The sequence below is a fragment of the Mycobacterium sp. NPDC004974 genome, from assembly GCF_053600815.1.
The window spans coordinates 1-113339 of sequence record NZ_JBSGAQ010000002.1; the positions used below are offsets into that span (position 1 = coordinate 1).

A 113339-nucleotide genomic window follows, 5' to 3' on the forward strand; every position below is an offset into this window, starting at 1 on the left:
ACGGCGGCAACACCAACGTCGACGACATGGCCCTGGCCTGCGGCCCCGACAACCGCCTCGTGCACACCAACGGCGGCTACACCACCACCATCAACGACCACGGCGAAGTCGAATGGCACCCACCACCAGAACTGGACCACGGCCAACACCGCATCAACTACCACCACCGCCCCGAACTACTCCTCACCCCACCCGAGGACCAACCAGAACCGGAACCAAAGCAGCACCCCGAGCAGCCTCCCGACTGGGAACTGCAATGGGACCCGCAATGGGACCTGGACTGGGACAACGACTTCGACCAACCCACACCCAACACACCCAATGTCGAACACCTCTGGAACCCCGAACCATCCGCCCCAGAACCGCTCGACCCCGGACTTCCACCCGGCTGGACACTGCTCAACACCAACCACGCCCTCAGCGGCAAAGCAGTCCGCGGTCCCTAGCTAGGCGTCATGTCCGGGGGCCATCGACTTCGCGTCGAGTCGCCAGTGAATCCCTGACCACCTCAGCGTGGTGTGCGTGGGCAATGTGCGCATGGGCAATGTGATGACGCCCGGCGGCGGCGTCCACCCCGTTGCGCACACCACAACGCAGTTCGGCGGGCTAGATCGGGGTGAACGATGAGATCAGCCAGTTCCCATCGACTTTCGTGAGCCCGACCTTCACGGCGCTGGCCGCCTGTGCCGGTTCGGGGTTGTCGCGGCTGGTTGTCGCCTGGTTCAGGTAGACCAACACCTCCGCGGTATCGGACTGCACGGTGATCGGAGCAGCGCGCACGACCGAGGCGGTGGCGCGGATGTCTTTCTGTTTGGCCGCGGGCGCCACGAACTTGTCGGCGAACTCGCTGTAGTACGTCAAGAAATCGCCGGTCAAGCGGGAACGCGCGTCGGCGAAGTCCTGATCCAAACTGTCTGGCGCATAAGACAACAACGCCACCGAACCGTCGGACGCCGCGTCGACCACCGTCGTGGACGCGGCGGCGATCCCATGATCCACGCGATACATGGCGAAATAGAGTGCCGCGGCAGAGCTCGCCGAAGCCAGCAGCACGCAGACGACCGCGATCGGTCGCCATCGCCGGGCAACGCGATGGATCCACCGCTCCCGGGGAGCGGCACCCTCGGCGGCACCCTCATCGGCTACCGTCTGCTCGGCCTCGATCTCGCTGGCACAGTCGGCCTTTGACTCCTCGATATCAGCTTCGGCTGTTGTTGCGCTCACGGGACGAACTCCACTTTCGACATCTTGATCTGTCCCCCGTCTTTGACCATGGTGAGGCTCAAGCGCCAGTTCCGCGGCTGCTGATTGGCACCGGCCGAGTTGCTGACTGTGGTTGCCGTGCCGACGAGGACGACGGCGGAGTCCCCGTCCATCGACTGCACTGCCGAGGCCTTCGCAGTCGCCTTCGTCGTGGCTTTCGAGTCCTGCGCCGCTTTCACCAGATCTTCGGCGGTGGACTGGATATCGTCCTTGAACTGACCGGTCGAGTTGTCGATGATCTGCTGGACGTTCTGCTGTGCCGTGGCGCTGTCGATCGACATCAGGGTGACGGCGGCCTGCGACGCGGCGGCCGCGAATTCCGCGCGGCGCTGCTGCTCACGGTCGGCCTGCTGGTGAGACCAGATCATGTATCCGCCGGCCGCCAGCAACGCACCGCTGACCAGGATGGCGATGCCGGCGAGCAACGTCGCGAGACGCGGACGCCATCTACGTTTTCCGCCCGCGTCCGACGGTTGGTCCCCGTCCTCGTCCTGGTCCTCGTCCTCATCGGCGGGGTCGGAGGTTTCAACCTGATCCGGCAACTCCAGGTCGTCGTCGCTCAGCTGCGAAGTGACCTCGTCGGCCTCGTCGAGTTCGGCTGTCTCAGTTTCCTGGTCGGAGCGGCTGAGTAACCGCATAGTGCACCTCCGGTTGGTCTCGGCCAGTCGCGGATGGCACCAGTTACTGCGGTCGCCTCATGGCCGATGTGACTGCTGCCGCACGGTAGTGCGGCGACGGGCCGCGTCGGCGCCGCTGTCCCACCCAGCGGTCACCAGCGCGCCGATCACCAGTTCCGCAGCGAACACAACGCCCCTTTGGGGCCGGCAGCACGGTCGACGACGACTCCGTCGATGGCCAGTTCGCAACTCAGGGCGCGCGGAGATTGCGGAGCCAGCCCGGCGGTGCTGACGGTGACCATGGCCCATTTCATGGGGTCGGCGAGCGTGGTCTCGCGGATCCATGGCTCGCCCGGTTCCAGCGTGAGGTCGTCCTTGGGGCTGAACTCGTACGGGTTGTGGCTGTAGTCCGCCCACGTCGGTGGGTCGACCTCGCGGAAGTAGATGCCGACGGTCGTCGGCTCCTCGGCGGTGACGGTGTAGGTCACGCGGTGCAGCAACGGGCCCTCGTCCGCATGTGCCGGTGTCGCCAACGGAAGGCACGCACCGAGCGCGACGGCCAGCACCGCGCCCGCGCGGCGCCTCGACACCGCACCACCTGACGCGTCAGAGATCGCCACGAAGCCACCTGCTCGCGCCGTCACTGGACACACAAGTCAAGAAGAGCCCGTCGGGCGCCTGGGCGACGGAATTTTCGAAGCCGGTACATGGGGTGTTCTCCTCGCGAATGCCTTTCAGAGGCGGTGACCGGAAGTAACGCGGCTCGTACCGGCGCGGCGACCCGCAGAAGACCAGCCGGCCCCACGAGGTGGTGCCGAAGACGTAGTACGCCGTATCCCCACACGGCGCGCCGAGCACGACCCCGCCGACGATCCCGGGTACGCACGAGGGTTCACTGCATCCGGCAGGTTCTGCGCTCGCCGGGGCGGGGGCGGTCATCGCCCCCGCGACGAGCAGACCTGCCATGGCTGCCAACGGTATCCGCACGCACGACACTGTGGCACGGCCGAATCCGGCTGCCATCGCATTGCCCACTAGGTGGGAGGTTGTCCGTCAAAAGGCGCCAGAAGTTGGACAGTGAAGGCTTGCCACGGCGACCGCCGGTGGCCGGTGTACGGAGGAGTTTGGTGATGCGGGTGTCGACGGCATTCATTGGGGCAGGGGTGCTTACCGCCGCTGTGGTGGGCGGTTTGTGCAGCCCTGTCGCCGAGGCATCTCCGAGTAACTGGGGTCTCAACGGGACGTACATCGCCACGTCGAACGGTGAGTGGGCCAAGTCGAACGACATCTTCCACGACGAGGCCAGCATTCGTGGCACCTGGACGATCTCCACGACATGCAGTTACCCGAGCGAATGCACCGGCACGGTCGACACCGACTGGGGTTGGAGCGCACCGATCTACAAGAAGAGCGGCGTCTGGTACGTCAAGAGGACGGTGGACAACTGGCAGACGTGCGGCGACGGCACCGCCGGCCCGGGTCTGCAGGTCTACCGCTTCTTCCCCTCGAACGAGAGCGCCACCGCAGTCGATCCGGCGTCGACCACCTTGGTGGGCGAGGATTCGACCACCGGCGTCAGCGGGTCGTGCGGCACCAGCAAGGTGGTGTTCATCACGATGCCGTTCAAACTCGTGAAAACGGCCTGACCGGACAGCTTTTCAGCTGTCCGGCCAGTTCCGGTACCGGCCCCCGCAATGAATCCCGTTGCGGGGGCTTTTCGGATCAGGTGGTGAACAGGTCCTGCCAGGTCTGCTCACCGGTGCGCGGTACGAGGTCGGACTGCCGGTACACCTTGCCGTCCGGGGTGGCGTACCGACCCGTCTGCGGATCGTAGGTGGCGATCGCAACCGATGGCCCGGCAGATTCGCCTGGGCTGAACGCACTTGGCGCCACTGTCGGAGCATCCGGGCTCGGCGGTGCCTCAGCAGCCGGTGCCTCGGCCGGCGGTGCGGCAGGCGCCTCGGCAGGCGGCGGCGCCTCCCCCGGCGGCACCGCGGCCGGCGGACGTAGCGTGCCCTCTATGGGGCCGTGGATGAACTTGTCATGATCGACGCGGGAGTCCGGCGCGATCCCCTGAGCGAGCAGGTTGGGATCGATCGGGTAGGGGCCGAGGGCGTGCTGCCGCATCGACAATGGCTCGTAAGGTCGGTCACTGTCACAGATTTCGACTGTGGGAGCCCGCTTTCCAGGTTTCCCCATGCACGGGTAGTTACGGGCGCCCCGGACGCCGATCGGCGAATCCTGCGGCAGCTTGCAGTACAGCCCGTCGGGGGTATCGATGTCGGTGGTGTCCTCCGGAGACCGCCACGACGACGGCGGCAGGAACCCGACGGTGCACGCCGGCGGGTCGCCCATCGTAAGAGTGAAGTCTCCCAACGACATTCCGATTGGATTGTTCTTCGGCGCACCGTATGACTGCGTCGCCGAGATCGACGGCGGCAGAAGCACCAGTAGCTGCTCCAGCGACGGGTGGTAGGTCACCCCGACCTGGCCCAGGCTGGTGAGGTTGGCCAGCAACAGCGGCAGCGTGGGTTTGACTTGATTGAACAAGCGGGAGGCTTCGTCTGCGGCTCCCGGCCCTTCCTTGAGCAGGGTGCGCACGTGCTGGTCGTCGTCGGCGACCTGCTTGGTGATTCCGGCCATGCTGCGAGCCCAGGTACGGATCGCATCGACCGATTCGGCCTGCCCGTCGAGAAGTGGCGCGCCGTCATCGATGAGCGCACGGGACTGATCGGACGCGGCGTTCGCCTCGGCGATCAGTCTCGACGAGGAGTCCAGCAACGCCCCCATATCGTTTCCAGAGCCGTTGAAGGCCTTGAAGGTTTCATCGAGCAGCGGGCTGATCTTGTCCTTGGGGATGCTGCCCATGAGTGAACTGACCTGATCGAGCATCGGCCCGACGGCCTGGGGGATCGATGTGTTCGACGCCGGGATCACCGAGCCGTCGTGCAGATACGGTCCCGAGTCGTTGCGGGGTTGCAAATCGACGTACTGCTCGCCCACTGCCGACACGCTCAAGACCGCTGCGTGCAGGTCTGCGGGAATCTTGGGTGAAGTGTTCAGCGACAGTGTCGCTTCCGCTCCGTCCCGGGTGGGCCGCACCTCGGTGACCTTCCCCATCTGAACACCGCGATAGGTCACGTTCGAGAACTGGTAGAGCCCACCGGTTCCCGGCAGTTGCAGGGTCACCGTCATTCGCCCGATGCCCAGGAGGGTGGGGGCCTGCAGGTAGACGATGCCCATCAGGGCCATGCCGATCACCGACGCCACCGCGAAGATGGCCAGCTGGATTCGGACGAAACGGGTGAGCATCAGTTGCCTCCGTTCGGCGCTACGGGGTCAGAAGGCGCCACTGCCGCAGGCGGATCGGGCTGCGGTTCCGGTGCGGGCGCCGCGGCCTGGTCCACCGGGGCCGCCTGACCATTGGCCGGAGCCTGGTCGATCAGCGGCGGCACGGTGGCCACCGCGGCCGGTGGCGGCGTCAGTGGCATGCCGAGCGGGTCCTTCGTGTAGTTGGCGAAGAAGGGGTCGCCGGGCGCCGGGGTGAGGGGCAGCCCCTCCTGGCCCCACCGGGTGCCCAGGAACAATCCCCGCTTCAGCCTCGGAATCGTGAAGTCGAAGGTGATGAACTGGTTGAGGTAGTCCCCGCGGATCGCCCGGTCGATGAAGTTCTGCGGGTAGGGATATGTCGGCGCGAACGCCAGCACGGTGCCCAGATTCGGGCCGACGTCGGCCAGCGCCTTTACCGTCGGTTCGAGGTTGCGCAGGTTGGTCAGCAGGTCGTCCCGCGTCGCGTTGACGAGATTGGTCGCGGTGTCGCTGAACTTCCCGAACTTCTCCAGCGCGGTGGTGATGCGCGGGCGTTCCTTGACCAGGACGTCCAGTGCCGGCGGTATCCGGTTCAACGCCGTGGTGATCACCTCCTGCTGTCCGGCCAGCGTGCCGGCCAGCCGGTTCAGTGCCGTGATGGAGGCGTTGATGTCGTCCCGTTGGTTGGCGAACATGCCGACGACGTCGTCGAGCCGGGTGAGTAGGTCGCGGATCTTGTCTTCGCGGCCGTTCAGCGCGGCGTTGAATTCGGTGACCAGGTCACCGATCTTGCCCAGGCCTCCGCCGTTGACGAGCACAGACAGCGATGACAGGGTCTGTTCGGTCGACGGATATGTCGAAGTCTGGTTGAGCTCGAGGGTGGCGCCCGGGGCAAGCCGCCCGGACGGAGACTGCCCGAGCGGCGGATCGAGGGCGATGTGCATGGAGCCCAGGAGGCTGGTCTGCCCGACGGTGGCGATCGCGTTGGCCGGAACGACGACGTCGGGCTTGACCGAGACCTCCACGTCCGCATGCCAGCCCTTGACCACCATGCGGGAGACGCTGCCCACGATGACGTCACCGATCATCACGGGCGAATTGGATTCCAGTGTCCCGATATTGGCGAGTTCGACGTGATAGACCGTCGCGTCCGGCCCGCGCCCCACGGTGCCGGGCAGGGGCAGGGAGTTCAGCCCGTGGAACGCACATCCGGTCAGCGTGGCCACCGAGCAGGCGGCTACCGCGGTCAGGCGCGTGAGCGACCGCCGAGTGATCATGGGGTGCCTCCTGGGGCGGGCGGTGCGGGGACCGGTGCAGCTTCGGCAGGAAGCAGCATGTCCCGCAATGTCTTCGGTGCTTGCACGGGCGGGTCCGAGACGATCGGCGATCCGGGATAGGCCGCGGGCGAGGTATTCGCGGGCAGTCCGTTGGGTGCGTACGCACCAGGTGCCCCCGGGGTCGCACCCCATCCGGCCGGTGGCGCCATGTCATCGGCGCCGGTGTAGGCCGACACGGCAGGCGGTAGATCTTCGTACGGCTGCGGACGCCCGCCGGCCCCGCCCGGTGCCAGGTTGGGATCGGTGTACACCAGATTCTCCGGGCTGGGCGACTTCTTCAGATAGGCGTTGAACGGCATCGGCATGTGGTTGAAGTTGAGCAGCGACAGGGCCGGTCCGAGGTACTGCGCGCACAACTTGCCCGATTCCGCTGCGGTGGCATTCTTGACCGCGCCGATCGCCGAGCACACCACAGATAACGGATCGGAGAAGTTCGCCAGCGAGAATGCGCCGACTGCGGTACCGCTGTCGGGGTTGTAGATGTTGTAGCCGTTGGCGATCGCGTTGGGCGCGACGTGCAGGACGTTCTCGAGCTTGGTCTTGTTGTCCACCAGATTCTGCGTGACGTTGGTCAGCCGCTCCAGCTGCTCGGCCGTCTGGTCACGGCTGCCTGCGACGAATCGCCGGACGTTGCCGACGGCGTCGGCCAGGTTCGTCAGGGCGCCGTCCAGATCGGAGCGGCTCCCGTCGACGACGCTGGTCACGTTCGCGAGATGGCCCTGGAATTCCACGATCTGGGCGTTGCTGTCCCGCAGCGCCGTCACGAAGACCTGCAGATTCTTGATGATGCCGACGACATCGCCGCTCCCCTGGCCCAGAATCTTTGCGACACCGGACAACTGGCTGATGGCCTCGTGCAGTTTCTCGCCGTTGCCGTCCATGGCCGCGGCGGCACTGTCGACAAAGCGGCTCAGCGAGGTGGCCGACGCTCCGTTGATCGGCCCCAGATCGGACGCCAACCGCATCAGCTGGTCCTTGACCTGGTCCCACTCGACGGGCACCGCGGTGCGTTCCACCCCGATCTGCGAACCGTCGGCCATCGTCGGACCGGCATCTTCATAGGCCGGGGTCAGCTGGACGTACCGGGCGGCAACGAGGTTCTGCGCCATGAGGATTGCCTTGGCATCGGCCGGGATCTTCACCCCACGATCGACGGCGAGGACCATCCGCGCCTGCCCACCGACCGGTTCGATGCTCTTGATGGAGCCGACCTTGACCCCGGCGACGCGAACCTCGTCACCCGGGTAGATCGCGGTGGCCGAGGTGAAGTACGCGGTGATGGTGGTCGGCTTGAAGACGGTCTGCCGGACGATCACCACCGTGCCGGCCAGCGCCAGCACGGCGAGCAGCACCAGCGCGACGCGGCTGATCCTCTTCCGGTTGCGGGCGATCATCGACTTCCTCCAGGAATGCCGTTGTAGGGGAAGGGGAATTCGGCGCGTGGGCCGGCATTGTCCGGTGGTTGTCCGGCGTTGGTACCGCGCCGGAATCCGAAGGCGTAGTCGAAGAACGGCTGGATGGTTTGCGCAGGATTGAGGTTCGAGACAAAGGCGTTGTAGTAGAAGCCGTTGTTCACCGATTCACCCTGGGTGACTTGGTATTTGGCCAGGCCCGTCAATGCGCCCGCGATGTTGTCACGGTTCTTCTCGAGCATCGCGCTCACCGAGTTGAGCTGTTTGAGGGTGGGTGCGAGCTCTTCTTCGTTGTCGTGGACGAGTCCGGAAAGCTGCTGGGACAGCGCCGAGGTGTTGGCCAGCAGGTTGACGACCGCGTACCGGCGTTGGTCGAGCACCCCGGTCAACGCGTTCGCGTCCAGCAACAGCGTGTTGACCTGCTCGCTTCGCTTCGACAGGATGCCGGTCACATCGGCGGCGCTCTTGAGCAGATTGGACAGGGACTCGTTGCGGCTGTTCAGCGTTTCCGACAACCGGGACAGGCCTTCGAACGTGGGCCCCAGCTGCGGCGCCATCCGGTCGATGGTGTCCGACAACGTATCCAGGGACTGGGTGAGCGCCGCTGTGTCGGTGCCGGCCGTGTTGTTCGTGAAGTCGCCGACGGCGTTGGTCAACGAATACGGCGACGCCGTCCTGGTGATGGGGATCGTTTCCGAAGCGTGCATCGTGCCGGCGCCGGCCGGTTCCAGGGTCAGCATCCGGGCACCGAGCATCGTCCCGGTGCGGATGTGCGCCGTGGTGTCGGAACCGAGGCGGACCTTGCTGTCGAGGGTGAAGGTCACCAACGCCTTCCCATGGCTCAGGCTGACATCGGTGACGAGGCCCTTGGTGACTCCGGAGATCTTGACGTCGTTACCGGTGGTGAGCCCACCTGCCTCGGCGAACAGTGCGTTGTATTTGACCGAAGTGGCCCATGACCACAGCGCCTGCGGCTGGAGACCGACGGCGATGATCATCGCGATCAGCACGATGCCGATGAGTCCGCTCCGGATGAGGTGCGATCCACGGTATTTCAGCATCAGGGCTCCCCACAGCGTCCGGAGTTCTGGATGATCCACGGGAAGTACGCGGTACGCCCCTGTAGGTCGGTGACGCGGACATTCATGCCACACACGTACTGGTTGATGAAGCTGCCGTAAGCGCCCAACCGGACCAGCTTGCGGTAGTTCTTGGGCGCGTTCTGCAACGACAGATCCAGCCGCGCCATGTCGTCCTCGTTGGAGAGCAACGGCGCCAGGCGGGTGAGTTGATCGACGGTGCCCGACAGCGGAGGCCGGGCCTGTGTCATCAAATCCGCCAGGGAGGCGGTGCCGTTGTCCAGGGCGTTGATCGCCTCTCCGATGGGATCGCGTTCCTGCGACAGACCCGTGATGAGTTGTTGCAGTTGCTCGACAGCACCCGAGAACTTGTCGCCGTCCTTGGCAACCGTTGCCACGGCGGTCTTCAGGTTGTCGATCAGTTGTTGCACGGTCTGTCCGTTGTCGGCGAGTGCCTGGGTGAACGAAGTCGTGTGGGCCATCAGCGATTCCACCGTGCCGCCCTGGCCCTGCAGGATCTGGATCAACGAGTTGGTCAGGGCGTTGACGTTCTGGGCGTTGAGCCCCTGGATGACGGGCTTGAGCCCGCCGAGGAGAAGGTCGAGATCCAGTGCCGGCTCGGTGCGCTCGACCGGTATCTGTGACCCGGGCGGCTGGAGCTTGGTCGAGCCAGGACTGTCGAGCAGCTCCAGATACCGGTTGCCGACCAGGTCCAGATAGCGCACCGCGATCTTGGTGGCAGTCGTCATGACGACTTCGCGGTCCGCGTCGAAGTGCACCAGCACCTTGTTGTCAGGCTGCAGGGCAACGTCATTGACCGTACCGACGCGGATACCGGCGACACGTACCGAGTCACCGGCCTTCAGGCTGGACGCATCGGTGAACATGGCCGAATAACCGTTCGTCGACCCGGTGCGGTACTGGCCCATGATCGCGAACAGCGCTCCGGTCAAGAGCAGCATCGTCAGTCCGAACACGCCGAACTTCACAGCGGTCCCGCGGCTGCGCGTCATCCCGGTTGTCCTATCTGGGCGGTGTTGCGTGGCGGGCCGTCGAGCGGGCCGTACAGCGCTTGCTTGAGTGCGTCGGAGTTCAACAGGATCCCCTGATTGCCGTACTGCGCGGGGTTGGCGTTGATATCGGTCACGATGAACGGCGGCCGCTGCTCGAAACCGACCTCGGGCAGGCCCTGGCACTGCGGGCCGCCGGTGGCGGCGACCTTCGGCAGGTTGCCCGGGTAGCGGTAGCGTTCGGTGCCCAGCAGGAACGAGTCCAGCAGCATGACGCCCGGCAACGGTGTCGGCGGACCGAGGGCCAACGGCTCCAAGCCCTTCAGCGCACAGTTGAGCGCCGGGTTGTACTGGTTGAGCAGGTTCGTGGTCGGCACCAGCAGTCGCATGGCGTCGGTCACCGCAGCACTGTTGGTCGCGACCACGTCGTTGCCGACGTCGGCCAGCCCGATCGCGCTGACGAGCAACGCATCCAGATCGTTCCGTTGATCGAAGATCGTGTTGCTGAGCTGCGTCGAATTGCGGACGGTGTCCATCAACTGCGGTCCGGCGTCGGCGTACGCGTTGAACACCTGTGGTGCGACAGCCATCTCATGGCTCAGCGTGGGAAGGCTGGGGGCGATCTTGGCCAGCAGGGCGTCCAGATCGACCAGGGTCTGCCCCAGCTTGTCACCGCGACCGTCGATCGCCTGGGCCATCGCGCCGAGCGTCTCGTTCAGCTTCTCCGGTTGGATCTGCGCCAGCACCGTCACCAGTTGCTCGAACACCGTGTTGATCTCGACGGTGGTGTGCGTCGCATCGAGAACCTGGCCGGCGTACATCGATGTCGGCGACGGCTTCGGCGGTGGCACGAGTTGGACGAACTTGGCGCCGAACACGGTGCTCGAGGCGATCTCGACACCGGTGTTGGATGGAATCAGCTGCAGGTCATCAGGGTTCATCGCCAACCGGAGGGCCGCCTGCCCGTCAGGCAGTGCTTCGATCGCGACGACCTTGCCGACCTGCGCACCGTGCAGTTTGACCTTGGCGTCGGGATTCATCACCAGACCGGCGCGCGGAGAGATGACGGTCACCGACGCTGTGGGCGCGACCCCACCGCGGAACGCCACGATGGCGCCGACGATGATCGCGGCGATCACCACCACCGTGATCAGTCCGCTCAGTTGACGTTTAGCGTCACGCGACATCAGATGCCTTCTCTAGCCGGAGAGGTTGAAGTTGCCGTTGGAGCCGTAGACGGCCAGCGAGATCAGCAGCGTGATCGAGACGACCACGATCAGCGACGTCCGCACCGCGTTTCCGACCGCCACTCCCACGCCGGCCGGGCCCCCGGTGGCGAAGAAGCCGTAGTAGGTGTGCACCAACAGGATCGCCAGCGCCATCAGCAGCGCCTGCAGGAAGGACCACAGCAGGTCGATCGGGTTGAGGAAGGTGCTGAAGTAGTGGCCGTACAGACCGCCCGACTGCCCGAGCAGCACAACGGTGGTGAACTGGCTGGCCAGGAACGACAGGATCACCGCGATCGAGTACAGCGGCGTGATGGCGATCATCCCGGCCACGATGCGGGTGGACACCAGGTACTCGACCGGCCGGATCGCCATCGACTCCAAGGCGTCGACCTCTTCGTTGATCCGCATCGCGCCGAGCTGCGCGGTGACGCCGGCACCGAAGGTGGCGGCCAGACCGATACCGGCGACGATGGGCGCCGAGATCCGGACATTGATGAAGGCCGCCAGGAACCCGGTGAGCGCTTCGATCCCGATGTTGCCCAGCGAGCTGTAACCCTGGATCGCCAGGACCCCGCCGGTGGCCAGGGTCAGGAACCCGACGATGACGACGGTTCCGCCGATCATCGCCAATGTTCCTGCGCCCATGCTGATTTCAGCGATCAGCCGGACGACTTCCTTGCGGTAGTGCGCAGCCGCGAACGGCACGCCCGCCAGGGCCCGACCGTAGAACAGGACATGGTCACCGATGCCGCTCAGCACGGCGCCGGGCCGTCGCACAGCGCGGGACAGTCGCGGGTAGGCCGACTGGAGTACCGCCGTCGATGCCGTCATCGGGTCGTCATCTGGATGCCGATGGCGGTGACCACCACGTTGACGACGAACAGTGCCATGAAGGCGTACACCACTGTTTCGTTGACGGCGTTGCCCACCGCTTTGGCGCCTCCGCCCGAGACGGTCAGACCGCGGTAGCAGGCGACCAGGCCGGCGATCAGGCCGAACAACGCGGCCTTGACGCAGGAGATGATCACCTCGGGAACGCCGGTGAGCAGGGTGATGCCCGCAGCGAACGCACCGGGGTTGACGTCCTGGACGAACACCGAGAACAGGTATCCGCCAAGGATTCCGATGATCACGACGACGCTGTTGAGCAATAAGGCGACCAGCCCTGATGCGAGCATTCTGGGGGTCACCAGGCGCTGGATCGGGTTGATGCCCAGAACCTCCATGGCGTCGATCTCTTCACGCACGGTGCGGGACCCGAGGTCGGCGCACATCGCGGTGGCCCCGGCGCCGGCCACGATCAGCACCGTCACCATCGGTCCGACCTGGGTCACGGCACCGAAGGCCGCACCCGCCCCGGAGAGGTCTGCCGCACCCAGCTCGCGAAGGAGGATGTTCAAGGTGAACGACACCAGCACGGTGAACGGGATCGCCACCAGGAGGGTCGGCGCCATCGACACCCGTGCCACGAACCAGGACTGGTCGAGGAATTCACGCCATTGGAAGGGTCTGCGAACCACGAATCTCGCGGCGTCCACCGACATGGCGAACAACCCACCCACCCCTTCGAGTGGGCCGGCGAGTTGTCGCTGCAGCATCGGATTCTCCGTTCTGTGTGTGAATCACGCGAGGGGTCGTATGACCCGGACCACTCGTATCGACCAGGAACAATCGCAGTTAATTTCGGGGCTTGGCATGGCGTATCCCGCCTATCGGGAGACCGACGCGACGGGGAGCAGAAGCGTCCTTCGCCGGCCCGCCGGAAGCACACCCCCGCGCAGATATGGCAACAAATTTCACTCACTGAGACTCAGGCCACATCACCGGCGCGAAGCGGTACACCATCTATGACAGCCCTCGACGGATAGGACGAGATGATGACCGACCGGGTGATCGACCGAGTGCGCGAGAACGCCGATCAACTACGCAGCCAGGGCCCCGAGGCGGAGAAGATCGGCAAGCTCACCGATGAGACGGTCAAGCTGATGAAGTCGGTGGGCAACATCCGGCTGCTGCAACCGAAGTCCCACGGCGGCTTGGAGGTCCATCCGCGCGAGTTCGCCGAAACCGTGATGGCCACCGCGGCGCTCGACCCGGCCGCCGGCTGGATCAACGGTGTGGTGGGTGTCCATCCCTATCAGCTGGCCTACGCCGATCCCCGGGTCGCCGCCGAGATCTGGGCCGATGACGTGGACACCTGGGTCGCCTCGCCGTATGCGCCCCAGGGTGTGGCCACGCCCATCGAAGGGAACGCCGGCGGCTACCTCCTTACTGGCCGCTGGCAGTTCAGCTCGGGCACCGACCATTGCGATTGGATCTTCCTGGGCGCCATGCTCGGCGGTGCGGACGGCAAGCCGTTGATGCCGCCGCAGATGCTGCACATGATCCTGCCGCGCCGGGACTACGAGATCGTCGAGGACTCGTGGAACGTGGTGGGCCTGCGCGGAACCGGCTCGAAGGACGTCATCGTCACCGACGCCTTCGTTCCCTCGTACCGGACGATGGACGCGACGAAGGTGATGGACGGTACGGCCCAGCGCGAGGCCGGGATGACCGACACCCTCTACCTGATGCCGTGGTCGACGATGTTCCCGCTCGGCATCAGTGCGGCGACGATCGGGATCGCCGAGGGCGCGCTGGCGGCCGCACTCGATTACCAGCGTGAACGGGCGAATGCCAGCGGAGTGGCGATCAAGGACGATCCGTACGTCATGTATGCGATCGGCGAGGCCGCCGCGGATATCAACGCCGCCCGCCAGGAGCTGTTGGCCAATGTCGACCGCATCTACGACCTCGTCGACTCGGGCGGGGACGTGTCTTTCGAGGACCGTGCCGCGGGCCGGCGCACCCAGGTCCGGGCGGTGTGGCGGGCCGTGTCAGCGGTCGACGAGATCTTCGCGCGCTGCGGCGGCAACGCCGCCCGGATGGACAAGCCGCTGCAGCGGTACTGGCGCGATGTCCACGTCGGGCAGGCGCACGCCATCCACGTTCCCGGCACGGTCTATCACGCCTCGGCCCTGAGCTCTCTGGGCGTGGACCCACAGGGCCCGCTGCGCGCGATGATCTGAGAGACACCGACCGCATTCAGCGATTAGTGTGACAGCGCCCACACTGCTATGTTACAAACAGTCATATTCCTAATAGTCATACTTCGATTAGGCATGTAGCTCACGGTGGGAGGTTTCTGATGACAACGGCTGTCGAGAAGACGGGCGAGACGCCCAGCGCCGTCATCGACCGGATTTCCCTGGTCCTCGATGCCTTCGACGGGCCCGGATGTCTGACGCTGGCTCAGATCGTCCGCCGCACCGGCCTGCCGCGTTCGTCGGCGCACCGCATGCTCGAACGTCTCGTCCACCTGCGGTGGCTTCGCCGCGAAGGCCGCGATTACCAGCTGGGCATGCGACTGGTCGAGCTCGGATCGCTCGCGCTGCATCAGGACCGCATCCACCAGGCGGCGATTCCACTCATGCGCGATCTGCACCGGGCTACCGGGCTGGTCGTCCACCTCGCGGTCCTCTGCGGCTCCGACGTGGTGTACCTGGAGAAGATCGGTGGTCAGATGGTGACCGCCATCCCGACCCGCGTCGGCGGACGCCAACCCGCGCATTGCACAGCGGTGGGCAAGGCGATACTGGCCGACAACCCGTCCGTCGAGATCAGCCTGACCTCACGCAAGACGCGGTTCTCGATCGCGACGGAACAGCAGTTGACAGCCGAGCTGGCCAAGACCCGCGCCCGCGGAGTGGCCTTCGAGCGCGAAGAATCGCTGCCGGGATTCGGTTGTGTGGCGGCGCCGATCGGCCCGGTCGGCGCCGCCGTCGCGGCAGTGTCGGTCTGCGGCCCGATGAACCGGATGACGTTCGACCAGCGGCTGACCGCACCGGTGCGGATGACGGCGATGGGCATCTGGCGCAGCGCGGAAGACGGTCCCGACCGTGCGGCGCCGACCTTGCAGCCGTTGCGTCCGCTGCGCGGTAGCCCCGCAGCACCCAGCCCCGCGGACCCGCGGACCGGGGCTACTCTGCAGCTGGCGTAGCCCGCCGATCTTGCGCTGATTTGCGGCTTTCGGCGGCCACTCGCTTCTCGAATTCTTCCCAATATTCGGGTCCGGGCAACGGAATTCCCTCACCCACCTTCGGGAAATTCGCATCGGCGTCATCGAGATCCTTGATCATCCTCAAGGTGAGTTCCCGCTCGGACGCGTAATACCGCTCCGCCCAATCCAGGGCGATCCGGGCGTAGGTCCATGTCGGATCGGCCGCGGCCCATCGTGCGCCCTTGGCGGCATCCTGATGCATCTCATCGACGTAGGCGATGTGCTCCTCGAGCATCTGCTTGAGTGCCGTGGGGTCACTGAGGTGCCCCAGGGTCACCCGCATTATCGCGGCGTGCTTCAGCGTCGGAGGATCTGCCGGCGTATCCCGCGCCCATCGGGTGACGGCATCGAGGCCGGTCTCGGTGATCTTGTACAAACGGCGGTTGCGCGGGCCGCTGTCATCTTCGCGAGAGGTCAGGAAGCCCATCTTCTCGAGCTTCTTGAGATCGGAGTAGATCTGGCTGAAGGCCGGGCTGCCGTAGTAGTAGCGCACGCCGTAGTGGAGCCATTTGCGGATGTCATAGCCCGAGAGTTCGCGCTGGTAGGACAACATCCCGAGCAGCGCCCAACTATTGGCGGCTAGCGCCGGCGCGGCTGCTGACTCGGGTTCTCCCACTACTCGAGCGTAACAACCGAGGTCACGCCGTGGTTACCCGTGAACCGCTGGCCGGGAGACTCCAGCGCTGCCGCATCGGCGATCACACCTTAATATCGCCGGGTGACCACCCCCGGCGGCCTGCAGCGCAGGCTCGGGACAACTGACGCCGTCGTGATCGGCCTGGGGTCGATGGTGGGGGCCGGCATTTTCGCCGCGCTGGCCCCCGCGGCCGCCGCGGCCGGAAGCGCGCTGCTGATCGGCCTCGCCGTCGCGGCCGTCGTCGCCTACTGCAACGCCACATCATCGGCGCGACTCGCCGCGCGCTACCCGCAATCCGGCGGCACCTACGTATACGGGCGTGAACGCCTCGGCGAGTTCTGGGGTTACACGGCCGGGTGGAGTTTCATCGTCGGCAAGACCGCGTCGTGTGCGGCCATGGCGCTGACGGTCGGGATGTACGTGTGGCCGCAATGGGCCCACGCGGTGGCGGTGGCCGCGGTGGCGGCCCTGACCGCGGTGAACTACACCGGAATCCAGAAGACGGCATTGCTGACCCGCATCATCGTCGCGTGCGTGCTGGCGGTCCTGGCCGCGGTCGTGGTGATCATCGCCGGGTCCGGCGCCGCCGATTCCGCCCGCCTGGGGATCGGTGACGACGTCGGTGCCGGCGGTGTACTTCAGGCCGCGGGACTGCTGTTCTTCGCCTTCGCCGGATACGCCCGGATCGCCACCCTGGGTGAAGAGGTCCGCGACCCGGCCCGCACCATTCCGCGTGCGATCCCGATCGCCCTGGGTATCGCCCTGGTCATCTACGCCGTGGTGGCGGTCGCCGTGCTGTCGGTGCTCGGCGGATCCGGCCTTGCGTCCGCACCCGCACCGCTGGCCGATGCGGTCGCGGCGGCCGGCGCGCCGCAGTGGCAGCCGGTGGTACGTGCCGGGGCCGCGGTGGCGGCACTCGGCTCACTCCTGGCCCTGATCCTCGGCGTATCGCGCACCACCCTGGCGATGGCCCGCGATCATCACCTGCCCCACTGGCTGGCCGCCGTTCATCCCCGGTTCGCCGTCCCGCACCGGGCCGAGGTGCTGGTCGGCATCATGGTGGCAGTGCTGGCCGCGGTGGCGGATCTTCGTGGGGCGATAGGGTTTTCGTCGTTCGCGGTGCTGCTGTACTACGCCATCGCGAATGTGTCGGCGTGGACGCTGCGGACCGAGAACCGGTGGTCCCGCGTGGCGCCGGCCGTGGGCCTGATCGGCTGCCTGGTGCTGGCCTTCTCACTGCCCCCGACCTCGGTGCTCACCGGGCTTGTCGTGGTCGCCGTCGGGGTGGCGATCTACGCCGTCCGGTCATACACGACTCGAACCGGGCATAACTAGAGTGAATTTCAGGCGTGCTTCGCGGCGGGCACCTCGCCGAGCATGACCCCGCCGGCCTTCAGCCACGCACCGACGGTGCGCGGTGCGTCCCGGTTGGGGTTGTAGACGTCTTCCTCACTGGAGAACAAGTTGTCCCCGGCGTAGACGAGGCGGGTGACGTTGGGAAAGCCGAACTCACGCCCGGGCTCGGTCGGATGATCGAGGACATTCAGGATCTCCATCACGATCGCGCCGTTTTCCTCGTCATAGGCCACCCAGGTGTGTGGGAACCGCATGTGCGGGAACGGCGCCATCGTGGCGGTGATCCACTCCCTGACCGCCTCGCGGCCCTCGAAGACGCCGTAGGCGTGCTCGATGTAGGTGACGTCCTCGGTGAACAGGTCCGCGAACGGAGCCCAGTCGCCCGTCTTGGAGCAGACCTCGACGGTCCTGGTGTAGTGATCGAGCGCGCCGGCCAGCTCATCACGGGTGAATTTCGGCATGCTGAGCCTCTCTCCTAGAACTAGAATGAATTTCAATTTTGAGTGACGTTACAGCGCAAGTGGACTGTGTTCTAGTGTGAGTTCGCCATCGACAGGGAGAAGCAGCGTTGCCGAGGATCTGGGAACCACGCCCCGCAGCGGAGCCCAGTTCGGAGCTCCAGCAGGAGCGGCGTGAGGCGATAGTGCGCGCAGCCGCGGTGCTGGGCGCGCTGCGACCGGCCGAGCAGGTCCAGATGCAGGAGGTCGCGAAGTCGGCAGGGGTGGCGCTGGGCACGCTGTACCGGTACTTCCCATCCAAGACGCACCTGTTCCTTGCCGTGATGGCCGACCGGGTCGAGGGGATGCAGGACGGCATCCATCGCCGGTCCACCCCATCGGGAACGGCGGCCGACCGGGTCTTCGACGTACTGGAGCGGGCCACCCGCACGATGCTGCGCCAACCCCACCTGAGCGCCGCCATGCTCAACTCCCTCAACACCGCCGATGGGGCGGTGGTCGCCGAGGTGGGTAGGATCGACCAGCTGGTGCGCACCATGCTCTTGGACGCCTCCGGCGTGAACGACCCGAGCCCACAACAGATCTCATTGGTGCGCCTCGTCCAACAAACCTGGCACGGGATCCTGCAGTCCAGCCTGAACGGGCGCATGTCCGTCACCGAGGCGCAGGACAGCCTCAAGACGGCCTGCGCGCTTCTGCTCGCGCCGCTCTGAGCGGACCTCAGGCCGAACGGTTACGGAATGCTTCGACGGCAGTCGGCAGGGTCGGAAAGATCCGGTCGGTGCCGATCCGGTCGAGAAAGCCCGCGGCCACCAGATCGTCGCGCAGATCCGCCTTCACCCGGGCCATTGCGAACACGATGCCCCGGGCGGTCAGCTCCCGGCGCAACTGTTCCAGCGCGTCGACCGCGGTCAGGTCAGGATCGACGTTGGCCTCGGCGCTGTAGATGAACCATTCGACCTTGCCGGGGGCGTTCTCGAGCACGGCCAACGCACGCTCCCGGAAATCCTCGGCGTTGGCGAAGAACAGCGGGGCGTCGTAGCGGTAGACGACCAGCCCCGGAACCACCTGGGCGTCCGGATAGTCGTCGACGTCATGCATCCCGGCGACCCCGGGGACATAGCCGAGGACACTGTCGTGCGGGCGGGCGATCCGCCGCAGCGCGTCCATGAGCGACAGGGCGATCGCCACCAGCACTCCGTAGAGCACACCGAGGCCCAGCACCGCGACCGTGGTGGCCACCGCCAGGAACAGCTCGCTGCGCCGGAAGCGTGCCAGCCGCCGGAACTCTGCCACGTCGATCAGCCGTAGGGCCGCGTAGACGACGAGTGCACCCAGCGCGGCCATCGGGAAGTGCTCCAGCAGGTCACGGCCGGCCAGCATGACCAACAGAACCGTCGCCAGCATCACCAACGAGTACAGCTGCGTGCGGCTGCCCACGGTGTCGCCCAGTGCAGTACGACTTCCGCTGGAACTGACCGGAAAGCCTTGCGTGACACCGGTCGTCAGGTTGCACACACCCAATGCCCGCAGTTCGGCGTTGGCGTCGATGGTCTCTCCCTTGCGCGCCGCGAAGGTGCGGGCAGTCAGGGCGTTGTCGGAGAACGCGACAACCGCTATGCCGACCGCCGGGATCACCAGAGCCACCAGCTCCGTCATCGCGACCGGTGGAAGGGCGGGTTTCGGCAGCCCGGCCGGGATGCCGCCGACCACCCGAATACCCTTGTCATCCAAGGAGAACAGCCACACCACAGCGGTCGCCGCCAGCACCGCGACCAGCGGGCCGGGGAACCGCGGCGAGATCCGGTACAGCACCAGCAGCAGCACCAGAACCGTGGCCGACAGCACGACCGTTGGTACGTGCACCGATTCGAGGCCGCTGACGAAAGAGCGGATCTGATCGACGAACTCGTCGCCGGTGACCTCGATGCCGCTGATCTTGCCGAGTTGGCCGCTGATCATGATGACGGCCACCCCGGTCATGTAGCCGACCAGGACCGGGCGCGACAGCAGGTCGGCCAGGAACCCGAGCCGACACAGACCGGCCACCAAGCAGATCGCTCCCACCAGCAGTGCCAGCACCGCCGACATCGCGGCGTAGCGCGCCGGGTCGCCGATGACCAGTGGAGCCAGCGCCGTGGCCGTCATCAGGGCCGTGGTGGATTCCGGCCCGACCGACAGTTGGCGTGAAGAACCCAGTAGCGCGTAGACCGCCATCGGGACCAGCGCGGCCCACAACCCCGCGACCGGCGGCAGGCCGGCCACGGTCGCATAGGCCATCACCTGCGGCACCAGGTACGCCGCGACCGTCACCCCGGCCAGCACGTCGCCGCGCAGCCAGGACCGCCGGTAGCCGGTGAACTGTTCCAGTCCGGGGACCCAACGCGCCAGGTTCGGTTTCATCACGATTGATTGTTGCCGCAGTCCGCGTGCGCGGCAGCCGATCATGGTGTGTAGTCACATGCGTGATTCCGCTGAGTTGGAAGTACGTCGAGACCCGCAACGATGACGACTTCGTCGTCAACCCCGGGGAACGGCTCAATTGGTCGAGCACCATCGGTATCGGGGCCCAGCATGTGGTGGCCATGTTCGGCGCCACGTTCCTGGTCCCGGTGCTCACCGGTTTTCCGCCCGCGACCACGCTGTTGTTCTCCGGGATCGGCACCGTCCTGTTCTTGATCATCACCGGCAACCGGTTGCCGAGTTACCTGGGGTCGAGTTTCTCCGTGATCGCCCCGGTGACCGCGGCGGTGGCATCGCACGGAACCGGAAGTGCACTCGGCGGTTTGATCGCCGTCGGGGTGTTGTTGATCCTCATCGGCGCGGTGGTGCACCTCGTCGGTACCCACTGGATCGACGTCGCACTGCCGCCGGTGGTGACCGGGGCGATCGTCGCGCTGATCGGCTTCAACCTCGCTCCGGCCGCCAAGTCCAACTTCGAGAAGGGCCCCTTGGTCGGAATCGTGACGTTGGTGTTGCTGGTCGCCACGCTGGCCTTCTTCAAGGGCTTGATCGGCAGGCTGGCGATCTTCGGCGCGGTGCTGATCGGGTATCTGCTGGCGCTGGCCCTGGGCGACGTGGACACCGCGGCGATCGCGGCGGCACCGTGGCTGGGGCTGCCCGAGTTCCACACCCCGAGTTTCAACCTCGCGGTTCTGCCGCTGTTCCTACCCGCGGTGATCGCATTGGTCGCCGAGAACATCGGGCACGTCAAGTCGGTGGGGCAGATGACCGGGACCGACCTCGATCCGATGATCGGCCGCGCACTGGCCGCCGACGGTGTGGCCACCGTACTGGCGGGTGCCGGTGGCGGCTCGGCCACCACCACCTACGCCGAGAACATCGGGGTGATGGCCGCCACCCGGGTCTACTCGACCGCGGCCTACTGGGTAGCCGCCGCGGTGGCGATCGCATTGTCGTTGTGCCCCAAGGTCGGAGCGGCGATCTCGGCGATCCCTCCTGGCGTGCTCGGCGGGGCGACCATCGTGCTCTACGGCCTGGTCGGCATCCTGGGCGTGCGGATCTGGCTGACCAACCACGTGGACTTCTCCAAGCCGGTCAACCAGATGACCGCCGCCATTCCGCTGATCATCGGGATCGCCGATTTCACCTGGCAGCTCGGTTCTCTGACGTTCACCGGCATCGCGCTCGGCTCCATCGCCGCGCTACTGGTCTTTCACGGCATGAGGTTGTTGGAATACCTGGGGAACCTGGCGCAACCTACTCGCCAAGAGCGTTGACCACACGGCTGAACACCGAGGGCAGCGCCGCCGACGCCGGGGTGATGCAGGCCCGCACCGGACCGAAACCGCTGCCGTGCAACAGGGCTGCGGTGAGCAACCGGTAGCGGCGGGTCAGCGCGCGCCACTGCCGGTCGTAGTCACCGGGGCGGTCCGCGCGTACACACCCCACGAGGAGTTCGGCCGCACCGAAGGCCAGGCCCATCCCCTCGCCGGTGAGGGCGTCGACGTAGCCTGCCGCGTCGCCGACCAACAGCACCCGGCCCGCGCTCCGGTTACGGACCTTCTGCCGCAACGGTCCCGCGGCGCGGTCGTGGCCGTGCTCAAGCCCGTGAATCCGCTCGGCCAGCAACGGGAATGCCGCCAGGTGCTCGTCGAAGCCGCCGCGCGCCGAGGTCAGGATCGCCACCCCGACACAGTTCTCCCCGACCGGCGTCACGTACGCCTCGGCGTCAGGGCCCCAGTACACCTCGACACAGTCCGACCACGGCGCGATCAGGATGTGGCGCCGAATTCCCCAGCGGCGTCGCCTGCCCTCACCGCCGCTCAATCCGAGCGCGCGGCGGATCGGTGAATGCAGGCCGTCGGCGGCCGCCAGGTAGCGGGCCCGAAAACCGGCCGCGCTCACCGACGTCGAGTCCTGGGTCACCGGGCCCACCTCACCCTGGACCACCCGGACCCCGGCTTCGGCCGCGGCCTCAGACAGTGCGGCATGCAGAACCGTACGACGCACTCCGCGGCCGGCGCCGTCGCGGAACCTGGCCTCAGCGATGCGGTGGCCGTCCAGATAGCGGATGCCCCGAAAGGTTCGGCCCTCGGGTTGAGCGCCCAGGCGTTGCAACTGCCGGACCGAGTGCGGCATCAGGCCCTCACCGCAGGCCTTGTCGATCGGGCCCTGGCGGCGTTCCACCACCACGGCCTCCAGCCCGGCACGCGCTGCGTGCACTGCGGTGGCGAGCCCGGCCGGGCCGCCACCTGCGACGAGCAAATCGATCACGTCAAACCTTGCAGTGCTTCGTTTTCCACGCGGATCCGGGCTCGCAGTAGCGCGGCGTTGGCCACCGTGAACACCAGGGCGGTGATCCACGCGCCGCCGGCCAACGGCAGTGCGGCCCCCTCGGTGACCACGGCCACGTAGTTCGGGTGCGGCAGCACGCGGTACGGACCGTCGACGACGCGCGTTGCGCCCGGCACCACCACGACCCTGGTGTTCCACTGCCTGCCCAACGTGGTGATGCACCACCACCGCAGCGCCTGGGCGACGAGTACCACCATCACCATGATGCGGCCGAGCACCGGTGCCGGGCGGCGGCGACGTGCCTCCACCACCGCGCCCACCAGTAGCGCGCTGTGCAGCGCCACCATCACCGGATAGTGGCCGGCCCCGAATTCCTTGCCGCCCTGGGCGATGCTCCACTTCAGGTTGCGTTTGGACACCACCAGTTCGAGGACCCGCTCGACGGCGACGAGGGTGATCAGCGCGGTGTATCTCTTGGCCGTCATCAGCGCCAACGCAGCAGGACGAGCTCCGAGCAGAACCCCGGCCCCATCGCCATCATCACCCCGGGTGTGTCCGATTCCGGCCGTTTACAGATGGTTTCACGTAGCACGTGCAGCACCGAGGATGACGACAGATTGCCGACGTCGGCGAGCGACTGCCAGGTGAGATCCAGTGCGTCCTCAGGTAATCCGAGGGTTTCTATGATCGCCTCGATCACCTTCGGCCCACCGGGATGGCTCACCCAGGCGGAGACATCGTCGACGGATAGACCGTGATCGCCGAGGAACCCGGTGACGTCATCACCCAGGTAGCGCCCCACGAAGCCCGGGACTTCGGCGCTCAGTACGATCTCGAAGCCATCGGAGCCGATGTCCCAGCCCATGGCGTGCAACGAGTCTGGGTACAGATGACTGCGGGAGTCCAGCACATCGGGTCCGGTCGGGTTGAGCCTACGGGCGCGTTGTTCACCGACCGCGACCACCGCGGCGGCTCCGTCGCCGAACAGTGCACCGGCCACCAGCGTCGGCATCGAGGGATTGTGTTTGCGGGTCAGCGAACACAATTCAACCGACACCAGGACCGCCACCTTGTCGGGCGCGCCCCGCAGGTAGTCGTTGAGCCGCGCGATACCGGCGGCACCGGCCACACACCCCAATCCGAAGATCGGGATGCGGCGTACGTCGGGCCGCAGGCCCAGCCGTCCGGCGATGCGCGCGTCCAGGGACGGGACCGCGGCGCCGGTGACAGTCGTGGTGACGATCAGGTCGACGTCCTGCGGGCGCAGGCCGGCCTCATCCAGTGCCCCGGACAGCGCGGCGCAGCCCAGCTCGGTCGCATGCTCGATGAACAGGCTGTTGCTCTCACCGAAATCATCGAGATTCGCATATTTCTCGAGCGGCAGGACCAGATACCTGCTGTTCACTTTCGCGCTCTTGTGCAGGGCCCGCACCACGTCCTCGACCTCGGCGTATCCCGGCAGGTCCAGCAGGGCGCTGGTGACCTCGTCCTGGGTATACCGATATGGAGGCAGGACGGCATGGACGCCGGCAATCGTGCTGCGGCTGGGCATTCTCGCGACGTTAATTCCCATACCCGTACCACGGGGGCCTACGGTCGCCGGTTCAACGCTCCCTCGACCAATCCGGGTTCAGCCGCGGTGACGCTTGTCACGTGCCGGCACACCATTGGGGCCCTCGATCGACCGGGCGTACGTGCCGACGGTGAACGCGATCGCCGATCCCATGATCCCGAGCGCGCGGGCATCGACGTTGTCGATCGTGTCGCGGGCCGTGTGATTGTTGGGATCGAACGCCACCCCGGCCCGTCCGCCCCACAGCCTGGCCTGCACCTCGGTCTTGCGTTGCGACGCCCCGGTGGTCGTGCCGCCGATGGGCACACCGGCCTGCAGGAACGGGTGATAGTCGGTGTTGGCGCTGATCGGCATGTCCGCGGGCCGCGCCCCGGCCAGGTTGAGGTAACCGGCCATGGTCCTTTCGATACCGGCCGATCCTTCGGGGATCGGCTTGGGATCGGTGGCCTGGCCGGACTGGTCGCCGTCATAGGTGAAGAACCCGGCGTTGGGCGAGCCGACCATGTCGAAGTTCAGATACAGCGCGAGGTCGTCGAGCTGGTCCAGCGGGAGGTTCCGCACATACTGCGTCGACCCGTCCAACCCCATTTCCTCGGCGCCCCAGAACGCGAACCGCACCGCATTGCCCACTTTCGGCGAACTGCCCAGCTGCAGCGCGGTTTCCAGAACGGCCGCCACCCCCGAGCCGTTGTCGTTGATGCCCGGACCGCCGCCGACGCTGTCGAGGTGCGCACCCACCAGCACCACATCGGACCCCGACCCGGTCTTGGTCTGCGCGGTCACGTTGCGGGATTTGACCATCTCGGCCCTGCCGTCCAGGGTCAGGCGCACCGGGGCGCTCGTGCGTCGCAGCGCCGCGTCCGCGTTCTCGTCGATGACGCCGACCGGGACGGTGAGTTGTCGGTAGTAGCCGGTGGTGAACAACCCGCCGGGAGGGGGCTGGTGCCCGCTGTTGACCACCAGCAGGCCCACCGCGCCCTTGGCCAGCGCGGTGTTCTGTTTTGCCACAACCGAACACCCGGTGTCGTCGACGACCGCGATGGCACCGGTGATGTCGACCGACCCGTAGTCGGTGGCCGCACATCCGGACGGCTTGCCCGGGCGCAGCGTCGGAGCATTCAGCCCGCCGGGTGCCGTCGTCACCAGCATCGACGCCTGGTCCACCCGGTACACGGTCCCGGACACGCTCAGCGCGGGGTTACCCCCACGCATCGTGCCCATCCGCTCGAACTCCGGCGTCTGTACATCAAAGCCTTTGTCCCGCAGAACTTCTGCTACATAGTCGACACTGGCGTCGTACCCGGGGCTGCCGACCGCCCGGTTTCCGTCATGACTGTCGGCGATCTCCTGGAGCTTGCGCAGGTGGGTGAACATGGCGTCGACCGTGATCTTGCCCGCCAGTTCCTGCGGCTCGACGGCCTTCGGCGATGACTGCGTCGAGCATCCCGCCAGTGCGGCACCGAGCAATATGACAGCGAGTCGACGTCCCGTCACTGCGCGGTGATCTGGTGCCGCGTACGGTCCGAGCGAACCGGTAAACCGTTGCGGCCCCGCTGATCTTGGGCATACAACCCCACAGCGAATGCGACTCCCTCACCATGTATCTGCAATGCGTCCCGGTTCACGTGGTCAAGGGTATCGGTGTTCTTGTGATAGTTCGGGTCGAACGGTTGATCCACCTCGCCGGTCCACAATTTGGCCTCTTCGGCGTTCATCTTGTCCTCGGCACCGGAGAACAATCCGCCGGAGGGAATGCCCGCCATGGTGAACCCGTCGTAGTCGGACCGACCGTCAAAACTGGTGTCGCGCGGCGTCTTTCCGGCATTTTGCAGATAGGACGCCAGGGTGCGCTCGATTCCCGCCGAACCCTCGGGGACCCGGGGGCGGCCCTGCTCCTCCAGAGGTGCGGACTGGTCGCCGTCGTAGGTGAAGTAGCCCGCGTTGGGCGAGCCGAGCATGTCGAAGTTCAGGTACATGGCAATGTCCTTGAGGGCTTCGGTGTCCAGGGATTCGACATAGTTGGTCGAACCGAGCAGACCTTCTTCCTCGGCTCCCCAGAACCCGAACCGCACCGCGTTGGCCACCTCTGGCGAATCGCCCAACTGCAGAGCGGTTTCCAGCACGGCGGCCACGCCGGAACCGTTGTCGTTGATGCCGGGGCCTTCGGGAACGCTGTCGAGATGGGCGCCGACCATGACCACGTCGGAGGTCGATCCGGTCTTGGTCTGGGCGATGACGTTGCGCGTGTGCTCGGTGCGCACGCCGGCGACGAGCTTGATCGTGGTAGGTCCGGGCGCGTTGCGCAGCCGGGTGCCCTCATCCTTGGTCACGCTGACCACCGGGATCTTCACGTCGGTGTCGCGACCCAGCGTGCCGCCCATCTTCTCGTCGTTGTTGGTGTTGACGACGATCATCGCGACCGCGCCACGCTCGGCGGCTGCGGCCTGCTTGTCCGCGAAGGGGCATGAGCCGCGATCGACCAGCACCACCGCACCGGCAACCGGGAGCCCGTCGTAGTCGGCGGCCTCACACCCCGGGGTGTCCTCCACCTTGGCCGGTACCAGCGGCGCGGACACCCCCGCTTGGTCGGTACCGATGGTGAACTCCAGCGGCTTGGCGCTGACGGCCTGGCCGCCGACGGTGACCTGAGGGTCCTCGGCGAACGGGAGTTTCACCTCGAACTCCGGGGTTTCCACATCAAACCCCTTATCGCGCAGCGCGTTGGCCACGTAGTCGACACTCGCGTCGTACCCCGAGCTGCCCAGCGCCCGATTGCCCTTGTTGGCGTTGGCAATGTCCTGCAGCTTGCTCAGATGCCCCATCATGGCGTCGGCCGAGACCCGCCCACGCAACTGGTCGGCGACCTGCACCGCCGCCGGTGACGACTCCTGGGACTGCCGCCCGTCGGTCTGCAGTTCGGTCTTTGCATCACAGCCGGCCAGCCCCACGGTCAGCGCCAGCGCGCCCAGAACCGCCCCCGTCGAAGTACGTCGCATTGCACCCACGGTAGCGGCTCCCCCGAACTGCCTGGCGGATAAATCGGTTGCCTGGTGATTTGCTGTGCTGGCATGGTGTTCCCCGGCGCCGGCAGGGAGGCAGGCCGAGCGGGGTACCGCAACGTTTCTGCATGTTGCCGCGGCGTCATGGCACAGGTAAAGGGCCTGAGGTTCGAATCCTCTCCTACAACCCCGATACCGTCGCCGGGATCACGCAGTCGACGGCCTTGCGGCCCGCATCCGCCGTTATGGGGGTGTGACGCCCCGCCACCGATTGCGTCCGGCGGCGGTATCCCTTTGCCGCACAGACACATACACCGGAAGGAGGACACGACATGAGTATCTTCACGTTCAACCGAATCACTGTTTCCGCAGGCCAGTGCGCACTGGAGTACCGGGACGGCACGCTGGGTCGTGTCCTGCCCCCGGGCCGCCACCGCATTGATGTGGCGGCCTCGGTGGTGCGTGTCGAGATGCGTGAGCAGGTGCTGACGCTGGCCCCGCAGGAGGTGCTGACCTCGGATGCGGTGACGCTGCGTATCACCGTCGCACTGCAGTTCAAGGTCAGCGACGCCGTGGCCTACGTGGAGGCGGCGGCCGATCCGATGGCTGCGGTGTACCTGGCCGCGCAGATCGCACTGCGCGATCTCGTCGCGGCAGTGACCGCCGACGAGGTGATGCAGCGCGGCAATCGCATCGATGCCGGGGCGATCGCGGCGGCGGCCCGTGCTGCCGGTGCCCGTACCGGGGTCGAGGTGATCGACGCCTTCGTCAAGGACGTGATCATCCCGGCTGAGATCCGCGCCGCGGCCATGGCGCTGGTGACGGCCAAGGCCACCGGCGCGGCGAAGCTGGAAGCAGCCCGTGCCGAGACCGCGGCGCTGCGTGCGCTGGCCAACGCCGGCAAGCTGCTGGACGCCCACCCGGCGCTGGCTCAGCTGCAGCTGATCCAGCGGGTGCCGTACGGGTCGAAGGTGGTACTGGCCCTGGGCAGTAACGATGCGATCTCAACGGATGTGGCGTCTGACCCGGAGTAATTCCGGGTCAGGCGTCACGCCTGTTCAGCACCACCGCGGCAGCAATGAACGCCACCGCCACCCACACCAGGAAATAGAACAGCGAGCCCAGCTCGCTCCACGACGTGTAATAGGTCGGGAACAACCACTCGACCTCAAGGAACCGGAACATGTTGGCGAACGGCAGCCACGGTCCGACCTTGGGGCCGGAGTTGGGCATGTTCCCCAGCAGCGGCTCGGCCACCAGCGGCCACAGCAGCAGGACCGCCACCGCACCGGCTGAAAATCGCACCAGCGCGCCGACGGCCACCCCGAGCACCGCGGCCAGCGCGGCGTACAACGCGAACCCGCCGGCCACCCGCCAGGTCGCCGGATTGGCCACCGACAGTTGGGTACCGACCACCGGGTCGGCGGCCATCCGGGCCACCAGCACCGATGCCAGCACCATGATCACCGCACACACCGAGGAGAACGCCGCGCACACCACCGCTTTGGCGGTCAGCACCTGTGTCCGGTTGGGCGTGGCCAGCAAGGTGGTGCGGATCAGCCCGCTGCGGTATTCGCCGGTCATCGTCATCGAGGACAACACCATCAGCACGGGAACCCCGAACACCGCGACACCGAGCGCGGCCTTGGACGGGGGCAGCCCGGTGTAGTGGTTCACCGTCATGCCCTGTATCGCTGCCAGGCCGAGGCTGAGTACAGCCACCCCGACCGTCGACCACAGCGGGGAGCGGGTGGTGGACAGTTTGATGCGCTCGGCGTCGAACGCGGCCAGCGCGCTCACGCCTGAGCCGCCCGATAATCGACAGCGTCATCGGTGAGTTTCAGATATGCCTCCTCCAGCGAGGCCTGCCGCTGGCTCAGCTCGTGCAGGGTGATGGTGTTGCGCGCGGCGAGGTCACCGATCACCTCGATGGCCGCGCCGTGCACCGCCAGCGCATCGCCGTCGGCGGCGGCCTCCACCTCGAACCCGGCGTCGGTGAGGACCTCGCGCAGTGTCTCCAGTTGTGGTGTGCGCACCCGCACGATGTCGGCGGATGTCCCGCTGACGAATTCGCTCACCGTGGTCGAGGCGATCAACTTGCCCTGACCGATCACCACCAATCGATCGGCGGTGTTGGCCATTTCGGCCAGCAGGTGACTGGACACGAACACCGTGCGGCCCTCGGCGGCCAGACTGCGCATCAGGGTGCGCACCCAGTGGATGCCCTCGGGGTCCAGGCCGTTGACCGGTTCGTCGAACAGCAGCACCGGCGGATCACCCAGCAGCGCGGCGGCGATCCCCAGCCGCTGGCTCATGCCCAGCGACAGCGTCCCGGCGTTGCGGTCCCCCACCGACGTCAGCCCGACCATCTCGAGCACCTCGTCCACCCGGGCCGGCGCAATCCGGTTGGCTGCCGCGATCCAGCGCAGGTGGTTGCGGGCTGAGCGGTTCGGATGGGCCTGACGCGCGTCGAGCAGGGCGCCGACCGTGCGCAGCGGATCCCGCAATTCCCGGTACTTCTTGCCGTCGATGGTCGCGGACCCGGCGTTGGGATGGTCCAGTCCGAGGATCAGCCGCATCGTGGTGGTCTTGCCCGCACCGTTGGGCCCGAGGAATCCGGTCACCACACCTGGTTCGACGGTGAACGTCAGATCGTCGACGGCGCGGTGGGTCCCGTAGAGCTTCGTCAGCCCGGCCAGTTCGATCATGGCTCCCATGGTGTCAGCGCCACCTCACGTGTCGGGGCCTGCCTGCGCCACCACCATATCGGCGACCGCCCGCATACCGGCGGCGTTCGGGTGCAGCGGGGCGGGCCGGCCCGGCCATGGCAAACCGGGCCGCGTGGTCCATGGCTGGGCCGACCAGGCATGGTGCGGCAAGCTGGCCTGCGCGGCGCGAACCCAACCGCAGCCAGTTTCGGCGGCAGCCTTTCCGGTGAGTCGTTCCAGCGTGGCCGCGACGTGTCGGCCGAGTTCCACGTCGGCCTCCGACAGCGGCGAGGCCGCGACGCCCTGCGGCGGTAGCAGCGTCAGGTAGTCCACGAACAGCACCCGGGCCGCAGGAGCGCGTTGCCGGATCTCACGCCCCACCGTCACCAGCGAGTCGGCCACCTGCGTCAACGCCGTCTCACGCGCGCCGGGATCCAGCAGGCCGCGAAGGAACGACCCCACCAGCGGCAGGGACCGGGTGAACCGCGGCAGCGCAGCCGCCATCAACTGGGGCACATAGCCGGCGTCATTGCCGCCGATCGTGACCGTGACCAGAACCTCAGACCCGTCGAGCGCGCCGATCTGCGGCGGCGCACCGTTCTGAGGCTCATGCAGTATGTGCGCGGTGGTGGCCCCCGAGTAGGTCACGTCCACCAGGTCGAGCCCGAGTCGGGCCGCCGCCAGATGCGAGTAGTTGCGTGCCGAGCGACCCGCCTGCCACGGGGCACCCGCAGCGGACGGTTTGATGCCCGGCCCGGCAGCCATCGAACTGCCCAGGGCGACATAGCGCTTCATAACACCGCTCCCCCGCATCGAGCCTGCGCCCAGATCGCGATTTTGTTCATTTTCACGATCTCAGCGCAGACTCGGCGCACTCACTGCCGCCTCGGCGCGAAATCACAGCGCCGGGCTCGACGCCTGTGCCCAGAACCGCTTCGGGATACGCCCCGCCTGACGCGCCAGGTATCCGGCGGTGACGGCAGCCGACATCGCGGCGGCCATGGTCGGCGGGTCGGAGGCACGGGTGACGGCCGTGGCCAACAGCACGGCGTCACAACCCAATTCCATCGCCATGGCAGCATCGGAGGCCGTGCCGATCCCGGCATCGAGCACCACCGGCACTCCGGCCTGCTCGACGATCATCTCGATGTTGTGCGGGTTGGAGATGCCCAGACCGGTGCCGATCGGTGAGCCCAGTGGCATCACCGCGGCACAGCCGGTGTCCTCCAGCCGGCGGGCCAGCACGGGGTCGTCGTTGGTGTAGGGCAGCACGATGAACCCGTCATCGACCAATTGCTCTGCGGCCTTGACCAATTCGATGGCGTCGGGCAACAACGTGCGCTCGTCGGCGATGACTTCGAGTTTGACCATGTCGGTGCCCAGCGCCTCGCGGGCCAGCTGCGCGGTCAGCACGGCCTCGGCGGCACCGCGACAGCCCGCGGTGTTCGGCAGTGCCGCGATGCCGAGCCGGTTGAGCAGGTCGAGCACCCCGGTACCGGTCTCGGCGTCCACCCGCCGCATCGCCACGGTCGTCAACTCTGTCCCCGAGGCCACCAGAGCCTCTTCCAGCACCGCCAGGTTCGGCGCGCCGCCGGTTCCCATGATCAGCCGGGAGCCGAACTCCCGGCCGCCGATCCGCAGAACTGAATCACCCACCCTGCACCGCCGTCACGACCTCCACCCGGGCTCCGTCGGACAGGGTCCGATCCCATTCCGAGCGGGGCAGCACCGTCCAGTCCAGCGCGACGGCGATGCCCTTCTCGGGGAAGCCCCGGGTTTCCAGCAGTCCCTCGACGGTGGTCTGCTCGTCCACCTCGAGGGTCTCGTTGTTGACCGTGATGGTGATCATTTCGCTCCCACGCCCACCTCGAGTTCAGCCGCGATCCGCTCAGCGGTCCACGGCGCCAACAGAAATCCGTTGCGGCCGTGTCCGACGGCCACCAGCGTGCGCTCGTCGACACGTTCGACGATCGGCAGGCCGTCCGGTGTCATGGGCCGCAGCCCGGCCGCCGTCTCGGCCAGTTCGTACTCGCCCAGCGCCGGCATCACGGCGCAGGCGTCCTCGAGCAGATCACGCACCCCGCTGACCACCGGCGCGGTGTCGCGGCCGTGCTCGTACTGGGTGGCGCCGACCACCACGCCGTCGGCACGCGGCACCAGGTACACCGGCCGCCCGTGCACGCGGGCCCGGATCACCCGCTGCGGCACCGGCATACAGCCCTTACGCCACCGCAGCCGCAGCACCTCGCCCTTCACCGGACGCACCGGGAGGCCCGGCAGGAGCTTCGGGGCGTCGATCCCGTTGGCGACCACCCGCACGTCCGCTTCGACATCGGCCAGATCCTCGACGGGCCCGGCCCAGCGCACGGCCAGTCGCTCGCAGTGCGCGGCCAGCCCGTCGACCACGGCGCGGTTGTCCACGGCGAGTTCGGTGGTGGCCCGGAACCCGTGCCGGATGCCTTGGGCCAGCAGGGGCTCCACGTCACGGGCAGCCGTGATCAGTTCGACGGGCTGCCCCTGGGCCGACAGCCATTCGGCGACGGTACGCAGGTCGGCCACGTCGGCCCGGTCGACGGCGACGACGAGTGACTCGCGCGCGGTGACCACCTCGGGCGCCAGCCCGTCGAGGAATCCCGAGTGCCACAGCTTCAGTGATTCCAGGCCGATCTGCAGTATCTGCTCCTCGCCCGGCCAGCCTTCGCTGTGCGGGGCCAGCATTCCGCCGGCCACCCACGACGCGCCGCGCTCACGCGTGCAGTGCAGCCGCACGGTCCAGCCGTCCAGCGCCGCCCGCCGTGCCACCGACAGCCCGATCACACCGCCGCCGATGACGGCAAGTGTTCGCGCCATACCTGCTCCCTTCGCCGGCATGACCCGGATCAGGTGTGACGGTCAGGGCCGGTCCGGATGCCCACTCTCAGCCCCTCGTCCCCGGGACTCCCGTATTGATTGCCAGTCCAGGGTACTCGGGCGGTACCGGCTACCGTCGCGGTGTGGAATCACCCGCCGACCGTCTGCAGCGCGCCACCCTCTACCTGTGCACCGATGCCCGCCGGGAGCGTGGTGACCTGGCCGAATTCGCCGATGCCGCGCTGGCCGGCGGGGTGGATCTGATCCAGCTACGCGACAAGGGTTCGGCCGGAGAGAAGCAGCTCGGCCCGCTGGAGGCCCGGCAGGAACTCGACGCGCTGGAGATCCTGGCCGACGCCGCCCGTCGCCACGGCGCACTGCTGGCGGTCAACGACCGCGCCGACATCGCCCTGGCTGCCGGGGCCGACGTGCTGCACCTGGGCCAGGACGATCTGCCGCTGGACGTCGCGCGCGGCATCATCGGCGAGCGTCCGGTGATCGGCCGCTCCACCCATGACGCCGGGCAGGCCGCGGCCGCGATCGATGAACAGGTGGACTACTTCTGCGTCGGGCCGTGCTGGCCCACCCCGACCAAACCCGGCCGGTCCGCACCCGGCCTGGACCTGGTGCGCTCGACGGCCGCGTTGAACCCGGCCAAGCCGTGGTTCGCGATCGGCGGGATCGATCAGCAGCGACTGCCCGAGGTGCTGGCCGCCGGCGCCCGGCGCATCGTGGTGGTCCGGGCGATCACCGCCGCCGAGGATCCCCGGGCGGCGGCCGCGGAACTGAAGGCTGCGCTCGCGCGGGCCTAGTGATGCCGGTTGTGCTCCAGCGGCAGGGACGCCGTCACCGCCCGCAGCTGCTGCCAGCTCGCGGCGAACCCGGGATGCAGCGGCAACTCGGCCACCTCGTCCTCGGCCACCCAGCGCAGCTCCGAACTCTCCCGGTTGGGGATGGTCTCCAGCGGCTCGGGCACGTCGGCGATCACCGTCGTATAGGACCAGTGCGTGCCGCCGATACCGGCCACCTCGGCCGTCACCACGGTGGTCCGCACGGTGAGCTGCTCGGCCGTCACCCCGGCTTCCTCGTGGGCTTCGCGGACCGCGGCCTGCTCGGCGGTCTCATGACTGTCGCGGGCACCGCCGGGCAACGCCCACGTTCCGCCCTGATGACTCCACGGGGCCCGGTGTTGCAGCAGCACCGCCGCCGATCCGCCCGGCCACGGTGCCCGCAGCAGCAGGCCGGCCGCACCGTGGCGCCCCCAGTACCGGGCGCCGTTGTCGGAGAACACCCAGCCGTCACCGTCGCCACGCACCCGTACAGGATAAGGAACGTCGCGAGTTTCGGTGGGTCCCAATTTCTCAGCGAGCCTAAGCGCGGCGCTCTTAGAATTTTTTTATAGTGGTGGGACGCCCCGTTTGTACCGAAACTAAATGAGGTCCGTGCGCAGGTGACTGTGGAGTTGGCACATCCCTCGACCGAACCACTCGCGTCCCGGTCGCCGACCACTCCTGCCCACCCGCGCTGGTGGTTTCTGTGGACCACTCCCGGGCGCATCCTGACGATCGGGCTCGTGTTGTCGGCCCTCGTGCTCGCCAGCGCGTTCGCGACGTCCACCACGATCAACGACCGCCAGCAGGCGTTGACCACGGTGCTCGACCACACCGAGCCGCTGGCGTTCGCGGCCGGCCAGCTCTACACCACGCTGTCGGTGGCCGACGCCGCCGCTGCCACGGCCTTCATCGCCGGAGCCGAACCCCGCGACGTGCGCCAGCGGTACGAGCAGGCCATCACCGACGCCTCGGTGGCGGTGACGCGGGCATCGAGTGGGTTGACCGACGAAGCGCTGGTGCAGCTGCTCGGCCGGATCAACGCACGGCTCGCCGTCTACACGGGCCTGGTGGAGACCGCACGGACCAACAACCGGGCCGGCAACCCGGTGGGTTCGTCGTATCTGTCGGAAGCCTCGGCGCTGATGCAGTCGCAGATCCTGCCCGACGCGCAACGCCTGTACGAGGAGACCTCGGCGCGGGTGGACGCTGAGACGACGGCCTCCACCCGGATCCCGACCGCGGTGATGTTGGTGGTGCTGGCCACGTTGATGTTCGGCGCGTTCGCCAACCGCTGGCTGGCCCGCCGGACCCGGCGACGGGTGAACATCGGTTTCGTGGCGGGCGGCATGGCCGTGCTGATCATGCTGATCTGGGTGACCACAGCTCTGGTGATCTCGACGTCGGACAGCCGCAACGCCAAGGACACCGCCGCCGAATCCCTCAAGACCGTGACCAACCTCGCCATCACCGCCCAGCAAGCCCGGGCCGACGAGACGCTGGCCCTGATCCGGCGCGGCGACGAGAACCTGCGCAAGCAGTCCTACTACCAGCGCATCGAGGCCATGCAGCAACAGCTCGCGCAGTATCTGGCCCGTGACACCCGCATCGACAAGAGCGATCTGACGGGTGCCGAAGACCTGCTCACCAAGTGGCGTGCGGCCGATGACCGGATCAACGCCTACATCGCGGTGGGCAATTATCAGGCCGCGACGCAGGTGGCGCTGGGCACCGGCGAGGACGATTCCACCTCGGCCTTCGACAAGCTCGACGACGCGTTGTCCAAGGGCATCGAGCAGAGCCGCAGCCAGTTGCGCAACGACATCGCCAATGCCCGCCGGGTGCTGTCCGGCGCGACCGTGGGTGCCGCCCTGCTCAGCGTGGCCGCGGCGTTGGCGGTGGCGCTGGGCCTGTGGCCTCGACTGAGTGAGTACCGCTGATGAGGAAGATGAAGAAGACGTTGGCCGTCCTGACCGCGGCCCTGGCGGTCGCCGGGTGCAGTCAGAGCGCGCCGGCCCTGACGTTGCCGACGATGACGCTGGCGCCGCCCAGCCCCGCCGGCATGCAGGAACTCGCCCCCCAACCGGTGCGGGTGCCGGAGCCCGAGACCGACCAGTGCAACCGCACCGCGAGTCTGCGGCCGTTCAGCAATCAGGCCGACGCCGACGCGGCAGTGGCCAAGATCCGCGACCGCGGACGGCTGGTCGTCGGCCTGGACATCGGCAGCAACCTGTTCTCCTTCCGGGATCCGATCACCGGTCAGATCAACGGGTTCGACGTGGACATCGCCGGGGAGGTCGCGCGCGACATCTTCGGCACGCCGTCACAGGTCGAGTACCGCATCCTGTCCTCGGCCGACCGCATCACCGCCCTGCAGAACAATCAGGTCGACATCGTGGTCAAGACCATGACGATCACCTGCGAGCGCCGCAAGGAGGTGAACTTCTCCACGGTGTATTTCATGGCCCACCAACGCATCCTGGCCGCGCGTGACTCCAACATCTCGCAGGCCTCCGACCTCTCGGGCAAGCGGGTGTGCGTGGTGGACGGCACCACGTCGCTCAAACGGATCCAGCAGATCAGCCCGTCACCGATCATCGTCTCGGTGGTGACCTGGGCCGACTGCCTGGTGGCGCTGCAGCAGCGCCAGGCCGACGCGGTCAGCACCGACGATTCGATCCTGGCCGGGCTGGTGGCGCAGGATCCGTACCTGCACATCGTCGGCCCGAGCCTCAATGAAGAGCCCTACGGCATCGGGTTGAACCTGGAGAACACGCCGCTGGTCCGGGTCGTCAATGCGACGCTGGAGCGCATCCGCCGCGACGGCACCTGGAACACGTTGTACCGCAAGTGGTTGACGGTCCTGGGTCCGGCGCCCTCTCCCCCGGTCGCGAGGTATGTCGACTGATGAAGAAGCCCGACGACACTGAGCTCCCCGAAACCCCCGACACCGCGGGCGGTCCCGGGACACAGCCGGCGAGCCTGGAAGACCTCGACATGGATTCGCAGTCGACCATGCGGCCCATGGCGACCCAGGCGGTTTTCCGCCCGGAGTTCGACGATTCCGACGACGGTACGTTCGGCGGCGGCGATACCGAACCGCAGAACCTCGCCACGATCGCCACCCGGATACTCTCGCCGATCCGCAGGCTGGGCGGCGGGCTGGTCGAGATCGCGCGGGTGCCCGAGCGGGATCCGTTGACGGCGTTGATGACCAACCCGGTGGTGGCCGAGCAGAAGCGGTTCTGCTGGAACTGCGGCAAGCCGGTCGGCAGGTCCTCGTCCGACGGGCACGCTCTGTCGGAGGGCTGGTGCCCGCACTGCGGCAGCGCGTACTCGTTCCTGCCGCAGCTGTCCCCGGGCGAGATCGTCGCCGACCAGTACGAGATCAAGGGCTGCATCGCCCACGGTGGATTGGGCTGGGTGTACCTGGCCTTCGACCACAACGTGAACGAACGTCCGGTCGTGCTCAAAGGCCTGGTGCATTCCGGTGACGCCGAGGCCCAGGTGATCGCGATGGCCGAGCGGCAGTTCCTGGCAGAGGTGACGCACCCGGGAATCGTGAAGATCTACAACTTCGTCGAACACGATGACAAGCACGGCAACCCGGTCGGCTACATCGTGATGGAGTACGTCGGCGGAACATCGCTCAAACAGGCCAGGGGCACCCGACTTCCGGTCGCCGAGGCGATCGGCTACATGCTCGAGATCCTGCCCGCGCTGGGCTATCTGCATTCGATCGGGCTGGCCTACAACGACCTCAAGCCCGAGAACATCATGATCACCGAGGAACAGCTCAAGCTGATCGACCTCGGTGCGGTATCGAAGCTCAACTCCTACGGATACCTGTACGGCACACCGGGATTCCAGGCGCCCGAGATCGTGCGCACCGGGCCGACGGTGGCCACCGACATCTACACCGTGGGACGCACGCTGGCGGCGCTGACCATGAACCTGCGGACCCGGCGGGGCCGCTACGTCCTGGGGCTGCCGTCCGAGGATCCGGTGCTCGACACCTACGATTCCTTCGGCCGGTTCCTGCGCCGCGCCATCGATCCCGATCCGCGGCGGCGGTTCCGCAGCGCCGAGGAGATGTCGTCGCAGCTGCTCGGTGTGCTGCGTGAGGTGGTGGCGGCCGACACCGGGATCCCCCGCCCCGGTCTGTCGACCGTGTTCAGCCCGTCCCGGTCGACTTTCGGAGTCGATCTGCTGGTCGCCCACACCGATGTTTATGTTGACGGGCAGGTGCATTCGGAGAAGCTGACGGCGCAGGAGATCGTGCGGGCGCTGCCCGTACCCCTGGTTGATCGCACCGATGTCGGGGCCCCGATGCTGGTTGCCAGCGTGCTCAGCCAACCCGTTCATACCCTGGACCAGTTGCGCGCGGCGCGGCACGGCGCCATCGACTCCGAAGGTGTGGACCTGTCCGAATCGGTCGAGCTGCCGCTGATGGAGGCGCGCGCCCTGCTCGATCTGGGTGACGTCGCCAAGGCCACCCGCAAGCTCGACGACCTGGCCACCTGGGCCGGCTGGCGCTGGCAACTGGTCTGGTTCCGCGCGGTGGCCGAGATGCTGTCGGCCGACTATGACTCGGCGACAAAGCATTTCACCGAGGTGCTGGACACGCTGCCCGGGGAGCTGGCGCCCAAACTGGCGTTGGCGGCGACGGCCGAGCTGGCCGGCACCGCCGACGAGCTCAAGTTCTACAACACGGTGTGGAGCACCGACAACGGCGTGATCTCGGCCGGTTTCGGATTGGCCCGCGCCGAGTCGGTTGCCGGAACACGGGACAAGGCGGTCGAAACCCTCGACGAAGTTCCGCCCACCTCGCGGCATTTCACCACAGCCCGGCTGACCAGCGCGGTCACCCTCCTGTCCGGCCGGTCCACCGGCGAGATCACCGAACAGAACATCCGCGATGCGGCCCGACGCGTGGAGGCACTTCCCGATTCGGAGCCGCGCGTGCTGCAGATCAGGGCGTTGGTACTGGGCACCGCGATGGACTGGCTGGCCGACAACTCGGCGAGCAGCAATCACATCCTGGGATTCCCGTTCACCGAGCACGGTCTCAAGCTGGGCGTTGAGGCGTCACTGCGTGCGCTGGCCCGGGTCGCCCCAACGCAGTCGCACCGCTACGCACTGATCGACCTGGCCAACAGTGTGCGGCCGATGAGCACGTTCTGAGTTCCTCAGCGGTGATAGCGGTCCCGCAGTTGCGGGTCGGATTCCCACCAGAGTGCGGAAGCGCCGGTAGCGCGCTGCTCCTCGACTCCGGCGTCGATCTCGGCGTCCACCTCGGCGGCGCGCCTGCGCTCATGCGAGCCCAGCGCCCGCATCAACACCATGATGAACGGGATGCCCAGCACATCGCCCAGAATCCACAGCACGCCGGCGCCCAGCGTCTGGTCGTCGCGCAGGGAGGGCCCCCAATCCCGGTGCAGCGCAGAGTAATAGTCGTAGGCGATCAGCGGCCCCAGCCACAGCACCAGACCGAGGACGCCGTCGCCCAGACCCTCGGCGACGCTGATACCGATGGACAGCAGGGGCGAGTACCGCCGCGGAACGGGATCCGACTGCAAACGGGTGTAGAAGTAACAGAAACCTATGGCGGACAACGCGATGTTGGTCAGATCCGCGATCACCGGGTTGACCAGCGAGGCGACGTACCACGGAGTCAGGTAGAGCAGCCACGGCGTCGCCAGCATCAGCACCGACGTCACCGGCGGTGACAGCACCACCCGGGCGACCCGCGACCCGAGCATCGCGTCGAGTCGCGCGCGGGCATTCGGGCTCGAGGCCTCGCGAACAGCGGTCACCGGCTGGCCCAGCGCCAGCAGGAACGGCACCACGTACAGCAACAGCAGCACCTGCAGTGCCCGCACCCAGAACAAGACCGGGGCGTACACCGCAGCGGGACCCTGGGTGGCCAGCAGCCACCACACCAGGCCGGCGCCGAAGCACCAGGCCTGGAGCCGCCCCGCACCAGCGATGCCCCGGGCGCGCCGATGGCACAGGTAGTAGCCCACCCCGATAACGAGGATCAGCAGGAGAGCCGCCCCAGACACAGCGTGAACGTACGCCGCGAACCTGGCAGCATTCCGCCAGGTCATTGTGCTGGCGTTGTGAGGCCTGCGGTCAGACCCTCTGGGCGTGAGCGCTTTGTCGTTGTCCGGGTTCCAACACCGCTGGTTCTTCCTGTGTGCACTGGTTGCCGTCGGAATGCTCGCCCTCTACGTTCAGCGGTACCGGGCGAAACGCATCCCCGTGCTCAGGTTCGCCAACATGGATGTGCTGACTGCGGTCGCCCCTTCGCGGGTGCAGCGACTGCGGCACGTGCCCGCGGCCCTGCTGCTGATCTCTCTTCTGCTGCTGACCATCGCCCTGGCCGACCCGACGCGCGATCACCTGATACCGCGCAATCGTGCGGTGGTCATGCTGGTCATCGATGTCTCAGAGTCGATGGCGGCCGACGACGTCGCCCCCAACCGGCTGGCGGCCGCCAAGGAGGCGGGCAAGAAGTTCGTCGACGGACTCAACCCGAGCGTCAACCTCGGGTTGATCGCATTCGCCGGTACCGCCACGTTGTTGGTACCACCGACGACCAAGCGGGCACCGATGAAAGCCGCGATCGACAAGCTCGAACCGGCCGAACGCACCGCGACCGGCGAGGGCATCTACACCGCACTGCAGGCGATCGCGACGGTCAGCGGGGTGATCGGCGGAGGTGACGGCCCGCCGCCCGCACGGATCGTGCTGGAGTCCGACGGCAAGGAAACCGTGCCGCTGGACCCCGACCAGCCACGAGGGGCGTTCGCCGCCGCACGCGCCGCCAAGGCCCAAGGAGTCCCGATCTCGGTAATCTCCTTCGGCACCCCCGACGGCTACGTCACCCTCAACGACCAGAAAATCGCAGTACCCGTCGACGACCAAACCTTGCAGGAGATCAGCAAGCTCTCCGGAGACGGCCGGGTGTTCCACGCCGACACCATCGGCTCCCTGGAGGAGGTGTACAGCACGTTGCAGCAGCAGATCGGGTTCCAACTGGTCCCTGCCGATGCCAGTGCCGGATGGATCATTCTCGCCACCCTGACGCTGGCCGCCGCGGCTGTCGCCGGGCTCGCGCTCAATCGGCGGTTGCCGGGCTGATCCCGGTCAGACCAAGGCCGCGCTGGCACGCGCGATCGCCAGCTCCTCATTGGTCGGCACCACCAGCACCGTCACCGCCGAGTCCGGTGTCGAGATCCGTCGGGCTTCGGGCGACCGCAACGCGTTGAGTTCCTCGTCGATCTCGATCCCCAGCCCGGTCAGCCCGGCCAGCGCGTCGCGGCGTACCCCTGCGTCGTTCTCGCCCACTCCCGCGGTGAAGCTGATGACATCGGCGCGGCCCAGCACCGCCAGGTACGCACCGACATACTTGCGGAGCCGGTGGATGTAGACGTCGTAAGCCAATTGTGCGTTCTGATCGCCGGATTCGATCCGGGCGCGCAATTTGCGGAAGTCGTTCTCGCCGCCGAGGCCACGCACCCCCGACTGGCGGTTGAGCATCGTGTCGACGTCCTCGACACTCATGCCGGCCTCGCCGCACAGGTACATGATGATGCCCGGGTCGACGTCGCCGCTGCGGGTGCCCATCACCAGGCCCTCCATCGGCGTCAGGCCCATCGACGTGTCCACCGGCCTGCCGCTGGCGATCGCCGATGCCGACGCACCGTTACCCAGATGCAGGACAATCTGATTCAACGACTCGTACGGCGTACCGAGGAACGCGGCGGCCTGCCGGCTGACGTACTCGTGCGAGGTGCCGTGGAAACCGTAACGCCGGATACCCCAGCGCTCGGCGACCTCGCGATCGATGGCGTAGGTCGCCGCGGCCTCGGGGAGGTTGTGGAAGAACGCGGTGTCGAACACGGCCACGTGCGGCAGGTCGGGCAGCAGCTTGCGCGCCACTTCGATACCCAGGATCGCCGGCGGATTGTGCAGCGGGGCAAGTGGAGACAGTTCTTCGAGCTTGGCGACCAGCGTGTCGTCGATGACGGTCGGCCGGTAGAAGGTGGTCCCGCCGTGCACCACCCGGTGACCGACCGCGGACAGTCCCAGCGTGGCGATGTGCAGGCCCTGGGCGGCGAGCGCCTCGTGCGCCGCGTGCAGCGCGGCCTCATGATCGGGCACCTGCGCCGAGCCGATCTGCTCGATGATGCCGTCGGCCAGGAACTCCCCTGAATCCGGTTTGACCACCGCGTATTTCAGCGACGAGGAACCGGAATTGAGCACCAGAACCGTCATGAGTTTCCTTGCGCCTGAATCGCCGTGATCGCCACGGTGTTGACGATGTCCTCCACGAGCGCCCCTCGGGACAGATCGTTGACCGGCTTGTTCAAGCCCTGCAGCACCGGGCCGATCGCGATGGCGCCGGCACTGCGTTGCACCGCCTTGTAGGTGTTGTTGCCGGTGTTGAGGTCCGGGAAGATCAGGACGGTAGCGCGCCCGGCCACGGGTGAATCGGGCATCTTGGTCGCCGCCACCGACGGCTCCACCGCGGCGTCGTACTGGATCGGCCCCTCCACCAACAGGTCCGGCTCCCGCTGGCGCACCAGTTCGGTTGCGGCCCGGACCTTGTCGACATCGGCACCGGTACCCGAGGTGCCCGTCGAGTAGGACAGCATGGCCACCCGCGGATCGATGCCGAACTGCGCGGCGGTGCGTGCCGAGGAGATCGCGATGTCGGCAAGTTGTTCGGAGGTCGGGTCGGGCACGATCGCGCAGTCGCCGTAGGCCAACACCCGGTCGGCCAGGCACATCAGGAAGATGCTCGACACCGTCGAGATTCCCGGCGCGGTGCGGATGATCTCGAAGGCCGGACGCACGGTGTGCGCCGTGGTGTGCGCGGCACCCGACACCATGCCGTCGACCATCTCGTTGTGCACCAGCATCGTGCCGAAGTACGAGACGTCATGGATGATCTCGCGGGCCTGCTCGACCGTCACGCCCTTCTTGCGGCGCAGTTCGGCGTACTGCTCGGCGAACTGGTCGCACAATGCGCTGGTGCGCGGGTCGAGGACGACGGCCGCATCGATGTTCACCCCGAGTTCCGCTGCCCGGGAACGGATCTGGCTTTCCTCACCGAGGATGGTCAGCTCGGCCACCTCGTGCTGCAGCAACCGGCCCGCGGCCTTGAGGATGCGGTCGTCGGTGCCTTCGGGTAGCACGATGCGCCTGCGGTCGGAGCGGGCCCGATCGAGCAGCTGGTAGGTGAACATCTGCGGCGTGGTGACCGCGGGGATCGGGATGCTCAACTGTGCGATCAGATCGTTGACGTCGACGTGCTTGTCCATCAGCGCCAGCGCGGTGTCGATCTTGCGCTGCGATTTCGCCGTGACCCGGCCGCGAGCGCCTGCGACCCGGCTTGCGGTCTCGAAGGTGCCGTACTTGGTGGCCACGATGGGCAGCCGCAGCCCGAGCCCATCCACCAGCGACGCGACGGCCGGGTGCAGATCGAGGCCGCCGTTGAGGATGATGCAGGACAGTGACGGAAAGCCTTCTGCCGCATGAGCACTCACGACTGCCAGCACCACGTCGGACCGGTCACCCGGGGTCACCACCGCGACGCCCTCGGTCAGTCGCTCCAGGCAGTGCTCGGCGGTCATACCGGCGACCATCACGCCCATCGCCTCACGGGACAGCAGCTCAGGATCCCCGGCGATCATCGTGCCGTCGACCGCCACCTTCAGTTCGGCGACCGACGGGGCGACCAGCAACGGCTCCTCGGGAAGCACGTAGGCGGGCGGGCCGAGCGGTTTGAGGGCCTCGGCCACCGCGGTCAACTGGGCCGGGTCGCACCGGTTGGCGACCACCGCCGCGGCGTGCGCATGCTGGTGGTTCAACTCGGCCAGGCACACCTCGACCACGTGGGCGACCTCGTCGGGCGTGCGGTCGGCGGCCTTGACCGCGAGCACCACGGGCGCGCCGAGGTTGACCGCGATGCGCGCGTTCATGCTCAGCTCGCTGGGGGTGGCGACGTCGGTGTAGTCACTGCCGACGATCAGCACGGCGTCGCACTTCTCGGCCACGCGATGGAACCGGTCGACGATTTCGGCGATCGCGACGTCGGGGTCCTCGTGCACCTGCTGGTAGCTGACGCCGACGCAGTCGTCGTAACTCAGCCCCGCGGTGGTGCCGGCCAGCAGCAATTCGAGGATGTAATCGCGATCCTCACCCAGGCGCGTGATGGGCCGGAATACGCCCACCCTGGGTACGGTCGCAGCAAGCCGATGCAGCATCCCGAGTGCGATGGTCGACTTGCCGGTATCACCTTCTGGTGACGCAATGTAGATCGCGGTAGCGACGACTGCCTCCGGCACTGATACAGCTTCCCTCATCAGGGTTTGGACGGCCAGATGCTCTGCTTTTTGCTCAGCGCAGCTGACGCAGCGCATCGGCGAATTCGGTGCAGAACCAGTCCACATCCGACAAAGAGAATACCAGGGGGGGTCTCACCTTCAGCACACTGCCCTGTGTCCCGCAAACCGAGATGAGTACGCGCCGGTCGCGCATCGCGTTGACCAGATCGTGGGCGCCGGCCCGATCGGGGGTCAATAGATCAGGGTCGGTCACCATCTCGATCCCGATGTACAGCCCGGCGCCACGGACATCGCCGACGCGCGGGTTCTCGGCGGCCACCCCGGTGAGCTCGTCACGCAAGACGGTGCCGACCTTGGCCGCGTTGGCCATCAGCTGCTCGTCCTCGATGACGTCGAGCACCGCGCCCGCCGCGGCCATCGACACCGGATTGCCGCCGAAGGTGTTGAAGTACGGCACCTCGCGGGCGAACGCCTCCAGCACCTCACTGCGGGCGGCCATCGCCGCCACCGGCAACCCGTTGGCCATCGGCTTGCCCATGGTGACCAGGTCGGGCACGACGCCGTGGCGGGTGAAACCCCACATCGCCTCCCCGGTGCGGCCGAAACCGGGTTGCACCTCGTCGGCGATGAACACCCCGCCGGCCGCGCGCACCGCCGCCACCGCCGGCGCCAGCACCGCGGGGTCGGGGTAGATGCCGTCGGAAGAGAAGAAGGTGTCGACGATCAGGCAGCTCAGCCCGTGACCGGCCGCCTTCAGATCAGTGATCGCGGCGTCGACATCGGCCAGGAACCGGCCGGCCACATCGTCGCCCGAGCGGTAGCTGTCCGGCGCGGCCACGGCGCGCACATGCGGACCGATGCTGGTGGCGCCGCCGATCGACGGTGAAATCGCCGTCACTGCTTCGGTATTGCCGTGGTACGCATCGCGGGTGACGATCACACCGCGTGCCCCGGTACACATCTGGGCGACCCGCAGGGCCAGATCGTTGGCCTCCGAGCCGGTGCAGGCATACATCACCCGGTCGACTTCTCCTGGGAGCGTGGCCAACAACCGTTCCGAGTACTCCACGATGCCGTCGTGCAGGTATCGGGTGTGGGTGTTGAGCGTCTCGGCCTGGCGGGTGATGGCGGCGACCACGCGCGGGTGACAGTGCCCGACGCTGACGACGTTGTTGTACGCGTCGAGGTAACGCTCGCCGTCCGCGTCGAACAGGTGGCTGCCGCTGCCCCGGACCAGGTGTACCGGCCGTTCGTAGAACAGCCGGTACGCCGGGCCCAGCAGGTGCGAGCGGGCCTCGATCAGCCTTTCGGTATCAGGATCGGTCGCCAGACCTCCCGAATAGCTGTTGGAGTCCATGATGTTCGAGAAACCCATGGCACCCGCATTCCTTTCACTAACGCCGACGCGGCCCGCCGCTAACGTTCGTGCGCTTCCTCCAACACTGTGCGCCCCAGATCGGAATAGCGTTGCGGATCCCTGAATTTCAGGAACAGCGCCCACAGCACCCCACCGATTCCGGCGATGCCGACAACATACGGGATCGACGTGAAGATCCAGTCCGAAGCGGCTGAACCCGCAGCGAACGACGCGTTCTTGGCGAGCAGGTAGATGACGTAGAGCATGCCGACCCCGCCCAGCAGCGGTGCCAGGAACGTGGTGAACCAGTTCGCGGTCTCCGGATGCCGCTTCTGCACGTGGAAGAACGAGATCACGGAGAACGCCGCCAGGGCCTGCACGATCATGATGGCCGTGGTGCCCAGCAACGCCATCAGGCCGTAGAGCCCGGTGTAGGGGTCACGCCCGGTCAGGTCGAAGAACAGCACCACGACGGTGGCGAAGCCGGTCTGTACGAATCCGGCGATGTGCGGTGAGCCGTGCACCGGATGGGTGGCGCCGATGGTCTTGCGCATGCCGGGGATGACGTTCTCCCGCCCGAGGGCGTACAGGTAGCGGGCGGCGCAGTTGTGGAAGGCCATGCCGCAGGCGAATGAGCCGGTCATCAAAAGGATCTTGAACAGGTCCACGGCCCACTCCCCGAGATGCTGCCGCACCGGGGTGAAGAAGATATCGCCCGCGGTGGTCGAATCCTGCGCCAGCGCAATCGCATTCTGCGGACCGGTGCCGACGATGGCCAGCCACGAAACGATGATGTAGAACGCGCCGATGCCGACGACCGAGCAGATCACCGCAATCGGGATGATCTTCTTGGGGTTTCGGGACTCCTCGCCGTACATGGCGCTGGACTCGAAGCCCACCCACGACCAGAACGCGAAGAACAGGCCGACGCCGGCCGATCCGGCGACGGTGATCATGCTGCCGTCGACACCGGCCACCTCACCGGAGAGACTCTGGAAACCGTTGAGCGGGTTGAGCGATCCCAGCGACCAGCCCTGCGGACCGCCACCGGTGAACACCACGGACAGCGCCATCATGGCGAGCATGATGATCTCGGTGATCAGGAACACCCCGAGCACTTTCGCCGCCAGATTGATGTCGAAGTAGGTCAGCACGGCGTTCACGGCCAGCATCACCACGGCGAAGATGACCCACGGCACGTCGATGTTGAAGAACGACTTGAACAGATCGTTGCCGAAGAACGAGAAGATGCCGATCAGCGACGCCTCGAACACCATGTAGGCCAGCGCGGTGAGGAATCCCGCACCCAGGCCGACGACGCGCCCCAGGCCGTGCGAGATGTATCCGTAGAAGGCGCCGGTGGCGGTGATGTGCTTGCTCATCGCCGCATAGCCGATGGCGAACAGGGTCAGCACGATGGTGGCGACGAAGTACCCGGCGGGCGCGTAGGCGCCGTTGCCGAAGCCGACCGCGATCGGCACGTTGCCGACCATGGCGGTGATGGGAGCGGCCGTGGCGACCGCCATGAACAGCACGCCGACCAGTCCCACGGCGTTGGGTTTGAGACGTTGGATAGAGGTGCCGGACGGGGCCGGCGGATCGATGATCTCGCTCATTGCGGGTCCTAACTGAAGGACGGTTTTCGGACCACTATTTGGTCTGATTGTTCGGCGTCGACGACGGCTTTGTAGTGCGACGCAGCACATTGTTATCCCGCCCAGATCATCGGGCAACTCGAAACTTGTTGCGGGTCAAGCGCTTTGTTGCCGTTATGTTTCGAACCTGGGAGTCGTGCAACGAGCAGGTTAATCGGTGGGTTTTGGTCTGCTCGCGGGCGTCGATTTGGTCCACACTCGGAGCATGTCCCTGACATCCGGCGGCCCCGTCGCCGAGGACGTGCGTCGACGCATCCTGTCCATGTTGGCCCTGGGCACCCTGCGCCCCGGCTCGCGACTGGGCACCGAGCGTGAGATGGCGGAGAGCTTCGCGGTGTCGCGATCCACCCTGCGCAGCGCGCTGCTGCCGTTGAGCCAGGCCGGTGTGCTGGAGCGCCGGACCGGGCGCAACGGCGGCACGTTCGTGCGGGCCGACGTCGTGGAACGCAACGCAGCGGAGTTGGCCGGGCTTCCTGCCCGGCTGCGCAGCAGCGGTCACAGCAGCGCCACCCGGGTCCTGGCGACCGATCGCAGACCGGCCACCCAGGTGGAGTCGCGTGCGCTCGAAATCGCCGATGGCGCAGAGATATTCACGGTCCGTCGGTTGCGCTACGCCGACGGTGTGCCGCTGTCGGTGGACCTGTCCTGCTTCGTGGCCGAGCGCATGGAGGACCTGCTGGAACAACCGCTCGGCGGTTCGCTCTATGAGTTGGTGCGGGTGCGGTACGGCCTGACGCCTGCAGTCACCACCGAGACCATCGAAGTGGTCAGCGCCAGCCCTCGCGAGGCGCAATGGCTCGGCATCGCCCAACGCAAGCCACTATTGGCGATCACGCGCATCACGCGCGACAGCAGTGGCGAGCCATTCGAGTACGCCTCCGACCTGTTCCGCGCCGACCGGGTCCGGCTCACGGCGACGAGCCATGGCGCGGTCGGCGCGGTGGAGCGCTCAGTGAGCAGCGCCTGAGCCGCCCAACTCAGCCCAGCTTGCGCAGCCGGGGCTCCAGGTCCTTCTTGAACAGGTCGAGGAACCGGCGCTGATCATGCCCGGGCGCGTGGAACACCAGGTGGTTCAGGCCCCACTCGACGTACTGGCCGACCTTCTCGACCGCCTCGTCGGGATCCGACGCGACGATCCAGCGCTTGGCGACCTGCTCGATGGGCAGGGCGTCGGCGGCCTTCTCCATCTCGATCGGGTCCTCGATCGAGTGCTTCTGCTCGGGCGTCAGCGACAGCGGCGCCCAGAACCGGGTGTTCTCCAGGGCCAGCTTGGGGTCGGGATCGTAGGAGATCTTGATCTCGATCATCCGGTCGATGTCCTCGGCATTGCGCCCGGCGGCCTCGGCGCCTTCCTTCACGGCGGGGATGAGCTTGTCCTTGTACAGCTCCGCACCCTTGCCGGAGGTGCAGATGAAGCCGTCACCCGCGCGGCCCGCGTACTTGGCCACCACCGGCCCGCCCGCGGCGATGTACACCGGGATGCCGCCCTCGGGCACGTCGTAGATCGAGGCGCCCTTGAGCTTGTAGTACTCGCCGTCGAAATCGACGCGGTCGCCCACCCACAGCTCGCGCATGAGCTTCACCGACTCGCGCAGCCGGGCGAAACGCTCCTTGAACTCCGGCCACTCCCCGATGTAGCCGGTGGCGATCTCGTTGAGCGCCTCACCGGTGCCCACCCCGAGGAAGATCCGGCCCGGGTACAGGCAGCCCATGGTCGCGAACGCCTGCGCGATCACCGCCGGGTTGTACCGGAACGTGGGCGTGAGCACCGATGTGCCCAGCACCAGCCGCTCGGTGCGCTCGCCCACCGCCGTCATCCAGGCCAGTGAGAACGGTGCGTGCCCGCCCTCGTGGCGCCAGGGCTGGAAATGGTCGCTGACCGTCGCACTGTCCATTCCCGCCGCTTCGGCCAGCACTGCCAGCTCGACGAGTTCACGCGGGGCAAACTGCTCCGCCGATGCCTTGTATCCCAGTTTCAGTTCAGCCACGGTTCGTTTCTACTCCTATGCCTAAACTCGCGACATGGCAGCAGCCCTGACCGCGATCACCGAGCATGTGCACTTCGCACAAACCGACTTGGTCAACTGGACGCTGGTGACCGACGGAAGCCGGGTCATGCTGATCGACGCGGGGTTCCCGGGGCAGCGCGAGGACGTCATCGGCTCGGTCCGCCAACTGGGGTTCACGGTCGACGACATCGCCGCCGTCCTGCTGACCCACGCCCACATCGACCACTTCGGAACCGCCATCTGGCTGGCGAAAAACCATGGCACACCGGTCTTTTGCCATTCCACCGAGCTCGGGCACACCAAGCGTGAGTATCTCGAGCAGGCCGCGCCGGCCGATGTGGTCCGCAACATCTGGCAGCCCCGCTGGCTGAAGTGGGCGGCCACCATCACCGCCAAGGGCGGGATGAACCACGCCGGCATCCCGACCGCGCGGGCGCTGACCGACAACGAAGATCTCCCAGGCAATCCGGTGCCGGTTCCCACCCCGGGGCACACCGGCGGACACTGTTCCTTCATCGTCGACGGGGTTCTGGTCAGCGGCGACGCCCTGGTCACCGGACATCCCCTGCTGCGGCACACCGGCCCGACGCTGCTGCCGGCCCTGTTCAACCACGACGAGGAGGGCTGCCTGACCAGCCTGAAGACGCTGGCGGCAGTCGATGCCGAGGTGATGCTGCCCGGACACGGTCCGCTGTGGCGCGGATCGATCGCCGACGCCGCCTCCGCCGCGGCGGCCCGGCACGCCTAGTGCTGCAAGATGCGGTACCCCAGCAGGAAGAACCCGGTCAGGCACAGGCCGCAGGCCAGCACGATCGTCGGCATCAGGACCAACTGATCGAGCTCGTCTGGGTCGAACACCTCGTCGTCGTACACCGACCCGAACAGCACCTTGGCAAACGTGGTCCGGCGAAAAGCGTGCATCCGTCGTTGTGATTCCGCCGAGTCCGCCCGACGACCGATGAACAGCCGCAAAGCCACCCCGGTCGCGAACACCACCGCAGCCGCTGCCAGCAGCAGCGATCCCACGATTACCTGCAGACTCGGCATCGCAGGCCAGCCTAGTCGCTAACCGCCCCACCGCTGCGCTATCAGCCGGTGGGAGCGCAAACGGTCCTCGTGCCGGTGCGTCACCGAGGTGATGACGAGTTCGTCCGCCCCGCTCACCCGTTGGAGGGCCGCCAGCCGCGCGACCACCTGATCGGGGTCTCCGACGAATTGCGTTGCGGTACGGTCCCGGACCACCTCCAGCTGTTCGTCGGACAGCGGTCCGCAGTCGGCCGGATCCGGGTAGGGAATCGCGCCGCCGCCGGCCCGGATCGAGTACACCCAGTGGCCGTAGCTGGACGCCAGATACCGTGCGGTGGCTTCATCCTCGGCCACCACCACGTCGGCCGATACCGCCACGTACGGCTCGGACAGGTACTCCGACGGGGTGAATCCGTTGCGGTACACCTCGATTGCCTCCAGCGCGGTGGCCGGGGTGATGTGATAACTGGCCACGAACGGCAGCCCACGCGCGGCGGCGACGCGGGCGCTCTGCCCCTTGCTGCTGCCGAACACCCACGGGGTCAGGCCGGCGCCGGCGCCTGGCACGGCTGTGCCCACCTCGTAGCGGCCGGCGAGCATGGCCAGGATGTCATCCAGCTGTTCGGCGAAATCCGGTGTGACAGCTTCGGGTTGCTGCAACACCGCCATCCGGGACCGCACCTGCGGGTCCCGCATCAGCGCGCTGACGTTGTACGGAGCCGGGACCACCACGCCATCGACCTCGTGCCACTCCCTCGGCGGCCGTGGCTCGCGGGGCTTGTCCCGCACCGCTTCGGCGCGTTTCTGCCCCGAGCGGCCCACCCCCAGATCGATCCGGTCGGGATGGAACGCGGCCAGTGTGCCGAAGCTCTCCACCACGGCGACGGCGGTCGTGTGGCCGAGTTGCACAGCCGCGGTGCCGACCCTGATCCGTTCGGTGGCCGCGGCGATCTGCCCCACCAGAACGGCGGGTGACGAGCTGGCCACCGATACGAAATGATGCTCGGCGACCCAATACCGTTGAAAGCCCCACTGTTCGGCGTGCTGAGCCAGGTCGACGGTGTTGCGCAGGGCGGTCACGGCGTCGCTGCCGGCACTGATGGGAGCCAGGTCGAGAATCGATAGCGGCACCGTCATGTGCCGTCCTCCCTCGACAGCTCCTTCTCGAAGGCGATCGGACAGACCGCCCCCTCCCCCTCGGCCGGCATCGGGGCGATCAGTCGGCTGTAGCCCGCCGAGTCGTAGAGCGCTTCAGCCTCGGGTTGGAGGTGACCCGTCGTCAGATAGACCCGCCGGTACCCGCGTGCGGCGATCTCGCGTTCGAGGTGGGCCAGCAGCACCCTGGCGTATCCCCGCTGCCGATAGCGACTGTCGGTCCAGATGCGTTTGAGCTCGGCGGTGTCGGCGTCGAATCGGGTGAATGCCCCGCCGGTTACCGGCACGCCGTCGAGCACCCCGATGTACAGGCCACCGCCGGGCGGGGCGAACTCATCGGCGGACTTCCCGCGCAGCCAAACCATCATCTGTTCGGGTGTTCCGCCGTAGCGCCCCGAGTACTCCACCGACAACTCGGCCAGCAGCGGGGCGGCCAGTGGATCATCCAGGCCGACCGCGGCAAACCGCACACCACTCACGGGGGCTGACTTAACCACCGTTCCGACATTCACGCCTGCTTCAACGCACAGTGCCGGCCGGGATATGCCCACAGGCTCAGCCTGAACAAAACCCTGCCGAGCCGCTCATTTCCTGGCGAGGTAGTAGTAGTTCGCCGGGTCCTGCTCGATCTCGGTGACTTCCACATCGGTGAATCCAGCGTCGGTCAGCATCGACACGGCCAACTGCCTGCCCCACATCGTCCCCAGCCCGGCGCCTCCCAGGCCGAGCGAGACCGACATGCAGTGCGTCAGCGAAACCGCGTAGCGATACGTGCTCATCGGGGCGCCGATGTTGTCCTCCAGCCGACTGGAAGCCTTGATGTCGGCCATCACCAGGACTCCCCCCGGCCGCAGGGAGCGATGGATGTTCTCCAGTACCCGGGCCGGCTGCGCCTGGTCGTGGATCGCGTCGAAGGCGGTGACGAGGTCGTACGCCCCGGTCTGGTCCAGGTCGGCCAGGTCGGCAGGCAGGAACGAGACATTGGTCAAACCGCGTTGCGCCGCATCGGCGGCCCCGGTGCCGACCGCTTCCGCCGAGAAGTCGATACCGGTGAATCGGCTGGCCGGATAGGCCCGGGCCATCAGGCCGATCGCGTACCCACTGCCACATCCGAAATCGGCGACGTCGATTCCGCTCTCGAGCCGTCGCGGAAGGCCATCGACCAATGGCAGCACGGAACTGAGCAGGGCGGCGTCGAAAACCTCTCCACTGCGTTCGGCCATCACGGTGTGGAAGCGCGGGTAGTCGTCGTAGCTCAGACCGCCCCCATCGCGGAAGCAGCCGAGGATCTCCTGTTCGACTTCGCACATCAGCGGGACGTACTGGGCCAGGCGCGCCAGATTGCCCAGGCCGGCGTCGCGCGTCAGCGCCGCGGCACGGTGGCCGGGCAACCGATACGTCGAGGACTCCACGTCGTAGTCGACCACCCGCGCCGCGGCCATCCCGCCGAGCCATTCACGGACGTAGCGTTCGTCGAGGCCGGCTGCGTCGGCGATCTCGGCGCTGGTTGCCGACGGCAGGTTCGCCATCGCGTCGAACAGCCCGGTCTGATGGCCGAGGCTCATCAGCAGGACCAGGCCCGCGCTGTCGATCGCCGAGGTCATCCGTTCGGAGAAGTCTTCAACCGTCTCGGTAACTGCCTGCTGGTCAGTGCCATTCACCATCACGCCCGCCCAGACTACGCCGCCTCGGCCACCCCCTTCCGCGCAAAACTTGACACGTGTAAAGTTCGCCGCCATGGACAACATCAGGGGCAAGACCATCGCGATCACCGGCGCCGCGCGCGGCATCGGTTACGCCACTGCCAAGGCCCTGCTGGCCCGGGGCGCCCGCGTCGTGATCGGCGACCGTGACGTGGCGCTTCAGGAGTCGGCTGTCGTCGAGTTGGGCAAGCTCGGCCCGGTGTCCGGCTACCCGCTCGACGTCACCGACCGCGAATCGTTCGCGACGTTCCTGGACAAGGCCCGCACCGACGGCGGCGGGCACATCGACGTGCTGATCAACAACGCCGGCGTCATGCCGATCGGCCCGTTCCTGGAGCAGTCCGAGCAGGCGATCCGGTCATCCATCGAGGTCAACGTGTACGGCGTGCTCACCGGTTGCCAGTTGGCATTGCCCGAGATGGTGAAGCGCCGCAGCGGCCACGTGATCAACATCGCGTCGCTGTCGGGACTGATCCCCCTGCCCGGCCAGGTGGTCTACGTCGGCGCGAAGTACGCCGTGGTCGGACTGACCACCGCACTGGCCGACGAAATGGCCCCGCACGGAGTGGACGTGTCGGTGGTCATGCCGCCGTTCACCAACACCGACCTGATCGCGGGCACCAAGTCCAGCGGGGCGATCAAGCCGGTCGAGCCCGAGGACATCGCCGCCGCCATCATCAAGACGCTCGACAAGCCGAAGACCCACGTGTCGGTGCCGCCGCCCCTGCGTTTCACCGCGCAGGCCGCCCAGATGCTGCCGCCCAAGGGCCGGCGCTGGATGAACAAGAAGCTGGGCCTGGACAGTGTGTTCCTGGAGTTCGACGCCGCCAAGCGCAAGAGCTACGAGGACCGGGCCCAGTCAGCCCAGGGCGTCATCGACTCCGACGGGAAGACCTAGCCGAAGGTCGGCAGCTCGGCTCCGTGACGGTAGCCCTCGATCACATCGAGGGCGCCGTCGAGCAATTCCTCATGGGTGAATTCGTAGCGCTCGACGCTGCCGACGAACACCACCCGCACGATCTCGCCGTCCTCGGCCGCATCGAGCCACAGTGAGGTCACCGCGAGGCCGTCCTGGACCTGAGCCCCGGATGGCTCGTAAAACCACACGGCGTAGTCGTCGTCCGACTGTTCCTCGTCGAACTCCCAGCCGCGCTGGGTGATTCGCTCGTCGAACTCGGCCAGATCGGCGACCACAGCGTCGGGGATGTCCGCCAGTTCGTCGACGGACTCCGCCGACACCCGGTTCACACTCCGGACGGCCTGCCGCTTGCGGCGGCGGGCCTTCTTCTCGTCGGATCCGCGTGACACGGGCTAGCCCAGCGCCTGGTCCAGGTCGGCGATCAGGTCCTCGGTGCCTTCCAGACCGACGGAGATGCGGACCACGCCGTCGCCGAGCCCGATGGCCGCGCGCCCCTCCGGGCCCATGGCCCGGTGTGTGGTGGTGGCCGGATGGGTGATCAGGGACTTGGCATCGCCCAGGTTGTTGGAGATGTCGATGACGCGCAGCTTGTCGAGCACCTCGAAGGCGCGGTCCTTGCCGCCGTCCAGTTCGAAGGTGACCACGGTGCCGCCGCCGCGCATCTGCCGCTGGGCCAGGTCGTACTGCGGATGAGACTCCAGGAACGGGTATTTCACCCAGTTCACGCCGGCCTTGGCCTCCAGGAACTCGGCCACCGAGTGCGCCGAGCGGTTCGAGTAATCCACCCGGACCGCAAGCGTCTCAAGGCCTTTCAGCAGCGTCCAGGCATTGAACGCGCTGATCGCCGGGCCGGTGTGACGCATGAGCTTCTGCACCGGACCGTCGATGAACTCCTTGTCACCGAGGATCGCCCCGCCGAGCACCCGGCCCTGACCGTCGATGTGCTTGGTGCCGGAGTAGACCACAACGTCCGCGCCGAGCGGCATGCCCTGCTGCAGAAGCGGAGTGGCAAAGACGTTGTCCAGCACCACCTTTGCACCGGCAGCATGCGCCAGCTCGGACACCGCGGCGATATCCACCAGGGACTGCATCGGGTTGGACGGCGTCTCGAAGAAGACCGCCTGGGTCGGGACCGACAGCGCCTCTTCCCACTGTGAGAGGTCGTCGCCGTCGACGAACACCGTCTCCACGCCCCAACGCGGCAGGATCTCGCTACACACCACGAAGCACGACCCGAACAGGCTGCGGGCGGCCACCAGGCGGTCGCCCGCCCCCAACAACGCCCCCAACGCGGTGAACACCGCCGCCATGCCGGTGGCAGTGGCGAAGCACGCGGGTGCACCCTCGATCAGGCGCAACCGCTCCTCGAACATCGAGATGGTCGGGTTGCCGTAGCGCGAATACACGAAGCGGTCGATCTCGCCGGTGAACGCCTTCTCGGCCGCAGCGGCGGTCTCGTAGACGTAGCCCGAGGTCAGGTACATCGCCTCGGCGGTTTCCTCGAACTCCGACCGCAGCAGACCGCCGCGCACGCCGATGGTGGCCTGGCTGACGCCGTCGGGCAGGGCAGCCGGGATCCGGACAGATGGGATGTCGGTCATCGGGCCCTCAGCTCTGCTTCCACGGCAGACCGACGGCCTTCCAGCCGGTACCCCCGCGGTGGCGGTTCTCGTCGAGATTGCCTTCGAATCCGTCGAGGATGTTGTAGGACGGCCCGATGCCCGCCGCGGTGGCGGCCTCGGCAGCGCCGATCGAACGATTGCCGGAGCGACACAGGAAAACCACCGGCCGTTCGCCCGGCGTCACACCCGACGCCTGAAGATCGTCGACGAACGCGTCGTTATGGCTGCCGTCGGTACGGTTCCATTCGACGTAAACCACGTCACGCTCAAGGCTGGACAGATCCGGGGCACCGACGAAGCGCCATTCGGCGTCGGTACGACAATCCACCAGCACGGCCTCGGAATTCTCACTCAGAATTTTCCAGGCCTCCTCAGGCGTGATGTCTCCTGCATAGCTCACGGGCGTGAGTCTCCCATACTCGAACAGACGCGCCATTGGCCGTCCTCACGCACGAACGACGTCTCGGTGTTCACCTTGGCGTCGGGGGTGTTACCGAAGTGGTAGACCACCGTTGCGGTGGCCCGATCCCCCTCGACCTTGACCTCCGTCACGTCGTCCACATACCTGGCGCCCTGCCTGGTCACCGAATCACGCTGCCGGGCAATGAAATCTGCCTCGGCCCCACGCTGGACGGTGCAGGTGTAATCCGAGAATTCGCCGAAGTTCTCCCGCTGCAGCGCGTCATTCTGGCCGACCGCCGCGAGGCTCACCTTCTGCTCCTCGCTGCGCCCGTCGGTGCCGAAGACGTTGAGCAGAACGACAACGATCACCACGAGCACAATGACGGCCAGCGCACCCAGGAACGGCGCCATCGTGGGCCGATCGGATTGCGAAAACTCGGTGCCTTCTGTGTCCTCAGCCATATCCCGACCTACCACAGCTTGCGCAGCGCGGTGCCGACGCGGCGGGCACGGTCACGGGCGATGATCACGTCAGGGGCGGTGGCCAGCGCGACGCCGAGACGGCGCGGAGCGTCGGATTCGCCCGGGCGACCGAAGAGCCGCACATCGCTCTCCGAGGTGGCCAGCGCTTCGGCCAACACCGTGCTGATGTCGGCCGACGGCTCGCCGGCGTCGGCCCCACCGTAGGTGACCTCGGCAGCCGCCGGGGAGATCATGATGGTGTCCACCGCCAGGCCCAGAATCGCCCTGGCATGCATCTCGAACTCCGACAACCGCTGCGACCGCAGCGTCACCAGCCCGCTGTCGTGCGGACGGATCCGTACATCGGAGAAGTACACGTCGTCGCCCTGGACCAGCAGCTCAACCCCGAAAACCCCGCGACCGCCCAGCGAGTTGACGATCCGCGCGGAGATCGACTTCGCGGCATCCAGCGCAGCCGGCGACAGCGGCTGAGGCTGCCAGGACTCCAGCACGTCGGTCCCCACCTGACGGTGCCCGATCGGCTCGCAGAACTGCACGCCCGGACCGGTCGGACCGGTGGTGCGCACAGTCAGCATCGTGATCTCGTATTCGACCTCGACGACGGACTCGGCCAGCACCCGGTTCTGAGCGATGTGTCCGGCGGTGGTGGCACGCTGCCAGGCCGGCTCGACGTCGTCGGGACGGAGCAGCACCGACTCGCCGTCGCGCTGGGCGCCCATCACCGGCTTGACCACCAGCGGGAAGCCGGCATGCTCGGCCACCGCGGTCAGCTCCTCGACCGACCCGGCGAACCAGAACGGCACCGTAGGCAGGCCCAGCTCGTCCGATGCCAGCCGGCGCAGCCCCTCCCGGTCCTGGCTGAGCCGGATGCTGCGCGGGGCCGGCAGAACCTCGATGTCGCCCCGCTCGGCCACGGCGACCAATGCGTCGGCGGCGATGACGCCCGACTCGGCCACCACGTAACGCGGCTTCTCCCGCTCGATCAGCGCGGTGAGTTCCTCGGCGTCGTTCATCTTGATCACCGCCGAGCGGTCCGCGACGCTGTGTGCGGGCGCGTAGTACCGGTCGGCGGCCACCACGACGCCGCCCAGCCGCTGGAACGCCAGCGCGAGCTCACGGCTCAGGTCACCCGAACCCAGCAGCAGCACTGTCGCCGCAGGGTCCGTGGGCCCACCGGCGCCGGCTTCTGATCCGTCGTTCGCGGCCTCGGCCGGAGCATCTTCGGCGCCGTCGACCTGATCGTCTGTCAGGTCATCGGTCTGCGCGTCCTCAATCGATTCACTCATCGCACGCACCAGCCTGCCAGATCGTCACCCGACTCGATGGTCGATATAGCACCAACGCCAACTCTCGCCGGGTTCCGCCGAACGCATGACCGGATGACCGCTCTGCTGAAAGTGCTTGGTGGCATGCTGATGCGGGCTCGAGTCACAGCAACCGACGTGGCCGCAGGCCAGGCACATACGAAGATGCGCCCAGTTGTTCTCGCCGTCTTCCTCGCATTCCTGGCAGCGACCGGGGGTCAACGGTTGCGGCTCGTCGACCGCTGCCTCGAGATGTTCGCAGGTGCGAGGCGCCGGATTCTGCTCCCGTCGGCGTGATCTCCTCAACATGTTGATCAAGGATAGGCACGGCACACGAAGGAGGAACGACAACGTGGGTGCCTCACTCCTGGCGGCACTGGTCGCCGCAATTCTGCTGGCCGCCGTGGCCCGCCGCTTCGACGTCTCGGCACCGCTGGCGCTGGTGGTGGCCGGGCTGGCCAGCAGCGCGATACCAGGCTTCGACGACGTGCACCTGGATCCCGACCTGGTGCTCTTCGTGATCCTGCCGCCGCTGCTTTGGTCGGCGGGACTGGAGAGCAGCTACCTGGCGATGCGCAAGAACGTCAGGACGATCGGGCTGTTGGCGATCGGTCTGCCGTTGGCCACGACAGTGGTCGTCGGCGTGGTCGCGTTTCACACCGTGCCCGAGCTCACCATCGCCGCCGCACTCACCCTGGGCGCCATCGTGGCACCGCCCGACGCCGTGTCGGCGACCGCAGTCGGCCGCCGGCTCGGGCTGCCGCGCCGCATCATGACGCTGCTCGGCGGGGAGAGCCTGCTCAACGACGCCACCGCGCTCACCGCGTACAAGGTGGCGCTGGCAGCCGCAATAGGCGCATCGGCCACCTGGGCGCGCGGTCTCGGCACCTTTGCCCTGGCCGCAGTCGGCGGTGTGGTGGTCGGCGTCACGCTGGGCATGGTGGTGCACTACATCCGGACCAGGCTCGACGATCCGCTGGTGGAGAGCGCCATCGGCCTGGTGGCACCTTTCACGATCTACCTCGTGGCCGAAGAAGTGCACGGCTCCGGGGTGATCGCCGTGGTGGTGGCGGCATTGCTGCTGGGACAGCGCGAGACCGACGCCGGCTACGCGACCCGGCTACAGGACTCTGCGGTGTGGAAGGCATTGCAGCTGGTGCTCGAGTCGTTCGCCTTCTTCCTGATCGGGCTGCAACTGCCCAAGGTGATCGGCGAACTCACCGGGATCTCGGCGGCCACCCTGGCGATCTCGTCGGCGGCGGTGCTCACGTCGGTGATCATGGTGCGGATCATCTGGGTGTACTGCTTCGCCTACCTGCCGCGGCTGCTGTCCAAGAAGGTGCGGGCCCGTGAACCGATGCCGACCCCGGGGCAGGTGTTCATCCTGGCCTGGGCGGGCATGCGCGGGGTCGTCTCGCTCGCCGCGGCGTTCGCCGTCCCGGCCACGACGCTGTCCGGTGACCCGTTCCCCGGCCGCCCGCAGTTGGTGTTCCTGACCTTCGTCGTCGTGGTCGGCACGCTGTTGCTGCACGGTTTGACGCTGCCGTGGTTCATCAGGGTGCTCGGGGTGCAGGGCAACGAGGAGCATGCCGACGCGATCGCAACCGCGGCCGCACAGGACCGGGCGGCCCGGGCCGCCGCGGACCGGCTCGACGAACTGCTCTCCGAACAAACCCCCGGCAGTGACGTACCCGAACGCGCCGGCGAGATCCTGCGGGCCTGGAATACCCGGCGCCGCAATGCCGCCTGGGAACGGCTGGGCCGCGGCGAAGACGACATCGGAGAGAGCCCCGCCTCAGCCTTCCGCCGTCTACGGTTGGAAATGCTTGCCGCCGAACGGCAGACATTCATCGCCGAGCGCGATGCCGGGCACATCGACGATGAAGTACTGCGCACCGTGCTGCGCGGTCTCGATCTGGAAGAGGCGACACTGAACCGTGATTAGGCGTTTGACGTGGCTGGCCGTGCTGGTCGTGGTGGTCTCCGGCGGGCTGCTGGGCCTGCTCAGCGGCGGCGACGCCGCCTCCCAGTCGCCGGTCGCCGTTCCGTCCGACGCCGAATCGGCCCGGGCCGACGCCCTGCGGGCCGATTTCCCCGGCGGAGATCAGGTTCCGGCGATCCTGGTGGTGACCCGCACCGACGGCGGTGAGCTCACCATGGCCGACGTCGACGCCACCGCCGATGCGCGCCACCGGATGACCGATGCGCCCGGACCGCCCGTGGTGGTCGCCGACGACGGCAAGGCGGCAGTGGCCACCGTGCCGTTGAAGGCCGACCTGTCCGGTTTCGGTCTCAACGACGCGGTGAAGGATCTGCGCGCGACCGCTGCCAGCGGCTTGCCGCCCGGGCTGCGGGCCGAGATCACCGGTGGCCCGGCGTTCGGTGCCGACATTGCCAATTCGTTTGCCGGAGCGAACATCACATTGCTCGCGGTGACCGCGACCGTGGTGGCGCTGCTACTCATCATCACCTACCGCTCACCGGTGCTGTGGCTGGTGCCGCTGCTGGTGATCGCCTTCGCCGACCGCGTCGGCGCCGTCGTCGGGACCGCGGTGGCCTCCGGATTCGGCCTCAGCCCGGACGGTTCGACATCGGGCATCACGAGCGTGCTCGTATTCGGTGCGGGCACCAACTATGCGTTGCTGTTGATTTCGCGGTACCGGGAGGAGCTCGGGCGCACCGAGCAGCACCGCGAAGCCCTGGTGGTTGCGGTACGTGCCGCCGCCCCGGCGATCGTGGCGAGTAACGCCACCGTGGTGCTGGCCCTGCTGACCCTGCTGTTCGCCTCCGCACCGAGCAACCGCAGCCTCGGTGTGCAGGCCGCATCGGGCCTGGTGGTCGCCGCGATCTTCGTCCTTGTCGTGTTGCCGCCGCTGCTCGCCCTGTGCGGCAAGCGGTTGTTCTGGCCCTTCATCCCCAAGGTCGGCGCCACGCCGCTGACGGAAAGCGGTGTCTGGCACCGGATTGCGGACTCCGTGGCGCGCAAGCCCGCCCGCGTCGCGGTGGCCTCGCTGGCCGGCCTGGCCGTGCTGTGCACCGCCCTGCTGGCCACGCCGATCGGGCTGACCCAGACCGAGCAGTTCCGGGTGCAGGCCGAATCGGTGACCGGATACCAGACACTGGCCGCGCATTTCCCGAGCGGCCTGACCGACCCCACCCGCGTCATCGCCTCCACCGCCAAGGCAGGTGAGGTACAGCGGGCGATCACCGACACCCCCGGCGTCGTCTCCGCCAACCCCGCCGGTCAGTCGCAGACCGGGCTGACACAGTGGTCCGTGGTGCTCAAGGCCGAACCCGCCTCCGATGAGGCGTTCGAAACCATTGACGCGCTGCGTGATTCGGTCCGGTCCGCCGACCCGACCGCGGTCGTGGGCGGGTCCGACGCCCAGGCCAGGGATGCCGCCGCGGCAGCCAAGCGCGACCGGCTCGTGGTGATCCCGGCGATCCTGGCGGTGGTTCTGGCAGTGCTCTACGTGCTGCTGCGCTCGGCGTTCGCACCACTGGTGCTGGTCGGGGTCACCGTGCTCAGCGCGCTGGCCGCACTCGGCCTGGGCGGCTGGGCCAGCGTGCATTTGTTCGGCTTCCCGGCACTGGACAACAGCACCCCGCTGTTCGCGTTCCTGTTCCTGGTGGCGCTCGGAGTGGACTACACGATCTTCCTGGTGACGCGGGCCCGCGAGGAGACCCCGGAATACGGCACACGCCAAGGCATCGTGCGCGCGGTGTCGGCCACGGGCGCGGTGATCACCAGTGCCGGTGTGGTGCTGGCGGCGGTGTTCTGCGTGCTGGGCGTACTGCCGCTGATCGTGCTGACGCAGCTGGGCATCATCGTCGGACTGGGCATCCTGCTCGACACGTTCGTGGTGCGCACGGTGATCATCCCGGCGCTGTTCACGTTGATCGGCCCGCGGATCTGGTGGCCGGGCCTGAACGCCGAGCGCTAGGGCTGCCTACCATGTCCCACGTGGAGGAGTTGACGCTGCCGACCAAGCTCGGCCGGCTCCGGGTTCAGGTCACCGGTCAGGGTGAGGCGATCCTGTTCTGGCCGAGCCTGTTGATGACGGGCGACATGTGGGCCTCGCAGGCAGCGGAGTTCGGGACCACCCACCGGGTCATCCTGGTCGACCCACCCGGACACGGCGGCAGTGAAAAGCTCACCGCACCATTTAGTTTCGCCGACTGCGCAGATACCGTCGCCGAAATCCTCGACGGCGTGGGGGTCGAACGCACGCATTTCGTCGGCAACTCGTGGGGCGGCATGATCGGCGGTACGTTCGCGGCGTCGCACCCGAATCGCATCGGCCGGGCCGTGTTGATGAACTGCACGGCGTCGGCTGCCGGCCGGCGTCAACGGTTCGAGTACGGGCTGCTGCTCCGCGCGGCAAAAGTGCTCAACGGCATTCGCGGCCCCCTCACCCGGTCAGTGCTCAAGGCGTTCCTGGGGCCGACATCGATGCGGGTACGCCCGGAAGTCGTCGCATTCGTCGGCGACGCCGCGCACCGGGTCGACATCGACTCGAGCGCATGGGCGGTGCGAAGCGTGGTGCCGCGACGCCCGGATCAGCGGGCCCTGCTCTCACAGGTACGAACCCCAGTGCTCGTGGTCGCCGGCGCCGAGGACGCGACGTTCCCCCTCTCCGAGACCAAGGCCATGGCCGATTCCATCCCCGGCGCCGAGTTCGTAGTTCTCGACGGCGTCGCACACCTGGCCGCCCTGGAGAATCCCGCCCTCGCCAATACGCTGATCAGGGACTTCCTCGGGCGCGCGTAGCGTCGAAGCATGACTGAGCCGGTCACCCTGCCCCTGCACATGCGGCGCAACGCCTTCGACCCGACGTCCGATCTGAGCGAGATCCGCGAGAACGACGGAGTAAGCACCGTCATCAGCGCGCTCGGCAACCCGGTGCACCTGATCACCCGCCACGAGGACGTCAAGGCGGTGCTCAGTGACCACGAACGGTTCTCCAACAGCAGGCCACCGGGCTTCACCCTGCCCGGGGCGCCCGAGATGTCCGAAGAGGAGCTGGCCAGCGCACGGGCCGGCAACCTGCTGGGCCTCGACCCACCCGAGCACCAACGGTTGCGCCGCATGCTCACTGCCGAGTTCACCATCCGCCGGATGAAGCGACTCGAACCGCGCATCGTCGAGATCGTCGCCGCCCGGCTCGATGCGATGGCCGCGGCCGGCCCACCGTCGGATCTGGTGGCCGACTTCGCGCTCCCCATCCCGTCGCTGGTGATCTGCGAACTGCTCGGGGTGCCCTACGAGGACCGAGACGACTTCCAGCACCGCTCGACGCTCCAGCTCGACCTGTCTCTGCCCATCGCGGAACGCCTTGCGCTGCAACAGCAGAGCCGTGACTACATGCGCGGCCTCGTCGAACGGGCCCGCCACGCCCCAGGCGAGGACATCCTGGGCATGCTGATCCGCGACCACGGCGCCGAGTTGTCCGACGACGAACTCGTCGGCATCGCCGGGCTGCTGCTGCTCGCCGGACACGAAACCACGTCGAACATGCTGGGCCTGGGCGCCCTCGCACTGTTGCGCCACCCCGAACAGCTGGCCGCGGTGCGCGACGACCCGGATGCCGTCGGCCCCGCCGTCGAGGAACTCCTTCGCTGGCTGTCCATCGTGCAGAACGCCATCCCCCGCTTCACCACCACCGACGTCGAGGTGGCCGGGGTACGGATTGGCGCGGGCGAGTTGGTCTTTGCCTCACTGCCCGCAGGCAACCGGGACCCCGACTTCATCGACAGCCCTGACGTGCTCGACATCCGCCGCGGCGCACCCGGACATCTGGCCTTCGGCCATGGCGTGCACCATTGCCTCGGGGCCCCGCTGGCCCGCATGGAGATGCGGATCGGCTTCCCGGCCCTACTGCGGCGATTCCCTGCCCTTACGCTCGCGGAACCGTTCGATGCGGTGCAGTACCGTTCTTTTCACTTCATCTACGGGTTGAAATCGTTGGCGGTAACGTGGTGATTGCCATGAAAGTAGAAGCAGATCAAGACGCCTGCATCGCATCGGGCAACTGCGTGATGATCTCCGATGTCATCTTCGACCAGGGCGAGGACGGCGTGGTCGAAGTCCTCGTCGACGAAGTTCCTGACGATCAGATCGACCAGGCGCGCCAGGCCGTCAAGCTGTGCCCCGCGTCGGCATTGAAGCTCACCGGGGAGTGAAATCGGGCGGTACCCGTCAAAACGGTGGCGGTGGTCCATATTCTTCGGCGAGCCAGGCTTGGTATTCGCGTTCGATTTCGAGGTCGTTGTTGAGTTCGGCGCGTAGCCGTCGTTCGGCGTTGATCCGGTCTCGGCGGTCCTGCTCGCGGGTTTGGCGGCGGGTCGGCATCCTCGCGCCCCGGTTCGGGTGGTGGGCCGGCGGTTCGGGAAGGTTCAGCTCCCCGGTGGGTTGTGCCAGGGTCGGGAACATGCCGGCGCCGTGGGGTTCGGTGACGTAGGTGTGCCCCGTCGGTGCGGTGAATTCGACGGTGCCATCGGGCAATTGACGGTCCGACCAGCCCGCGCAGAACGTCTTGACCAAGTGGTGGGCGCGGCAGTAGAGCTTGTTGTTCGACGGATGCGTGGGCCCCAGCGGATAGGGCATCGTGTGGTCGATGTCGCAGCGCTCGACGGGGGCATCGCAGCCAGGGAAGCGACACGTCAGATCGCGCCAGCGGATGAACTCCGAGAGCGCCACCGAAGGGCGATAGCCGGGTTCAGACCCATCGGAGTCGGTGGGTTGGGGTGGCTCGGGCTCGGAGGCGGCCTCGCCGGGTTCGGTTGGCTCGGCGGGTTCGGCAGGCACGTGCAGCGGCTTGATCTTCGCCGTGGCCGCGAGGTCGCGCACCGACTCGGCGGGCAGGATCCCGTGCCCCGGTAGATATCCCGGATCATCCGAGGTGCCATCGACGGTGGCCCGGTCGGCCAGCACATGAACCACCGCCGCATCGGCCGCGGCCCGCTTCTGCGCGGCCGGGCAGTCCGGTAACCCACACCGGCACGGCAGTTGGGCTTCCAACCGGGCCAACGGCCCCACCGCATCCGCGCGGCGCTGCTCATGGGTACGCGGATCGTGCTCGCACACTGTCGCCGCCAGGGCGTTGAGGCGTTGATCCAACGCTGCCCCGTCGACGGCATCCAGGTTGGCCCACACCGTCGCCTTGCCGGGGCTGCCCGCCTCGATCTGCACGAACCGTTCCTCAGCCACATCCGGGGGCACCCGCACCCCATTCGGGTCCAGCTTGGCGATCCACTGATCCACCCGATCCCGCAACTGCCGCTGCGAGAACCGCATCCACCGATGCGCCCGCGCCGCCAACTCCGCATCCAACCCGGCCCACACCGCTTGGTCCACGATGCCGGTGCGGGCAATGATCGTGCACACCACCCGATAATCGATATCCCCAACCGCGAACCGCGCCGCCACCTGGGGCAGCTTGTCCCGCAACACCCGAGCATGATGAACCTGAGTCCCGGCCCGCCCCCGACTGATCCGCAACGCCGCCGACACCTCCGCGGCGACCTCCTCGAACGGATCAGTCCGCCACAAAATGGACTCGGCCAGCTCCTGTTCGCGCAGGGAGTCCAACGCCCCGATCGCCGCCAACCGGCCCGCGATCGCCACCGACTCCGCCCGTGCACCGGCACTGATCCTGTCGATCAGCTCCGCATCGGAATCGGTATCGAACATACGTTCGAGTATGCCACCACCCACCGACACGCGAGGGCTGTTATCTCTAGGGCATCGGTCGGGGCGAGGTCCTCGCCGAGCACACCAGTCCCGAACCCGGCATCACCTACGTCGGCAACGGCCGACCCCCAGGGACCCGCCCAAGGAACCCACAGCCGACACCGATGTCCTGAGACATCACACCGACAACCGTGGGCGATCACCCCTCGGGCTGTGCGGGATGCTCTCGCTCGCCGTGCAGGTGGATCACCCCGGCCCGGATCAGGATCAGCACACTGACGGCAAGCACCCAGAGCGGGAACGCCAGAACGATCCACATGCTGACATCGCCGGCGATCAGAAGGCCCAGTGCGACAAGGTAAGTCGTGTACACCAGCGGACGTGGCATCAGACCCGTCTTCAACCAGATCGTCGCCAGCGACATCATGAACACCGCCGCCATCCGGACGCCGTAGGTCTTACTCAGCGCCATCAACACCATCTGCCCGAACGTGGCGACGTGGCTGTAGGCGGTGGCGTCGGTAATCCCCGCCCGGCTGGCGATCAATCCGGCACCGACGGCTGATGAAACGAACATCATCGCCAAGAACAGGATTCCGCTGCCCAGGAACACCGACGAGAAGAATCGGTCCTCATAGCGGCCGAAGCCGTCGCGCACCACGCCGATGAACCATAGAAACGCGATACCGGCGAACGGCATCAACACCGACGCCACCCGCAGTCGGGTCGTCGCGCCGTCGACCCATTGCGAGCCGGGCTCGGCCCCCTCTGGCAATGCGGTGCGGATCAACACGAGGGCCACCCCGAACAGCACGGCGAACAAAACCCCCGCCAACGCAGCCGCCCGCGGCGTAGACAAGCGGTGCAAGTGTTGTTGAACCACCGCGTCATCGTGACACGGCTCAGGGCTGGCCGGGCAGCAATCTGATCATCAGGCCGTGGGCCTCGGCGAGCAGATTCTCGTCGGGGTCGCGGAGTTCGGCATTCACAAATGCCTTGCGCCCCTCGGACTCACGCACCCAGCCGCGCGCAGTCAGCTTGGTGTCGATGGGCGTCACCTTGCGGTAGTCCACATGCAGGAAAGCCGTGCGGCTGATCGGCCGGCCCGCAGCGTGGATCACCATGCCGAACACCGAGTCGAAGAGCAGTGGCAGCACACCCCCGTGCACCGCGTAGTTGCCGCCGACGTGGAACCGGCTGAACTGCACGTGCAATTCGACGCCCTCGGGCTCGAACTTCGACATGGTCCACGGCGCCATCAGCAAGCTGCCCGCACCTGGCAGGGACGGCACCCGGTTGGCCGGGCCCACACCCTCCGCCGCCTCGTACGGGTCGAGCAGTTTGACGAGTTCCTCGGCCCGGTTGGCCGCGTCGTCCCAGGTGTCGCTGTCAGGGTCGGCCGATACCGCGAGATCCTGGACGCGACGCATCGCGGTCAGGAACCGCCCGAATCCGGGACCCGGGTCGGCGGCTTCGAAAACCGGGAAACCGCCGTGCTGTTCGAAGACCGATGGTTCGTCGCTCACTTGGCGGCCAAGATGTCACGTCGCACGATCGTCTGCTCGCGGCCCGGACCCACGCCGATGCACGAAACATGGGCGCCGGCAAGCTCTTCCAGCCGCAGCACGTAGTCCTGCGCCTTGGCGGGCAGATCAGAGAACTCACGCGCGGCCGAGATGTCCTCCCACCAACCGGGCAGCTCCTCGTAGATCGGCTCGGCGCGGTGAATGTCGGACTGCGTCATGGGCATCTCGTTGGTGCGCTTGCCGTCGACCTTGTAGCCGACGCACACCGGCACGGTCTCCAGGCTGGACAGCACGTCGAGCTTGGTCAGGAAGTAGTCGGTGATGCCGTTGACCCGGGTCGCATAGCGCGCGATCACCGCGTCGAACCAGCCGCAACGCCGGGCCCGGCCGGTGGTCACGCCGACCTCGCCGCCGGTCTTGGCCAGGTACGCGCCGTGCTCGTCGAACAGCTCCGTCGGGAACGGACCGGACCCGACACGAGTGGTGTAGGCCTTGAGGATTCCCAGCACCGTGGTGATCCGCGTCGGCCCGATCCCGGAACCGACCGCAGCGCCGCCGGCCGTCGGATTCGACGAGGTGACGAACGGGTACGTGCCGTGGTCGACGTCGAGCAGGGTGCCCTGCGACCCCTCCAGCAGCACGGTCTCGCCGCTTTCCAGCGCCTGATTCAGCAGCAGCCGGGAATCGGCGATGCGGTGTTTGAAGCCTTCGGCCTGGGCGAGCAGATTCTCGACCACCTCGGCCGGTTCGAGCGCCTTGCGGTTGTAGATCTTGACCAGCACCTGGTTCTTGAATTCCAGTGCGCCCTCGATCTTTTCGGCCAGCAACTGCTCATCGAGCACGTCGGCGACGCGGATGCCGATGCGGGCGATCTTGTCCTGGTAGCAGGGACCGATGCCGCGTCCGGTGGTGCCGATCTTCTTGCTGCCCGCATATCGCTCCACGACCTTGTCGATGGCGACGTGATACGGCATCAGCAGATGCGCGTCGGCGGAGATCAGCAGGCCCGAGGTGTCGACGCCGCGATCTTCCAGCCCTTTGAGCTCGGTGAGCAGCACACCCGGATCGACCACCACGCCGTTACCGATGACGTTGGTGACCCCCGGTGTCAGGATGCCCGAGGGGATCAGGTGCAGTGCGAAGTTCTCCCCTGTGGGCAGGACGACGGTATGCCCGGCGTTGTTACCCCCCTGGTACCGAACGACCCACTGCACGCGTCCACCGAGCAGATCGGTGGCTTTACCTTTGCCCTCGTCGCCCCACTGGGCGCCGATGAGGACGATTGCCGGCATGGCGTAATCTCCCGCCTAATCTTCCGCACTAATGTGATGCAGCCGGTAGGTCACCTTATCCCAGCTCACGCCAGGAACACATTTGTCTGACCACAAGGAGCAGTTTTGACCACCTCCGACGGGGTTGCGGTGGTCGGCACGGCGCGTGTTCCGCGCCCGCTCCGCGGCCTGCCGAGGGTCGATGTCGACGACCTCGGAACGCACCGCAGACTGGTCGTGACCGGCGGCGAAGCCGATCTGGCCGCCGTTCTGACCGCGCTGCTGCGCACCGATCGGCTCGACGTCGAGGTCGCGGCGGCCACCGGCAGTTGGTCGGCGCGCCGCGCACTTCGCGCCCCGGCCCGGCGTGTCCCACTGATCCGCGACGAGACGGGAACAGTGCTGGTAAGCGCGGCGCAATGGCACGGGGCCGACAGTGCGCCGCTGCAGGGCGAAGCCATCGTCGACGACGTCGTGCTGTTCGACGGCGAGGCACCGGGCGTCCGGGTCGAGCCCACGCTGGACATGCCGGGCCTGCGCGCGAGCGTGCTGTCGGACCGTGGCCGGCCCCAGCGCTGGGTTGCCGGACGCGCCGCGCAGCTGGGCACGCCGGGTGCGCAGGTGATCCGCGACGGGGTGTCCGCGCCGCGGACGGTACGGCGCTCGACGTTCTACCGGCACACCGAGGGTTGGCTGCGAGTCGGCTGATCGACCAACACTGCAGGTAGCGTCGAATCGTGAACATCCGCCCGCTGCATCAATCGGTACGGCCGAGCCCGGTATTCCTGGCCGTCGTCGCGCTCACCGTGGCCGGTGGAGTGCTGGCCTGGCTCGCCGGGATGGAGCGCACGACGCTGTCCTACGTCGGCGTCTTCATCCTGGTCATCGCGGGCTGGTTGGTGTCCCTGTGCCTGCATGAATTCGGCCACGCCTTCACCGCATGGCGGTTCGGTGACCACGACGTCGCGGTACGCGGGTATCTGACGCTGAACCCGCTCAAGTACTCGCATCCGCTGCTGTCGCTGGGGTTGCCGGCGCTGTTTATCGCGCTGGGCGGCATCGGTTTGCCCGGCGGGGCCGTCTACGTCCGCACCTCGTGGATGACGGCCCGACAGAAAACCCTGGTCAGCCTGGCCGGCCCGGCCGCGAACCTGGTACTGGCGGTGATCCTGCTGGCCGTCACCCGGATCTTCTTCGACTCGGCCCACGCGGTCTTCTGGTCCGGGCTGGCCTTCCTGGGATTTCTGCAGGTCACCGCGCTCGTACTGAACCTGCTGCCGATCCCCGGGCTGGACGGCTACGGCGCACTGGAACCACACCTGAGCCCCGACACCCAACGAGCGGTGGCGCCCGCAAAGCAGTGGGGTTTCCTCATCCTGATGGTCCTGCTGTTCACGCCCACGCTCAACCGCTGGTTCTTCTCGGTGGTCTTCTGGTTCGTCGACCTCTCGGGAGTACCGAGCCAACTGGTGTCGTGGGGCAGCGCGCTGACCCGGTTCTGGTCCGCCTGGCTCTGACGCTTCGTCGCCGACGGTGGCCTCGCCACTTGCCACATATGCGTATTTCCGCATATATTTCGGGGCATGGGTGCCGGCCACGATCACAGCCACAGCAGCGATACCCGCGTCAGCAGGATGATCCTCGCCGCGGTGATCCTCAGCGCGTTCTTCGTCCTCGAGCTGGTCACCGCACTGCTGATCAACTCGATCGCACTGCTCGCCGACGCCGGCCACATGCTGACCGACCTGGTCGCCATGTTCATGGGATTGACCGCGGTACTGCTGGCGAAGCGCGGTAGCTCATCGCCGGCCCGCACCTACGGCTGGCACCGAGCAGAGGTTTTCACCGCCGTGGCCAATGCCGCCCTCCTGCTGGGCGTGGCGGGCTTCATCCTCTACGAGGCCTTCGAACGCCTCGGCGATGCTCCCGACGTTCCCGGCGTGCCCATGATCGTCGTGGCCCTGGCGGGCCTGGCCGCCAACGCCGTCGTCGTGATGATGCTGCGGTCGCACTCCAAGGACAGCCTGGCCGTCAAGGGCGCCTACATGGAGGTCGTGGCCGACACCGTCGGCAGCATCGGCGTCCTGGTCGCCGGCATCGTCACCGTCACCACCGGCTGGCCCTACGCCGACGTGGTGGTCGCGGTCCTGGTGGCCCTGTGGGTGCTGCCCCGGGCCATCGCGTTGGCCCGCGCCGCGCTGCGGATTCTCAGCGAATCCTCTCCGCAGCACATCGACGTCGAGGAACTCCGAGCTGCGCTCGAATCGGTGGACGGTGTGACCGAGGTGCACGATCTGCACGTGTGGACACTGGTCCCCGGGAAGGACATGGTCACCGCGCACTTGACCAGCAATGCCGACGCCGTCCGAGTGCTCGACGACGCACGCGCGGTACTCAACGCCCGGGGCCTGGCTCACGCCACCGTGCAGGTGGAACCGCCCGAATCAGCAGACGACTGCTCGTGCGAGGCGAAGGACTGAGGCTCAGGCCAGGCCGAGCTCGGCCCGCGCCAACGGATCGCAGTCGTCGAGCAGATCCAGGCACCGCTGGAACTCGTCGGTCTCGCCGATGTCGTCGGCGGCCCGGGCCAGCGAGGCCACGCACCGCAGGAATCCCTGGTTCGGCTCATGGGCGAACGGCACCGGGCCGAACCCCTTCCAGCCGTTGCGGCGCAACTGATCCAGCCCGCGGTGATAACCGGTGCGGGCGTACGCGTATGCGGTGACGGCCTTGTCATCGGCGAGCGCCTTCTCGGCCAGTACCGCCCAGGCGATCGACGCCGACGGGTGGGCGGCGGCCACCACGGCCGCCTTCTCCCCCGCAGCCAATTCGTCCTCGGCCTCAGGGTCCCCTGGAAGGAAGACCGGTTCCGGCCCCAACAAATCACCCATCCGTGTCATGGGCCTATTGTGCACCGACCGATAAGCTCCACCGGTACCGACGTACGGGGAGGACCGCACCAGGGATGTCGAACCCAACGGGACCTGACGAGGACCGCACCGACCACAGCGACACACCGACCGAGAAGGTCGAGTTGCCGAACATGTCCGAGGTGACCGAACCGGCCACCGAGATTTTCGGCTCAGCCGACGAAGTCACCGGGGAAGTGCACCTCAACGAAGAGCGACGATTCACCGCACCGTCCGGATTCGACGGGTCCACGCAGAAGATCGACACCCCTCCCGACCCGGAGACCGAGATCTTCGCGCCGCCCGACGAGGGCGATACCGTCGCCGCCGAGGCGCCTAAAGGTGCTGCCCCACAAGTCATTCCGCCGCGCGAAGATCCAGATCAGGAGCCACAGCCCGCTGCCCGCCGCAGCTGGGGGTGGGTGGTCGCAGTCATATTGGTGATCGCGGCCCTGGTAGCCATCGCAGTACTCGGCACCGTCCTGCTGACCCGCACATCGTCGACGGCCGCCTCCCAGGACGACGACGTCCGCACGACGATCCAGAACTTCGACTCAGCCATCCAGCGCGGCGACCTGGCCGCCCTGCGGTCGATCACCTGCGGCACCACCCGCGACAACTACGTCAAATACGACCAGAAGGCCTGGGATGAAACCCACGCCCGGGTGGAGGCCGCCAAGCAGTACCCCGTGGTGGCCAGCATCGACCAGGTGGTCGTCAACGGCGACCACGCCGAAGCCAACGTCACCAGCTTCATGGCCTTTGCCCCGCAAACGCGATCCACCCGCAGCTTCGACCTCCAGTTCCGCGACAATCAGTGGAAGATCTGCCAGGCGCCCACCGGTTGACCTGATCGGGTGACGCCGCGCGGACGCAAGCTCTGGCTCCGACTGGCCACCTAACCGCCGGTGACGCTACGCCCGGCGCTGTGCAGGTCGTTGCAGGCCTCGATGACGCGCTCGGACATCGACGCCTCGGCCTTTTTCAGGTAGCTGCGCGGGTCGTACACCTTCTTGTTGCCGACCTCGCCGTCGACCTTGAGCACCCCGTCGTAGTTGGTGAACATGTGCGCGGCCAGCGGACGGGTGAAGGCGTACTGGGTGTCGGTGTCGACGTTCATCTTCACCACGCCGTATTTGAGGGAATCTTCGATCTCGGACTTCAGCGAACCCGACCCGCCATGGAAGACGAAGTCGAAAGGCTTTGCATCACTGGGCAATCCGAGCTTGGCGGCGGCCACCCGCTGCCCCTCGGCCAGCACGTCGGGCTTGAGCACCACGTTGCCGGGCTTGTACACGCCGTGCACGTTGCCGAACGTCGCGGCCAGCAGGTACGCCCCCTGCTCACCGGCGCCGAGCGCGTCTATGGTCTTCTCGAAGTCCTCCGAGGAGGTGTAGAGCTTCTCGTTGATCTCGGCCTCGACGCCGTCCTCTTCACCGCCGACCACGCCGATCTCGACCTCGAGGATGATCTTGGCCGCCGCCGCGAGCTTCAGCAGCTCCTGGGCGATGGTCAGGTTCTCGTCGATCGGGACAGCCGAGCCGTCCCACATGTGCGACTGGAACAACGGATTGCGGCCGGCGGCGACCCGCTCGGCGGAGATGGCCAGCAACGGCCGTACATACGTGTCCAGCTTGTCCTTCGGACAGTGATCGGTGTGCAGGGCCACCGTGATCGGGTACTTGTCGGCGATCACGTGGGCGAACTCCGCCAGCGCGACGGCGCCCGTCACCATGTCCTTGACGCCGAGCCCGGAGCCGAACTCGGCCCCACCGGTCGAGAACTGGATGATGCCGTCGCTGCCCGCGTCGGCGAAACCCTTGATGGCGGCGTTGATCGTTTCCGACGACGTGCAGTTGATGGCCGGGAATGCGAAGGAGTGCTCCTTGGCCCGGCCCAGCATCTCGGCATAGACCTCAGGCGTGGCGATCGGCATGGCTTGTCCTTCTATCTTGTCGCGGGTTGTCGCAGGTGAAGACCGGTGGTGGGACCCAGGTACCCTAGGGAGTCGTGATCGACATCGCCCTCCCTGAGGCTACGACCAATCTGGCGCTCATGCCGGATTTCATGGATCCGGTGCACCTCATCGGATCCTTCGGCACCTGGGCCCTGGTGGGCATCCTGGTCGTCGTCTTCGTCGAGTCCGGGGTGTTGTTCCCAGTCCTGCCGGGTGACTCGTTGCTGTTCGTCGCGGGCATGCTCGCGGCAGGCACTGCCGCCCAGGGAACGGCGGTCAACGCCAACTTCGAACTCTGGCAGCTGCTGGTGTTCATCCCGGTGGCGGCGATCCTCGGCGGCCAGGTCGGCTACTTCATCGGCCGGTTCATCGGTGTCGAGATGTTCAAGCCCGACGCCCGGATTCTGAAGCAGAAGTACCTCGACGAGGCCCACGCCTTCTTCGAGCAGCGCGGTCCGTTCGCGATCGTCATCGCCCGTTTCGTGCCGATCGTGCGGACCCTGGCACCCATCGTCGCCGGCGCCGCCAAGATGCGTTATTCGGTGTTCACGACGTTCAACGTCCTGGGCGCGATCGTGTGGGGCGTCGGCCTCGTGCTGCTCGGCTACTGGCTGGGCCAGTTCGAGATCATCCAGAAGCTGCTGGAGCCGATCTTCATCCTGATCGTCGTCGCCTCGGTGGCACCGATGTTCATCGAGTGGTTCAAGCGCCGCCGCGCCGCGAAGAAGTCCGCCGAGCAGGTCTAACCACCGAGCACATCGAACACCTCCCGCAAGCCGGTGAGTGTGTGTGCCGGTAGAAAGTGATCGCACAGCGGCAAGGCTGCCGCCATCGACCCGGCCAGGGGCGCATATCCCGGTGCCGCCGCCCGCGGGTTGAGCCACACCACCAGGTGTGCCCGCCGGCGCAACCGGACCATCTCGCGCCGCAGTAGTTCGGGCGGGTCCGAATCCCAGCCGTCGGAGGCGATCACCACCACGGCACCGCGCAACGCATGACCGTGCGGACCGCTCAACAACGCACCGATCGACCGGGCCAGGCGCGTACCGCCGTAGCGGTCGGCCACCTTCTCGTTGGCCCGGGCCAACGACACCTCGGCAGACCGGTGCGACAGCACGGCAGTGAGCCGGGTGAGCGTGGTCGCGAACGCGAACACTTCGGGTCGGGTCCGCCGGTGGACCGCCGCCGCGCGCATCAGATGCAGATACACCGCGGCATACGGCTGCATCGATCCGCTGACGTCGCACACCAGCACCACCCGCCGGGGGCGGAGTCGGGCCAGTGTCCTGGCCACCCGCAACGGCTCCCAACCGGTGGTCCGGGATGCCCTGATGGTTTCCCTGAGGTCGACGCGCCGGCCGGCCGGGTGACGGCGCCGCCGCAGCGTACGGCGGTGCGGCCAGCGGGCTTCCGCGCTTTCCAGCCAGGCTCCGATCCGTCTCAGTTCGTCGGTGTCGAACCGATCGAACGGTTCGTCAGCCCGCGCGGCCATCCAGCTGGGCATCAGGTCGGGCAATGCACTGCCCTCCGGCGCCCCGGTCGCTGCCGCGACGGACGCGGGCCTGGTCGTCCACGGCAATTCGTCGTCGCCGTCGATGGCCTCGCCGTCCTCGGTCCTCGAGTTCTGAGCGGGCACGGTCGACGACAACGCCGACCGCTTGAGACCCGGCGGATCCAGGCCGACCACGGCGTCGGCGAAAACCGCGTCGAACACGGCGTCAAAGGCAGGCAGATCCTCGACACGGGTGACGAGTGCGAGCCGCGCCGCCCAGTACAGCCGAGACCGCGCGGCGGGCACCAGCTCGTGCATCGCCTGGACCAGGGTCGAGGGACCGACCGCGGACACCGTCACCCCACCCGCGCGCAGCCGGTCGACCAGCGCGACGGCGAACGCCGCCAGGTCGACCCCGCGTAGCAGGGACGACGTCACCGGCGAGCGTGCCTGGCCATCCGCAGACGGCCGATCGTGAACACCAGCGCCGCCAGGAGAAAGGCACCGGCGACTCGCGGGCCATACCGCTTGAGTGCGCTGCCGCCGGCCAGATCCAGCAGATCGATCGGCTGGGGTTCGGGAGTGGCGGCCGCTAAGGGCGTGTCGGCGGGCTTCACCGGAGCTTTCTGGCCGGCGAGCTTGGCCTCCAGCGACTCGACGAACTGGCCCAGCAGTTTCTCCGAAACGTCCTGCAGCATGCCGCTACCGAACTGCGCGAGCTTGCCCACGACCTTGAGGTCGGTGTCGACGGTGACGCGGGTGGCCTGCCCCGCGTCGTGCAACCGGGCGGTCACGGTGGCGGCGGCATTGCCGGTACCCCGCGCTTCCTTGCCCAACGCATCGATGACGGCCCGATGCTCGTCGCGGTTCTGCTCGACGAAGTGGACCTTGCCGGTGAACTCACTGGTGACCGGGCCGACCTTGATCTTCACCTTGCCCAAGGTGTCCTCGCCCTCGTGACCGGTCAGCTGTGCGCCCGGCATCAGGGGGACCACCTGCTCGAGGTCGGTGAGCAGGTCCCAGGCCTCGTCGACGGGCACGCTGACGGTGAACTCGTTGGCGATCTTCATAGGGCGCTTCCTCTCAGTTCCAGCAGTGCGTCACGGAGCAGTCCCGTGTCGTCGGGGGTCTTGGCCAGGGCCCCGAGGGTCTCCAATGCGGCGGGGTCCACCAGGTCACCGACTCCCAATGTCACCAGGGCGGCCACCCAGTCGATGATCTCGGCGATACCGGGCGGCTTGTCGAGGTCGAGATCCCTTGCCGTGCCGACGAATTGGGCAGCCCGCTCGATGAGCGGGTCGGTGGCACCGGGCACCGTGCGGCGGACGATCGCGACGGCGTGGGCGCGCTGCGGGTATTCGATCCAGTGGTAGAGGCAGCGACGGCGCAACGCATCGTGCAGATCGCGACTGCGGTTCGACGTCAGCACCACGATGGGCGGTCGCTCGGCGACGAAGGTACCCAACTCGGGCACGGTGACCGCCGCCTCGCCGAGGAACTCCAGCAGCAGCGCCTCGAATTCGTCGTCGGCCCGGTCGATCTCGTCGACCAGCAGCACCGGCGGCCGCGGTCCGCGGTGCCGCACGCACTGCAGGATCGGCCGGTCCATGAGGTAGGCCTCGGTGTAGAGGTGTGCCTCGTCGAGTTGTTCGCCGCCGCGAGCTTCGGCCAACCGGATGGACAGCAGCTGGCGCTGGTAGTTCCAGTCGTAGAGGGCCTCGCTCGTGGTCAGCCCTTCGTAACACTGCAGCCTGACCAGTGGGGTATCCAACACGGCCGCCAGCGTTTTGGCCGCGGTGGTCTTGCCTACGCCCGGCTCGCCCTCCAGCAACAGCGGGCGTCCCATCGTCACGGCGAGATAGATGGCTGTCGCGGTGCCTTCACCCAGCAGGTAACCGCTGGCGTCGAACCGCCGCACCACATCCTCGACGCAGGAGAAGACCGGGTCAGTGTTCATGCGCCGCGGAGCCCGCCGACCCTGATGCCTTCGATGACCTCGGCGACGATCGAAACAGCGATCTCGGCCGGGGTTTTCGCGCCGATAGCCAGGCCGACCGGGGTGTGCACGCTGGCACGTTCGGCTTCCGTCAATTCCAGTCCGTCCAGGATGGACGCCCCGCGCACCCGGCTGGCGACCAGCCCGATGTAGCCGACCCCGGCGTCCAGCGCGGCCCGGATCACCTGGCCTTCGGGACCACCGAGACTGGCGATCACGACGGCGGTGGCATCCCCGGGGTCGGAGCCGGGATCGTCGAGCCGCCGCACCTCATAGCCGAGGATCGCGCACAGCTCGACCATGGCGTCGGCGATCGGTGTGCCACCGAAGATCTGTACCAGCGGCGCGGGCACCTCGGGCGCCAGGAAGATCTCCAACGCGCCGCCGGACAGACAGGGATTGACGACCACGCAGGCACCCGGGGCCTCCGGGAAATGCACATCGCCGTCGGGTAACACGCGCAGAAGTACACTCTCGCCCACCTGCAGCGCCCCCAGCGCTGCCTTGCGGACCGAGTTCTGAGCGCAATGTCCGCCGACGAACCCCTCGATTGTGCCGTCGGCCAACAGGATCGCCTCATCCCCGGGATGTACCGAGGTGGGCTGCTGCGCGCGCACCACCGTCGCATGCACGAATGGCGTTCGTGCCCGGCGAAGTTGCGCGACGCGCTCGCTCAGAGTCATCTGCACTCCATCTAGATGGGCGGCGTGGCCCGCCCCTGCATGGCTTCCCACACCCGCGACGGGGTCAGCGGCATGTCCGCGTGCCGAACCCCGAACGGCGCCAACGCATCCACCACGGCATTCACCACGGCGGGCGGTGAGCCCACCGTCGCGGACTCGCCGATGCCCTTGGCTCCGATCGGGTGGTGCGGCGACGGGGTGACGGTGTGCCCGGTCTCGAAGTGCGGCACCTCCATCGCGGTGGGGATGAGGTAGTCCATCAACGATCCGCCCAGGCAGTTGCCGTCTTCGTCGAAGGCGATCATCTCCATCAAGGCCATGCCGATGCCGTCGACCAGACCGCCGTGCACCTGCCCCTCGATGATCATCGGATTGATCCGGGTGCCGCAGTCGTCGACCGCGAGGAACCGGCGCACCTTGACCACGGCGGTACCCGGGTCGACGTCGACGACGCAGAAGTACGCCCCGTACGGGTAGGTGAGATTCTCCGGGTTATAACAGATCTGGGCATCCAGACCGCCCTCGATCCCCTCCGGAAGATCGCCCGCACCGTGGGCGCGCATCGCGATGTCGGCGATGGTGACCGACGCCGTCGGATCGCCCCTGACGTGGAAGCTGCCCTTGTCCCATTCCAGATCGGCGACCGAAGCCTCCAGCATCCCGGACGCGATGATCTTGGCCTTGTCACGGACCTTGCGCGCGACGAGCGCGGCCGCCGCGCCCGACACCGGCGTGGACCGGCTGCCGTAGGTGCCCAGGCCGAACGGGGTCTGGTCGGTGTCGCCGTGCACGACATCGATGTCCTCGGGCGGGATCCCCAGTTCCTCGGCCACGATCTGGGCGAAGGTCGTCTCGTGGCCCTGTCCCTGGGTCTGAACACTCAACCGCACCACAGCTTTTCCGGTCGGGTGCACCCGCAGTTCACAGCCGTCGGCCATGCCGAGACCGAGGATGTCCATGTCCTTGCGCGGGCCGGCGCCCACGGCCTCGGTGAAGAACGACATGCCGATGCCCATGAGTTCTCCACGCTCGCGTTTCTCCCGCTGTTCGGCGCGCAGGCCCTCGTAACCGATCATCTCCATCGCGAGCCGCATCGTCTTCTCGTACTCGCCGGAGTCATACACCCAACCGGTCTTGGATTTGTACGGGAACTGCTCGGGTTTCAACAGGTTTCGCAGCCGCAGCTCAGCCGGATCCATCTTGAGTTCATAGGCCAGGCAGTCCACCAGACGCTCGACGAAGTACACCGCCTCGGTGATGCGGAATGAGCAGGCATAGGCCACGCCGCCGGGTGCTTTGTTGGTGTACACCGCGGTCATGTGGCAGTAGGCCGCCTCGATGTCATAGCTGCCGGTGAACACGCCGAAGAAACCCGCGGGGTATTTCACCGGGGCCGCGGTGCCGTTGAAGGCACCGTGGTCGGCCAGCACGTTGGACCGGATCGCCAGGATCTTGCCGTCGGCGGTCGCGGCGATCTCACCGACCATGATGTAATCCCGCGCAAACCCTGTGCTGGTGAGGTTTTCGCTGCGGTCCTCCATCCATTTGACCGGCTTGCCCAGCAGCAGAGACCCGACGATGGCACAGACGTAGCCGGGATAGATCGGCACCTTGTTACCGAACCCGCCACCGATGTCCGGCGAGATCACCCGGATCTTGTGCTCGGGTAGGCCGGCGACCAGCGCGTACAAGGTGCGGTGCGCATGCGGGGCCTGGGAAGTGCACCACAGGGTGAGCTTGCCGGTCACGGGATCCAGATCGGCGACCGCACCGCAGGTCTCCATCGGTGCGGGATGCACACGCGGGTAGACGATCTCCTGTTTGACCACGACATCGGCTTTGGCGAAGGCCGCGTCGGTGGCCGCGGCATCCCCGGTCTGCCAGTCGAAGCAGTGATTGTCCGCCTTGCCGTCGAGGTCGGTGCGGATCACCGGGGCGTCCGCGTCCAGTGCGTGACGGGCGTCGATCACCGGGTCCAGCGGGTCGTAGTCGACGTCGATGAGTTCCAGGGCATCCCGGGCCGAGTACCGATCCTCGGCGACCACGAAGGCCACCTCCTGCCCCTGGAAGCGGACCTTGTCGGTGGCCAGCACGGCCTGTACGTCGTTGGACAGCGTCGGCATCCAGGCCAGGCCCTTCTCGGCCAGGTCGGCACCGGTGACCACTGCATGGACCTTCGGATGTGCCTGCGCCGCAGTCACATCGATGCCGGCGATCCTGGCGTGCGCGTACGGCGAGCGCAGAATGGCCAGGTGCAGCATGCCGGGGAGCGTGACATCGTCGACGTAGGTGCCGCGGCCCCGGATGAATCGCGGGTCCTCCTTGCGCAGCATCCGGCCGTGACCGCAGGGTTTCGCGTCGTTGGTTGCGGTGTCCTCGGGTCGGCTGACCGGGTTCTCCAGCGTCGTCATGCCTTCGCCTCCTCGCGAGCGTGCCGCGCGGCCCACAGCACGGATCGCACGATCGTGGTGTAGCCGGTACAGCGGCAGATCTGACCCGAGATGGCCTCGCGGATCTCATCTTCGGTCGGGTCCGGGTTGCGATCGAGCAGCGCGCGGGCGGTGATCATCATGCCCGGAGTGCAGAACCCGCATTGCAGTCCATGGCACTGCATGAACCCTTCCTGCACCGGATCGAGATGGCCGTCGACCTCCATGCCCTCGACCGTGCGGATCGCATGCCCGGAGGCCATCGCCGCCAGCATGGTGCAGGATTTCACCGGTTCGCCGTCGACATCGACGACACACGTGCCGCAGTTCGACGTGTCGCAGCCCCAGTGGGTTCCGGTCAGCCCCAACTGGTCGCGCAGGAAGTGCACCAGCAGCATCCGCGGTTCGATCTCGGCGCTGACCGCTTCGCCGTTGACCGTCATGTTGACCTGCATGGTTAATTCCCTTCCAGCGCAGGGGCGTTGTGCACCCGATCGACCGAGGCGCGCAGCGTGCGGATGGTCAGTTCGGACGCCAGATGACGCTTGTAGTCGGCACTGCCGCGCATATCGCTGACCGGGGCGCAGGCCTGTGCCGCGGCCGCACCCGCGTCGGCGAAGGTCTCCTCGACAGCGGGCCTGCCCACCAACGAGTCCGACAATGCACGCAGAGCGTCCCAGTCGGCGTTCACCGCGGTCAGACCGACGCGGGCCGCCGCGATCGAAGCCCCGTCCGAATCAGCGGACAACGATACCTGGACGCCGGCGGCGGTCACGGCCCAGTCCCCCACGCGGCGTTCGACTTTCGCGTATGCGCTGGAGGTGCGGTGGCGCACCGGGATCCGGACCTCGATCAGCATCTCGTTGTGGGCCAGCGCGGTCTCGTAGGGCCCCACGAGGAAGTCGTCGATGGGGATCTCCCGGTCTCCGGCCGGTCCGTGGACCAGGCATACCGCCGAGAGGACCCTGCATACGGTGCTCAGGTCCTCGGCCGGGTCGGCCTGGCAGAGCGAGCCGCCGAGGGTGCCGCGATTGCGCACGACGGGGTCGGCGATCACCCGTTCGGCGTCACGGAAGATCGGGCACATCGCCGCCAACCGATCGGACTCCAGCACCTGGCGGTGCCGAGCCATCGCCCCGATGCGGACCAGGGTGGGATCGGTGACGATATAGCCGAGCTCGGCGGCGAGGTCGTTGATGTCGACCAGATACTCGGGGTTGGCGATGCGCAGTTTCATCATCGGCAGCAGGCTGTGCCCGCCGGCGACGATCCTGGCGTCCTCGCCCAACCGGTCCAGCAGTCCGACCGCGTGGTCGACGCTGGTGGCGCGTTCGTACTCAAAGGGGCCGGGAACTTGCATGTGAGCCAGCTCACACCCTGCTGACGCCGGCGTCAACAGCCAGTTAAGCGATTACTTAACTGGCCGGCAGCACCCGGAGTTCGCCCTGCTCATGGTGGATACGACCGCCGGTCTGGGCCAGCGGTCGCCCGCCACCTCCCCAGCGCTGGGCGATGATCTCGGCAGCGATGGACACCGCCGTCTCCTCCGGGGTCCGGCCGCCGAGGTCCAGCCCGATCGGGCTGGACAACCTGGCCAGCTCGGCCTCGGTGAGCCCGGCATCACGCAGCCGGGCCAACCGGTCCTCGTGGGTTCGCCGCGATCCCATCGCGCCGATGTAAGCGGCCGCGGGCAATCGCAGCGCCACCTCGAGCAGGGGCACGTCGAACTTGGGGTCATGGGTCAGCACGCAGATCACCGTGCGGGCATCGATCGCGCCTGCCTCAGCCTGGGCGGCCAGGTACCGGTGCGGCCAGTCCACCACCACCTCGTCGGCGGTCGGGAACCGCGCCGAGGTGGCGAACACCGGGCGGGCGTCGCACACCGTGACCCGGTAACCCAGGAACGCGCCCTGCTGGGCGACGGCTGCCGCGAAGTCGATCGCGCCGAACACCAGCATCCGGGGCCGCGGCGCGTGGCTCGCGACGAAGACCTCCATGCCCTCACCCCGGCGCTGACCGTCGGGACCATAGGTCAGCACCTCACTGCGCCCCGCTGCCAGCAGCCCACGGGCGTCGTCGGTGACCGCGGCGTCCGCGCGCGGTGACCCCAGCGAGCCGTCCGAGGCGTCTCGGTGCACCACCAGCCGCCTGCCGACCCACGACGCGTCGGGATGGGCGATGACCATGGCCACCGCGACCGGGATGTGCGCGTCGATGTCCTCGGCGATGGCACTCAACTGATGAAACGTCTTCTGCGACACCGGTTCCACGAACACGTCGAGGATGCCGCCGCACGTGAGGCCGACCTCGAAGGCGTCATCGTCGCTGACGCCGTAGCGCTGCAGCACCGGGGTGCCACTCGCCATCACCTCGGTGGCCAGTTCGTACACCGCCCCCTCGACGCAGCCGCCCGAGACTGACCCGGCGACGGTTCCGTCGGGAGCGACGACCATCGCCGCACCCGCAGGGCGCGGTGCCGACCGAAAGGTGCGCACCACAGTCCCGACACCCGCGGTGTCACCTGCACGCCACACCGCCAACAAGGTGCTCAGCACATCTCTCACGGTTTCAACCTAGAGCGTGCCGGGCCACTCCGTTACAAGGATCTCGGCACCGCCTGCGGCGCGACTCAACCGCACGTCCCTTTCGTTCGACGCGTTCTAGGCTGCAATCGTGACACCCGCGCAGCTGCGTGCGTTTTCGGCGGTCGTCCGACTGGGCTCGGTGCGGGCCGCGGCCGAGGAACTGGGTATGTCCGACGCCGGGATCTCGATGCACGTCGCCCAACTGCGCAAGGAACTCGACGATCCGCTGTTCACCCGCACCGCGGCCGGCCTGGCCTTCACCCCGGGTGGCCTGCGCCTGGCAAGCCGCGCCGTGGAGATCCTCGGCCTGCAGCAGCAGACGGCGATCGAGGTGACCGAGGCCGCGCACGGTCGACGGCTGTTGCGCATCGCGGCATCCAGCGCGTTCGCCGAACACGCTGCACCGGGGCTCATCGAGCTGTTCTCCTCACGCGCCGACGACCTTTCGGTCGAGCTGAGTGTCCACCCGGCCAGCCGCTTCGCCGACCTGATCGCCACCCGTGCGATCGACATCGCGCTGGGCCCGCCACCGGAGGGCGATGACGCCACGCTCGCCGTGCGCGCATTCCTGAAGTACCAGATCATCACGGTGACCAGCCCGGACAGCCCGCTGGCCGGACGGTCCCCGAGCCCTGGCCAGTTGCGGGAGCAGCAATGGACGCTCGGCCCGGCCGGCGGCAGCGTCGACGGTGAGATCGCCACCATGTTGCGACACCTCGCGATCCCCGAGGCCCGGCAGCGAATCTTCCAGAGCGATGCGGCCGCTCTGGAGGAAGTGCACCGGGTCGGCGGGGTGATGCCGACGATCGGGTTCGCCGTGGCTGCCGACCTGACCAGCGGCAGGCTTGCACAGGTCAAGGGTCCGGGCCTGCAGATCGCCGGGGAATGGTTTGCCTCGACCCTGCCCGCGGCGGCCCGTCAGCCGGCGGTGTCCGAACTGGTGCGGTTCATCACGACCCCGCGTTGCACCCAGGCCATGATCCGCGGAACAGGGGTGGGTGTCACCAGGTTCCGGCCCAAGGTCCACGTGACCCTGTGGAGCTGACTGACTGAACGCCGAGTGGCCAGTTATTGCACGGCTCTTCGCCGACAGCGTGCAATAACTGGCCATTCGCGCCAATTGGCTAGCCCAGCCCGAGTGCCCCGGCCAGTTCACGGAGCGCCGGACGCGGATCCGCCATCGGGTTGTCACCGAGCACCTGCAGCACAACGTGATCGGCACCGGCGTCCAGATGAGCGGTCACCGCCTTGGCCGCACTGTCGACCGATCCCATCCCCACCACGGCACGGGCCAGCCGGTCGGATCCGCCGCGTACCAGATCGGACTCGTCAAAACCCTGACGCAGCCACGAGTTCCGGTAGTTCGGCAGACCGCTGTAGACATCCAGGTGCGCGTGCGCGCGGCGAAGTTGATCGTCATCGGTTGATCCGATGGCCACCGCCTGTTCGGAGACGATCCATTTCTCCGGGCCGAGGATGTCGCGGGTGACGCGGGTCTGCTCGGGCGTCACCAGGTACGGGTGGGCGCCATCGGCATGGGTGCCGGACAACTCGATCATCTTGGGGCCCAGCGCGGCCAGCAGCCGCGGCGGGCGGCCGACGCCCGGCTCGATCTGTTCGGGGACCGCAGCCATCCGGTCCAGATAGTCGCGCATGGTGGCCAGTGGTTTCTGATAGACGCCACCCAGACCGTGTTCGACCAACGGCCCGTGGCTGACACCGAGACCGAGCACGAACCGGCCCGGGTACAGCGCGGTGAGGGTGCGCGCACCGGTCTCGGCCGCACTGGGCACCCGGACGTGAATGTTGGCGATGCCGGTGCCCACCACCAGACGCTGAGTCGCGGCCAGGAAAGCCGCCGACTGCGTCAGGCATTCCTTACCGGTGACCTCGGGCAGGAACAACGAGCCGAAGCCGAGTGCCTCGATCTCTCGGGCGACCTCCTGCGCATCCGGCATCGACCAGGTTTCGCTGGCCCACCACACCCCGATCCGGGACGGAAAATCGATCCTGGCTCGCTGCGCCTGGGTCAAGTCCTACTCCTCGTCGTCTGCGGCCAGCGTGTGCGCGGCCTCCATCAACATCCAACCCGACACCTGAACCGACAGGTCACGTTCGGGGATCGCCGAGGCGTTGACCGCGCCGTCGACGAACTGCGCCTGCTGGCCTTCGGCCCCGGGCACCTCGGCGGTCTGCTCCCAGAACGCACCGAACAGCGGCAGCCCATCGACGGTCTGGCGGTTGTCCCAGGCAGCCTGCGCTGATTTGAGGACGAGCGAGTGGGCCGTCTCGCGCGCGGCGCGATCGTCGGCCGTATCCCCCGGCAAGGTATTCGCCACCAGCGCCAGGTACCGCGCCGTGATGCCGTTGAACAGCCCCCCGTCGCCGCCGCCGGCGCCTTTGATAACTCCGTCGGTGGCCATCTCCTTGTCCACCGCGGCCACCAGGCGGCGCACCCGCTCGGCGTGCCGGGCATCCTCGGTGCGCACCGCGAGTTCGACCTCCAGCCCGAGCACCACGCCTTGGCAGTAGGTGTATTGAGCGCGCACCATCGAACCGGCCTTGATGCCGTCGAACACCAGGTGCGTTTCCGGATCGATCAGGGTGTCATCGATCCAGTCGGCCATCTGCTGGGCCCGGCGCAGCCGGTCGTCATAGCGGGCCAGAAAGATCCCTGCCGGACCGTTGGCCGGGGCGTTGAAGAACTGATCCTGTTTGCGCCACGGGATGCCGCCGCCGTCCTCGGGCACCCAGGCGTCGACGAACTGCGCGCACAACTTCTTGAGCGCGTGGGGTTTCTCGACCCCGACCAGCCGGCCGGCCCGTTCGAGGGCAAGCGCCAGCCAGGCCATGTCGTCGTAGTAGTTGTTGGTCCAGGACAGGTTGTTGCGGATGTGGTGCCCACGGATCTGCCGTTCGATGCGGGTTATCCGCTCGGGCTGCGGATCACGCACCTGCGCGTCGACCAGAGTGTCCAGCAAATGCGCCTGCCACCAGTAGTGCCAGGTTCCGAACTTGCGGTACTTCTTGGTCGCCGGCCAGGCCACCACACCGAGCTGGGTACCCGGCAGACCCCAGAGCTTCGTCAGGTGTCGTTGGGTGATCGCAGCTTCGGCGCTGGCCGCACGGTTGGCCCATAGCTGATCCATGCTGACGATCCTGCCTTACCAGGCCTTCGAATTGTCGGCATGTCGAGCAGTTTCCGCACCCCTCGCGTGGTCAGGGCGGTTGATCCGCCGCGCGCACAACCCGCCCGCCGTGCAGTACCAGCCGCCGTTCAGGATGCCCGGCCACCGCTTCGGCGGAGTTCGCCGCAGCGACGACCACCAGGTCAGCCCGGTTACCCGGCTGCAGTCCGTAATCGGCGAGTCCGAGTGCGGTGGCGGCGGAGTCGGTGATCAGCGACATTGCGAACCCGAGCTCGTCATCGGTCATCAGATCGCCCTCAAGGCCGATGATCGTGGCTCGTTCGAGCATGTCGCCCGTCCCGTAGGACCACCAGGCGTCGCGGATGTTGTCCGAGCCGGCGAACACGAGGACACCGTGTTCACGCAATCGCAGCACCGGCGGCATGGTCCCGGCCGGGCCGTTGGTCATCACCGCCACTCCCGCGGCGGCCAGCGCGATCGCGGTCCTGTCGAGCGCGACTTCATCGATCTGCCCGAGGCAATACGCATGGCTGACGGTCACTTTGCCGCCCATCCCAAGGGTTTTCGTCCGCTCGGCGATCGCCGAGAGTTGCCGGGTTCCGATCTCGCCGCCGTCGTGGAGGTGAATGTCGACGCCCGCGCCGTGACGCTCGGCCAGCCCGAACACGACGTCAAGCTGACCGTCGACATTCCCGTCGAACCCCGCCGGGTCGAGCCCGCCGATCACGTCTGCGCCCTCGGCCAGGGCTGCATCGAGCAGATCAGGTACGCCCGGGGCGGTCACGACGCCGCTCTGGGGAAACGCCACCAGTTGGATGCTGACCTTGTCGCGCAGGGATTCCCGAACCTCCAGCAGGTCGTGCAGGCCGGCGAGCTTCACATCGGGGTCGATGTCGACGTGGGAGCGAACGTGACCTGTGCCCAGCGAAACCATCTGCTCGGCCAACGCGGTGGCCCGAGTGGTGACGGGAACTCCGATCTTTGCGCGCAGTGCGCGCTCGTCGGCAATGCGTTCACGCAGCGACCCTGACGAACGATGCGGTTGCCACGGTGCGCCCCAGAAGGTCTTGTCCAGATGGCAATGGCCGTCGACGAATGCGGGCAGCAGCAGGGCACCGCCGCAGTCGACGACGTGCCGATCAGGACCCGCGATCGGCGAATCTGGTTGTCCGCGATCCACGATCGCCTCGATCCGTCCTTCTCGCAGCGTGACATCGACCCGACGGCCGTCGGGCAGCACGACGTCGACCAGCGCGTCGAGCACCGGGCCGGTCATGACGCCTCCGAAGTGAGCGGTCGCGATGGGTTCGCGAAAATGGCTCGGTTCCAAGGTAACCGGGCACCGAGCAGGCCATCGACGCTGAACCGCCCCGCCCCGGTGACGATCAGCAGCAGCATCGGGGCGGCCAGCGCGAGTACCAGCTCGAACCCGCCCTTCGCGACGAACAACCCATGGCCCGTGTGTGCGATCAGGAACGCGCCGACCATGGTGGCGAACAACAGAGCTGCCCACACCGGCGTGGCCAGACCGATGATCAACCCGATACCGCCCGCGAATTCGATGGTGGCCGCAACCACCGCGGACAACTCAGGTGCCGGGGCGCCCATGGCCGCGAAGCCCTGCTGGGTCGCGGCGATCCCGTTGGTGACGAACTTCTGCCACCCGTGCGCCAGAAAGATGACGCCGAGCCCCACGCGGGCCAACAGGATCAGTAGGTTGCGGATGGCCATTCTGGAGTGCTCCTTCTTCTCTTTGTTCCAACTCTGCCGACCGCCAGCCATAGTGTCCAAGTCGCAGATGTCATTGATACGATAGGTATCGCCTATACATTGGGTCGATGGAGCTGCGTCATCTCCGCTACCTGCTCGCCGTCGCCGAGCATGGCAACTTCACCCGGGCGGCCGAGGCCCTGCACGTGTCACAGCCGACACTGTCGCAGCAGATCAAACAGCTCGAACGCGAGGTGGGCGCAACACTGCTGGACCGCTCCGGGCGCACGGTCCGGCTCACCGACGCCGGCGCGGCATACGCCGGGCACGCCCGGCTGGCCATACAGGGCCTCGACGCCGCCCAGCGGGCGGTCCACGACGTCCAGGATCTGACTCGCGGGCACCTGCGGATAGCGATGACGCCGACGATCACCGCCTACCTGATCGGCCCGCTGGTGCGGGAGTTCCACGCCCAGCACCCCGGCGTCACCCTGACGGTCATCGAGACCACCCAGGACCTCATCGAAGCGGACCTGCTCGCCGACCGCATCGATCTGGGTATCGCGTTCGCCGGCCGGCACACCGCCGGCGTCGCCGCGTCCGCGCTCTTCACCGAGACGCTCAGCCTCGTGGTGGGCACCGCCCACCCGCATTCTCCGAACGTCGAGACATTCGCGATCGAAGGACTGCCCGCCCAACCCCTGGCCCTGCTGAGCCGAGACTTCGCCACCCGCAACTACATTGACGACTATTTCGCCGCGCACGGAGTCACACCGGACATCGTGATCGAGGCCAACTCCATCAGCGCACTGCTCGAGTTCGTGCGACTCGGCACGCTGGCCACGGTGCTGCCCGATGCGGTCACCCAGGCACACGCCGACCTGCATCCGATCCGGCCCGATCCCCCGCTGCCCTCACGCGAGGTCGTCCTGCTGCACCGGGAGGCCGGATACCAGTCCGCCGCGGCGCAGGCTTTCAGCGCGACGGCGGTGCGCCACGGCCCGCGCTACGGACATCTCTAGCCATAGGTGCTGCCTATAACTTCAATCGAAAGCAAGTATTGGACGCTATAGCGGCTGGGGGGCATGGTGGTTGCCATCTAGCCCCTACAGGGAAGGACACCAAAATGGTGCACGCCCAATTTGATCCGGCCGCTCGTCAACAGCTGGCCACCGCCGCAGTCGAGGCTAAGACCCGCAAGGACCTCACCTGGCAGCAGATCGCCGACGCCGCCGAACTCTCACCGGCGTTCGTGACCGCTGCCGTGCTCGGCCAGCACGCGCTGCCTGCCCAGTCGGCCGTCGCGGTGGCCGCACTGCTCGGACTCGACGACGACGCCGCGCTGCTGCTCCAGACCATCCCCACCCGCGGCTCGATCCCCGGCGGTGTCCCGACCGACCCGACGATCTACCGCTTCTACGAGATGCTGCAGGTCTACGGCACGACCCTCAAGGCGTTGGTCCACGAGCAGTTCGGCGACGGCATCATCAGCGCGATCAACTTCAAACTCGATGTCCGCAAGGTCGCCGACCCGGAGGGCGGCGAACGCGCCGTCATCACCCTGGACGGCAAATACCTTCCGACGAAGCCCTTTTGATCACCAGGCCCGCGAGAAATCCGCGTGGCGAGTGATCCATGCGTGCATGACGATTCCGGCGGCAACGCCTGCGTTCATGCTGCGGGTCGACCCGAACTGCGCGATGGATACCGTGACGGCCGCCCCGGCCTGCGCCTCCGGGGTGATGCCCGGGCCTTCCTGACCGAAGATCAGCAGGCAATCGCGGGGTAGTTCGGTCTCTTCCAGCCGCACGGCGCCGGGCACGTTGTCCACCGCGACGACGGTCAGCCCGGCGTCGGCGGCGAAGGACAACAATTCGGCGGTGGTGTCGTGGTGACAGAGCCGCTGATAGCGGTCGGTGACCATGGCGCCCCGCCGGTTCCACCGGCGCCGTCCGACAATGTGCACGGTGTCGACGGCGAAGGCGTTGGCGGTGCGCACCACGGCACCGATGTTGGCGTCGTTGCCGAAGTTCTCGATCGCGATGTGCAGCGGGTGCCGCCGCTGGTCGATGTCGGCGATGATCGCCGCCCGGGTCCAATACCGGTAGGCATCAACGACATTGCGGGTATCTCCGTCGCGCAGCAGCTCGGGGTCATAACGGGCGGCTTCTTCCCCGGAGGGCAGCGGGCCCTCCCAGGGCCCCACTCCGGGGGACTCTCCCCATTCGGTGGGGCCGACGGCCTCAGCCACCGGTGGTCCACAGGGCCGCGTGGGTGCCGATCACCGAAACCGACGCGTACAGCAGAGCCGCGTTCATCTCCCCCTGGGTGCACAGCGACGCCCGGACGTTCACCGCCTCACGCGAGGCCTCCGGCAGGAGCAGCAGCGACGAGCCGTACACCGTGCAGGCATGGCTGAGTCCCGGGGGCGGCAGCGTCGGGCCGGCCACCACCATCAGCGGGCCGCCACGCGCCGCCGAATCCTCCGCATAACGCTTTGCCGCACCATCGATTTCGAGGCCGAGCAGCATGGAGCCCTTGCCATTGAAGGCCGTGGGGTCACCGATCGCCGTCGGCGCCAACTGTCCGCCGTCGGCACTGAATGCATCGACGCTGGAGGTCTTGACGGTGACACCGGTGTCGTTGACGCTGGTGGGCAGCATGCCCACCGGAAAGGCCGCCGGGTAGGCCACTGTGGTACCCGGGATGCGCTCGCGCGGCGAGTACACATAGATCCCGCGCACCTGGTTCTGTTCGCGTTGCGGCCCCAAGCAGACTGTGCCGCTGAGCTTGTCGGGCGCCGGCGCGGACAGCGGCCGGATACCCAGGTTGGTGATGTCGTCGCAGCCGTGCAGCGCGTCGGCCTCGATCGGGTGCGCGAGGGCACCGTACAGACCGAACCGGATGTCCTCTGGTTTGGCGTGGGCATCGCCAGATGCGGTGCCCTCGACGTCGACCAGTACATGTTCGGAGTCGAACCGCAGATCCGACACCTTCAGGCGCCAGCCGAGGATGTCCAACGATTCCCCGAGTGCGGCGGTCGACGCTTCATACGTGCGGCCCGGTTGATCGGATGCGCAGCCCGCGGTGACGGCGAGAAGTACCGCCATCACCGCCGCGATCAGCGCCCGCACCGGCACAAGAATTCTGTTCTAAGTTCTCCCACGACCTTTTCCCACTGCTTTTGTCATGGCGCGCACCAGGTTTCGTGGAACCATCCGGCCCCCGGTGGTGAGCACCTTGTACTGCAGGCCGGGCACGATGACCACCTTGCCGGCGGCCACGTCGGCCAGGCAGTCGCGCACCACGTCCTCGACCTGCAGCCACAGGAACGACGGTGTGCCCGCCATGTCGATGCCCGCGCGGGCATGAAACTCGGTGTGGACGAACCCCGGGCACAGCGCGTGTACGCCAACCCCGGTGCCGCCCAGTCCGTTCGCCAGCCCCTCGGTGAACGAGACGACCCAGGCCTTGGAGGCCGAATATGTCGATCCGCGGCCGGGCACCAGCCCGGCGACACTGGCCACGTTGATGACGGTGCCGCTGCCCGCCTCGATCATCGCCGGCAGCGCGGCGTGCGTCAGCTCCATCACCGCGGTGACGTTGACATCCAGTTGGGCCTGCAATTGGGCGAGATCGGCGGTCCAGAACTCACCGGAGGTACCGAAGCCGGCGTTGTTCACCAACACCTGCACACCGGCGCGCAACCGGTCGGCGACCTTGGCCCGGTCGGGGGCGCACGCCAGGTCGGCGGGAAGCACTTCGACGTCTACGCCGGCCTCGTCGTGCAGTTCGGCAGCGAGTTGTTCCAGCCGGGCGCCGTCCCGCGCCACGAGGACGAGGTCATAGCCGTCGCGCGCGTACCGGCGGGCGAACCCGGCACCGAGGCCCGAGGTTGGTCCAGTGATCAGCGCGACGGGGCGAGGCATGCCGACAGGTTACTGAACTGTTCCGGTGCGCTGGCTAGCGCTGGTAGTGCGGTGCGTGACGGCCGTTGCGCGCCGGCGGCGGGGTCCGACGGACCGCATCCGGACGGCCGGGCTCCTGGCGCGGCTGGGTGTAGCGGCTCACGTCACCACGTCCGGGTGCCGCGTCAGCCCGGCCCGGAGGCAGCTCCCGACGCCCGGCGGGGGTCGGCGCCAACGGGCGGCTGGGCGAGCCTGCGCGACGTGCCAGCGCAGCTTGGCTGCCCTGACCCGACTGCGGTGCCACACCGTTCTGCGGAACCGGCGGCAGTACCCGCAGCAGGTCGTTGAACTGACGCACAGTGCGCAGCCCCTCGTCCCATTGGGCGCGGGTACTCGTGACCGGCATGCTGACGAGCGTCCAGTTCTGCTCGTTCCACATGATCTCGGCGCAATCGGGAGCGGTGTGGGCGAACGTGACCATCCGGCGGTCGCAGGCGCGGCGAGCGGCGTCGAGGTTGGTGGAGTACACCATCCGCGGACCGATCGCGCCGAGCAGCCAGATGTCGCTCTCCCGGGGCTCCTTGATGCCCTTGAGTCGCAGATCGACGACGACGTTCGTGCCGACCTTGCGGTGCAGCGCGATCACCGTTGCCACTTCTTCGATGTCAAAGATGAACACCGCCTCGCCACGGATCTGGCCGAGCACGACGTTCTTGGCCGTGACGTCACCGACGGTCGACATCACCCCGCGCTTCCAGCGCTTGAGGATCTCGTGCGACTCGTGCTCGTAATCGAAGCCATGCGACTTCGCCCACGACTTCCGGCGCCGTCCCAACCCACGTCGACGGTCGATGTCGACGTACAGCAATACGGCCGCACCCACGAAACAGAGTGCGGACAGCGTGAACCAGAGCGGGACCATCGGGCATAGCCTACTTGTTGACAGCGGGAATGCCTCCACCTTGTGAGGTCACAACCCGATTACTGGTGATCAGAGCGCCGTGACCGGGACTCTTCGAGGTACGTGACGATTGCGTTTGTGAGCCCTCGCCTGGCGACATCGAGGTCTGTATATGTGCCGAGTTGCCGCTCAGAGGTGATACCGCGCATCGCGCCGGGGATGAACGAGGCAACTTCACGTACCCGCTCGGGGTCCACGTCGAGGTCGGCAAAGGCCTGCTGACAGGTCTGCAGCCAGCTGTGCCCCCATGACGACAGCTCGGCGGCGGTCTTCGGATAGAGCCGTTCGAGTTCGGCATGGTCCCGTGGCAGCGCCGCGCGCAGATTCTCGATCGCCCGCGAATCGCTGGCGGTCAACCCGTCATAGAGCAGGTCGATGATGCCGGCGACGCGCTCACGCAATGGCGCGCTGTCGTGACGGTGGCTCAGCATGCCCGCACGGCGCTCGGCGGTGCGCTGCAGGACCGCAGCCCAGAACCCGTCGATATCGCCGAACTGGTATTTCACCGCACCCCAGGTGGCGCCGATGTCTTTGGCGATCCGGTTGGCCGAGACCGCCCCCGGATCGCCGGTTGCCAGCGCCTTGCGCGCGGCCTCCAACATGCTCTCCCGGGTGGCTTCACCGCGCCGATTGGTTCGGCGCGCGCTCACCTCGGTCATCTCAGGAGATTACCTCAATTTCACAGAACCCTCTTTCAAAGTTTCACAGAACCTCCTACGATTCGCGTCATGGCAAAACCACCGTTGTCGATGAAACCGACGGGATGGTTCCAAGTCGCCTGGTCGGACCAGGTGGGCACCGGGGCCGTGCACGCCATGAAGTACTTCGGCGAGGAGATGGTCGCCTGGCGCTCGGAATCCGGGCAGGTGACCGTGATGAACGCCTACTGCGAGCATCTGGGCGCCCACCTCGGATTCGGCGGCCACGTCGTCGGCGAGGTCATCCAATGTCCGTTCCACGGTTGGCAGTGGAATGCCGAGGGCCGCAACGTCTGCATCCCGTACCAGGACCGGCCCAACCGCGGCCGCCGGATGCGCACCTACCCCGTCGTCGAACGCAACGAGGCCATCTATGTTTGGCACGACATCGAAGGGCGTGAGCCGTTCTTCGATGCGCCGGATGTGTTCGCGTCCTTCGGTGACGGCAGCACCGCCGCCGACTACTACCCCCAGCAGCGGTTGTTCCGCGGGGGGCTCGAGCTGCATCCGCAGTACGTGCTGGAGAACGGCGTCGACTTCGCGCACTTCAAATTCGTGCACCAGACCCCGATCGTGCCGGTGTTCACCCGCCACGACTTCGCCGCGCCGATCTCCTACGTCGACTTCACCATCACGTTCGAGGGCGACGATCAACAGTCGATCGATGATGTGCGCAGCGGCGTCGAGGCGATCAACGGCGGTCTGGGCATCGCGGTGACCAAGAGCTGGGGAATGATCGACAACCGCACCATCTCGGCCGTCACCCCCGTCGACGAGTCCACCTCCGACGTGCGGTTCATGGTCTACATCGGCCGAACCCCCGGCAAGGACAGTCCCCGGGCTGCCCAGCGCGCCACCGATTTCGGCGACGAGGTGATCCGCCAGTTCACCCAGGACATCCACATCTGGTCACACCAGCGCTACTCCGATCCTCCGGCGCTGGCCACCGCCGAGTACGAGGGCTTCACCGCAATCCGCAAGTGGGCCATGCAGTTCTATCCAGACGGTCGGGGCGGCAGCGCCGCAGACCTGTCGCTTATACGGAAGGCAGACACCCTATGACCGAGAAGCTCCGCGTTTTCCAGGTGGCGACCGGCAACGTCGGCACCGAGATGATCAAGCGCATCAGCAAGCGACCCGACCTCGAACTTGTCGGATTGCATTGCTACACACCGGAAAAGGTGGGCCGCGATGCCGGTGAGATCGCCGGCATCGATCCGATCGGGGTGACAGCGACGGGCTCGATCGACGAGATCATCGCCGCCAAGCCCGACGTATTGACGTTCCACGGCGTCTTTCCGGATGAGGACCTCTACGTGAAAGTCCTTGAGGCCGGGATCAACATCGTCACCACCGCCGACTGGATCACCGGCTGGCACCGCGACACCAACCACCCGCATCCGTCCGGCAAGCCGGTGTCTCAGCTGCTGGCCGAGGCGTGCGCGAAGGGCTCGTCGACGTTCTACGGCACCGGGATGAACCCCGGCGTCAACCAGATCCTGGGCGTGGTGTGCTCGGCCGACGTCGCCGAGATCGAGAACGTCACCACCATCGAATCCGTCGATGTGTCATGCCATCACAGCAAGGACACCTGGATCGAGGTCGGCTACGGCCTGCCCGTCGACGATCCGTCGATCCCGGCCAAATTGGAGAAGTACACCCGGGTCTTCGCCGACAGCGTGCTGATGATGGCCGACTGCTTCGGGCTGGAACTCGACGAGGTCAAGTTCAGCTACGAGCTCGGCGCCTGCACCAAGGATGTCGACCTGGGCTGGTACACGCTGCCCAAGGGATCGCTGGGCGGCAACTACATCAAGTACCAGGGCATGGTCGACGGAGTGCCGCGCGTCGAAACCCACCTGGAATGGCAGATGACCCCGCACACCGATCCGAGCTGGGATATCAAGGGCTGCTACATCACCCAGATCAAGGGCGATCCGTGCGTTTACAACAAGCACATGATCTTCCCGAAACCCGGTGTGGACCTGTCCGATCCGGCCTCGTTCGCCTCGATCGGCATGACCGTGACCGGCCTGCCCGCACTCAACGCCATCGCGTCGGTGGTCAAAGCACCGCCGGGACTGTTGACGAGCGCCGACGTGCCGCTGCGGGGATTCGCCGGCAGGTTCAACATCTGACGGCTGGGAACATCGCGGCCGCGAGCTCCAGAATCTCCGGGCGGTCCGCGGGCAGAAGGAATCCGGCCTCGATTGTCCGGTCAAGCGCATCGGTGAAGCGGTCGAGATATTCGTCGACGCCGTCGGGGTAGAGCTCGCACAGCCTCGCGGCGTCGAACACCTCGCCCGACCCGAAAAGGAAGGACATGGGGCTCTCGTCCTTCGCGAGTCCCGACGTCCGCGCGATCGGGACATCGACCCACGGCGTGCGGACTCCGCCCTCGGCGAGCCCGTTCGCATCCAGGACGAGTCCCGGCGGGTCGCCGCCGGTCAAGGCGATCGGCGGTGCGCTCGGCGCGGGAGTGCCGGTGTGAACCCAGGTGTTGAGTGCGGCGATCGCGGCCTGCAGCGCATAGTGATGTTGGGGAGCGAAGTTGATGTAGTACGACAGTCGCGTGCCCATCAGCTCATTTGTGGGTGCGTACGCCGCGACGATGGCTTCGAGCGGCCTGGACCCGTCATCGATGAAACCGACGCGGATGGTGTAGTTGTCAGCGTGCGCGGTCCCCGGCACCTCCCAGGCCCGCAGAAACTCGTTGTCCGCCTGCCGCGCAGCGTGATAGCCCACGCGGAAGCCCCCGACGACATCGGTCTCGGCGAGCACGGTGAGCACCGGAACACGCAGATCCGGGCGGAAGGGCACGGCCACATCCGACCTGGCCTCGTCGAAGACGTGGGTGTCGTCGAGGGGTGCGGCATTGCCGAATCGCGAATGCACCAGAAAGCCGTCATACGTGGCGGCGCCCGGGTCCACGGCGTTGACGTACGTCGTCAGGAATGCCGCGGATTGCGACTCACCCACCGCCAGAACGGTCTCCGGCCGCAGACCGTCGATCGCGCCATCGCGGATCAGACGGCCGATCTGGGTGAAGATGTCGTAGGCGAAGGGGTCTCCCGGGTGGTTCAGCTCGGAATAGCGCTGCGGGTCTTGTGCTTTCAATGACATCTCGGCGCCTACAAGGCTCGTTCCGCCCTGGATGCCGACCTGTTGGACGGAGACCGCCACGTAGGTGTAGCCCGCACGGGCGATCTCCCGATGCGCCATGAACCAGACCGCGGGCGCGTCGATCCCGCCGCTGACATTCAGCCACTCGACGATCACGGTGCCGTTGGACTTCGCCGCATCCGTGGGCGAGATGACGACGATGCGGGTGGTGTAGTCCGCCTCGGACGGCACGGTGTCCGAATAGGACCTGGCCGTTCCGGACACGAAGAACTCCTCGGCGCCGTAACCCAGGTCGGCCAGGTCGTACGCGCCGAGGAGCAGGTTGGGTTTACCGGGGACCTTGGTGATCACCCGCCCATCTTTGCGCGAGCGGAAACAAAAGTGCCTAATTCCGATGGGAATTGGGCACTTTTGTGTCTTCCGTCAGGCTGGCTCAGCCCAGAACGAGGCTTTCGCCATCCGCGCTGACGTTGACCGGCACCACGTCACCGTCGTGCACCTCGCCGGCCAGCAGCATCTTCGCCAACTGGTCGCCGATGGCCTGCTGCACCAGGCGGCGCAGCGGACGGGCACCGTAGAGCGGGTCGAAACCACGCTCCGCCAGCCAGGTCTTGGCGGGCAGCGACACCTCGAGGGTGAGCCGGCGCTGCGCCAGCCGCTTCTGCAGCTGTTGTAGCTGGATGTCGACGATCGACACCAGCTGCTCGGGGTTGAGCGCGTCGAACATGATCACGTCGTCGAGCCGGTTGATGAACTCCGGCTTGAACGCCGCCCGCACCGCGGCCATCACCTGCTCCTCGGTGCCACCGGCACCCAGGTTGGAGGTCAGGATCAGGATCGTGTTGCGGAAGTCGACCGTGCGGCCTTGGCCGTCGGTCAACCGGCCCTCGTCGAGCACTTGCAGCAGCACGTCGAACACGTCCGGGTGCGCCTTCTCGATCTCGTCGAACAGGACCACCGTGTAGGGACGCCGGCGCACGGCCTCGGTCAGCTGACCGCCCTGGTCGTAGCCGATGTACCCGGGAGGCGCACCGACCAGCCGAGCCACCGAGTGCTTCTCGCCGTACTCGCTCATGTCGATGCGGACCATCGCACGCTCGTCGTCGAACAGGAACTCCGCCAACGCTTTTGCGAGCTCGGTCTTACCGACACCGGTCGGGCCCAGGAACATGAACGAACCTGTCGGCCGGTTGGGGTCGGCCACCCCGGCCCGGCTGCGGCGCACCGCATCCGACACCGCGGTCACCGCCGCCTTCTGGCCGATGACGCGCTTGCCCAGCTCCTCCTCCATGCGCAGCAGCTTGGCGGTCTCGCCTTCGAGCATCCGGCCGGCGGGAATGCCGGTCCACGCCTCGACCACGTCGGCGATGTCGTCGGGGCCGACCTCCTCCTTGAGCATCACGTTCTCGCGAGCCTCGGCCACGGGCAGCGCGGCGTCGAGCTTCTTCTCGACCTCGGGGATACGCCCGTAGCGCAGCTCTGCGGCCTTGGCCAGGTCGCCGTCGCGCTCGGCCCGGTCGGCCTCACCGCGCAACGTGTCCAGTTGCTCCTTGAACTCGCGGACGATGTCGATGGCGCCCTTCTCGTTCTGCCAACGAGTCGTGAGCTCCGCGAGCTTCTCCTTGTAGTCGGCCAGCTCACCGCGCAGCTTCTCCAGCCGGTCCTTCGACGCGTCGTCCTCTTCCTTGGACAGCGCCATCTCCTCGATCTCGAGGCGACGGACCAGCCGCTCGACCTCGTCGATCTCGACAGGCCGGGAGTCGATCTCCATGCGCAGCCGGGACGCGGCCTCGTCGACCAGGTCGATGGCCTTGTCCGGCAGGAACCGGCTGGTGATGTAGCGGTCACTCAACGTGGCCGCGGCGACCAGCGCGGAGTCGGTGATGCGCACGCCGTGATGCACCTCGTAGCGGTCCTTGAGGCCGCGCAGGATGCCGACGGTGTCCTCGACAGACGGCTCGCCGACGAGCACCTGCTGGAAGCGACGCTCCAGAGCGGCGTCCTTCTCGATGTACTTCCGGTACTCCTCGAGGGTCGTCGCGCCGACCAGTCGCAGCTCACCGCGGGCCAGCATGGGCTTGATCATGTTGCCGGCGTCCATCGCGGACTCGCCGGTGGCACCGGCGCCCACGATGGTGTGCAGCTCGTCGATGAACGTGATGACCTGGCCGGCCGAGTTCTTGATGTCGTCGAGGACAGCCTTGAGGCGTTCCTCGAATTCACCGCGGTACTTGGCACCGGCCACCATCGACCCGAGATCCAGGCTGATGACGGTCTTGTCCCGCAGGCTTTCGGGCACATCACCCGCGACGATGCGCTGGGCCAGGCCCTCGACGATCGCGGTCTTGCCGACGCCGGGCTCGCCGATGAGCACCGGGTTGTTCTTGGTGCGGCGGCTCAGGACCTGTACGACACGACGGATCTCGGTGTCGCGGCCGATGACCGGATCGAGCTTGCCCTCACGCGCGGCGGCGGTCAGGTCGGTGGAGTACTTCTCCAACGCCTGGTAGCTGCCCTCGGGGTCGGGGCTTGTGACGCGCGCGCTGCCGCGCACCTTGGTGAACGCCTCACGCAGCGCCTGCGGCGACGCGCCATGGCCCGTCAGCAGCTTGGCGACCTCGGAATTTCCGGTGGCCAGGCCGACCATCAGGTGCTCGGTGGAGACGTACTCGTCGTCCATCTCGGTGGCGAGGTGCTGCGCCGTCGTGATCGCGGTGATCGACTCGGGCGACAGCTGCGGCTGCGAGCTGGATCCACTCGCACTCGGCAGGCGGCCGACTATGCGCTCGGCTTCTGCGCGAATGGTTGCGGGCTCAACTCCGACCGCCTCCAGCAGTGGTGCGGCGATACCGTCGTTCTGCGTCAGCAACGCCATCAACAAATGGGCGGGGGTGATCTGCGGATTGCCTGCGGCGGTCGCCGCCTGCAACGCCGAGGTCAGCGCCGCCTGGGTCTTCGTGGTCGGGTTGAACGAGTCCACGACACCTCCCCTTCTGTGTCTATCCACGGCCATTTCGGCTACGTGGAAAATGCTTGTCGCGATGTACAACGTAGTCAAGGTTGAGTCTGTTCCGCTCAACTTTAAAAATTTTTCCCGGGCAGACTTGGTCGCGTGCACATCGCCCTCGTCGCCGCATCCGCTCCCAGCCACATGTACCCGCATTTGGCGGTGGTTCACGAGTTGACGCGCCGCGGCCATCGGGTGAGTTACCTGGTCAGCGGCCACCTGAGCGGGCTGGTTCGCCCGACCGGCGCCGACGTCGTGGAGTGCACGTCCATGCTTCCGGGTGCTCCGGGAGCGCCCGAGGATTGGGATGATGAGGGCGACCCGGTGACCGGCATGCGGATGTTCCTCGACGAGGCCATCCATGTGTTGCCCCAGCTTCACGCCGCCCTCGATGACGATCAGCCCGACCTGGTGCTCTACGACATCGGCGGCATGGCCGGTCCGGTGGCCGCGGAGCAATGGGGCGTGCCGTCAGCTCAGCTGTCCCCGAGCGAGGTGGCCTGGGAGGGCTACCACGACGACATGGCCGAAATACTCGATCCCATTCTCAACAGCCCAAGCGGCCTGGCCTACCGCCAGATGTTCGATGACTGGCTCACCGATTCGCGATCAGGGTTGACGTTCGACGACGTAACCGGTGTGCCGCGACGTTGTCTGGCGCTGATCCCCCGCGTCATGCAACGGAACGCCGACCGGGTCGGTGACCGCTACCGGTTCGTGGGGCCGTGCATCGATCCACGTCGTGCAGGTCCGCGTGACTGGACCCCGCCGGACGGCGACGGCCCGCTGGCCCTACTCGCCTTCGGCACGGCCTACACCGACCGAGCCGACGTCTATCGCAACGTGATCGGGGCGCTCGACGGTCTGGGTTGGCGGCTGGTGCTCGCCACGGGCGGTGCCGACGTGGGTCCGGTGCCCTCGTGGGTTCAACTGCGCGACACCGTTCCCCAACCGGCGGTGTTGCGGGTGGCCGACTGCTTCATCACCCACGCCGGCATGGGCTCGTGCACCGAAGGACTGTGGTTCGGGGTACCGATGGTGGCGATTCCGCAGGCCGTCGATCAGCCCGCCAATGCCGCCAGACTGGAGACCATCGGCGTCGGCCGTCACCTCGCAGACCATCTCCCCAGAATCGCCGAGATCCGCAACGCGGTACTCGGTGTCGCGGCCGATCAGCAGATCCGAACGAACCTCGACGCCATTCGCGACGAGATCCGTGCCCATGGCGGGCCGGGGCACGCCGCCGACGCCGTCGAGGACGTTGCGACCGGCCGTTGGTGAGCACCCAGCTCCCGCGTGACTCGATGCTTGCTAGGTTTTGCTCGGATACTGCATCGAGAGGGCGGCCATGACGGAAAGCTGGGGTTCGGTTCTTGCCGAACTCATCCCGCTGGCACTGGTGGTGGCCTTGTCACCGCTGTCGATCATTCCGGCCGTGCTGGTGCTGCACACCCCTCGCCCTCGACCGACCGGCCTGGCCTTCCTCACCGGGTGGCTCGTCGGACTGGCCGCGCTGACCACGATCTTCGTCGGTGTCTCCAGCATGCTCGGCGGGCTCAACGCGGCCCCGACGTGGGCCTCGTGGTTGCGCATCGTGGTGGGCGTCGCCCTCATCGTCTTCGGCGTCTACCGCTTTCTCACCCGGGCGAAATCGGAGCACATGCCCGGCTGGATGACCGGCCTCAGCAAGCTGACGCCCGTGAAGGCCGGAGCTGCCGGCGCCGTACTCACCGTGGTGAACCCCAAGGTGCTGTTCATCTGTGCGGCAGCAGGATTAGCCATCGGTAGCGCCGGCCTCGGTCAACCCGGGGTGTGGGCAGCGGGGCTCTACTACGTGGCGTTCGCGGGGTCGACGGTGGCCCTGCCGATCCTCGCTTACGCGGTATCGGGTGATCGTCTCGATCCCACACTGGTCCGACTCAAGGAATGGATGGAACGCAACCACGCAGTCTTGGTTGCGGCGATTCTCGTGGCGATCGGCCTCCTCGTGCTCTACAAGGGAATTCACGCCCTATAGGTGACGTTTTCGGCGCGGATCGGGCTACGGTGTGCGCATGTCCGAATCCGGTTTCGGTGATTTCGAATTCGAGCGGAAGTTCTTTGTCCGCGAATTGCCCGCGGTGGCAGCATCAGATCCGATGCCTGCCCTCATCGTGCAGGCATATCTGTTCGCATCCGATGGATACGCGGTGCGCGTCCGGGTGCAGGGGCCTGCACCCGCGGAATTGGATGCCACTCCCGCCGAGCTCGTAGCGACCTTGGGCGAGGAATCGCTGGGGACCATGACCGCCAAAGGCCCCGCCGTCGGTGGCACCCGCTACGAGGCCGAACGTGAACTCGATCCATCGGTCGCGGGGCAGATCGTCGGCCGATCTGAACACGTCATCGCGAAGATTCGCTACTCGATATGGCTGGGCGAGGACGGCTGGATCATCGACCAATTCCTCGGGCGAAACGCACCGCTACTGCTCTCGGAAGTCGAGCGCGGCAGCCCGGTGGTCGATCTCGCCATTCCTTCTTTCTGCGTTTCCGAGGTGTCCGAGGATGACCGGTTCCGCAACGAATACCTGGCGCACCGGCCATTCGGCGCCTGGGCCGACGAATACCGGCGTGAGCTCGAACGCCGCGGCCCTACCTTTGTAGACACCTTGGGCCAGAATCAGTTCGAGGGCAGCTGAATTCACGCGCCGTAGCGCGGCGGCTGCTGCGGGCCACGGCCTCGCGAGATCGCGTCGTTCATCGCATTCTGCACCGCGCCGAGCATGCCTTGGTAGACAGCGATCTGATGGTTGGCTTCGTCGTGAACTTCACGGGCCGGCCCAGGAGCCGGCCGGATATTCGTACCGCGCTGGCGCCGGTAGATCTCAATGACCCGCTCACACCTGGTTCCTTCGGCTGCCAGCTGATCGTAGGGCGCTTCTAAGAGCCGATATTTCGGCCAACGAATCCAGAACAATTCGGAGTCGATGTACAGCCGCGCCCGTTCAGCAGCCAACTGTTCCCCCGCCGCTGACGGAATCAAGGCGATAGCAACGAACACCACGGCAATGACGGCGGATATCGCCAGACTGACAACCAAGTACGTAACGAAGCTCTTGGGTTCATGTGACGCGTCAGCGAGCACTTGGTCGACCATCTTCTGGCTTCTCACCTCTGGATTCTCGAAGTGGACCGATGCATCGAGACGGCGTTTACCGCGCTCGGGAAGTGACGGCGTTCATCGCATTGACCACCGTGGTGATCCAGCCACGCAGAGCCGCGATCTGGGCGTCAAAGTCACCGCGTCGCCCTCCGCCGTCGCTGTCGCGTCGCTGTTCCAGAACGAAAATGATGCGCCAACACCGCTCCGCCTCTGCTTCGAGGTCAGCATAGGGCGCCTGCCACAGCTGCTGGGCCGGCCATTGCGACCTGAACTGCGCCGACTCGGACCTGAGCCGCGCTTCCTGCGCCCCCAACCGAGCGGACCCTCTCCGACCGACCCAAAAGTGCATCAGTGCAAAAGTCGTGCCGATCACAGCGAAGAAGGTCAACACGCCGAACCATTCCCCGGGAGTACTCGGCAGACGCCCCCGCGCCACAAACTCCGCCGCCAGCGTGTCCCCTCGCACGACCACAGCCTAGCCAGGAAGTTCCGGTCACCTGGGGGTTTGACCCTCATCGCCTGGAGTACGGCGCCACGCTTAGCCCGACCGCCGCGCCCAGAATGCCGGCAAGTAGGTGCGGACAGCGCTTCGATCGCTCCATCCAGAGCCTGCATGCCGAGCGCCTACAACTCAGGCAACCCCAGCTCATCAGCATCGGCGGTGAGGTAGCGGGTCACCGTCGGCGCGAGCAGTCGCACGACCTCTTCACCGTCGAGTGTCGCCATCGGCGGCACCGCCATCACGTAACGCAGCATCGCGGTGCCGACCAGGTTGGATGCGGCGAGCATGGCCCGCAGTCGGGCCTGCTCGCCACCGCCGAGCACGCCGGACACCGCGGCGAGCACGTAATCCTGCATGAACGTTCGAAATGCCACGTGCGCATCGGAATTCGATGTTGCCGACTGCAACATGACCCGCATGCTGGCTGCGGTGTCGGGTGTCTCCCACATCTTCAGGTAGGCGCGGACCATGCGCTCGCCGATCTCCTCGGCCGGCCCTTCCAAGGCAGCCACCAGCACGTCGGGATCCAGGATCAGGCGCAGCGATTCCCGGAACAGGTCGGCCTTCGAGCCGAACAGGTAGAGCACCATCGACGCGTCGACGTGCGCATCCGAAGCAATCGCCCGAAGCGTCGTCTTCTCATATCCCTCGGCCGCGAAGCGCTGCTTGGCCGCGGCCAGCACAGCGTCGCGGGAGACCGGGTCGCCCTGGCGTCGCCCGCGCCGCGTGACGGTTTTCCCAGGTGAAGCCATACATCGACACTATCATTTCAATGATTGTTGAAAACAGGACTCATCAGGCTTACCCTCACACCAACCGATTAATTCAACATCGGATGAAAAGAGGGAACATGCTCTCGACACAGTCCCCCACGCCCGTCCACCACGCGGCACCCGAACACGAACCGCCCGCCGTCGTGCGCGCCGCGGGCATCGTCGCCGTGCTGACCGTCGCGATCGCCGTCGTCGCCATCGCGTTCGCCCTGCCCGCCTCGCGTTCCAAGCCCCACGACATACCGATCGGTGCCGCCGGACCCCAGGCCGCCACCAGCCAGATCGCCGAGCGCCTGGAACAGCAGGCCCCAGGCGCATTCAAGGTGACCTATTACCCCGGCGAGGACGCCCTGCGCGAGGCGATCCTCAACCGAAACGTCTATGGCGGCATAGCGTTCGGCCCGCAGGGCCCGACCCTGCTGACCGCCACCGGTGGCGGCCCCGCCGTCGCGCAACTGCTCACCCAGATCGGCAACGGCATCGCCACACACTCGGGGGTTGCCCTGCACACCGAGGACCTCGCCCCGCCCACCACCCAGGATTCGCGCGGAACCGGCCTGGCGGCGTCAGCGCTGCCGATCACCATGGCCGGGATGCTGCCGGCCATCGCACTGGTGCTGGCATTGCGAAGCGAGGTGTGGACCCGCCTGACCGCCACGATCGTGTTCGCCGCGGTCGCAGGCACCACCGTCGCGGCCCTGCTCCAGTACGTATTCGGCTCGATCGACTCGAACTTCTGGGGCGTGGCCGCAGGCCTGACGCTGGGAATCGCGGCGGCCGGTTTGTTCATGCTCGGCCTGGGCTCGATGTTCGGCAAGGTCGGCCTGGCCGTGGGCGCCGCGCTGGCCCTGTTGCTGGGCAACCCGCTGTCCGGGCTGACGTCCGCACCGGAGATGCTGCCCGCCGGCTGGGGCCAGCTCGGTCAGCTGTTGCCCCAGGGGGCCACCGCCACGCTGCTGCGATCCACCGCATACTTCGGCGGCGCGGGCGCGGACCTGGCGATCATCGTGCTCAGTTGCTGGGCCCTCGCCGGCGTGACATTGGTGATCATCGCAGCATTGCGGCGGCCCGGGCGCTCCACGCCTAGACTGCGACTCCGTGGGACTCGATGACCGTCAGGCACTGGAGACGCTCCAGAACGCTGTCGACCCCGAGCAGGGCTCTGCAACGCTGATCCGCAACTTCTACACCCAGTGGTTCGCCACCGACCTCTCGGCCCGCGATCTGTTCCCTCCCGACATGGACAGCCAGCGCGATGTCTTTGCCCGCGCCCTGACCTGGCTGTTCGGGGAGTTGATCGACCAGCGTGCCGAGGAGCCGGTGGCGTTCCTGGCTCAGCTCGGCAGGGATCACCGCAAATACGGTGTGACGCAGAGCCACTACGACTCCATGCAGGATGCGCTCTACAACGCTCTGCACAGCCACCTCGAGCCCGAATGGGACGAACGACTGGCCGAGGCCGCCCACGATGCCGTGGCCCTGATCATCGGGGTGATGCGCGGAGCGGCCGATGCCGAGGACTCCCCGGCCTATGGCGACGGCACCGTCATCGAGCACCACCGGGTCACCCGCGACGTCTCGGTGATTCGGCTGCAACTCGACCAGCCGCTGTTCTACCACCCCGGGCAGTACGTGACGGTCCAGGTGCCGCAGTGGCCGCGCCGGTGGCGCTATCTGAGCCCGGCCGTCCCCGCCGACCGGTCCGGGGGCATCGAGTTCCACATCCGGTCGGTCCCCGGCGGCATGGTGAGCACCGCCATCGTCGCCGAGACCAAGATCGGGGACCGCTGGCGCCTGTCCAGCCCGCACGGCGGATTGCACGTCGACCGCGACGGCGAGGACGTGCTGATGGTGGCGGGCAGCACGGGTCTGGCCCCACTGCGCAACATCATCATGGACATGTCGCTGCACGGCGAGAATCCGCGTGTGCACCTGTTTTTCGGTGGCCGTTATCCGTGCGACCTGTACGACCTGAAGACGCTGTGGCACATCGCTTCCACGAATCCGTGGCTGTCGGTGACCCCGGTGTCCGAATACAGCACCGATCCGCCCTGGGCGGGCCAGTATCCCAACGTTCAGCCGCCGCGCGGCCTGCACGTCCGGCAAACCGGAACCCTGGCCGAAGTGGTGACCAGGTACGGCAACTGGGGCGATCGGCAGATCCTCGTCTGCGGCGGCCCGGACATGGTCACCGTTACCAAAGCCGCCCTGGTCGAGCGGGGAGCGCCCGCCGAGCGCATCCAGCACGACCCGCTGACGCGCTGAGGATGCCAGACTTTCCCCATGGCCGCGGTTCGATCAGTCACCCTGCATGACCCGTCGTCGTCGCTGACTGCCACGTATGTTCCGGAGGCGGGGATGATCTGCACCTCGCTGGCGGACAAGGACACCGACGTCGAATACCTGGGCCAGCGGCGCGGGCTGCAGGCTTACCTCACCGACGGTAAGACGATGGGAATCCCGATCCTCTACCCGTGGGCAAATCGCTTGAGCGCCAACGAGTACCGCGTCGACGGCACCACAGTGCACTTGACCCCCGGGGTCGACGGCGTCCGCACCGATGCGCACGGGGCGCCGATGCACGGCGTGCTCGCCGCCAATCCGGACTGGCAGGTGATCGAGAAGTCCGAGAACACACTGGCAGCCGCACTGGACTGGGGCGCCGAACCGGGCCTGCTGGCGACGTTCCCGTTCCCCCACCGCCTGACCATGGCGGTGACGCTGGCCGATCGGACCCTCACCGTGTCCACGACGGTGGCGCCGACCGCCGAGCAGCCGGTGCCGCTGTGCTACGGCTACCACCCGTACGTGATGATTCCCGATGTGCCCCGCCAAGATTGGCAGCTACAGACCCCGACCATGCGGCATCTACTCGTGGATGACCGGGGCCTGCCCACCGGCGAATCCCGGGAGTGGCCGGGTGGGGCGAGACGCCTGGGCACCACCGAACTCGACGACGGTTTCGACGACGTGCCCCGGGGTGCTGTGTTCACACTGTCCGGTGGCGGCCACCGGGTCGACGTCACCTTCGACGAGGGTTATACCGCCGCACAGCTTTTCGCGCCGGGCAGCGACAACGTGGTGGGCATCGAGCCGATGGCCGCACCCACCGACGCGTTGCGCCGGGGGAAATACATGATGGCCGCCCCCGGAAATCCGGAGACGGCCACCTTTTCGATCAGAGTCGGCTAACGCGCGCCTCGGCTACGGCCTATGTCGCCGCCGAGCGGCTCCGGGCTGCCACAGGACCACCGCTTTGGATGCCACCGAAACGTCGCGGCGCTGATCACTGAGTTGTTCGACCTGCTGGGTCAGCTCGGAAACCCGTGTGCGCAACGCATCAACCTGATTGGTCAGCTCGATGATGCGCTTGATCCCGGCGAGGTTGACGCCCTCGTCCTGTGACAACCGCTGCACCTCACGGAGCAGGTCGACGTCACGCTCGGAGTAGCGGCGCCCGCCGCCGGAACTGCGCTGCGGGCTGACCAGGCCGAGCCGGTCGTATGTGCGCAGGGTCTGCGCGTGCATACCGGCCAGCTCGGCGGCCACCGAGATCAAAAACGTGCGGGCTTCGTCTTTGCGCTGACTCATATGTTGCCTGCCCATCCGGCCCGCGGATCGAATCCGCTGGCTCGTTCGGCTTTCGCATATGCCTCCAGCGCCTCTGCCGCTTCACCTTCCAGGTTCGGCGGCACCGCGACCTTCACCGTGACCAGCAGGTCACCGTGGCCGCCGGAGCGTTTGGGCACCCCGCGTCCGCGCACCCGCAGGATCCGGCCGTCGGAGGTGCCCTTGGGCACCCGCACACCGACCTTGCCGTCCAGGGTGGGAACGGAAAGCGTTGTCCCCAGAGCCAACTCGTGGAAGCTGACCGGAACGCTGACGGTCAGGTCGTCGCCGTCACGCCCGAACACCTTGTCCGGACGCACATGCACGGTGACGTAGAGGTCGCCCGAGGGCGCACCCCGTAGCCCGGCTTCACCCTGGCCGGCCAGCCTGATGCGCTGACCGTCCTCGACACCCGGTGGGATCCGCACGTTGATCGTGCGGGTCCGGGTGGTGACGCCGGTGCCCTGACATTCGTCGCAGGGGTGCTCGATGATCGAGCCGCTGCCCCGGCATTCGGTGCAGGGCTCGGAGAATCCGAACGCCCCCTGGTTGCGGTTGACCACACCCGAGCCGTTGCAGTTCGGGCACACCTTGGGGCTGGTGCCCGGCCGCGCACCGCTGCCATGGCAGTTGGTGCACGGTGCCGGGCTGGTCAGCCGCAGCGGCATGGCCACGCCCTTCGTGGCTTCCAGGAAGGACAACTCAGTTTCGGTTTCCAGGTCGTTGCCCCGACGCGGCCGGCTCGGGCGCGGTTGTGCACCACGCCCGAACAGCCCGCCGAAGAGGTCACCGATGTTTGCGCCGCCACTCTGGCCGGCAGCGTCGAACAGGTCGCCCAGGTTGAATTCGGCTCCGTCGGAACCGAATCCGCCACTGAAGTTCCCGCCCGGGTTGAACCGACGCCCACCCCCGGCGAACAGCCGGCGGGTCTCGTCATACTCCTTGCGCTTCGCGGGGTCCGACAGAACACTGTTCGCCTCGGAAACCGCCTTGAACCGCTCGGCCGCTCCCGCATCGGGATTGCGGTCGGGATGCAGTTCGGAGGCCAGTTTCCGGTAGGCCTTCTTGATCTCGTCGGCGCTGGCGTCAGAGGAGACGCCGAGTTCTTTATAGAAGTCCTTCTCGACCCACTCGCGTTGGGCCATGCGCCACCTCCTTACCTCTTCTCTCTAGTTGGATGGACTAATTGTCTGATTCTGCGGCCTGATCGCCGGTGGCGTCAGTGTTATCTGCCGTCTGTGCACCAGCTTCGGCCTCGGGCACCGTGTCGACCACGCCGACGAGGGCGTGCCGGATCACCTGGTCACCGATCTTGTAGCCCCGGCGCATCACGGTCCCGACCACGGGATGAGTGCCCTCGCCCTCGTGCTGCACAGCCTCGTGCAGCGACGGGTCGAACTCGTCACCCTCCACGCCGAATCCGGAAAGACCCTGTCCTTCAAGGGCACCGACGAGCTTGTCGGCGACCGACTTGAGCGGTCCGGATTCCAGGTCACCGTGGCTGCGGGCGCGGTCCAGGTCGTCGAGCACACCCAGCAACTGAGTGATGACGCCCGCCTTGGCCCGGTCAGCCGTGACCTGCTGATCACGCAGAGCCCGTTTGCGGTAGTTGTCGTATTCGGCCTTCACGCGTTGCAGCGTGGCCTTGAGCTCGGCAACCTCGTCGCTCTCGCTCGCCGACTCTCCAGCGGCGGAGGCGGCCGACGCCGGCCCACCTGGGGCCGGCGCCTGCTCACGAACCTCACCGGTGTCGGGATCGATGCGCCGTTTGTCGGTGATGGTCACCGGCTCGTGCGAATCGTTCTCGCTCACTTGGTCTCCTGGTCGTCGTCGACAACCTCGGCGTCCACCACGTTGTCGTCCGCGGCGGCCGAAGCACCGTCTCCACCGGCGGCCTGCTCGGCCTGGGTGGCCTCGTAGATCGCCTGGCCGAGACCCTGGGACTCGACACCGAGCTTCTCCATGGCCGCCTTGATCGCCGAGATGTCGGTGCCTTCCAGCGCCGACTTGGCCTCGGCAATAGCACCGTCGACCTTGGCCAAGGTGTCCTCGGGAACCTTCGATCCGCCTTCAGCCTCGCGCTGCTCCTTGACGAACTTCTCCGTCTGGTAGACCAGCGACTCGGCCTGGTTGCGGACGTCGGCCTCTTCGCGACGCTTCTTGTCCTCCTCGGCGTGCGCCTCGGCGTCCTTGATCATCCGGTCGATCTCTTCCTTGGACAGGCCGGAGCCTTCCTGGATCTTGATCGTGTTTTCCTTGCCGGTGCCCTTGTCCTTGGCGGTGACGTGCACGATGCCGTTGGCGTCGATGTCGAAGGTGACCTCGATCTGCGGGACACCGCGGGGGGCCGGCGGGATACCGGTCAGCTCGAAGGAACCGAGCAGCTTGTTGTGCGCGGCGATTTCACGCTCACCCTGGAAGACCTGGATCTGCACCGACGGCTGGTTGTCGTCAGCGGTGGTGAAGGTCTCCGACCGCTTGGTCGGGATGGTGGTGTTGCGCTCGATCAGCTTGGTCATCACGCCACCCTTGGTTTCGATACCGAGGGACAGCGGGGTGACGTCAAGCAGCAGAACGTCTTTCACCTCGCCCTTGAGCACGCCGGCCTGCAGCGCAGCGCCCACCGCGACAACCTCGTCGGGGTTGACGCCCTTGTTGGGCTCCTTGCCGCCGGTCATTTCCTTGACCAGCTCGGTGACCGCGGGCATACGGGTCGAGCCACCCACCAGAACCACGTGGTCGATCTCGCCGACGGAGATGCCGGCGTCCTTGATCACCGACTGGAACGGCTGACGGGTGCGGTCGAGCAGATCCTGAGTGATCTTCTGGAACTCGGCGCGGGTCAGCTGCTCGTCGAGGAACAGCGGGTTCTTGTCGGCGTCGACGGTGATGTAAGGCAGGTTGATCGAGGTGCTCTGCGAGGAGCTGAGTTCGATCTTGGCCTTCTCCGCGGCTTCGCGCAGCCGCTGCATCGCCATCTTGTCCTTGGTCAGGTCGATGCCGCTGGTGGCCTTGAACTTGTCGACCAGCCACTCGACGATCCGGTCGTCCCAGTCGTCGCCACCGAGGTGGTTGTCACCGGAGGTGGCTCGCACCTCGACGACACCGTCGCCGATCTCCAGCAGCGAGACGTCGAACGTACCGCCACCGAGGTCGAAGACCAGGATGGTCTGTTCCTTGCTGCCCTTGTCCAGGCCGTAGGCCAGGGCGGCCGCGGTGGGCTCGTTGACGATGCGCAGGACGTTGAGGCCGGCGATCTGGCCGGCTTCCTTGGTGGCCTGGCGCTGGGCGTCGTTGAAGTACGCGGGCACGGTGATGACGGCGTCGGTGATGTCCTCACCGAGGTACGCCTCGGCGTCGCGCTTGAGCTTCTGCAGCACGCGAGCGCTGATTTCCTGCGCCGTGTAGTTCTTGCCGTCGATCTCGACGGTCCAATCGGTGCCCATGTGACGCTTGACCGAACGGATGGTCCGGTCGACGTTGGTCACCGCCTGGTTCTTGGCGGGCTGACCGACCAGCACCTCGCCGTTGCGCGCGAACGCGACGACGGACGGAGTGGTCCGGGAGCCCTCGGAGTTCGCGACGACGACGGGGTCGCCGCCTTCCAGGACCGCGACGCATGAGTTGGTGGTCCCGAGGTCGATGCCGACCGCACGAGCCATGGTGTTGCCTCCTGTTAGAGATAAGGGGTCTGAGCGGACTGCGCTCAAGCTTGCTCCGGGTAGGCATAGATTGTCAACCCATACTTGAGTCTGTATCGCTCAACTTGCTGTCGATGTGGTCAACGGGGGTTTCCGCGGTTTTGTTCCCGGACGCTGTAGGAAACCCGGTTATCTTGCCGGATCGTCATCAAGCTGTCGGCGGGGCAGCGCCACTAGCCCAGACATGTGGGCGGACGTGAATCGGTGCTTCACACTCCACAGCGCCAGCCGGGGGCGGACTGCCCGCTGGTGCTGCGTCTGGCGCGCACCGGCGGCGACCGAGGAGGTTCGGTCAACTCAATTCGCTCGCCAGACTGTCCAACTACTATTTGAGGCGAGATTCGGGAACAACCGGGATGGGTTTTTGGAGGATCTCGTGACAGCCGAAGCGCCCTTACTGCATGGACTTGAGGCCCGCCGTCCGTTCCCGGCGCGCCAAGGCCCCAAGGGCAATCTGGTCTACAAGCTGTTGACTACCACCGATCACAAGTTGATCGGCATCATGTACTGCGTCGCCTGCTTCATCTTCTTCTTCATCGGCGGTCTGATGGCGCTGCTCATGCGCGCCGAGCTGGCGGCCCCCGGCTTGCAGTTCCTGTCCAATGAGCAGTACAACCAGCTCTTCACCATGCACGGCACGGCGATGCTGCTGTTCTACGCCACCCCGATCGTGTTCGGGTTCGCCAACCTGGTGCTGCCGCTGCAGATCGGTGCGCCCGACGTGGCGTTCCCGCGGCTGAACGCATTGTCGTTCTGGCTGTTCCTGTTGGGCGCGACGATCGCGCTCGCCGGGTTCATCACCCCGGGGGGCGCCGCCGACTTCGGCTGGACCGCCTACTCGCCGCTGACCGACGCGATCCACTCACCGGGCGCGGGCGGTGACCTGTGGATCCTGGGCCTGGCAGTCGGCGGCCTGGGCACCATCCTCGGTGGCGTCAACATGGTCACCACCGTGGTCTGCATGCGGGCGCCGGGCATGACGATGTTCCGGATGCCGATCTTCACCTGGAACATCCTGGTGACCTCCATCCTGGTGCTGATCGCATTCCCGATCCTGACCGCCGCGCTGTTCGGCCTCGCCGCCGACCGCCACCTGGGCGCACACGTCTACGACCCGTCCAACGGCGGCCCGATCCTGTGGCAGCACCTGTTCTGGTTCTTCGGCCACCCCGAGGTGTACATCATCGCGCTGCCGTTCTTCGGCATCGTGAGCGAGATCTTCCCGGTGTTCTCGCGTAAGCCGCTCTTCGGCTACACCACGCTGGTGTATGCGACGTTCAGCATCGCCGCCTTGTCGATGGCGGTGTGGGCTCACCACATGTTCGCCACCGGTGCCGTGCTGCTGCCGTTCTTCAGCTTCATGACGTTCCTGATCGCGGTGCCGACCGGTATCAAGTTCTTCAACTGGATCGGAACGATGTGGAAGGGTCAGTTGACGTTCGAGACGCCGATGCTGTTCTCGGTCGGCTTCCTGGTCACCTTCCTGCTGGGTGGCCTGTCCGGCGTGATGCTGGCCAGCCCGCCGATCGACTTCCATGTCACCGACTCGTATTTCGTCGTCGCGCACTTCCACTACGTGCTCTTCGGCACCATCGTGTTCGCCACCTACGCGGGCATCTACTTCTGGTTCCCGAAGATGACCGGACGTCTGCTCGATGAACGCCTGGGCAAGCTGCACTTCTGGCTGACCTTCATCGGCTTCCACACCACGTTCCTGGTGCAGCACTGGTTGGGCGCCGAGGGGATGCCGCGCCGCTACGCCGACTACCTGCCCAGCGACGGCTTCACCACGCTCAACGTGATCTCCACGATCGGATCGTTCATCCTGGGTGTCTCGGTCCTGCCGTTCGTGTGGAACGTGTTCAAGAGCTGGCGTTACGGCGAGCCGGTGACGGTCGATGACCCCTGGGGTTACGGCAACTCGCTGGAGTGGGCGACCTCTTGCCCGCCGCCGCGGCACAACTTCACCGAGCTGCCCCGGATCCGTTCGGAGCGACCGGCGTTCGAGCTGCATTACCCGCACATGGTCGAGCGGATGCGTTCCGAGGCCCACGTGGGCCGGGACCATCATCGGGTGAACGTCGAGGCCGAGCTCCATTTCAGCTGATGGGTCGAATCACCGACGAGTTCGATGACTTCCCACAGCGATTTCTTTTGGGGATGGGTGTGGTGCTGCCGGGCAGGTGCTTCTCGCGGGTCATCGCCGCTGTACTCGCCCCCGCCCCGACCGGGTACCGTGCCCCATAATCAAATGCCGCCGGCAGCCCGACAACGTCGTGACATCCGGCGCGGACCTTCGCCCCCACGGGCGCAAGCAGCCACTCGAGGGGGATCGACCGGCGATGTCAGACGAGATGACGACGACCCAACCGAACGTGCCCGAGGACAAGCCTGCGAAGCACGGCTACCAGCGCCGGGCTTTCAGATGGGCCACCCCGGTCGGCGACATCGCCATTGCCATCCGCACCCCGCGCAACCCCCGCCCGCTCGTGCCGAAGCGCTACGACCCCTTCGGAATCGCCGATCGCGCGCTCGATGCCGCGAAGACCAGCATGAAGCTGGCCGCCTGGGGTGAGGAACAGCTGGCCACCCTGGTGAAGAACCGGCTGGAGGCCATCGATTCGGCAGCGACTTCCAGGCCGGTGACGATCGCCACGCCCGAGGAACCGACGTCGGAATCGCTCAACAACAAGATGGACCGGTTGCTGGACCGCGCCCTGGACCAGAGCACCACCGGCAGCCAGGTCGAGCTCTACCACCGCCTGCTCGACCAGTTGGTCGCCGACGAAGCACGGATCATCGGCGCATTGTCGGAGGGCGCGGCTTCGCCGCTGGTCAACGTCTATACCTGGACCCGGGCCCGGACCCCGGGGCAGGCCGTTCTGGAGAACGCCTGCCTGATCGGTCGCACCGCCAATGTGGCGTTGCCCGCCATGGTCCCGCAGTACGTCGGCCATCTGCTGTCACTGGGGCTGGTTGAGACCGGTCCAGAGGATCC

Annotated in this window: 113 protein-coding genes, 1 pseudogene and 1 riboswitch (1 of these 115 running past the window's edge); of the genes and pseudogenes, 39 read left to right on the forward strand and 75 right to left on the reverse strand. The window is 67.0% G+C overall.

The genetic code is table 11. The features are described 5' to 3' along the window. Nucleotides 1-446, forward strand: a pseudogene (locus tag ACWEFV_RS04965) (HNH endonuclease signature motif containing protein); the annotation flags it as partial. 160 nt (nt 447-606) lie between these two features. Here the strand turns inward: ACWEFV_RS04965 and ACWEFV_RS04970 are convergent. The 4 genes from ACWEFV_RS04970 to ACWEFV_RS04985 form a co-directional block, all read right to left on the reverse strand. Further along, complete coding sequence (locus tag ACWEFV_RS04970; protein WP_450069279.1) at nt 607-1224, reverse strand: twin-arginine translocation pathway signal; 618 nt, start codon at nt 1222-1224, stop codon at nt 607-609. After that, nucleotides 1221-1901 (reverse strand): hypothetical protein, encoded by a 681-nt coding sequence (locus ACWEFV_RS04975; protein ID WP_450069280.1) that lies wholly within the window; start codon nt 1899-1901, stop codon nt 1221-1223. Before ACWEFV_RS04975 ends, ACWEFV_RS04970 begins: the two co-directional genes overlap by 4 nt. Before the next feature lie 146 nt (nt 1902-2047). Further along, entirely contained in the window at nt 2048-2500 is a 453-nt protein-coding gene (locus ACWEFV_RS04980; RefSeq protein ID WP_450069281.1) for a hypothetical protein, read from the reverse strand. After that, nucleotides 2487-2846: a hypothetical protein gene (locus ACWEFV_RS04985; RefSeq protein WP_135452201.1), complete on the reverse strand. Its 360-nt coding sequence runs from the start codon at nt 2844-2846 to the stop codon at nt 2487-2489. Before ACWEFV_RS04985 ends, ACWEFV_RS04980 begins: the two co-directional genes overlap by 14 nt. Nucleotides 2847-3010: 164 nt before the next feature. On the opposite strand from ACWEFV_RS04985, the gene ACWEFV_RS04990 reads away from it, so the two are divergent. Next, entirely contained in the window at nt 3011-3526 is a 516-nt protein-coding gene (locus ACWEFV_RS04990; protein ID WP_135452200.1) for an Rv2253/PknI dimerization domain-containing protein, read from the forward strand. Between the two features lie 76 nt (nt 3527-3602). Here the strand turns inward: ACWEFV_RS04990 and ACWEFV_RS04995 are convergent, their stop codons facing one another. From ACWEFV_RS04995 to ACWEFV_RS05030, 8 genes are read right to left on the reverse strand one after another with little or no spacing between them, the layout of a single operon-like run. Continuing rightward, on the reverse strand, nt 3603-5192 hold the full coding sequence (locus ACWEFV_RS04995) for an MCE family protein (RefSeq protein WP_450069282.1): 1590 nt from the start codon (nt 5190-5192) through the stop codon (nt 3603-3605). Further along, on the reverse strand, nt 5192-6466 hold the full coding sequence (locus ACWEFV_RS05000; protein ID WP_450069283.1) for an MCE family protein: 1275 nt from the start codon (nt 6464-6466) through the stop codon (nt 5192-5194). Before ACWEFV_RS05000 ends, ACWEFV_RS04995 begins: the two co-directional genes overlap by 1 nt. Next, nucleotides 6463-7920 (reverse strand): MCE family protein, encoded by a 1458-nt coding sequence (locus ACWEFV_RS05005; RefSeq protein ID WP_135452194.1) that lies wholly within the window; start codon nt 7918-7920, stop codon nt 6463-6465. Before ACWEFV_RS05005 ends, ACWEFV_RS05000 begins: the two co-directional genes overlap by 4 nt. Then, nucleotides 7917-8999 (reverse strand): MCE family protein, encoded by a 1083-nt coding sequence (locus ACWEFV_RS05010; RefSeq protein WP_450069284.1) that lies wholly within the window; start codon nt 8997-8999, stop codon nt 7917-7919. Before ACWEFV_RS05010 ends, ACWEFV_RS05005 begins: the two co-directional genes overlap by 4 nt. Then, nucleotides 8999-10030 carry an MCE family protein gene (locus ACWEFV_RS05015; RefSeq protein ID WP_450069285.1) on the reverse strand — a complete coding sequence of 344 codons (1032 nt, stop codon included), beginning with the start codon at nt 10028-10030 and terminating at the stop codon, nt 8999-9001. Before ACWEFV_RS05015 ends, ACWEFV_RS05010 begins: the two co-directional genes overlap by 1 nt. After that, nucleotides 10027-11214 carry an MCE family protein gene (locus ACWEFV_RS05020; RefSeq protein WP_450069286.1) on the reverse strand — a complete coding sequence of 396 codons (1188 nt, stop codon included), beginning with the start codon at nt 11212-11214 and terminating at the stop codon, nt 10027-10029. Before ACWEFV_RS05020 ends, ACWEFV_RS05015 begins: the two co-directional genes overlap by 4 nt. A 12-nt stretch (nt 11215-11226) precedes the next feature. Then, nucleotides 11227-12087 (reverse strand): MlaE family ABC transporter permease, encoded by an 861-nt coding sequence (locus ACWEFV_RS05025; RefSeq protein ID WP_135452186.1) that lies wholly within the window; start codon nt 12085-12087, stop codon nt 11227-11229. Continuing rightward, complete coding sequence (locus tag ACWEFV_RS05030) at nt 12084-12854, reverse strand: MlaE family ABC transporter permease (RefSeq protein ID WP_135452184.1); 771 nt, start codon at nt 12852-12854, stop codon at nt 12084-12086. Before ACWEFV_RS05030 ends, ACWEFV_RS05025 begins: the two co-directional genes overlap by 4 nt. A 279-nt stretch (nt 12855-13133) precedes the next feature. Between ACWEFV_RS05030 and ACWEFV_RS05035 the strand changes: the two genes are divergently transcribed. Together ACWEFV_RS05035 and ACWEFV_RS05040 are read left to right on the forward strand one after the other, a co-directional pair. After that, nucleotides 13134-14324 (forward strand): acyl-CoA dehydrogenase family protein, encoded by a 1191-nt coding sequence (locus ACWEFV_RS05035; protein ID WP_450069287.1) that lies wholly within the window; start codon nt 13134-13136, stop codon nt 14322-14324. Between the two features lie 119 nt (nt 14325-14443). Then, nucleotides 14444-15295, forward strand: coding sequence for an IclR family transcriptional regulator (locus tag ACWEFV_RS05040; protein WP_450069288.1), 852 nt, complete (start codon nt 14444-14446; stop codon nt 15293-15295). On the opposite strand, the gene ACWEFV_RS05045 is transcribed toward ACWEFV_RS05040, so the two are convergent. After that, complete coding sequence (locus ACWEFV_RS05045; protein ID WP_450069289.1) at nt 15276-15971, reverse strand: PadR family transcriptional regulator; 696 nt, start codon at nt 15969-15971, stop codon at nt 15276-15278. The genes ACWEFV_RS05040 and ACWEFV_RS05045 overlap by 20 nt on opposite strands. Nucleotides 15972-16073: 102 nt before the next feature. Here ACWEFV_RS05045 and ACWEFV_RS05050 point away from each other — a divergent pair, with 102 nt between their 5' ends. Beyond that, on the forward strand, nt 16074-17327 hold the full coding sequence (locus tag ACWEFV_RS05050; RefSeq protein WP_450069290.1) for an APC family permease: 1254 nt from the start codon (nt 16074-16076) through the stop codon (nt 17325-17327). Nucleotides 17328-17335: 8 nt separating this feature from the next. Here the strand turns inward: ACWEFV_RS05050 and ACWEFV_RS05055 are convergent, their stop codons facing one another. Beyond that, nucleotides 17336-17809 carry a nuclear transport factor 2 family protein gene (locus tag ACWEFV_RS05055; protein WP_450069291.1) on the reverse strand — a complete coding sequence of 158 codons (474 nt, stop codon included), beginning with the start codon at nt 17807-17809 and terminating at the stop codon, nt 17336-17338. 107 nt (nt 17810-17916) lie between these two features. Here ACWEFV_RS05055 and ACWEFV_RS05060 point away from each other — a divergent pair, with 107 nt between their 5' ends. Next, nucleotides 17917-18519 (forward strand): TetR family transcriptional regulator, encoded by a 603-nt coding sequence (locus ACWEFV_RS05060; protein WP_450069292.1) that lies wholly within the window; start codon nt 17917-17919, stop codon nt 18517-18519. A 7-nt stretch (nt 18520-18526) separates the two neighbouring features. Here ACWEFV_RS05060 and ACWEFV_RS05065 read toward each other — a convergent pair whose 3' ends face one another. Then, nucleotides 18527-20209 carry a SulP family inorganic anion transporter gene (locus ACWEFV_RS05065; protein WP_450069293.1) on the reverse strand — a complete coding sequence of 561 codons (1683 nt, stop codon included), beginning with the start codon at nt 20207-20209 and terminating at the stop codon, nt 18527-18529. A 62-nt stretch (nt 20210-20271) separates the two neighbouring features. On the opposite strand from ACWEFV_RS05065, the gene ACWEFV_RS05070 reads away from it, so the two are divergent. Beyond that, nucleotides 20272-21546 carry a uracil-xanthine permease family protein gene (locus ACWEFV_RS05070; protein WP_450069294.1) on the forward strand — a complete coding sequence of 425 codons (1275 nt, stop codon included), beginning with the start codon at nt 20272-20274 and terminating at the stop codon, nt 21544-21546. Here ACWEFV_RS05070 and ACWEFV_RS05075 read toward each other — a convergent pair. The 5 genes from ACWEFV_RS05075 to ACWEFV_RS05095 form a co-directional block, all read right to left on the reverse strand. Then, nucleotides 21527-22543 carry an NAD(P)/FAD-dependent oxidoreductase gene (locus ACWEFV_RS05075; protein ID WP_450069295.1) on the reverse strand — a complete coding sequence of 339 codons (1017 nt, stop codon included), beginning with the start codon at nt 22541-22543 and terminating at the stop codon, nt 21527-21529. The genes ACWEFV_RS05070 and ACWEFV_RS05075 overlap by 20 nt on opposite strands. Next, nucleotides 22540-23049 (reverse strand): isoprenylcysteine carboxyl methyltransferase family protein, encoded by a 510-nt coding sequence (locus tag ACWEFV_RS05080; RefSeq protein WP_450069296.1) that lies wholly within the window; start codon nt 23047-23049, stop codon nt 22540-22542. Before ACWEFV_RS05080 ends, ACWEFV_RS05075 begins: the two co-directional genes overlap by 4 nt. After that, nucleotides 23049-24116 (reverse strand): type III polyketide synthase, encoded by a 1068-nt coding sequence (locus ACWEFV_RS05085; RefSeq protein ID WP_450069297.1) that lies wholly within the window; start codon nt 24114-24116, stop codon nt 23049-23051. Before ACWEFV_RS05085 ends, ACWEFV_RS05080 begins: the two co-directional genes overlap by 1 nt. Before the next feature lie 78 nt (nt 24117-24194). Further along, the gene (locus ACWEFV_RS05090) at nt 24195-25631 is read right to left on the reverse strand and encodes a M28 family metallopeptidase (protein WP_450069298.1); all 1437 of its coding nucleotides are present in this window, start codon (nt 25629-25631) and stop codon (nt 24195-24197) included. Continuing rightward, nucleotides 25628-27133: a M28 family metallopeptidase gene (locus tag ACWEFV_RS05095; RefSeq protein WP_450069299.1), complete on the reverse strand. Its 1506-nt coding sequence runs from the start codon at nt 27131-27133 to the stop codon at nt 25628-25630. Before ACWEFV_RS05095 ends, ACWEFV_RS05090 begins: the two co-directional genes overlap by 4 nt. Before the next feature lie 335 nt (nt 27134-27468). Between ACWEFV_RS05095 and ACWEFV_RS05100 the strand changes: the two genes are divergently transcribed. Continuing rightward, a complete protein-coding gene (locus tag ACWEFV_RS05100) occupies nt 27469-28170 on the forward strand; it encodes a slipin family protein (protein WP_450069300.1) in 702 nt (233 codons plus the stop codon). A gap of 7 nt (nt 28171-28177) precedes the next feature. Here the strand turns inward: ACWEFV_RS05100 and ACWEFV_RS05105 are convergent, their stop codons facing one another. The 6 genes from ACWEFV_RS05105 to thiO form a co-directional block, all read right to left on the reverse strand. Further along, nucleotides 28178-28936 carry an ABC transporter permease subunit gene (locus ACWEFV_RS05105; protein ID WP_135452160.1) on the reverse strand — a complete coding sequence of 253 codons (759 nt, stop codon included), beginning with the start codon at nt 28934-28936 and terminating at the stop codon, nt 28178-28180. Beyond that, nucleotides 28933-29844 carry an ATP-binding cassette domain-containing protein gene (locus ACWEFV_RS05110; protein ID WP_450069736.1) on the reverse strand — a complete coding sequence of 304 codons (912 nt, stop codon included), beginning with the start codon at nt 29842-29844 and terminating at the stop codon, nt 28933-28935. The genes ACWEFV_RS05105 and ACWEFV_RS05110 overlap by 4 nt, the downstream gene beginning before the upstream one ends. A gap of 24 nt (nt 29845-29868) precedes the next feature. Then, nucleotides 29869-30639 (reverse strand): SGNH/GDSL hydrolase family protein, encoded by a 771-nt coding sequence (locus ACWEFV_RS05115; protein WP_450069301.1) that lies wholly within the window; start codon nt 30637-30639, stop codon nt 29869-29871. A gap of 102 nt (nt 30640-30741) precedes the next feature. After that, complete coding sequence (gene thiG / locus ACWEFV_RS05120; RefSeq protein WP_135452154.1) at nt 30742-31500, reverse strand: thiazole synthase; 759 nt, start codon at nt 31498-31500, stop codon at nt 30742-30744. Further along, complete coding sequence (gene thiS, locus ACWEFV_RS05125) at nt 31493-31693, reverse strand: sulfur carrier protein ThiS (protein ID WP_135452152.1); 201 nt, start codon at nt 31691-31693, stop codon at nt 31493-31495. Before thiS ends, thiG begins: the two co-directional genes overlap by 8 nt. Next, nucleotides 31690-32694: a glycine oxidase ThiO gene (gene thiO, locus ACWEFV_RS05130; RefSeq protein ID WP_450069302.1), complete on the reverse strand. Its 1005-nt coding sequence runs from the start codon at nt 32692-32694 to the stop codon at nt 31690-31692. Before thiO ends, thiS begins: the two co-directional genes overlap by 4 nt. Further along, a riboswitch (TPP riboswitch) is annotated at nt 32684-32798 on the reverse strand. Its footprint overlaps the gene before it by 11 nt. Before the next feature lie 39 nt (nt 32799-32837). Between thiO and thiE the strand changes: the two genes are divergently transcribed. Further along, complete coding sequence (gene thiE / locus ACWEFV_RS05135; protein WP_450069303.1) at nt 32838-33506, forward strand: thiamine phosphate synthase; 669 nt, start codon at nt 32838-32840, stop codon at nt 33504-33506. Here the strand turns inward: thiE and ACWEFV_RS05140 are convergent. Beyond that, on the reverse strand, nt 33503-34009 hold the full coding sequence (locus tag ACWEFV_RS05140; protein WP_167857704.1) for an NUDIX hydrolase: 507 nt from the start codon (nt 34007-34009) through the stop codon (nt 33503-33505). The genes thiE and ACWEFV_RS05140 overlap by 4 nt on opposite strands. 135 nt (nt 34010-34144) lie before the next feature. On the opposite strand from ACWEFV_RS05140, the gene glnX reads away from it, so the two are divergent. Genes glnX through ACWEFV_RS05155 form a run of 3 tightly spaced genes read left to right on the forward strand, consistent with a single transcriptional unit; the run spans nt 34145 to nt 38708 of the window. Further along, entirely contained in the window at nt 34145-35464 is a 1320-nt protein-coding gene (glnX, locus tag ACWEFV_RS05145; protein WP_135452146.1) for a protein kinase G-activating protein GlnX, read from the forward strand. Continuing rightward, nucleotides 35464-36432, forward strand: coding sequence for a glutamate ABC transporter substrate-binding protein (locus ACWEFV_RS05150; protein WP_135452144.1), 969 nt, complete (start codon nt 35464-35466; stop codon nt 36430-36432). Before glnX ends, ACWEFV_RS05150 begins: the two co-directional genes overlap by 1 nt. Then, nucleotides 36432-38708: a serine/threonine-protein kinase PknG gene (locus ACWEFV_RS05155; RefSeq protein ID WP_135452143.1), complete on the forward strand. Its 2277-nt coding sequence runs from the start codon at nt 36432-36434 to the stop codon at nt 38706-38708. The genes ACWEFV_RS05150 and ACWEFV_RS05155 overlap by 1 nt, the downstream gene beginning before the upstream one ends. Nucleotides 38709-38713: 5 nt before the next feature. Here the strand turns inward: ACWEFV_RS05155 and ACWEFV_RS05160 are convergent, their stop codons facing one another. Further along, on the reverse strand, nt 38714-39634 hold the full coding sequence (locus ACWEFV_RS05160; RefSeq protein ID WP_450069304.1) for a cytochrome c oxidase assembly protein: 921 nt from the start codon (nt 39632-39634) through the stop codon (nt 38714-38716). Between the two features lie 40 nt (nt 39635-39674). On the opposite strand from ACWEFV_RS05160, the gene ACWEFV_RS05165 reads away from it, so the two are divergent. Next, entirely contained in the window at nt 39675-40670 is a 996-nt protein-coding gene (locus ACWEFV_RS05165) for a VWA domain-containing protein (RefSeq protein ID WP_450069305.1), read from the forward strand. 6 nt (nt 40671-40676) lie between these two features. Here the strand turns inward: ACWEFV_RS05165 and ACWEFV_RS05170 are convergent, their stop codons facing one another. Genes ACWEFV_RS05170 through ACWEFV_RS05185 form a run of 4 tightly spaced genes read right to left on the reverse strand, consistent with a single transcriptional unit; the run spans nt 40677 to nt 46855 of the window. After that, on the reverse strand, nt 40677-41807 hold the full coding sequence (locus ACWEFV_RS05170; protein WP_450069306.1) for an acetate kinase: 1131 nt from the start codon (nt 41805-41807) through the stop codon (nt 40677-40679). Then, complete coding sequence (gene pta, locus ACWEFV_RS05175; protein WP_450069307.1) at nt 41804-43882, reverse strand: phosphate acetyltransferase; 2079 nt, start codon at nt 43880-43882, stop codon at nt 41804-41806. Before pta ends, ACWEFV_RS05170 begins: the two co-directional genes overlap by 4 nt. A 52-nt stretch (nt 43883-43934) precedes the next feature. Further along, nucleotides 43935-45257: an aspartate aminotransferase family protein gene (locus ACWEFV_RS05180; protein WP_450069308.1), complete on the reverse strand. Its 1323-nt coding sequence runs from the start codon at nt 45255-45257 to the stop codon at nt 43935-43937. Between the two features lie 41 nt (nt 45258-45298). Next, nucleotides 45299-46855, reverse strand: a complete 1557-nt coding sequence (locus ACWEFV_RS05185) for an APC family permease (RefSeq protein WP_450069309.1) — start codon at nt 46853-46855, stop codon at nt 45299-45301. 244 nt (nt 46856-47099) lie between these two features. On the opposite strand from ACWEFV_RS05185, the gene ACWEFV_RS05190 reads away from it, so the two are divergent. Then, nucleotides 47100-47861 carry a GntR family transcriptional regulator gene (locus tag ACWEFV_RS05190; protein ID WP_450069310.1) on the forward strand — a complete coding sequence of 254 codons (762 nt, stop codon included), beginning with the start codon at nt 47100-47102 and terminating at the stop codon, nt 47859-47861. Nucleotides 47862-47871: 10 nt separating this feature from the next. Here ACWEFV_RS05190 and fgd read toward each other — a convergent pair whose 3' ends face one another. Continuing rightward, nucleotides 47872-48882 carry a glucose-6-phosphate dehydrogenase (coenzyme-F420) gene (fgd, locus tag ACWEFV_RS05195; RefSeq protein ID WP_450069311.1) on the reverse strand — a complete coding sequence of 337 codons (1011 nt, stop codon included), beginning with the start codon at nt 48880-48882 and terminating at the stop codon, nt 47872-47874. Nucleotides 48883-48916: 34 nt separating this feature from the next. Here fgd and ACWEFV_RS05200 point away from each other — a divergent pair, with 34 nt between their 5' ends. Continuing rightward, a complete protein-coding gene (locus ACWEFV_RS05200) occupies nt 48917-49651 on the forward strand; it encodes an MBL fold metallo-hydrolase (RefSeq protein ID WP_450069312.1) in 735 nt (244 codons plus the stop codon). Here the strand turns inward: ACWEFV_RS05200 and ACWEFV_RS05205 are convergent. The 4 genes from ACWEFV_RS05205 to ACWEFV_RS05220 all read right to left on the reverse strand — a co-directional run bounded on the left by ACWEFV_RS05205 (nt 49648) and on the right by ACWEFV_RS05220 (nt 52748). Continuing rightward, nucleotides 49648-49950: a hypothetical protein gene (locus tag ACWEFV_RS05205; protein WP_135452126.1), complete on the reverse strand. Its 303-nt coding sequence runs from the start codon at nt 49948-49950 to the stop codon at nt 49648-49650. The genes ACWEFV_RS05200 and ACWEFV_RS05205 overlap by 4 nt on opposite strands. Nucleotides 49951-49968: 18 nt before the next feature. Then, nucleotides 49969-51066: an LLM class flavin-dependent oxidoreductase gene (locus ACWEFV_RS05210; protein WP_450069313.1), complete on the reverse strand. Its 1098-nt coding sequence runs from the start codon at nt 51064-51066 to the stop codon at nt 49969-49971. Continuing rightward, the gene (locus ACWEFV_RS05215; protein WP_450069314.1) at nt 51063-51563 is read right to left on the reverse strand and encodes a GNAT family N-acetyltransferase; all 501 of its coding nucleotides are present in this window, start codon (nt 51561-51563) and stop codon (nt 51063-51065) included. The genes ACWEFV_RS05210 and ACWEFV_RS05215 overlap by 4 nt, the downstream gene beginning before the upstream one ends. A gap of 105 nt (nt 51564-51668) precedes the next feature. Next, nucleotides 51669-52748, reverse strand: a complete 1080-nt coding sequence (locus tag ACWEFV_RS05220) for a class I SAM-dependent methyltransferase (RefSeq protein ID WP_450069737.1) — start codon at nt 52746-52748, stop codon at nt 51669-51671. Between the two features lie 73 nt (nt 52749-52821). Between ACWEFV_RS05220 and ACWEFV_RS05225 the strand changes: the two genes are divergently transcribed. Then, on the forward strand, nt 52822-53685 hold the full coding sequence (locus ACWEFV_RS05225; protein ID WP_450069315.1) for an SDR family oxidoreductase: 864 nt from the start codon (nt 52822-52824) through the stop codon (nt 53683-53685). Here ACWEFV_RS05225 and ACWEFV_RS05230 read toward each other — a convergent pair. The 6 genes from ACWEFV_RS05230 to ACWEFV_RS05255 are packed head-to-tail and all read right to left on the reverse strand — an operon-like array spanning nt 53682 to nt 57826. Then, nucleotides 53682-54095, reverse strand: a complete 414-nt coding sequence (locus tag ACWEFV_RS05230) for a hypothetical protein (protein ID WP_135452116.1) — start codon at nt 54093-54095, stop codon at nt 53682-53684. The genes ACWEFV_RS05225 and ACWEFV_RS05230 overlap by 4 nt on opposite strands. Before the next feature lie 3 nt (nt 54096-54098). Then, the gene (locus tag ACWEFV_RS05235) at nt 54099-55307 is read right to left on the reverse strand and encodes an O-succinylhomoserine sulfhydrylase (RefSeq protein WP_450069316.1); all 1209 of its coding nucleotides are present in this window, start codon (nt 55305-55307) and stop codon (nt 54099-54101) included. Between the two features lie 7 nt (nt 55308-55314). After that, the gene (locus ACWEFV_RS05240; protein ID WP_450069738.1) at nt 55315-55728 is read right to left on the reverse strand and encodes a rhodanese-like domain-containing protein; all 414 of its coding nucleotides are present in this window, start codon (nt 55726-55728) and stop codon (nt 55315-55317) included. Next, nucleotides 55725-56192, reverse strand: a complete 468-nt coding sequence (locus ACWEFV_RS05245; RefSeq protein ID WP_450069317.1) for an Rv0361 family membrane protein — start codon at nt 56190-56192, stop codon at nt 55725-55727. Before ACWEFV_RS05245 ends, ACWEFV_RS05240 begins: the two co-directional genes overlap by 4 nt. A gap of 8 nt (nt 56193-56200) precedes the next feature. After that, nucleotides 56201-57499, reverse strand: a complete 1299-nt coding sequence (purT, locus tag ACWEFV_RS05250; RefSeq protein ID WP_450069318.1) for a formate-dependent phosphoribosylglycinamide formyltransferase — start codon at nt 57497-57499, stop codon at nt 56201-56203. Nucleotides 57500-57523: 24 nt separating this feature from the next. Continuing rightward, nucleotides 57524-57826, reverse strand: a complete 303-nt coding sequence (locus ACWEFV_RS05255) for a UBP-type zinc finger domain-containing protein (RefSeq protein WP_135452105.1) — start codon at nt 57824-57826, stop codon at nt 57524-57526. Between the two features lie 43 nt (nt 57827-57869). Here ACWEFV_RS05255 and ACWEFV_RS05260 point away from each other — a divergent pair, with 43 nt between their 5' ends. Genes ACWEFV_RS05260 through ACWEFV_RS05280 form a run of 5 tightly spaced genes read left to right on the forward strand, consistent with a single transcriptional unit; the run spans nt 57870 to nt 63700 of the window. Next, the gene (locus ACWEFV_RS05260) at nt 57870-59462 is read left to right on the forward strand and encodes a Na+/H+ antiporter (RefSeq protein ID WP_450069319.1); all 1593 of its coding nucleotides are present in this window, start codon (nt 57870-57872) and stop codon (nt 59460-59462) included. After that, nucleotides 59455-61461 carry an MMPL family transporter gene (locus ACWEFV_RS05265; RefSeq protein ID WP_450069320.1) on the forward strand — a complete coding sequence of 669 codons (2007 nt, stop codon included), beginning with the start codon at nt 59455-59457 and terminating at the stop codon, nt 61459-61461. Before ACWEFV_RS05260 ends, ACWEFV_RS05265 begins: the two co-directional genes overlap by 8 nt. A gap of 11 nt (nt 61462-61472) precedes the next feature. Beyond that, a complete protein-coding gene (locus ACWEFV_RS05270; RefSeq protein ID WP_450069321.1) occupies nt 61473-62288 on the forward strand; it encodes an alpha/beta fold hydrolase in 816 nt (271 codons plus the stop codon). 9 nt (nt 62289-62297) lie between these two features. Next, nucleotides 62298-63500, forward strand: a complete 1203-nt coding sequence (locus ACWEFV_RS05275) for a cytochrome P450 (RefSeq protein WP_450069322.1) — start codon at nt 62298-62300, stop codon at nt 63498-63500. Between the two features lie 5 nt (nt 63501-63505). Beyond that, the gene (locus tag ACWEFV_RS05280) at nt 63506-63700 is read left to right on the forward strand and encodes a ferredoxin (protein ID WP_450069323.1); all 195 of its coding nucleotides are present in this window, start codon (nt 63506-63508) and stop codon (nt 63698-63700) included. Between the two features lie 16 nt (nt 63701-63716). Here ACWEFV_RS05280 and ACWEFV_RS05285 read toward each other — a convergent pair whose 3' ends face one another. From ACWEFV_RS05285 to ACWEFV_RS05300, 4 genes are all read right to left on the reverse strand, one after another. Next, on the reverse strand, nt 63717-65210 hold the full coding sequence (locus ACWEFV_RS05285) for an HNH endonuclease signature motif containing protein (RefSeq protein ID WP_450069324.1): 1494 nt from the start codon (nt 65208-65210) through the stop codon (nt 63717-63719). 199 nt (nt 65211-65409) lie between these two features. Beyond that, nucleotides 65410-66069 carry a hypothetical protein gene (locus ACWEFV_RS05290; protein WP_450069325.1) on the reverse strand — a complete coding sequence of 220 codons (660 nt, stop codon included), beginning with the start codon at nt 66067-66069 and terminating at the stop codon, nt 65410-65412. A gap of 43 nt (nt 66070-66112) precedes the next feature. Continuing rightward, nucleotides 66113-66736 carry a PaaI family thioesterase gene (locus tag ACWEFV_RS05295; protein ID WP_450069326.1) on the reverse strand — a complete coding sequence of 208 codons (624 nt, stop codon included), beginning with the start codon at nt 66734-66736 and terminating at the stop codon, nt 66113-66115. Then, on the reverse strand, nt 66733-68028 hold the full coding sequence (locus tag ACWEFV_RS05300) for an adenylosuccinate synthase (protein WP_135452093.1): 1296 nt from the start codon (nt 68026-68028) through the stop codon (nt 66733-66735). Before ACWEFV_RS05300 ends, ACWEFV_RS05295 begins: the two co-directional genes overlap by 4 nt. 105 nt (nt 68029-68133) lie before the next feature. Between ACWEFV_RS05300 and ACWEFV_RS05305 the strand changes: the two genes are divergently transcribed. The 3 genes from ACWEFV_RS05305 to ACWEFV_RS05315 all read left to right on the forward strand — a co-directional run bounded on the left by ACWEFV_RS05305 (nt 68134) and on the right by ACWEFV_RS05315 (nt 70487). Beyond that, nucleotides 68134-68715, forward strand: a complete 582-nt coding sequence (locus tag ACWEFV_RS05305) for a hypothetical protein (protein WP_135452092.1) — start codon at nt 68134-68136, stop codon at nt 68713-68715. Between the two features lie 29 nt (nt 68716-68744). After that, entirely contained in the window at nt 68745-69524 is a 780-nt protein-coding gene (locus tag ACWEFV_RS05310; protein ID WP_450069327.1) for a site-2 protease family protein, read from the forward strand. Between the two features lie 66 nt (nt 69525-69590). Further along, complete coding sequence (locus ACWEFV_RS05315) at nt 69591-70487, forward strand: cation diffusion facilitator family transporter (protein ID WP_135452088.1); 897 nt, start codon at nt 69591-69593, stop codon at nt 70485-70487. A 3-nt stretch (nt 70488-70490) separates the two neighbouring features. Here ACWEFV_RS05315 and ACWEFV_RS05320 read toward each other — a convergent pair whose 3' ends face one another. Then, a complete protein-coding gene (locus ACWEFV_RS05320; protein ID WP_450069328.1) occupies nt 70491-70907 on the reverse strand; it encodes a DUF3151 domain-containing protein in 417 nt (138 codons plus the stop codon). Between the two features lie 65 nt (nt 70908-70972). Between ACWEFV_RS05320 and ACWEFV_RS05325 the strand changes: the two genes are divergently transcribed. Then, the gene (locus ACWEFV_RS05325; protein ID WP_450069329.1) at nt 70973-71764 is read left to right on the forward strand and encodes an Rv0361 family membrane protein; all 792 of its coding nucleotides are present in this window, start codon (nt 70973-70975) and stop codon (nt 71762-71764) included. A 50-nt stretch (nt 71765-71814) separates the two neighbouring features. On the opposite strand, the gene fbaA is transcribed toward ACWEFV_RS05325, so the two are convergent. Further along, on the reverse strand, nt 71815-72852 hold the full coding sequence (gene fbaA, locus ACWEFV_RS05330; RefSeq protein WP_135452084.1) for a class II fructose-bisphosphate aldolase: 1038 nt from the start codon (nt 72850-72852) through the stop codon (nt 71815-71817). Nucleotides 72853-72926: 74 nt separating this feature from the next. Between fbaA and ACWEFV_RS05335 the strand changes: the two genes are divergently transcribed. After that, nucleotides 72927-73619 (forward strand): DedA family protein, encoded by a 693-nt coding sequence (locus ACWEFV_RS05335; RefSeq protein WP_135452082.1) that lies wholly within the window; start codon nt 72927-72929, stop codon nt 73617-73619. Here ACWEFV_RS05335 and ACWEFV_RS05340 read toward each other — a convergent pair. The 8 genes from ACWEFV_RS05340 to ACWEFV_RS05375 are packed head-to-tail and all read right to left on the reverse strand — an operon-like array spanning nt 73616 to nt 82037. Beyond that, on the reverse strand, nt 73616-74803 hold the full coding sequence (locus tag ACWEFV_RS05340; RefSeq protein ID WP_450069330.1) for a vWA domain-containing protein: 1188 nt from the start codon (nt 74801-74803) through the stop codon (nt 73616-73618). The genes ACWEFV_RS05335 and ACWEFV_RS05340 overlap by 4 nt on opposite strands. After that, nucleotides 74800-75435, reverse strand: a complete 636-nt coding sequence (locus tag ACWEFV_RS05345) for an SRPBCC family protein (protein ID WP_450069331.1) — start codon at nt 75433-75435, stop codon at nt 74800-74802. The genes ACWEFV_RS05340 and ACWEFV_RS05345 overlap by 4 nt, the downstream gene beginning before the upstream one ends. Then, the gene (locus tag ACWEFV_RS05350; RefSeq protein ID WP_450069332.1) at nt 75432-76322 is read right to left on the reverse strand and encodes an AAA family ATPase; all 891 of its coding nucleotides are present in this window, start codon (nt 76320-76322) and stop codon (nt 75432-75434) included. Before ACWEFV_RS05350 ends, ACWEFV_RS05345 begins: the two co-directional genes overlap by 4 nt. Next, nucleotides 76319-77044 carry an XdhC family protein gene (locus ACWEFV_RS05355; protein WP_450069333.1) on the reverse strand — a complete coding sequence of 242 codons (726 nt, stop codon included), beginning with the start codon at nt 77042-77044 and terminating at the stop codon, nt 76319-76321. The genes ACWEFV_RS05350 and ACWEFV_RS05355 overlap by 4 nt, the downstream gene beginning before the upstream one ends. 11 nt (nt 77045-77055) lie before the next feature. Then, nucleotides 77056-79455 (reverse strand): aerobic carbon-monoxide dehydrogenase large subunit, encoded by a 2400-nt coding sequence (locus ACWEFV_RS05360; protein WP_450069334.1) that lies wholly within the window; start codon nt 79453-79455, stop codon nt 77056-77058. Then, nucleotides 79452-79928, reverse strand: a complete 477-nt coding sequence (locus tag ACWEFV_RS05365) for a (2Fe-2S)-binding protein (protein ID WP_135452070.1) — start codon at nt 79926-79928, stop codon at nt 79452-79454. Before ACWEFV_RS05365 ends, ACWEFV_RS05360 begins: the two co-directional genes overlap by 4 nt. A 2-nt stretch (nt 79929-79930) precedes the next feature. Further along, nucleotides 79931-80833, reverse strand: a complete 903-nt coding sequence (locus ACWEFV_RS05370) for an FAD binding domain-containing protein (protein WP_450069335.1) — start codon at nt 80831-80833, stop codon at nt 79931-79933. A 55-nt stretch (nt 80834-80888) separates the two neighbouring features. Beyond that, a complete protein-coding gene (locus ACWEFV_RS05375) occupies nt 80889-82037 on the reverse strand; it encodes an XdhC family protein (RefSeq protein ID WP_450069336.1) in 1149 nt (382 codons plus the stop codon). Between the two features lie 109 nt (nt 82038-82146). Here ACWEFV_RS05375 and ACWEFV_RS05380 point away from each other — a divergent pair, with 109 nt between their 5' ends. Then, complete coding sequence (locus tag ACWEFV_RS05380) at nt 82147-83103, forward strand: LysR family transcriptional regulator (RefSeq protein WP_450069337.1); 957 nt, start codon at nt 82147-82149, stop codon at nt 83101-83103. A 79-nt stretch (nt 83104-83182) separates the two neighbouring features. Here the strand turns inward: ACWEFV_RS05380 and ACWEFV_RS05385 are convergent, their stop codons facing one another. The 4 genes from ACWEFV_RS05385 to ACWEFV_RS05400 all read right to left on the reverse strand — a co-directional run bounded on the left by ACWEFV_RS05385 (nt 83183) and on the right by ACWEFV_RS05400 (nt 86938). After that, the gene (locus tag ACWEFV_RS05385; RefSeq protein WP_450069338.1) at nt 83183-84091 is read right to left on the reverse strand and encodes an LLM class F420-dependent oxidoreductase; all 909 of its coding nucleotides are present in this window, start codon (nt 84089-84091) and stop codon (nt 83183-83185) included. Between the two features lie 3 nt (nt 84092-84094). After that, nucleotides 84095-85207 carry a glycoside hydrolase family 76 protein gene (locus ACWEFV_RS05390; protein ID WP_450069339.1) on the reverse strand — a complete coding sequence of 371 codons (1113 nt, stop codon included), beginning with the start codon at nt 85205-85207 and terminating at the stop codon, nt 84095-84097. Between the two features lie 70 nt (nt 85208-85277). Beyond that, complete coding sequence (locus tag ACWEFV_RS05395) at nt 85278-86483, reverse strand: amidohydrolase family protein (RefSeq protein ID WP_450069340.1); 1206 nt, start codon at nt 86481-86483, stop codon at nt 85278-85280. Beyond that, a complete protein-coding gene (locus ACWEFV_RS05400; protein WP_450069341.1) occupies nt 86480-86938 on the reverse strand; it encodes a DoxX family protein in 459 nt (152 codons plus the stop codon). Before ACWEFV_RS05400 ends, ACWEFV_RS05395 begins: the two co-directional genes overlap by 4 nt. Nucleotides 86939-87045: 107 nt before the next feature. Here ACWEFV_RS05400 and cynR point away from each other — a divergent pair, with 107 nt between their 5' ends. Together cynR and cynS are read left to right on the forward strand one after the other, a co-directional pair. After that, the gene (gene cynR, locus ACWEFV_RS05405) at nt 87046-87939 is read left to right on the forward strand and encodes a transcriptional regulator CynR (RefSeq protein ID WP_450069342.1); all 894 of its coding nucleotides are present in this window, start codon (nt 87046-87048) and stop codon (nt 87937-87939) included. A gap of 104 nt (nt 87940-88043) precedes the next feature. Further along, nucleotides 88044-88514 carry a cyanase gene (cynS, locus tag ACWEFV_RS05410; RefSeq protein ID WP_450069343.1) on the forward strand — a complete coding sequence of 157 codons (471 nt, stop codon included), beginning with the start codon at nt 88044-88046 and terminating at the stop codon, nt 88512-88514. Here the strand turns inward: cynS and ACWEFV_RS05415 are convergent, their stop codons facing one another. The 5 genes from ACWEFV_RS05415 to ACWEFV_RS05435 are packed head-to-tail and all read right to left on the reverse strand — an operon-like array spanning nt 88515 to nt 92445. Beyond that, complete coding sequence (locus ACWEFV_RS05415; RefSeq protein ID WP_450069344.1) at nt 88515-89168, reverse strand: TrmH family RNA methyltransferase; 654 nt, start codon at nt 89166-89168, stop codon at nt 88515-88517. Then, nucleotides 89161-90051, reverse strand: coding sequence for a hypothetical protein (locus tag ACWEFV_RS05420; protein WP_135452056.1), 891 nt, complete (start codon nt 90049-90051; stop codon nt 89161-89163). Before ACWEFV_RS05420 ends, ACWEFV_RS05415 begins: the two co-directional genes overlap by 8 nt. Before the next feature lie 18 nt (nt 90052-90069). Then, on the reverse strand, nt 90070-90846 hold the full coding sequence (locus tag ACWEFV_RS05425) for an SDR family NAD(P)-dependent oxidoreductase (RefSeq protein WP_450069345.1): 777 nt from the start codon (nt 90844-90846) through the stop codon (nt 90070-90072). A 34-nt stretch (nt 90847-90880) separates the two neighbouring features. Further along, nucleotides 90881-91747, reverse strand: a complete 867-nt coding sequence (gene ttfA, locus ACWEFV_RS05430; protein WP_135452052.1) for a trehalose monomycolate transport factor TtfA — start codon at nt 91745-91747, stop codon at nt 90881-90883. Between the two features lie 59 nt (nt 91748-91806). Continuing rightward, nucleotides 91807-92445, reverse strand: a complete 639-nt coding sequence (locus ACWEFV_RS05435; RefSeq protein WP_135452050.1) for a TetR/AcrR family transcriptional regulator — start codon at nt 92443-92445, stop codon at nt 91807-91809. 69 nt (nt 92446-92514) lie between these two features. On the opposite strand from ACWEFV_RS05435, the gene ACWEFV_RS05440 reads away from it, so the two are divergent. Both ACWEFV_RS05440 and ACWEFV_RS05445 read left to right on the forward strand, forming a co-directional pair. Then, complete coding sequence (locus ACWEFV_RS05440) at nt 92515-93546, forward strand: Rieske 2Fe-2S domain-containing protein (RefSeq protein ID WP_450069346.1); 1032 nt, start codon at nt 92515-92517, stop codon at nt 93544-93546. Beyond that, nucleotides 93543-94622, forward strand: coding sequence for an NAD(P)H-dependent amine dehydrogenase family protein (locus tag ACWEFV_RS05445; RefSeq protein ID WP_450069347.1), 1080 nt, complete (start codon nt 93543-93545; stop codon nt 94620-94622). Before ACWEFV_RS05440 ends, ACWEFV_RS05445 begins: the two co-directional genes overlap by 4 nt. On the opposite strand, the gene ACWEFV_RS05450 is transcribed toward ACWEFV_RS05445, so the two are convergent. Then, nucleotides 94612-95958, reverse strand: a complete 1347-nt coding sequence (locus ACWEFV_RS05450; protein ID WP_450069348.1) for an alpha/beta hydrolase domain-containing protein — start codon at nt 95956-95958, stop codon at nt 94612-94614. The two genes, ACWEFV_RS05445 and ACWEFV_RS05450, sit on opposite strands and share 11 nt — an antisense overlap. Before the next feature lie 82 nt (nt 95959-96040). After that, nucleotides 96041-98587: an ATP-dependent chaperone ClpB gene (gene clpB / locus ACWEFV_RS05455; RefSeq protein ID WP_135452041.1), complete on the reverse strand. Its 2547-nt coding sequence runs from the start codon at nt 98585-98587 to the stop codon at nt 96041-96043. Nucleotides 98588-98719: 132 nt separating this feature from the next. On the opposite strand from clpB, the gene ACWEFV_RS05460 reads away from it, so the two are divergent. The 3 genes from ACWEFV_RS05460 (at nt 98720) to ACWEFV_RS05470 (ending at nt 101292) form a co-directional block, all read left to right on the forward strand. Next, a complete protein-coding gene (locus tag ACWEFV_RS05460; protein ID WP_450069349.1) occupies nt 98720-99895 on the forward strand; it encodes a macrolide family glycosyltransferase in 1176 nt (391 codons plus the stop codon). Nucleotides 99896-99962: 67 nt separating this feature from the next. After that, on the forward strand, nt 99963-100631 hold the full coding sequence (locus ACWEFV_RS05465) for a GAP family protein (protein ID WP_450069350.1): 669 nt from the start codon (nt 99963-99965) through the stop codon (nt 100629-100631). Between the two features lie 37 nt (nt 100632-100668). Then, on the forward strand, nt 100669-101292 hold the full coding sequence (locus tag ACWEFV_RS05470) for a hypothetical protein (protein ID WP_450069351.1): 624 nt from the start codon (nt 100669-100671) through the stop codon (nt 101290-101292). Between the two features lie 2 nt (nt 101293-101294). Here ACWEFV_RS05470 and ACWEFV_RS05475 read toward each other — a convergent pair whose 3' ends face one another. The 3 genes from ACWEFV_RS05475 to ACWEFV_RS05485 form a co-directional block, all read right to left on the reverse strand. Then, on the reverse strand, nt 101295-101765 hold the full coding sequence (locus ACWEFV_RS05475; protein WP_450069352.1) for a hypothetical protein: 471 nt from the start codon (nt 101763-101765) through the stop codon (nt 101295-101297). 40 nt (nt 101766-101805) lie between these two features. Next, nucleotides 101806-102222 carry a hypothetical protein gene (locus ACWEFV_RS05480; RefSeq protein ID WP_450069353.1) on the reverse strand — a complete coding sequence of 139 codons (417 nt, stop codon included), beginning with the start codon at nt 102220-102222 and terminating at the stop codon, nt 101806-101808. A gap of 158 nt (nt 102223-102380) precedes the next feature. Next, entirely contained in the window at nt 102381-103010 is a 630-nt protein-coding gene (locus ACWEFV_RS05485; RefSeq protein ID WP_450069354.1) for a TetR/AcrR family transcriptional regulator, read from the reverse strand. A 98-nt stretch (nt 103011-103108) separates the two neighbouring features. Between ACWEFV_RS05485 and ACWEFV_RS05490 the strand changes: the two genes are divergently transcribed. Genes ACWEFV_RS05490 through ACWEFV_RS05500 form a run of 3 tightly spaced genes read left to right on the forward strand, consistent with a single transcriptional unit; the run spans nt 103109 to nt 106223 of the window. After that, nucleotides 103109-104143, forward strand: coding sequence for an ABC transporter permease (locus ACWEFV_RS05490; RefSeq protein WP_450069355.1), 1035 nt, complete (start codon nt 103109-103111; stop codon nt 104141-104143). Beyond that, complete coding sequence (locus ACWEFV_RS05495; protein WP_450069356.1) at nt 104130-105296, forward strand: FAD-binding oxidoreductase; 1167 nt, start codon at nt 104130-104132, stop codon at nt 105294-105296. Before ACWEFV_RS05490 ends, ACWEFV_RS05495 begins: the two co-directional genes overlap by 14 nt. Before the next feature lie 18 nt (nt 105297-105314). Further along, nucleotides 105315-106223, forward strand: a complete 909-nt coding sequence (locus tag ACWEFV_RS05500) for an aldose 1-epimerase (protein WP_450069357.1) — start codon at nt 105315-105317, stop codon at nt 106221-106223. A 12-nt stretch (nt 106224-106235) separates the two neighbouring features. On the opposite strand, the gene ACWEFV_RS05505 is transcribed toward ACWEFV_RS05500, so the two are convergent. Genes ACWEFV_RS05505 through dnaK form a run of 4 tightly spaced genes read right to left on the reverse strand, consistent with a single transcriptional unit; the run spans nt 106236 to nt 110302 of the window. Next, complete coding sequence (locus ACWEFV_RS05505; RefSeq protein ID WP_135452023.1) at nt 106236-106622, reverse strand: heat shock protein transcriptional repressor HspR; 387 nt, start codon at nt 106620-106622, stop codon at nt 106236-106238. Continuing rightward, the gene (gene dnaJ, locus ACWEFV_RS05510; protein ID WP_135452021.1) at nt 106619-107785 is read right to left on the reverse strand and encodes a molecular chaperone DnaJ; all 1167 of its coding nucleotides are present in this window, start codon (nt 107783-107785) and stop codon (nt 106619-106621) included. The genes ACWEFV_RS05505 and dnaJ overlap by 4 nt, the downstream gene beginning before the upstream one ends. A 37-nt stretch (nt 107786-107822) precedes the next feature. Beyond that, nucleotides 107823-108452, reverse strand: a complete 630-nt coding sequence (grpE, locus tag ACWEFV_RS05515; RefSeq protein WP_135452019.1) for a nucleotide exchange factor GrpE — start codon at nt 108450-108452, stop codon at nt 107823-107825. After that, complete coding sequence (dnaK, locus tag ACWEFV_RS05520) at nt 108449-110302, reverse strand: molecular chaperone DnaK (RefSeq protein WP_135452017.1); 1854 nt, start codon at nt 110300-110302, stop codon at nt 108449-108451. The genes grpE and dnaK overlap by 4 nt, the downstream gene beginning before the upstream one ends. A 415-nt stretch (nt 110303-110717) precedes the next feature. On the opposite strand from dnaK, the gene ctaD reads away from it, so the two are divergent. Then, nucleotides 110718-112448: an aa3-type cytochrome oxidase subunit I gene (ctaD, locus tag ACWEFV_RS05525; protein ID WP_135452015.1), complete on the forward strand. Its 1731-nt coding sequence runs from the start codon at nt 110718-110720 to the stop codon at nt 112446-112448. Between the two features lie 247 nt (nt 112449-112695). After that, nucleotides 112696-113339, forward strand: partial view of an Abi-alpha family protein gene (locus ACWEFV_RS05530; RefSeq protein ID WP_286174609.1) — the 5' portion only. It continues 169 nt past the right edge of the window; the window shows 644 of its 813 coding nt (coding positions 1-644); it begins with the start codon at nt 112696-112698; its stop codon lies off the right edge, out of view.

Coding starts and splice junctions, on each gene's coding strand:
- ACWEFV_RS04975 (WP_450069280.1), bottom strand. CDS start 1,901: ATGCGGTTACTCAGCCGCTCCGACCAGGAAACTGAGACAGCCGAACTC.
- ACWEFV_RS04985 (WP_135452201.1), bottom strand. CDS start 2,846: ATGGCAGGTCTGCTCGTCGCGGGGGCGATGACCGCCCCCGCCCCGGCG.
- ACWEFV_RS04990 (WP_135452200.1), top strand. CDS start 3,011: ATGCGGGTGTCGACGGCATTCATTGGGGCAGGGGTGCTTACCGCCGCT.
- ACWEFV_RS04995 (WP_450069282.1), bottom strand. CDS start 5,192: ATGCTCACCCGTTTCGTCCGAATCCAGCTGGCCATCTTCGCGGTGGCG.
- ACWEFV_RS05000 (WP_450069283.1), bottom strand. CDS start 6,466: ATGATCACTCGGCGGTCGCTCACGCGCCTGACCGCGGTAGCCGCCTGC.
- ACWEFV_RS05005 (WP_135452194.1), bottom strand. CDS start 7,920: ATGATCGCCCGCAACCGGAAGAGGATCAGCCGCGTCGCGCTGGTGCTG.
- ACWEFV_RS05010 (WP_450069284.1), bottom strand. CDS start 8,999: ATGCTGAAATACCGTGGATCGCACCTCATCCGGAGCGGACTCATCGGC.
- ACWEFV_RS05015 (WP_450069285.1), bottom strand. CDS start 10,030: ATGACGCGCAGCCGCGGGACCGCTGTGAAGTTCGGCGTGTTCGGACTG.
- ACWEFV_RS05020 (WP_450069286.1), bottom strand. CDS start 11,214: ATGTCGCGTGACGCTAAACGTCAACTGAGCGGACTGATCACGGTGGTG.
- ACWEFV_RS05025 (WP_135452186.1), bottom strand. CDS start 12,087: ATGACGGCATCGACGGCGGTACTCCAGTCGGCCTACCCGCGACTGTCC.
- ACWEFV_RS05030 (WP_135452184.1), bottom strand. CDS start 12,854: ATGCTGCAGCGACAACTCGCCGGCCCACTCGAAGGGGTGGGTGGGTTG.
- ACWEFV_RS05035 (WP_450069287.1), top strand. CDS start 13,134: ATGACCGACCGGGTGATCGACCGAGTGCGCGAGAACGCCGATCAACTA.
- ACWEFV_RS05040 (WP_450069288.1), top strand. CDS start 14,444: ATGACAACGGCTGTCGAGAAGACGGGCGAGACGCCCAGCGCCGTCATC.
- ACWEFV_RS05055 (WP_450069291.1), bottom strand. CDS start 17,809: ATGCCGAAATTCACCCGTGATGAGCTGGCCGGCGCGCTCGATCACTAC.
- ACWEFV_RS05065 (WP_450069293.1), bottom strand. CDS start 20,209: ATGAAACCGAACCTGGCGCGTTGGGTCCCCGGACTGGAACAGTTCACC.
- ACWEFV_RS05080 (WP_450069296.1), bottom strand. CDS start 23,049: ATGACGGCCAAGAGATACACCGCGCTGATCACCCTCGTCGCCGTCGAG.
- ACWEFV_RS05085 (WP_450069297.1), bottom strand. CDS start 24,116: ATGCCCAGCCGCAGCACGATTGCCGGCGTCCATGCCGTCCTGCCTCCA.
- ACWEFV_RS05095 (WP_450069299.1), bottom strand. CDS start 27,133: ATGCGACGTACTTCGACGGGGGCGGTTCTGGGCGCGCTGGCGCTGACC.
- ACWEFV_RS05100 (WP_450069300.1), top strand. CDS start 27,469: ATGAGTATCTTCACGTTCAACCGAATCACTGTTTCCGCAGGCCAGTGC.
- ACWEFV_RS05110 (WP_450069736.1), bottom strand. CDS start 29,844: ATGATCGAACTGGCCGGGCTGACGAAGCTCTACGGGACCCACCGCGCC.
- ACWEFV_RS05115 (WP_450069301.1), bottom strand. CDS start 30,639: ATGAAGCGCTATGTCGCCCTGGGCAGTTCGATGGCTGCCGGGCCGGGC.
- thiS (WP_135452152.1), bottom strand. CDS start 31,693: ATGATCACCATCACGGTCAACAACGAGACCCTCGAGGTGGACGAGCAG.
- thiO (WP_450069302.1), bottom strand. CDS start 32,694: ATGGCGCGAACACTTGCCGTCATCGGCGGCGGTGTGATCGGGCTGTCG.
- ACWEFV_RS05150 (WP_135452144.1), top strand. CDS start 35,464: ATGAGGAAGATGAAGAAGACGTTGGCCGTCCTGACCGCGGCCCTGGCG.
- ACWEFV_RS05155 (WP_135452143.1), top strand. CDS start 36,432: ATGAAGAAGCCCGACGACACTGAGCTCCCCGAAACCCCCGACACCGCG.
- ACWEFV_RS05160 (WP_450069304.1), bottom strand. CDS start 39,634: ATGACCTGGCGGAATGCTGCCAGGTTCGCGGCGTACGTTCACGCTGTG.
- ACWEFV_RS05170 (WP_450069306.1), bottom strand. CDS start 41,807: ATGACGGTTCTGGTGCTCAATTCCGGTTCCTCGTCGCTGAAATACGCG.
- ACWEFV_RS05180 (WP_450069308.1), bottom strand. CDS start 45,257: ATGGGTTTCTCGAACATCATGGACTCCAACAGCTATTCGGGAGGTCTG.
- ACWEFV_RS05185 (WP_450069309.1), bottom strand. CDS start 46,855: ATGAGCGAGATCATCGATCCGCCGGCCCCGTCCGGCACCTCTATCCAA.
- ACWEFV_RS05190 (WP_450069310.1), top strand. CDS start 47,100: ATGTCCCTGACATCCGGCGGCCCCGTCGCCGAGGACGTGCGTCGACGC.
- ACWEFV_RS05200 (WP_450069312.1), top strand. CDS start 48,917: ATGGCAGCAGCCCTGACCGCGATCACCGAGCATGTGCACTTCGCACAA.
- ACWEFV_RS05205 (WP_135452126.1), bottom strand. CDS start 49,950: ATGCCGAGTCTGCAGGTAATCGTGGGATCGCTGCTGCTGGCAGCGGCT.
- ACWEFV_RS05210 (WP_450069313.1), bottom strand. CDS start 51,066: ATGACGGTGCCGCTATCGATTCTCGACCTGGCTCCCATCAGTGCCGGC.
- ACWEFV_RS05220 (WP_450069737.1), bottom strand. CDS start 52,748: ATGGTGAATGGCACTGACCAGCAGGCAGTTACCGAGACGGTTGAAGAC.
- ACWEFV_RS05225 (WP_450069315.1), top strand. CDS start 52,822: ATGGACAACATCAGGGGCAAGACCATCGCGATCACCGGCGCCGCGCGC.
- ACWEFV_RS05235 (WP_450069316.1), bottom strand. CDS start 55,307: ATGACCGACATCCCATCTGTCCGGATCCCGGCTGCCCTGCCCGACGGC.
- ACWEFV_RS05245 (WP_450069317.1), bottom strand. CDS start 56,192: ATGGCTGAGGACACAGAAGGCACCGAGTTTTCGCAATCCGATCGGCCC.
- purT (WP_450069318.1), bottom strand. CDS start 57,499: ATGAGTGAATCGATTGAGGACGCGCAGACCGATGACCTGACAGACGAT.
- ACWEFV_RS05255 (WP_135452105.1), bottom strand. CDS start 57,826: ATGTTGAGGAGATCACGCCGACGGGAGCAGAATCCGGCGCCTCGCACC.
- ACWEFV_RS05270 (WP_450069321.1), top strand. CDS start 61,473: ATGTCCCACGTGGAGGAGTTGACGCTGCCGACCAAGCTCGGCCGGCTC.
- ACWEFV_RS05275 (WP_450069322.1), top strand. CDS start 62,298: ATGACTGAGCCGGTCACCCTGCCCCTGCACATGCGGCGCAACGCCTTC.
- ACWEFV_RS05280 (WP_450069323.1), top strand. CDS start 63,506: ATGAAAGTAGAAGCAGATCAAGACGCCTGCATCGCATCGGGCAACTGC.
- ACWEFV_RS05285 (WP_450069324.1), bottom strand. CDS start 65,210: ATGTTCGATACCGATTCCGATGCGGAGCTGATCGACAGGATCAGTGCC.
- ACWEFV_RS05300 (WP_135452093.1), bottom strand. CDS start 68,028: ATGCCGGCAATCGTCCTCATCGGCGCCCAGTGGGGCGACGAGGGCAAA.
- ACWEFV_RS05315 (WP_135452088.1), top strand. CDS start 69,591: ATGGGTGCCGGCCACGATCACAGCCACAGCAGCGATACCCGCGTCAGC.
- ACWEFV_RS05320 (WP_450069328.1), bottom strand. CDS start 70,907: ATGACACGGATGGGTGATTTGTTGGGGCCGGAACCGGTCTTCCTTCCA.
- ACWEFV_RS05325 (WP_450069329.1), top strand. CDS start 70,973: ATGTCGAACCCAACGGGACCTGACGAGGACCGCACCGACCACAGCGAC.
- fbaA (WP_135452084.1), bottom strand. CDS start 72,852: ATGCCGATCGCCACGCCTGAGGTCTATGCCGAGATGCTGGGCCGGGCC.
- ACWEFV_RS05345 (WP_450069331.1), bottom strand. CDS start 75,435: ATGAAGATCGCCAACGAGTTCACCGTCAGCGTGCCCGTCGACGAGGCC.
- ACWEFV_RS05350 (WP_450069332.1), bottom strand. CDS start 76,322: ATGAACACTGACCCGGTCTTCTCCTGCGTCGAGGATGTGGTGCGGCGG.
- ACWEFV_RS05355 (WP_450069333.1), bottom strand. CDS start 77,044: ATGACTCTGAGCGAGCGCGTCGCGCAACTTCGCCGGGCACGAACGCCA.
- ACWEFV_RS05360 (WP_450069334.1), bottom strand. CDS start 79,455: ATGACGACGCTGGAGAACCCGGTCAGCCGACCCGAGGACACCGCAACC.
- ACWEFV_RS05365 (WP_135452070.1), bottom strand. CDS start 79,928: ATGCAGGTCAACATGACGGTCAACGGCGAAGCGGTCAGCGCCGAGATC.
- ACWEFV_RS05370 (WP_450069335.1), bottom strand. CDS start 80,833: ATGCAAGTTCCCGGCCCCTTTGAGTACGAACGCGCCACCAGCGTCGAC.
- ACWEFV_RS05390 (WP_450069339.1), bottom strand. CDS start 85,207: ATGGATCAGCTATGGGCCAACCGTGCGGCCAGCGCCGAAGCTGCGATC.
- ACWEFV_RS05395 (WP_450069340.1), bottom strand. CDS start 86,483: ATGACCGGCCCGGTGCTCGACGCGCTGGTCGACGTCGTGCTGCCCGAC.
- ACWEFV_RS05400 (WP_450069341.1), bottom strand. CDS start 86,938: ATGGCCATCCGCAACCTACTGATCCTGTTGGCCCGCGTGGGGCTCGGC.
- cynR (WP_450069342.1), top strand. CDS start 87,046: ATGGAGCTGCGTCATCTCCGCTACCTGCTCGCCGTCGCCGAGCATGGC.
- cynS (WP_450069343.1), top strand. CDS start 88,044: ATGGTGCACGCCCAATTTGATCCGGCCGCTCGTCAACAGCTGGCCACC.
- ACWEFV_RS05425 (WP_450069345.1), bottom strand. CDS start 90,846: ATGCCTCGCCCCGTCGCGCTGATCACTGGACCAACCTCGGGCCTCGGT.
- ttfA (WP_135452052.1), bottom strand. CDS start 91,747: ATGGTCCCGCTCTGGTTCACGCTGTCCGCACTCTGTTTCGTGGGTGCG.
- ACWEFV_RS05435 (WP_135452050.1), bottom strand. CDS start 92,445: ATGACCGAGGTGAGCGCGCGCCGAACCAATCGGCGCGGTGAAGCCACC.
- ACWEFV_RS05440 (WP_450069346.1), top strand. CDS start 92,515: ATGGCAAAACCACCGTTGTCGATGAAACCGACGGGATGGTTCCAAGTC.
- ACWEFV_RS05445 (WP_450069347.1), top strand. CDS start 93,543: ATGACCGAGAAGCTCCGCGTTTTCCAGGTGGCGACCGGCAACGTCGGC.
- ACWEFV_RS05465 (WP_450069350.1), top strand. CDS start 99,963: ATGACGGAAAGCTGGGGTTCGGTTCTTGCCGAACTCATCCCGCTGGCA.
- ACWEFV_RS05470 (WP_450069351.1), top strand. CDS start 100,669: ATGTCCGAATCCGGTTTCGGTGATTTCGAATTCGAGCGGAAGTTCTTT.
- ACWEFV_RS05485 (WP_450069354.1), bottom strand. CDS start 103,010: ATGGCTTCACCTGGGAAAACCGTCACGCGGCGCGGGCGACGCCAGGGC.
- ACWEFV_RS05490 (WP_450069355.1), top strand. CDS start 103,109: ATGCTCTCGACACAGTCCCCCACGCCCGTCCACCACGCGGCACCCGAA.
- ACWEFV_RS05500 (WP_450069357.1), top strand. CDS start 105,315: ATGGCCGCGGTTCGATCAGTCACCCTGCATGACCCGTCGTCGTCGCTG.
- ACWEFV_RS05505 (WP_135452023.1), bottom strand. CDS start 106,622: ATGAGTCAGCGCAAAGACGAAGCCCGCACGTTTTTGATCTCGGTGGCC.
- dnaJ (WP_135452021.1), bottom strand. CDS start 107,785: ATGGCCCAACGCGAGTGGGTCGAGAAGGACTTCTATAAAGAACTCGGC.
- dnaK (WP_135452017.1), bottom strand. CDS start 110,302: ATGGCTCGTGCGGTCGGCATCGACCTCGGGACCACCAACTCATGCGTC.